General features: G+C 70.1%; 102 protein-coding genes and 2 pseudogenes (2 of these 104 running past the window's edge). 50 read left to right on the forward strand and 54 right to left on the reverse strand.

Translation table 11 applies throughout. The annotated features are described in order from the left end of the window. From OOK38_RS10615 to OOK38_RS10630, 4 genes are all read right to left on the reverse strand, one after another. Positions 1-321 carry the 5' portion of a hypothetical protein gene (locus tag OOK38_RS10615; RefSeq protein WP_266761497.1) on the reverse strand. 414 nt of this gene lie to the left of the window's left edge, so the window shows 321 of its 735 coding nt (coding positions 1-321); the start codon lies at positions 319-321; its stop codon lies beyond the left edge, outside the window. A gap of 406 nt (positions 322-727) precedes the next feature. Next, positions 728-1,243, reverse strand: coding sequence for an immunity 26/phosphotriesterase HocA family protein (locus OOK38_RS10620; RefSeq protein ID WP_266761495.1), 516 nt, complete (start codon positions 1,241-1,243; stop codon positions 728-730). Positions 1,244-1,276: 33 nt separating this feature from the next. Further along, positions 1,277-5,758, reverse strand: coding sequence for a DUF6531 domain-containing protein (locus tag OOK38_RS10625; protein WP_266848370.1), 4,482 nt, complete (start codon positions 5,756-5,758; stop codon positions 1,277-1,279). Positions 5,759-5,911: 153 nt separating this feature from the next. Continuing rightward, the gene (locus tag OOK38_RS10630; RefSeq protein ID WP_266761492.1) at positions 5,912-6,562 is read right to left on the reverse strand and encodes a hypothetical protein; all 651 of its coding nucleotides are present in this window, start codon (positions 6,560-6,562) and stop codon (positions 5,912-5,914) included. A 449-nt stretch (positions 6,563-7,011) separates the two neighbouring features. On the opposite strand from OOK38_RS10630, the gene OOK38_RS10635 reads away from it, so the two are divergent. The 8 genes from OOK38_RS10635 to OOK38_RS10670 all read left to right on the forward strand — a co-directional run bounded on the left by OOK38_RS10635 (position 7,012) and on the right by OOK38_RS10670 (position 13,105). Next, positions 7,012-7,665 (forward strand): hypothetical protein, encoded by a 654-nt coding sequence (locus tag OOK38_RS10635; RefSeq protein WP_266761490.1) that lies wholly within the window; start codon positions 7,012-7,014, stop codon positions 7,663-7,665. Further along, a complete protein-coding gene (locus OOK38_RS10640; RefSeq protein ID WP_266761489.1) occupies positions 7,653-8,696 on the forward strand; it encodes a hypothetical protein in 1,044 nt (347 codons plus the stop codon). The genes OOK38_RS10635 and OOK38_RS10640 overlap by 13 nt, the downstream gene beginning before the upstream one ends. Positions 8,697-8,753: 57 nt before the next feature. Next, complete coding sequence (locus tag OOK38_RS10645; protein ID WP_266761488.1) at positions 8,754-9,056, forward strand: hypothetical protein; 303 nt, start codon at positions 8,754-8,756, stop codon at positions 9,054-9,056. Between the two features lies 1 nt (position 9,057). Then, complete coding sequence (locus OOK38_RS10650; RefSeq protein ID WP_266761486.1) at positions 9,058-10,344, forward strand: enoyl-CoA hydratase/isomerase family protein; 1,287 nt, start codon at positions 9,058-9,060, stop codon at positions 10,342-10,344. 77 nt (positions 10,345-10,421) lie between these two features. Next, complete coding sequence (locus OOK38_RS10655) at positions 10,422-11,336, forward strand: hypothetical protein (protein ID WP_266761485.1); 915 nt, start codon at positions 10,422-10,424, stop codon at positions 11,334-11,336. 41 nt (positions 11,337-11,377) lie between these two features. After that, on the forward strand, positions 11,378-12,100 hold the full coding sequence (locus tag OOK38_RS10660) for a hypothetical protein (protein WP_266761484.1): 723 nt from the start codon (positions 11,378-11,380) through the stop codon (positions 12,098-12,100). Continuing rightward, entirely contained in the window at positions 12,097-12,840 is a 744-nt protein-coding gene (locus OOK38_RS10665) for a hypothetical protein (RefSeq protein WP_266761482.1), read from the forward strand. Before OOK38_RS10660 ends, OOK38_RS10665 begins: the two co-directional genes overlap by 4 nt. Positions 12,841-12,967: 127 nt before the next feature. Continuing rightward, positions 12,968-13,105: a hypothetical protein gene (locus tag OOK38_RS10670; RefSeq protein ID WP_266761481.1), complete on the forward strand. Its 138-nt coding sequence runs from the start codon at positions 12,968-12,970 to the stop codon at positions 13,103-13,105. 141 nt (positions 13,106-13,246) lie between these two features. Here the strand turns inward: OOK38_RS10670 and OOK38_RS10675 are convergent, their stop codons facing one another. The 6 genes from OOK38_RS10675 to OOK38_RS10700 all read right to left on the reverse strand — a co-directional run bounded on the left by OOK38_RS10675 (position 13,247) and on the right by OOK38_RS10700 (position 18,075). Then, positions 13,247-13,846 carry a hypothetical protein gene (locus OOK38_RS10675; RefSeq protein ID WP_266761479.1) on the reverse strand — a complete coding sequence of 200 codons (600 nt, stop codon included), beginning with the start codon at positions 13,844-13,846 and terminating at the stop codon, positions 13,247-13,249. A 4-nt stretch (positions 13,847-13,850) separates the two neighbouring features. Then, positions 13,851-14,501, reverse strand: a complete 651-nt coding sequence (locus OOK38_RS10680) for a hypothetical protein (protein ID WP_266761478.1) — start codon at positions 14,499-14,501, stop codon at positions 13,851-13,853. Then, on the reverse strand, positions 14,498-15,760 hold the full coding sequence (locus tag OOK38_RS10685; RefSeq protein WP_266761477.1) for a hypothetical protein: 1,263 nt from the start codon (positions 15,758-15,760) through the stop codon (positions 14,498-14,500). Before OOK38_RS10685 ends, OOK38_RS10680 begins: the two co-directional genes overlap by 4 nt. A 76-nt stretch (positions 15,761-15,836) precedes the next feature. Continuing rightward, positions 15,837-17,357 carry a putative T7SS-secreted protein gene (locus OOK38_RS10690; protein ID WP_266848372.1) on the reverse strand — a complete coding sequence of 507 codons (1,521 nt, stop codon included), beginning with the start codon at positions 17,355-17,357 and terminating at the stop codon, positions 15,837-15,839. Then, positions 17,354-17,677 carry a hypothetical protein gene (locus OOK38_RS10695; protein WP_266761474.1) on the reverse strand — a complete coding sequence of 108 codons (324 nt, stop codon included), beginning with the start codon at positions 17,675-17,677 and terminating at the stop codon, positions 17,354-17,356. Before OOK38_RS10695 ends, OOK38_RS10690 begins: the two co-directional genes overlap by 4 nt. Positions 17,678-17,769: 92 nt before the next feature. After that, the gene (locus OOK38_RS10700) at positions 17,770-18,075 is read right to left on the reverse strand and encodes a WXG100 family type VII secretion target (RefSeq protein ID WP_266761472.1); all 306 of its coding nucleotides are present in this window, start codon (positions 18,073-18,075) and stop codon (positions 17,770-17,772) included. 277 nt (positions 18,076-18,352) lie between these two features. On the opposite strand from OOK38_RS10700, the gene OOK38_RS10705 reads away from it, so the two are divergent. Both OOK38_RS10705 and OOK38_RS10710 read left to right on the forward strand, forming a co-directional pair. After that, complete coding sequence (locus tag OOK38_RS10705) at positions 18,353-22,918, forward strand: FtsK/SpoIIIE domain-containing protein (protein WP_266761471.1); 4,566 nt, start codon at positions 18,353-18,355, stop codon at positions 22,916-22,918. A gap of 79 nt (positions 22,919-22,997) precedes the next feature. Further along, a complete protein-coding gene (locus tag OOK38_RS10710; protein WP_266761469.1) occupies positions 22,998-23,600 on the forward strand; it encodes a hypothetical protein in 603 nt (200 codons plus the stop codon). Positions 23,601-23,615: 15 nt separating this feature from the next. Here OOK38_RS10710 and OOK38_RS10715 read toward each other — a convergent pair whose 3' ends face one another. Next, positions 23,616-25,433: a serine/threonine protein kinase gene (locus OOK38_RS10715; RefSeq protein WP_266765797.1), complete on the reverse strand. Its 1,818-nt coding sequence runs from the start codon at positions 25,431-25,433 to the stop codon at positions 23,616-23,618. A gap of 100 nt (positions 25,434-25,533) precedes the next feature. Next, positions 25,534-26,382, reverse strand: coding sequence for a menaquinone biosynthetic enzyme MqnA/MqnD family protein (locus OOK38_RS10720; protein WP_266761467.1), 849 nt, complete (start codon positions 26,380-26,382; stop codon positions 25,534-25,536). A gap of 343 nt (positions 26,383-26,725) precedes the next feature. Between OOK38_RS10720 and OOK38_RS10725 the strand changes: the two genes are divergently transcribed. Further along, on the forward strand, positions 26,726-26,929 hold the full coding sequence (locus OOK38_RS10725; RefSeq protein ID WP_010986243.1) for a cold-shock protein: 204 nt from the start codon (positions 26,726-26,728) through the stop codon (positions 26,927-26,929). A 182-nt stretch (positions 26,930-27,111) separates the two neighbouring features. Here OOK38_RS10725 and OOK38_RS10730 read toward each other — a convergent pair whose 3' ends face one another. Beyond that, on the reverse strand, positions 27,112-27,690 hold the full coding sequence (locus tag OOK38_RS10730) for a helix-turn-helix domain-containing protein (protein ID WP_266761465.1): 579 nt from the start codon (positions 27,688-27,690) through the stop codon (positions 27,112-27,114). Between the two features lie 68 nt (positions 27,691-27,758). Between OOK38_RS10730 and OOK38_RS10735 the strand changes: the two genes are divergently transcribed. Continuing rightward, a complete protein-coding gene (locus OOK38_RS10735; RefSeq protein ID WP_266761463.1) occupies positions 27,759-28,445 on the forward strand; it encodes an AzlC family ABC transporter permease in 687 nt (228 codons plus the stop codon). Continuing rightward, complete coding sequence (locus OOK38_RS10740) at positions 28,442-28,765, forward strand: AzlD domain-containing protein (RefSeq protein ID WP_266761461.1); 324 nt, start codon at positions 28,442-28,444, stop codon at positions 28,763-28,765. The genes OOK38_RS10735 and OOK38_RS10740 overlap by 4 nt, the downstream gene beginning before the upstream one ends. Before the next feature lie 77 nt (positions 28,766-28,842). On the opposite strand, the gene OOK38_RS10745 is transcribed toward OOK38_RS10740, so the two are convergent. Next, positions 28,843-30,744 (reverse strand): long-chain fatty acid--CoA ligase, encoded by a 1,902-nt coding sequence (locus tag OOK38_RS10745; protein WP_266761459.1) that lies wholly within the window; start codon positions 30,742-30,744, stop codon positions 28,843-28,845. Between the two features lie 393 nt (positions 30,745-31,137). Here OOK38_RS10745 and OOK38_RS10750 point away from each other — a divergent pair, with 393 nt between their 5' ends. Both OOK38_RS10750 and OOK38_RS10755 read left to right on the forward strand, forming a co-directional pair. Beyond that, positions 31,138-32,028, forward strand: a complete 891-nt coding sequence (locus tag OOK38_RS10750; protein ID WP_266761457.1) for a MaoC/PaaZ C-terminal domain-containing protein — start codon at positions 31,138-31,140, stop codon at positions 32,026-32,028. Between the two features lie 209 nt (positions 32,029-32,237). Then, entirely contained in the window at positions 32,238-33,530 is a 1,293-nt protein-coding gene (locus OOK38_RS10755) for a DUF6716 putative glycosyltransferase (RefSeq protein WP_266848374.1), read from the forward strand. A gap of 39 nt (positions 33,531-33,569) precedes the next feature. Here the strand turns inward: OOK38_RS10755 and OOK38_RS10760 are convergent, their stop codons facing one another. From OOK38_RS10760 to OOK38_RS10795, 8 genes are all read right to left on the reverse strand, one after another. Next, entirely contained in the window at positions 33,570-34,253 is a 684-nt protein-coding gene (locus tag OOK38_RS10760; protein ID WP_266761454.1) for a TetR/AcrR family transcriptional regulator, read from the reverse strand. An 80-nt stretch (positions 34,254-34,333) separates the two neighbouring features. Continuing rightward, positions 34,334-34,639 (reverse strand): DUF4229 domain-containing protein, encoded by a 306-nt coding sequence (locus OOK38_RS10765; protein WP_266761453.1) that lies wholly within the window; start codon positions 34,637-34,639, stop codon positions 34,334-34,336. A gap of 84 nt (positions 34,640-34,723) precedes the next feature. Continuing rightward, a complete protein-coding gene (locus tag OOK38_RS10770; RefSeq protein WP_266761451.1) occupies positions 34,724-35,257 on the reverse strand; it encodes a GNAT family N-acetyltransferase in 534 nt (177 codons plus the stop codon). A 1-nt stretch (position 35,258) separates the two neighbouring features. Further along, positions 35,259-36,422, reverse strand: coding sequence for an aminofutalosine synthase MqnE (gene mqnE, locus OOK38_RS10775; protein ID WP_266761449.1), 1,164 nt, complete (start codon positions 36,420-36,422; stop codon positions 35,259-35,261). An 83-nt stretch (positions 36,423-36,505) separates the two neighbouring features. Then, entirely contained in the window at positions 36,506-36,961 is a 456-nt protein-coding gene (locus tag OOK38_RS10780; protein WP_266761447.1) for an Lrp/AsnC family transcriptional regulator, read from the reverse strand. 115 nt (positions 36,962-37,076) lie between these two features. Beyond that, entirely contained in the window at positions 37,077-37,766 is a 690-nt protein-coding gene (locus OOK38_RS10785) for a UbiX family flavin prenyltransferase (RefSeq protein WP_266761445.1), read from the reverse strand. A 31-nt stretch (positions 37,767-37,797) separates the two neighbouring features. Further along, complete coding sequence (gene mqnP, locus OOK38_RS10790) at positions 37,798-38,700, reverse strand: menaquinone biosynthesis prenyltransferase MqnP (RefSeq protein ID WP_266761443.1); 903 nt, start codon at positions 38,698-38,700, stop codon at positions 37,798-37,800. Beyond that, the gene (locus OOK38_RS10795) at positions 38,697-40,148 is read right to left on the reverse strand and encodes a menaquinone biosynthesis decarboxylase (RefSeq protein ID WP_266761441.1); all 1,452 of its coding nucleotides are present in this window, start codon (positions 40,146-40,148) and stop codon (positions 38,697-38,699) included. Before OOK38_RS10795 ends, mqnP begins: the two co-directional genes overlap by 4 nt. An 88-nt stretch (positions 40,149-40,236) precedes the next feature. Here OOK38_RS10795 and OOK38_RS10800 point away from each other — a divergent pair, with 88 nt between their 5' ends. Together OOK38_RS10800 and OOK38_RS10805 are read left to right on the forward strand one after the other, a co-directional pair. Beyond that, positions 40,237-40,635, forward strand: coding sequence for a PLD nuclease N-terminal domain-containing protein (locus tag OOK38_RS10800; protein ID WP_266761439.1), 399 nt, complete (start codon positions 40,237-40,239; stop codon positions 40,633-40,635). A 1-nt stretch (position 40,636) separates the two neighbouring features. Next, positions 40,637-41,542, forward strand: a complete 906-nt coding sequence (locus OOK38_RS10805) for a LysR family transcriptional regulator (RefSeq protein ID WP_266761437.1) — start codon at positions 40,637-40,639, stop codon at positions 41,540-41,542. Here OOK38_RS10805 and OOK38_RS10810 read toward each other — a convergent pair. Then, the gene (locus OOK38_RS10810) at positions 41,427-42,449 is read right to left on the reverse strand and encodes a DMT family transporter (protein WP_266761435.1); all 1,023 of its coding nucleotides are present in this window, start codon (positions 42,447-42,449) and stop codon (positions 41,427-41,429) included. The genes OOK38_RS10805 and OOK38_RS10810 overlap by 116 nt on opposite strands. 185 nt (positions 42,450-42,634) lie before the next feature. Beyond that, positions 42,635-42,973 (reverse strand): helix-turn-helix transcriptional regulator, encoded by a 339-nt coding sequence (locus tag OOK38_RS10815; RefSeq protein ID WP_266761434.1) that lies wholly within the window; start codon positions 42,971-42,973, stop codon positions 42,635-42,637. Positions 42,974-43,110: 137 nt separating this feature from the next. Here OOK38_RS10815 and OOK38_RS10820 point away from each other — a divergent pair, with 137 nt between their 5' ends. The 6 genes from OOK38_RS10820 (at position 43,111) to OOK38_RS10845 (ending at position 51,142) form a co-directional block, all read left to right on the forward strand. Beyond that, complete coding sequence (locus OOK38_RS10820; RefSeq protein ID WP_266761432.1) at positions 43,111-44,103, forward strand: zinc-binding dehydrogenase; 993 nt, start codon at positions 43,111-43,113, stop codon at positions 44,101-44,103. Between the two features lie 242 nt (positions 44,104-44,345). Then, positions 44,346-45,515, forward strand: coding sequence for an abortive phage infection protein (locus OOK38_RS10825; protein ID WP_266761430.1), 1,170 nt, complete (start codon positions 44,346-44,348; stop codon positions 45,513-45,515). Positions 45,516-45,720: 205 nt separating this feature from the next. Further along, positions 45,721-46,179 carry a nucleoside deaminase gene (locus OOK38_RS10830; protein ID WP_266761428.1) on the forward strand — a complete coding sequence of 153 codons (459 nt, stop codon included), beginning with the start codon at positions 45,721-45,723 and terminating at the stop codon, positions 46,177-46,179. A gap of 211 nt (positions 46,180-46,390) precedes the next feature. Next, the gene (locus tag OOK38_RS10835) at positions 46,391-47,341 is read left to right on the forward strand and encodes an isopenicillin N synthase family oxygenase (protein WP_266765796.1); all 951 of its coding nucleotides are present in this window, start codon (positions 46,391-46,393) and stop codon (positions 47,339-47,341) included. 130 nt (positions 47,342-47,471) lie between these two features. Further along, positions 47,472-49,592, forward strand: coding sequence for a hypothetical protein (locus tag OOK38_RS10840; RefSeq protein WP_266761427.1), 2,121 nt, complete (start codon positions 47,472-47,474; stop codon positions 49,590-49,592). After that, the gene (locus OOK38_RS10845) at positions 49,592-51,142 is read left to right on the forward strand and encodes a hypothetical protein (protein WP_266761425.1); all 1,551 of its coding nucleotides are present in this window, start codon (positions 49,592-49,594) and stop codon (positions 51,140-51,142) included. Before OOK38_RS10840 ends, OOK38_RS10845 begins: the two co-directional genes overlap by 1 nt. On the opposite strand, the gene ccsB is transcribed toward OOK38_RS10845, so the two are convergent. From ccsB to hemL, 7 genes are all read right to left on the reverse strand, one after another. Further along, positions 51,139-52,263 (reverse strand): c-type cytochrome biogenesis protein CcsB, encoded by a 1,125-nt coding sequence (gene ccsB, locus OOK38_RS10850; RefSeq protein ID WP_266761423.1) that lies wholly within the window; start codon positions 52,261-52,263, stop codon positions 51,139-51,141. The two genes, OOK38_RS10845 and ccsB, sit on opposite strands and share 4 nt — an antisense overlap. Next, positions 52,260-54,074, reverse strand: coding sequence for a cytochrome c biogenesis protein ResB (locus OOK38_RS10855; protein ID WP_266761421.1), 1,815 nt, complete (start codon positions 54,072-54,074; stop codon positions 52,260-52,262). Before OOK38_RS10855 ends, ccsB begins: the two co-directional genes overlap by 4 nt. Positions 54,075-54,077: 3 nt before the next feature. Beyond that, entirely contained in the window at positions 54,078-54,860 is a 783-nt protein-coding gene (locus OOK38_RS10860; protein ID WP_266761420.1) for a cytochrome c biogenesis CcdA family protein, read from the reverse strand. Positions 54,861-54,865: 5 nt separating this feature from the next. Then, positions 54,866-55,489 carry a TlpA disulfide reductase family protein gene (locus OOK38_RS10865; protein ID WP_266761418.1) on the reverse strand — a complete coding sequence of 208 codons (624 nt, stop codon included), beginning with the start codon at positions 55,487-55,489 and terminating at the stop codon, positions 54,866-54,868. 66 nt (positions 55,490-55,555) lie between these two features. Further along, a complete protein-coding gene (locus OOK38_RS10870; RefSeq protein ID WP_266761416.1) occupies positions 55,556-56,815 on the reverse strand; it encodes a hypothetical protein in 1,260 nt (419 codons plus the stop codon). Positions 56,816-56,967: 152 nt separating this feature from the next. Further along, positions 56,968-57,678 carry a histidine phosphatase family protein gene (locus OOK38_RS10875; protein ID WP_266761414.1) on the reverse strand — a complete coding sequence of 237 codons (711 nt, stop codon included), beginning with the start codon at positions 57,676-57,678 and terminating at the stop codon, positions 56,968-56,970. Further along, entirely contained in the window at positions 57,675-58,991 is a 1,317-nt protein-coding gene (gene hemL, locus OOK38_RS10880) for a glutamate-1-semialdehyde 2,1-aminomutase (protein WP_266761412.1), read from the reverse strand. Before hemL ends, OOK38_RS10875 begins: the two co-directional genes overlap by 4 nt. Before the next feature lie 580 nt (positions 58,992-59,571). On the opposite strand from hemL, the gene OOK38_RS10885 reads away from it, so the two are divergent. Then, positions 59,572-60,009 carry a hypothetical protein gene (locus OOK38_RS10885; RefSeq protein WP_003974483.1) on the forward strand — a complete coding sequence of 146 codons (438 nt, stop codon included), beginning with the start codon at positions 59,572-59,574 and terminating at the stop codon, positions 60,007-60,009. A gap of 65 nt (positions 60,010-60,074) precedes the next feature. Here the strand turns inward: OOK38_RS10885 and OOK38_RS10890 are convergent. Further along, positions 60,075-60,811 (reverse strand): annotated as a pseudogene (locus tag OOK38_RS10890) (SDR family oxidoreductase). Positions 60,812-60,989: 178 nt separating this feature from the next. Between OOK38_RS10890 and OOK38_RS10895 the strand changes: the two are divergent. The 4 genes and pseudogenes from OOK38_RS10895 (at position 60,990) to OOK38_RS10910 (ending at position 64,185) form a co-directional block, all read left to right on the forward strand. Then, a complete protein-coding gene (locus OOK38_RS10895) occupies positions 60,990-61,565 on the forward strand; it encodes a universal stress protein (RefSeq protein ID WP_266761409.1) in 576 nt (191 codons plus the stop codon). An 85-nt stretch (positions 61,566-61,650) separates the two neighbouring features. After that, positions 61,651-62,199: pseudogene (locus OOK38_RS10900) on the forward strand (diaminopimelate decarboxylase); the annotation flags it as partial. A 300-nt stretch (positions 62,200-62,499) separates the two neighbouring features. Next, on the forward strand, positions 62,500-63,102 hold the full coding sequence (locus OOK38_RS10905; protein WP_266761407.1) for a hypothetical protein: 603 nt from the start codon (positions 62,500-62,502) through the stop codon (positions 63,100-63,102). Between the two features lie 396 nt (positions 63,103-63,498). Beyond that, positions 63,499-64,185 carry a class F sortase gene (locus OOK38_RS10910; RefSeq protein ID WP_266848376.1) on the forward strand — a complete coding sequence of 229 codons (687 nt, stop codon included), beginning with the start codon at positions 63,499-63,501 and terminating at the stop codon, positions 64,183-64,185. Between the two features lie 98 nt (positions 64,186-64,283). Here the strand turns inward: OOK38_RS10910 and OOK38_RS10915 are convergent, their stop codons facing one another. Genes OOK38_RS10915 through kdpF form a run of 4 tightly spaced genes read right to left on the reverse strand, consistent with a single transcriptional unit; the run spans position 64,284 to position 68,862 of the window. Next, a complete protein-coding gene (locus OOK38_RS10915; RefSeq protein ID WP_266761406.1) occupies positions 64,284-64,952 on the reverse strand; it encodes a potassium-transporting ATPase subunit C in 669 nt (222 codons plus the stop codon). A 24-nt stretch (positions 64,953-64,976) separates the two neighbouring features. Then, the gene (kdpB, locus tag OOK38_RS10920; RefSeq protein ID WP_266761405.1) at positions 64,977-67,103 is read right to left on the reverse strand and encodes a potassium-transporting ATPase subunit KdpB; all 2,127 of its coding nucleotides are present in this window, start codon (positions 67,101-67,103) and stop codon (positions 64,977-64,979) included. Continuing rightward, positions 67,100-68,764, reverse strand: coding sequence for a potassium-transporting ATPase subunit KdpA (kdpA, locus tag OOK38_RS10925; protein WP_266761403.1), 1,665 nt, complete (start codon positions 68,762-68,764; stop codon positions 67,100-67,102). The genes kdpB and kdpA overlap by 4 nt, the downstream gene beginning before the upstream one ends. Positions 68,765-68,772: 8 nt before the next feature. After that, positions 68,773-68,862: a K(+)-transporting ATPase subunit F gene (gene kdpF / locus OOK38_RS10930; protein WP_033264828.1), complete on the reverse strand. Its 90-nt coding sequence runs from the start codon at positions 68,860-68,862 to the stop codon at positions 68,773-68,775. 306 nt (positions 68,863-69,168) lie between these two features. On the opposite strand from kdpF, the gene OOK38_RS10935 reads away from it, so the two are divergent. From OOK38_RS10935 to OOK38_RS10950, 4 genes are all read left to right on the forward strand, one after another. Further along, complete coding sequence (locus tag OOK38_RS10935) at positions 69,169-71,193, forward strand: APC family permease (RefSeq protein ID WP_266848378.1); 2,025 nt, start codon at positions 69,169-69,171, stop codon at positions 71,191-71,193. A 268-nt stretch (positions 71,194-71,461) separates the two neighbouring features. After that, entirely contained in the window at positions 71,462-73,420 is a 1,959-nt protein-coding gene (locus tag OOK38_RS10940; RefSeq protein ID WP_266761399.1) for an amino acid transporter, read from the forward strand. A 166-nt stretch (positions 73,421-73,586) separates the two neighbouring features. Continuing rightward, positions 73,587-74,309 (forward strand): response regulator transcription factor, encoded by a 723-nt coding sequence (locus OOK38_RS10945; RefSeq protein ID WP_266761397.1) that lies wholly within the window; start codon positions 73,587-73,589, stop codon positions 74,307-74,309. 360 nt (positions 74,310-74,669) lie between these two features. Beyond that, positions 74,670-76,145 (forward strand): cell wall metabolism sensor histidine kinase WalK, encoded by a 1,476-nt coding sequence (locus OOK38_RS10950; RefSeq protein WP_266761395.1) that lies wholly within the window; start codon positions 74,670-74,672, stop codon positions 76,143-76,145. Positions 76,146-76,437: 292 nt separating this feature from the next. Here the strand turns inward: OOK38_RS10950 and OOK38_RS10955 are convergent, their stop codons facing one another. Continuing rightward, on the reverse strand, positions 76,438-77,148 hold the full coding sequence (locus tag OOK38_RS10955) for an FMN reductase (RefSeq protein ID WP_266848380.1): 711 nt from the start codon (positions 77,146-77,148) through the stop codon (positions 76,438-76,440). Then, positions 77,145-78,236 (reverse strand): LLM class flavin-dependent oxidoreductase, encoded by a 1,092-nt coding sequence (locus OOK38_RS10960; protein ID WP_266761392.1) that lies wholly within the window; start codon positions 78,234-78,236, stop codon positions 77,145-77,147. The genes OOK38_RS10955 and OOK38_RS10960 overlap by 4 nt, the downstream gene beginning before the upstream one ends. Positions 78,237-78,339: 103 nt before the next feature. Here OOK38_RS10960 and OOK38_RS10965 point away from each other — a divergent pair, with 103 nt between their 5' ends. Both OOK38_RS10965 and OOK38_RS10970 read left to right on the forward strand, forming a co-directional pair. Continuing rightward, complete coding sequence (locus OOK38_RS10965; RefSeq protein ID WP_266761390.1) at positions 78,340-79,155, forward strand: helix-turn-helix domain-containing protein; 816 nt, start codon at positions 78,340-78,342, stop codon at positions 79,153-79,155. Positions 79,156-79,284: 129 nt separating this feature from the next. Then, the gene (locus OOK38_RS10970) at positions 79,285-80,718 is read left to right on the forward strand and encodes an MFS transporter (RefSeq protein WP_266848381.1); all 1,434 of its coding nucleotides are present in this window, start codon (positions 79,285-79,287) and stop codon (positions 80,716-80,718) included. Here the strand turns inward: OOK38_RS10970 and OOK38_RS10975 are convergent. Next, positions 80,715-81,605 (reverse strand): zinc-binding dehydrogenase, encoded by an 891-nt coding sequence (locus OOK38_RS10975; RefSeq protein ID WP_266848382.1) that lies wholly within the window; start codon positions 81,603-81,605, stop codon positions 80,715-80,717. The genes OOK38_RS10970 and OOK38_RS10975 overlap by 4 nt on opposite strands. Positions 81,606-81,727: 122 nt before the next feature. Between OOK38_RS10975 and OOK38_RS10980 the strand changes: the two genes are divergently transcribed. Beyond that, entirely contained in the window at positions 81,728-82,141 is a 414-nt protein-coding gene (locus tag OOK38_RS10980; protein WP_266761384.1) for a helix-turn-helix domain-containing protein, read from the forward strand. Here the strand turns inward: OOK38_RS10980 and OOK38_RS10985 are convergent. Continuing rightward, positions 82,114-82,611, reverse strand: coding sequence for a MarR family winged helix-turn-helix transcriptional regulator (locus tag OOK38_RS10985; protein ID WP_266848384.1), 498 nt, complete (start codon positions 82,609-82,611; stop codon positions 82,114-82,116). The genes OOK38_RS10980 and OOK38_RS10985 overlap by 28 nt on opposite strands. 455 nt (positions 82,612-83,066) lie before the next feature. Beyond that, a complete protein-coding gene (locus OOK38_RS10990; protein ID WP_266761380.1) occupies positions 83,067-83,534 on the reverse strand; it encodes a hypothetical protein in 468 nt (155 codons plus the stop codon). 167 nt (positions 83,535-83,701) lie between these two features. Between OOK38_RS10990 and OOK38_RS10995 the strand changes: the two genes are divergently transcribed. From OOK38_RS10995 to OOK38_RS11010, 4 genes are all read left to right on the forward strand, one after another. Then, positions 83,702-84,037, forward strand: coding sequence for a YnfA family protein (locus OOK38_RS10995; protein WP_266761378.1), 336 nt, complete (start codon positions 83,702-83,704; stop codon positions 84,035-84,037). A gap of 174 nt (positions 84,038-84,211) precedes the next feature. Further along, complete coding sequence (locus OOK38_RS11000) at positions 84,212-84,979, forward strand: SDR family NAD(P)-dependent oxidoreductase (RefSeq protein ID WP_266761376.1); 768 nt, start codon at positions 84,212-84,214, stop codon at positions 84,977-84,979. Further along, positions 84,979-85,152: a hypothetical protein gene (locus OOK38_RS11005; RefSeq protein ID WP_266761374.1), complete on the forward strand. Its 174-nt coding sequence runs from the start codon at positions 84,979-84,981 to the stop codon at positions 85,150-85,152. The genes OOK38_RS11000 and OOK38_RS11005 overlap by 1 nt, the downstream gene beginning before the upstream one ends. Positions 85,153-85,430: 278 nt before the next feature. Further along, a complete protein-coding gene (locus tag OOK38_RS11010; RefSeq protein WP_266761372.1) occupies positions 85,431-86,231 on the forward strand; it encodes a hypothetical protein in 801 nt (266 codons plus the stop codon). A gap of 41 nt (positions 86,232-86,272) precedes the next feature. Here OOK38_RS11010 and OOK38_RS11015 read toward each other — a convergent pair whose 3' ends face one another. Next, positions 86,273-87,466 carry an RtcB family protein gene (locus OOK38_RS11015; protein WP_266761370.1) on the reverse strand — a complete coding sequence of 398 codons (1,194 nt, stop codon included), beginning with the start codon at positions 87,464-87,466 and terminating at the stop codon, positions 86,273-86,275. A gap of 202 nt (positions 87,467-87,668) precedes the next feature. On the opposite strand from OOK38_RS11015, the gene OOK38_RS11020 reads away from it, so the two are divergent. The 3 genes from OOK38_RS11020 (at position 87,669) to OOK38_RS11030 (ending at position 91,086) form a co-directional block, all read left to right on the forward strand. Next, positions 87,669-88,523, forward strand: a complete 855-nt coding sequence (locus OOK38_RS11020) for a DUF3558 domain-containing protein (RefSeq protein ID WP_266761368.1) — start codon at positions 87,669-87,671, stop codon at positions 88,521-88,523. A gap of 147 nt (positions 88,524-88,670) precedes the next feature. Further along, positions 88,671-89,540 (forward strand): DUF3558 family protein, encoded by an 870-nt coding sequence (locus OOK38_RS11025; protein WP_266761366.1) that lies wholly within the window; start codon positions 88,671-88,673, stop codon positions 89,538-89,540. Between the two features lie 190 nt (positions 89,541-89,730). Further along, positions 89,731-91,086 carry a DUF2637 domain-containing protein gene (locus OOK38_RS11030; protein ID WP_266765794.1) on the forward strand — a complete coding sequence of 452 codons (1,356 nt, stop codon included), beginning with the start codon at positions 89,731-89,733 and terminating at the stop codon, positions 91,084-91,086. Between the two features lie 93 nt (positions 91,087-91,179). Here the strand turns inward: OOK38_RS11030 and lysS are convergent, their stop codons facing one another. Next, positions 91,180-92,946 (reverse strand): lysine--tRNA ligase, encoded by a 1,767-nt coding sequence (gene lysS / locus OOK38_RS11035; RefSeq protein ID WP_266761364.1) that lies wholly within the window; start codon positions 92,944-92,946, stop codon positions 91,180-91,182. Positions 92,947-93,093: 147 nt separating this feature from the next. On the opposite strand from lysS, the gene argS reads away from it, so the two are divergent. Then, on the forward strand, positions 93,094-94,863 hold the full coding sequence (gene argS, locus OOK38_RS11040) for an arginine--tRNA ligase (RefSeq protein ID WP_266765793.1): 1,770 nt from the start codon (positions 93,094-93,096) through the stop codon (positions 94,861-94,863). Positions 94,864-95,040: 177 nt separating this feature from the next. Further along, positions 95,041-95,922, forward strand: coding sequence for a DUF4253 domain-containing protein (locus tag OOK38_RS11045; protein WP_266761363.1), 882 nt, complete (start codon positions 95,041-95,043; stop codon positions 95,920-95,922). A 39-nt stretch (positions 95,923-95,961) separates the two neighbouring features. On the opposite strand, the gene OOK38_RS11050 is transcribed toward OOK38_RS11045, so the two are convergent. From OOK38_RS11050 to OOK38_RS11060, 3 genes are all read right to left on the reverse strand, one after another. After that, positions 95,962-97,164, reverse strand: a complete 1,203-nt coding sequence (locus OOK38_RS11050) for a PLP-dependent aminotransferase family protein (RefSeq protein WP_266761361.1) — start codon at positions 97,162-97,164, stop codon at positions 95,962-95,964. A 159-nt stretch (positions 97,165-97,323) separates the two neighbouring features. Next, positions 97,324-98,226 carry an SAM-dependent methyltransferase gene (locus tag OOK38_RS11055; RefSeq protein WP_266761359.1) on the reverse strand — a complete coding sequence of 301 codons (903 nt, stop codon included), beginning with the start codon at positions 98,224-98,226 and terminating at the stop codon, positions 97,324-97,326. 75 nt (positions 98,227-98,301) lie between these two features. Continuing rightward, positions 98,302-99,726 (reverse strand): helix-turn-helix transcriptional regulator, encoded by a 1,425-nt coding sequence (locus OOK38_RS11060; RefSeq protein ID WP_266761358.1) that lies wholly within the window; start codon positions 99,724-99,726, stop codon positions 98,302-98,304. Positions 99,727-99,936: 210 nt separating this feature from the next. Here OOK38_RS11060 and OOK38_RS11065 point away from each other — a divergent pair, with 210 nt between their 5' ends. Further along, entirely contained in the window at positions 99,937-100,686 is a 750-nt protein-coding gene (locus tag OOK38_RS11065; protein WP_266761356.1) for a DUF4232 domain-containing protein, read from the forward strand. Between the two features lie 55 nt (positions 100,687-100,741). On the opposite strand, the gene hemB is transcribed toward OOK38_RS11065, so the two are convergent. From hemB to OOK38_RS11080, 3 genes are all read right to left on the reverse strand, one after another. Then, the gene (gene hemB, locus OOK38_RS11070) at positions 100,742-101,734 is read right to left on the reverse strand and encodes a porphobilinogen synthase (protein ID WP_266761354.1); all 993 of its coding nucleotides are present in this window, start codon (positions 101,732-101,734) and stop codon (positions 100,742-100,744) included. A gap of 75 nt (positions 101,735-101,809) precedes the next feature. After that, a complete protein-coding gene (locus OOK38_RS11075) occupies positions 101,810-102,904 on the reverse strand; it encodes a helix-turn-helix domain-containing protein (protein ID WP_266761352.1) in 1,095 nt (364 codons plus the stop codon). A gap of 289 nt (positions 102,905-103,193) precedes the next feature. Beyond that, on the reverse strand, positions 103,194-103,619 hold the full coding sequence (locus tag OOK38_RS11080) for an ATP-binding protein (RefSeq protein WP_266761350.1): 426 nt from the start codon (positions 103,617-103,619) through the stop codon (positions 103,194-103,196). A 160-nt stretch (positions 103,620-103,779) separates the two neighbouring features. Between OOK38_RS11080 and OOK38_RS11085 the strand changes: the two genes are divergently transcribed. Both OOK38_RS11085 and OOK38_RS11090 read left to right on the forward strand, forming a co-directional pair. Then, on the forward strand, positions 103,780-104,622 hold the full coding sequence (locus OOK38_RS11085; protein WP_266761349.1) for a helix-turn-helix transcriptional regulator: 843 nt from the start codon (positions 103,780-103,782) through the stop codon (positions 104,620-104,622). Beyond that, positions 104,613-104,810, forward strand: a complete 198-nt coding sequence (locus tag OOK38_RS11090; protein WP_266761347.1) for a DUF397 domain-containing protein — start codon at positions 104,613-104,615, stop codon at positions 104,808-104,810. The genes OOK38_RS11085 and OOK38_RS11090 overlap by 10 nt, the downstream gene beginning before the upstream one ends. 64 nt (positions 104,811-104,874) lie before the next feature. Here the strand turns inward: OOK38_RS11090 and OOK38_RS11095 are convergent, their stop codons facing one another. The 5 genes from OOK38_RS11095 to OOK38_RS11115 all read right to left on the reverse strand — a co-directional run bounded on the left by OOK38_RS11095 (position 104,875) and on the right by OOK38_RS11115 (position 110,638). Further along, entirely contained in the window at positions 104,875-106,578 is a 1,704-nt protein-coding gene (locus tag OOK38_RS11095) for a bifunctional uroporphyrinogen-III C-methyltransferase/uroporphyrinogen-III synthase (protein ID WP_266761345.1), read from the reverse strand. Further along, the gene (gene hemC / locus OOK38_RS11100) at positions 106,575-107,534 is read right to left on the reverse strand and encodes a hydroxymethylbilane synthase (RefSeq protein ID WP_266761343.1); all 960 of its coding nucleotides are present in this window, start codon (positions 107,532-107,534) and stop codon (positions 106,575-106,577) included. The genes OOK38_RS11095 and hemC overlap by 4 nt, the downstream gene beginning before the upstream one ends. After that, a complete protein-coding gene (locus OOK38_RS11105) occupies positions 107,531-109,237 on the reverse strand; it encodes a glutamyl-tRNA reductase (RefSeq protein WP_266761342.1) in 1,707 nt (568 codons plus the stop codon). Before OOK38_RS11105 ends, hemC begins: the two co-directional genes overlap by 4 nt. Then, on the reverse strand, positions 109,234-109,995 hold the full coding sequence (locus OOK38_RS11110; RefSeq protein WP_266761340.1) for a redox-sensing transcriptional repressor Rex: 762 nt from the start codon (positions 109,993-109,995) through the stop codon (positions 109,234-109,236). The genes OOK38_RS11105 and OOK38_RS11110 overlap by 4 nt, the downstream gene beginning before the upstream one ends. A gap of 343 nt (positions 109,996-110,338) precedes the next feature. Then, the gene (locus tag OOK38_RS11115; RefSeq protein ID WP_266761338.1) at positions 110,339-110,638 is read right to left on the reverse strand and encodes a glutaredoxin family protein; all 300 of its coding nucleotides are present in this window, start codon (positions 110,636-110,638) and stop codon (positions 110,339-110,341) included. 186 nt (positions 110,639-110,824) lie between these two features. Here OOK38_RS11115 and OOK38_RS11120 point away from each other — a divergent pair, with 186 nt between their 5' ends. From OOK38_RS11120 to OOK38_RS11130, 3 genes are all read left to right on the forward strand, one after another. Further along, positions 110,825-111,757 carry an HAD family phosphatase gene (locus tag OOK38_RS11120; RefSeq protein WP_266761336.1) on the forward strand — a complete coding sequence of 311 codons (933 nt, stop codon included), beginning with the start codon at positions 110,825-110,827 and terminating at the stop codon, positions 111,755-111,757. Positions 111,758-112,453: 696 nt separating this feature from the next. Further along, positions 112,454-113,224, forward strand: a complete 771-nt coding sequence (locus OOK38_RS11125) for an ECF subfamily RNA polymerase sigma factor, BldN family (RefSeq protein WP_037627370.1) — start codon at positions 112,454-112,456, stop codon at positions 113,222-113,224. A gap of 254 nt (positions 113,225-113,478) precedes the next feature. After that, positions 113,479-114,185 carry the 5' portion of a DUF5667 domain-containing protein gene (locus tag OOK38_RS11130; protein WP_266761332.1) on the forward strand. Its footprint extends 526 nt past the window's final position, so only the first 707 of its 1,233 coding nucleotides appear in the window; it begins with the start codon at positions 113,479-113,481; its stop codon lies off the right edge, out of view.

The raw sequence follows: 114,185 nt of genomic DNA on the forward strand, positions 1-114,185 counted from the left end.
GAACGACCTGAGCCCTTCGCGCTGCTTCCACAGGACGTAGTTGATGGAGGGGTCGTCCGCGACCAGCACGGAGGTCACGTGATCGCCCACGGACTCACCGGCCTGGATGTCACTCGTCACCTTCACGACCTCGATGCGGTCCCCGGCGCGGAGCACCAGCATGGTGGCGCCCAGCGCGCCGACGAGGATGAGGAGCACCGCGAGAGCGGCCAGCGCGGGTTTGCGCTCGCGAGGCGGCGTGGGAAGACGCTCACCCATCGCCGGGTGAGCCGACGTGGCGGAACGGTTGTTGCCCGCCCCCGTACGCTCTTGGATCTTCACGCAACCGCTCCCCGTACACCCAAGAAAATGTCTGTCAATTCACGCGCCAAATAGGACACTTCACCCCCGCGCTCCTTTACGGGACGTACCGCGCGACCTGGCCGAATAGCCAGCGCTGGAGCGAGTGTCAAGCCATGGCACCGTATCAGCCGCACATAAGCCCCTCAAGGCGCGCCAAGGCCCCTGAAGCGCACGCGACTCGACGTTATCGACGCGCAACGGAAGGCACTCGGTTCCCTGTTGAGCCCGGCGATCTCCCGGGCCGCCGAACTGTGCGGCAGCGAATCTCCCGCCGGCCCGCCCCCGACCACTCGTCACGGACTGTGCACGATGCCTGCACGAGTGGTTCACGGGCGAGACAGGAAGGGGTGTGCTTTCAGCCACACGGGGGACGGGCCGTGGCCGGCTACGGCGTCCCGGGCGGCTTCGAGGAACCGCGCCCATACGCTCCGTGCACCGGACGGCCGGCGAGCGCCTCGTCCACCTCGTGCTCGAACTGCTCGAACGTGGACAGGGCGAACCAACCGCACGGCTCCGTCCGATCGGCGATGATGCCGTCGTTCTCGTCCACATAGCCCTCGGTGCTGGCGTCGTAGAAACAGTGCTGCTTCAGAAGCTGTGAGCTGCCCGGTTCCTCGTGCGCGACGGTCCGGAAGTAGCCCTTCTGCCAGACCCAGTTCATCGTGAAGAACGGGGGCATCAACAGATGGTCCGGGGTCAGCGAGCCGAGGTCGGGCTGCGGATCGCCGGACGCGATGTCGTAGACGTAGGCGAGGATGCCGCCGGGGAACCTGCCCTGCGGCCCGCTCTCACCGATCTTGACGATCCTGCCGAATCGGTAGCTGGAGTCGTCCAGCTGGAGGACGAAGACGTCTCCCACCTCATGCCGACGACGCTGACCCTTCATCTTCTTCAACGGCATTGAAGACTCTCCTTTTCCTTGAACCCCGCGGATCTATGCGAGGAATATCCTGCCATAGCGCAAGGCCGTTCCGTATATGGAACGCTTGGGGGATATCGAGTTGATCTGCGGGATGGACACACCGTTCTTGATCCTGCTGAACCCGGAAGTCCGCACATCCTCAATAAGGCCCTGTTCAATCGCACGGGCCTGCCATTTCTTCAGACCGGTCGCTCCTCGCACCTCCTGCAGGCGCACGATTCCGTAGTTCTTCGCGATGTGCTGACGTTCTCGCCTGGTCATCTTGTTCGTGATCCCTGCATAAATCTTGTTTCCCTGCGCGTCCAGTCCGTGATAGACCGAATATCCCCCCTGATTGTTTCGCGCCTTCCAAAGTCTGAGGGCGATCACCTTGGCGCAGGGGGCCAGCCCCAGAGCGTCGAGCCAGGACAGAGGATTGCGCACGTACCCGTGCTGATTGTCCTCGGGCAGGAGTCCCAGCGGGTCCGGGGAGGTGTACTGGGCCGTCAGCGGATCGTAGTAGCGGTAGAAGTTGTAGTGCCAGCCGCTCTCGGCGTCGTGGTACTGGCCGGGAAACCGCAACGGGCAGTCCGTCTCGCCCGCATGCGTGCCCACATCCTGGCCCCACAAGGTGGTTCTGCTCCGCCACGATATTTCCCCCTCTTCGGAAATCAACTCCGCAGGGGTGCCGATGGCGTCGGTCACGATCGCATGGAAGCGCCGATCGTAATCATCCTGTTCCGGACCGGCGTCGGCCTGGAAAACAGGTTTATGCGTTCCCGGTTCGTATTCCCAGGTACGCACTCCGCCGGACGGCAGAACCTCTTCCGTCAGAACTTCCCCATCCCAGACGAAAGAGAAATGTTCACCGCTCGTCCCGTCGCCGCATTCCTTCGATATGCGTCGACCCAGCGCGTCGTACCTGTAGCGCCAGTGGACTCCGTCGGGTGTGAACAGATCGGTGAGTCTGTTCTCCGGGCTCCACCGGTAGTTCCACACCTTGCGGATTCCGGAGAGTGTTCTCTTGATGCGGCGGACGACACGGCCCTGCCTGTCGTGCTCGTACGTCGATCCGCCCGCCCGGCGAACCAGCGTCCCGCTGGTCTCCCGTTCATCGACGAAACGGCCGTCCGGGCCCGACGCTTCCATTTCCGACACATTGCCGACCGCGTCGTAGGCGTAGCGCTCCTGCCGCTGTGGGCCCACCACGGACGTCACCCGGCCGACGGCGTCCAGCTGGAACCGGCGCGTTCCGGTGCCGAGTTCGTCGATGGCCGAGACATGGCCGCCTGATGTATAGGAGTAGCGACGCCGCTCGAGGGTCGCGACACCCGCCGGACCCTCGCCGTGGATCTCCTGGTCCTCCGGGAGATCCGCTCGATTCCAGGATCTGGAGAGGACGGCCTGGGGCCCGAGTTGTCGGCGCACTTCTCGACCGCCGGCGTCGTACTCGAACCCGATGGCGTACCCCTGAGCCACGAGGCCGGTGGGGCGGTCCTCCGCGTCGTAGGTCCAGCGAGAGACCAGACCGGACGGCGTGACGCGCTCGGTCCGGCGGCCCAACGGGTCATAGGCGGACGTGACGGTGCGTCCGTTGACGGATTCCCGGACGATACGTCCCATGACATCACGCTGGAGCTCCACGTCGGCGTGGGCGTTCCGGGCTCGGACCAGCCGGCCCGTGGGGTCGTGCTGGAAGACGGAGACGCTGCCGTCGGAGGAGCGGTGCTCGACGGCGTTTCCCAACGCGTCGTAGACGTAGTCGAGGGTCTCGCCACTCTCGTTGGCCCGGCGGGTGACTTGACCGGCCTGGTCGTAGCGGTAGGTCTGTCCGGCGCCGTTGAAATCACGTTCGGCGACCAGTCGGCCGGCTTCGTCGAACTCATAGGTCCACGACCGCCCTTGCGGGTTGGTCACCCGCCGCAGCCGCTGCTCCGTGTCGTAGTCGAATCGGTAGACGGTTCCGTCGGGGTTCACCCGCGTCACCGGCAGATCGAACGAACCGATCTCGTGGCGCGTGATACCACCGGAGGAATCCTGATGGGCGATTTCGTTGCCCTCGGCGTCGTACTCCCAGGATTCGCGTGACCCGTCCGGGCCCTCCTCGAAAGCCGGTTGTCCCTCCGTCGTCCAGCCGATGCGGGTGATGTGTCCCGCGTGATCCTGGAGTTCCACGACTCGTCCGAACGAGTCCCGCCTACAACTCGTTCTCCCGCCCAGCGAGTCCGTGAGCTCCAGAGGAAGTCCGGCCGCGTCGGTGGTGAGCGTGCGGGTGTGGCCGAGAGGATCCGTGTGCGTGGCGAGTCTGCCCCCCGGTTCATAGGTGTAGCGGGTCACCGAGCCCGACGGATCCACAGCCTCGACGAGATTCCCGTTGGCGTCGTAGCTCTGCCGCCACCTCGCTCCGTCCGGTTCCACCACGAGTACGGGGAGGCTCAGCTCCCCGTACTCGGTCGTGGTGACCGAGCCGTCCGGACGCCGGATTCCGGTGAGCAGACCGACCGTGCTGTAGTCGAACTCGGTGACGCGGCCCAGCGGATCGGTGAGCCGGAGGAGGTTGCCGTACCGATCCCATTCCCGATGCGTCTCATGGCCCAGCGGGTCCGTCTCGACCACGGGCCGGTAGGACTCGTTGAACCGATACCGGGTTGCGTGTCCCTGCGAGTCCAGGGCCGTCGCCGTGCCGGTGGCGTCGTCGTACACGTAGGTGTAGTCGAGCATTCCACCCGTACCCCGTGAGGCGACGCACCGATCCATGCTGTCGTACGTGTACCGGTACCAGGTGCCGATGCGATCGTCCCAGCCGGTGATGCGACGCCGGTCGTCGTACGTGAACTTGAGGGGGACGCCGGACGAGTTGCAGACCTCGGCGAGGTTCCCCCGGCCGTCGTAGGCGTAGCGCCTGAGCGTCGGCTGTTCGGGGTCACTGACCAGACGCAGCTCCGTGATGCGCCCGGCCTCGGAGGTCACACCGACGCGATAGCCACCGTGATGGGCCACCTCGACCGGCACTCCCGCGGCGTCGTACGTGATCTCGACGCGATTGCCGTTTCGGTCGCCGATGCCGACGAGCGGCAGTTCCGCGGACGCTCCGCCGGGCGACGCGGCGAATTCGAGGGTCTGGCCCGTCTCAGGCCGGTGGACGGCGATGCGTCCACCGCGGTTTCCGTCCCATGCCATCGGCCATCGCGGCCCCTCGACCGGAAGAACGGGCACATCCTGCTCGGGGACCGGGTAATAGAGAACCATTCCGTCGTCATTGACAAATCGGACTCCCGTGGCGTCGAGCAACAGGCGCTGGTCCAAGGTCGAGGACCAACTCGGCCCGAAGAAGCGGCCGGCTCGGTGGCCGGTGCGGTGGTGCCGTTCGAGGACAAGAGGCAGCACGCCGGGCAGCGTCACATCGGTTTCCGACATCACCATCTGGCCCGTGGCCATGTCGATGGGATCGCCGCAGGTGAAGAGGTTCTTCATCGGACGGCCCAGGTTCTTCACCCGCGGGCCCAGTCCCTTGAGCCCCATGGCCATACCCTTGAGGCCTACCTTGCCGAGGCCCTTCATCCCCTTGGCGAGCCCGCCGAGGGTGGTCAGGCCCTTCATGCCGGGTATGCAGTCCAACGCCGCGAAGGCCACATCCCATAGGGACGCCTGGCCTTTGGAATATTTGTAGAGCGTGTCGGCGAGGACGACCAGCGCGGCGATCAGCACGATCGCGCCGAGGATCGGCCCTCCAATGATCATCGCGATGATGCCCAGAACCGCGACGACGACCTTGCAGACCGTGACGATGGTGTCCCAGTTGTCGGAGAACCAGTCCCCGACCTCCTCCCACCACTTCCGATTGCGAATACCCGCATCCGAAGCCTCATCGATCTTCGACTTCGCGTCCCGCGCCGCCTCCTCCCGCATCCTGCGGGCATCAGCCGCCATCTTCTTCGCCGCGTCCAACGCACTGTTCGCGCTCGTCACATCCGACTGAGCCGAGTCCTGCGCCGACTTCGCATGCTGCGCGTCCCGCGTCGCGGCCCGCACCTTCGCCTCGTCCGGCTTCTCCGCATCCTTGCTGCCGGTCGGATCGTCCTTGTACTTGTCCGCTTCCCTGTTGGCCTTCGTCACCCACGAATCGGCCGACGACAGACGGGACTTGGCGGAGGTCAGATCGGCCTGCGCCTCCCGCCCCTTGGCGAGCGCCTTGTCCGCCAACGCCTGGGCGCGCTCCAGCTTCGGCCAGTAGTCGGCGAGCGCGTCCCCCGCCATCTCGTACGACTTCTTCAGCTTCTTCAGCTGCTTCGGCACACCCGAGAACTCGTCCTGGAACGCCTTCGCCGACTTCCCCGCCCACCGCAGAACAGCGTCCTCGCCGGCCATCCCCTTGATCAGACGCAGCGCATCCGACACGTCATCGGCGAAATCATGCAGATTCTTGGACAGATGCCGCACCCGGTCCGGGTCGCCCGGCGTCGGATCCTTGTCCAGATCCAGGACATGCCAGTCCCCCGGCCGATTCCCCGCCATGCCGCAACCCCCGTGACAGCAACACCAATGGCAACACCAACAACAACGATCGTACGCACAAGCGAAGTTACTGGGTGGGCGTGAGGCGAGGAAGGGGGACCACCGACGCCGGCGCCGCAGGGGGTCTAGTGGTCGGCGCCTGGTGATCGGCGCCTACTGATCGGCAAAACGGAACGTCGAGGTGATGGCGTCGAAGATGTCGAAGAAGGAGTCGGCAAGGTCGAGGACCTGGCTGCTGCCGGCGACCAGGGCGACCTTGCCCTCCTGGCCGGGCACGGGGATGAACGTCTGCATGAGCACCGCGCGGATCGTGCGCTGAAGGCTGTCGTCGGGTACGACGATGTCCTCGATGCCGTACGTCCGCGCGGCGGGACCGACGCCGGGTATCTCGACGGTGGTCACCTTGCGCCAGGCGTCCCCCTCCTTCTTGGCCTCACGCACGGCGAGTTGGCCCGCGATCGTCTGCGGGTCGGTGGAAAGGGGCTCGCCGGACTGCGAGCGGCCGCCGACGATCGAGACGGTGACCGAGCCGGTGATCGGGGTGTCACCGCCGAAGGACTCCGCCATGCATCCGCAGTACAGCGCACCGGACTTCCAGGCGTCCGCCGAGGCCTTGCGCAGGAAGGCGGTGTAGGTGTCGCGGTACTGAGCCAACTCCGGTCGCTGCCCGATCCGTTCGCTCACCATCCGCCGGATCGAGTCGTCCCGCGACTCCGGCCGCACGTCGAACTCCCACCACGACTCGGGCACCTTGATGCGAAATCCGCCGCGCTCGACGGTGAGCGTCTCCATGTAGCGGGCCATGGTGTGTCCCCCGGGTTCGTCGTTCGTCCTGCTGTTCGCCCTGCCGTTCGGCCTGTTCGACCTGTTCGACTCGGGTCAGCCTACGAGGTGGGGCGGTGCGGCCTCTGGTCCACCCGGGAGCCCGGGCCGTCCCGGCCGTGCGCGGACTGCTGCCGCACGGCACATGGCGTGCGGCGCGCGGGCTGCCGTCCGGCCTTGAACGTGCCTGCCGGACTTGTGAAGGTGCGGAACGCAAAGTCGGGGCGAGGCGTGGAGGTGGGCCCGGACGCGGGTGGGCGGATGTGGCCATGGACACGATCAGACGCCAGCAAGCCTCCATTTCGCACCGACTCCACCCCGTATGACCCCATCCACAAGGGGGGTTCAGCCTGGCGAAACCAACAGGCCCACAGATACCGTCATTGCCCTTGACTGACTTCGCTCAACCGATGTCTCACGGGGAGTCCACTGTGAAGCGCCGCTCTTTGCCCGTTGCTGCCGCGTTCGCCACGACAACAGCCCTGCTGCTGACGGCCTGCGGCGGCGGGGGTGACAGTCCAAAGGACAACGACAAGATCGCGGGGGCGGATCAGAACGAGACGGGTTCCGCATCGCCGAGCGCGAGCGCTTCGGACGACATCGACCGACCGGACATCACGCTGCCGAGCGACGTCATCGACGACTTCCGGAACTGGAGGACGGGCGACACGACCAAGGACGCCGTCCTCGCCGACGCCGGTCGCGCTCAGACCGCCACCAACTACGCCATCGTCAAGGGGAACCCGGACGAGCCGGCTCTTGCCTACTACCGGCAGGGCGATGCGCTCGTCAGCGGGGCTCAGTGGGTCAAATCGTTCGTCGACGCCGGCATCACCTACACCGGCACTGTGCGGTACTTCGATCCCAAGGTCACGCTCTACGGCAGCGCTTCAGCCGGCGTCACGTTCTGTACCGACGAGAGCAAGGCGTTCAACAAGAACCGCAAGACCAAGAAGGTCGACAGAACGCCTGCGGACAACGATGCGTATGTCTACTACAACACGCACTTGAAGAAGGCCAAGGACGGCGTCTGGCAGACCACGGAACTCGTCTCCGACCGGGGGAACTCCAAGTGCACACCGTGAGGAACCTCGGCAGAGGACTGATCACCGGCACCCTTGTCACTGCCTGCGTGTTCGTCTCCGGCCCGGCTTTCGCGACGCGCGGTCCAGGGGGTTCGGACGGCGACGTGAAGACGTCGACCAAACGGTCCGGGCACACCCTCGAATCACGCATCACCTACACCGGCGGCACCGGCGGGCACGGGGGGACATCATCCGGCAACGTCACGCCGGTGGGAAACTGGACGCCGCCTGCCTGTTGGTACGAGCCCATCTCGGCGGGGGACTTCGAGAAGCAGGTCGAAGGCGACTACGACGAAGTCGTCAATGACCCCGAACAGCCCAACTACGCGAAGTCGGCCACGGGCCAGTTCCGGGACATCTACAAAGACGGCAAGTACAAGGACTACAACCTCGACAAGGCCGACGAGGGCAACTGGTGGGTATCCGTACAGAATCCGAATCGGCTGGACGATCCCGATGCCTTCACCTGCAGCGAGCTGCCCTTCTGGGTCGAGAACGGCGAAACACCTCCGGTGCGGAACGCTGTCACCCCGCAGGTCCTGGCGGAGCTGGCGTACAACAGGATCACGCTCCCCGACACCGAGATCACCCTCGCCCCCGAGGACATCACCAAGGTCAACCTGCCGACCTGGGCCTGGCTCGACAAGGCGACGTTCAAGAAGGTGTCCGTGACCGCGGCGCTCGATGTCGCCGGGCTCAACATCTCGGCGACGACCACCGCGAAGCCCGTCTCCCTCAGGCTGGAGCCGGGCACGAGCGACGCCGAGACCTATCCGGCCTCGGGAGAATGCCGGCTGAACGACGACGACTCGATCGGTGCGCCGTACGCCAAGGGCAAGGCAGGCGAGACACCGCCGTGCGGGATCAAGTACCTGCGCTCGTCGGGCGACGGAACGTACAAGCTCCGGGCGACCATCACCTGGGAGATCGACTGGACCGGCACCAGTGGAACCGGCGGCGACCTACCCGACGGCACCTTCGGAACGACCCAGGACATCACCGTCCAGGAGATCCAGTCCGTCAACCGATGACCGCCGCCGGACCCGCGAGACCCGGATCACCGACCACCCAGGGAGCCAGAGAACCGCATGAGTGACCTTCGCCTCGAAGACACCATATTCGAGGACCTGAAGAAGACCTTTTCCGACATCAGCGACCGCATGGAAACGACTCGCCGCACCCTTCGTGGAACTGACGCCTCGGCCGTCGGTGAAAGCAAACTCGTCGAGGACGTACAGGACTTCGCAGATGACTGGGGCTACGGCATCAAGCAGCTCGGCAAGCACACCCATGGCGCGGTCAAGATGATCAACAAGATTGGCGACTCCTTCAGCAAACTCGACCTGGACCTCGCCGAATCACTCAAAGCTGCGAAGCAGAAGGGCAAGTGACGTGGCGGGAAAGCGTCCCCCCTTCCCCCACATAGGCTGGGATCCCACGCCAGGAGATGTGGAGGACACCCGAGACCTCGCCAAGAAACTCGGCGGTCTGGCAACCGAGTTGGGCACTGCCCTGCGCGAGCTGGAGCGGATCGAATGCGGGGCGTGGAAAGGCAAGACGGCCCTAGCTTTCACCGAGTACATCGGCAAGGACGTCACCCCGCTCATCCGCAAGAGTCACGACTCCTTCGACAAGGCGTCGCGTGCCCTGCATCGGTGGTCCGGAGAACTCAAGGAGTTCCAGGAGGAGGCGGACCGGCTCGAGAAGGCCGCAGGCGAGAAGCTCGAAGCCAGGGAGAAGGCCGAACAGAAGGCCGAGGGCAAGGGCAGCGACGAACTCGGCAAGGCCTCCGGCGCGGTGGACGAGGTCACCAACAAGGTCCACGACCTCGAAGACCGCTACCAGCGGGCCGCAGGAAAGATCAGCAAAGAGCTGGACAAGGCCGGTGACATCGCCCCGGACGAGCCCGGGTTCTGGGACAAACTCACCACGGGCGTTGCGGACGCCTGGGACGCCACCGGTCAGTGGATCAAGGACCACGCCGACATGATCAAACTGATCGGCGACCTGCTGAGCGACCTGACCGCGGTGCTCGGACTGCTGGCTATCGTCACGCTTCCGTTTCCACCGCTGGCCGCGATCTTCGGAACAGCCGCGCTCATCGGAAGCGGGCTCGCGCTGGCGGCACACGGACTGGCCAAGGCGGCCGGCGCGGATGTCGGCTGGATGCAGATCGGAATGGACGCCGTCGGCCTGATGCCGGGAATCGGCATGTTCAGCAAGGGCATCAAGGTGGCTGGAGAGACCGCCGATGTCGCCAGGGTTGCCGCGGCCGGGAAAGCCGCCGCGCTCGGCAAGGGGTTCCAGGCCACCGACATCGGCAGCTCACGCATCCTGATGGCCTTCGGCAAGTCCTCGCAAGGCCTCACCGGCGGGCTTGGCAAGGCCGGCCTGGTGAAGATCGGCGGCATGTCCGACCACGTCTACGAGGTCTCACATGCGACGAGTGGCTTGATGTCCCGCATGGGAGGCCTCGCCAGCGCCGGTTACCACGAGGGTCAGTGGGCGGGCTCCAAGGGTCTGAACATGATCCCGGGAGTGAGGATCAACCCGATGGGGGCCGGAATCGCCATCGATGCGGGCCTCAAGATCTTCCCCAAGATCGTGCCCATCCACCAGCACATCGGAGAGGCGCTCTTCCCCGGCGACCAGTTCGAGAAGTCCGCTGCGGGCGGTTGAACGTCGACACCGAACGGCGGAGCGGACACCATGGCACAGATCGCGGGAATCGTCGTGCAAGGAAGATGCGTGCGGATATGAATGTCTGGCAACCTGAATCGGGGGAGACCCTCCTCGCCCGCGCTCCGGTCACGTTCGCCACGGGCGCGGCCATGCGCGTCAGAGGTATGCGGTGGTTCCGCGACTTCGAACGCCATGACATTCAGAGCGAATTGCCGGGCTGGCCCGAGGGCCGGGTGTACACAGCCCGCTCGACGGGCGGCTCGGCCGCGCTGAACACCGTCAAGGGCGCAGCCATCGCTGTGGGGGTCGCCGTCATGGGTGCCCTCAGCTTCGCGGGAGGGAATGTCAGCGGCAGCACCTCCCCCGACTCCGGCTCCGACACCCCGGACGACCGGGATGACGAGGTGCTGGATTTCCCTGTGATGTGGGCCGCACCTGGCACGATCGCCCGTACATTGCCCTGGCAACTCGACCCCGGGCGCTCCGACGAGAAGCACTACCGCACACACGCGATCGTCACCGATCGCCGGCTCGTCATCGTTGGCTTCCCCTTCCACAAGAGCGACCTGAAAGCCATCGAGGACGAGGTCCTCTGGGAGATTCCACGGTCGACCGTCAGCCGGGTCGAGCGGAAGGAGTTCAAGGACGGGAACGACTTCAAGGTCGCCTTCACCGACGGCTCTTGGTGCAGGTTGAGCAGCATCAGGCGGCAGCGCCTGACGCGTTACCTTGTGTCACATTTCGACCTGATCCAGCAGGATTCCCTTACTCAGGCGCAGCAAGCAGCAGTCAAGGCCTACTCCGTGAGGGTTCAGGCTCCTGCCGACGTCTCCCCCATCATCAGCCGCCCTCCGGGTGGCCGCTATCGGGTCGAGTTCCTGCTGCCGAGTCGGCTCGATGCCTACTTCGGCGCGTCGGAAACCAACATGCTCATGGATTCCGACGGACGAGAGATCCAAGCTGCGGACTATCGCCCGGAAGACCTGTAATGCCCACTCTCCTGAGCCTGACCGGAACGGCCTGGACCTGAATGAAAACCTCCGCCCATTCTGCAAGCGGGGTCCCCCTCACCCCAGCCCACGAAGAACCCCCGCCTATCTGGTTTCTCGTACCCGAGGGCTTCTTCGCCCTCCCCCTGGCCGCCACATCCGAGGAACGCGCAGAACGCGCCCAGTCCTTCGTACGAGAGCTCTACTCGCGCGGCGACGAGGAGCTCTGGGAGCCCGCTGCCCCGTACTACGCCGGGATAGCCGAGCTCATGGCAGGCACGGGAATCTCCTACTCGGCGATGGGGCTGTTCTCCACAGCTGCAGAGCAGGAGGACGGGACCGCGGCTGGGCACGAGCTCGCCGAGGGTGCCGCCCAATGCGCCTTCACCGTAGCGGCCGTCCCGACCGACCAGACGGCGCAGAACACCGACGTTGTCGCACAGGGAATCCACTCCATCCTCTCCAGCGATCCGTACAACGATGCCCGTTGGCTCGATCTGCCGTGTGGCCCCGCGGTGTCCTGCGTGACGCTACGACAGTACGAAATCAACCCGGAGTTGACGGCGGACGGGCAGAAGTCGGAACTCCTCACCGGGCAGATCCAGGTCCATGTCCCCTTCCCCACCGGCCCGTTCACCGCGGTGTTCACTCTCTTCACCGCGTCCATGGACTACTGGGCCGAACTCTGCGACCTGCTGGTCGCCATTCTCAACACGGTGTCCTTCAACGATCCTGTCACCGATGCCGGAGGTGGGGCGTCATGAGCACGGCCACTACCGGCCCCCAGCCGGGACGGACGCCGGACATACGAGGGAACAGCACCGCCCGCGCCCGTCGAAACCGCCTCGGATTCACTCCGGATGCCGCGGCCTGGTGCGTGATCGGCAGAATCCCCGAGCCGCCTGAGGACGTCCGGCAGGCGGCCGGTGCTCTGCGGACCCGGCCGGCGTTCATGCGGCCGCCTGCCATGGCCGGGGTCGTCCTCGCCGCTCCCTTCATGCTCATCGGCCTGCTCCTCGGGCTCCTCGCGACCGGCGTCGAAGCCCTCCAGGAACTGCTGTCGACGAAGGAGGAGCGTGACGCGGCCCGGTCCGAACGCCGGGCGGCCGAGCTCTGCGACCGGGCCATCACCGAACACGGACTCGACAAGACCTTCGACGGCGACTGGAACGGCGCCGCCGGGCAGCTCCTGCTGCGCTGGTACGGCCACTCCTCCCACCACCAGCGGCTCGTCGCCCTGACCGAGGGCCGCATTGTGCTGGCCGCGCCGCCGAAGCGCGTGTCCATCCGCCGGGAGAGCCTCGTACAGGTCGTCACGGAGATCCCCTCCGAGGACGCGGTCCTCGAGGACCCCCTCCGCGGTGAACACGCCAGCGACAGACTGCGCGTCCGCTTCACGGACGGCTCCTGGCTGACCCTGATCACGGAGGAGCGGCGGAGCGAACTCCATATGTATGCGCTGCGGCGTTCACGGACGGGCGGTGCCGACGCGGCCACCGGGTGACCTCTGAGCGGAACGACTCCATGACCACCCCCACCAGCACCGTCCCACCCGTGCCTTCCGACGACGGGTCCGACATCCCGCCGCTCTGGTTCCGGCGGCCCCCTACTACGCCGCGATCGCCGAATACATGGCGGACGAAGGCGTTTCGTACTCCGCCGTGGGGCTTTTCTCCACCGAGGGGAGCGGCTTCGCCCAGTGCGCCTTCACCGTGGCCGCCGTGAAGACCGATCAGTTGACGGCCAGCCTCGACCGAGTACTGGGGTGAGTTCTGCGACATGATCGCGGCAATCCTCCAGACGGTCTCGTTCGCCGAGCCGGAGACCGACTGACACCGGAGGCCCTGCTCCGGGAACGGGCGTCGCCACGGGCACCTGGCCGGGCCCCGCTCAGCGAGCGGTGCATGGGCTCAGGGGCCCACGGTCAGTGTCTTCACGATGCTGTCCGCGGACTCCTCCATCGCTTGGGCGATGCCCGGCATGGTCCACGACATCAGGAAAACCACCGCGCTCTCGGTGCCAGTCGGCACGATTCCGTGGGTGAGGGTCTCCAGGAGGATCCCCGGTCCGTCGGGCGGAGCTCCCTGCGCGGCAAAGTTCTGCCGAATGCGTACGGACGGACCGATCGGCATATCGATACGCGTGACCTGCGGAGGCCCGAAGTCGTCGGCGCTGAAGGTCTTGGTCAGCCAGTCGAGCGTGATGCTGGGTACGGAATCGTCGGGATGGATGAGATCGACTTCCAGGATCCCGAGGGCCGCGTCGAAGCCGTCGGGATAGAAGGCGAAGGCGTAGAAGGGATCTCGGCTACGGCTGTCCTCGGCTCGGGCTCGCAGGTCGGCCCGTACGGCGTCCGGGTCGATGTCGTACCCAGCCGCCCCGCTTCGTTCGACGATGCTCTTGACGGCCGGCTCGGCCCAGCCTTCCGTGACGTCCGTGTGCGCTGAGCCGGGGAGGGGAATCCAGTCCCGAGGGCAGGAGATCCCGTACGTGAGGGTGGGAATGGGCATCACCTCACCCGTCCTTCCAGCTGAGTGATCCGGCGACCGCGTCGAAGAGGTCGACCATGGCGTCGGCGATCTGGACCAGGGGCGTGGAGAACGTCAGCAGCAGGTACATGTCGCTGCGGGGCACGCCGAGTTGGTAGTCCACCGTCATCGAGGGGAGGGCATCGATGTCCGCCTCGCCTGACGTGGTCGGGTCCGTCGGATGCACCGCTGGGGCATCAGGGTCGACGCGGACCCTCATCGCCATACCCGCGGCAAGCTCGGACATCGAGACCGTACGTCCCTGGCGCCCTTCGGCTTCGAGTTCGTCGGCGAGTTCCCGCAGCGACGGCAACTCTGCCCCAGGATTCCTCGGAGGGATCAGAGTGATCAGCAAGGAAGCCGGAATCGTGAGGGAGCCCGCCCGCTGGAGACTGATGTAGAGCTCGATGCCTCCCTGATCGAAGGCGTTCGTGGCTCGCTCCAGCAGTTCCTGTCGCAGGAGACGGCGCAGGCGCGGCTCGTTGTCGACGCCGTCGAACTGCCGGTTCACCAAGGCGTCGACAGACTGCCGGCGTCGCTCAGGTTCGAGAGCGACCCGGAACCACGCGTCGGGCAGCAACAGTTGGTAGTCGGACGGCGGTGGCTGGGCCAGGTCCTGGGAGAGGGGAGAAGTCACGGTGACTCCAGCGCGGCGGGGCGGTCGAGCCGGAGCCGACTGGCCAGCTGATGGACGACGACCGTCGCGACCTCCATCACGATGGTCAGGACGGCCAGGGCACCGGCCACCCGTGCGGGCCACAGGTCCGAGGCGAGTTGAGGCAGCAGAAGCAGACCGAACAGGGAAACGATCAGCGGTTCGGCGCCTTGACCGGCCGAGGCGTTCCACCTCGTCCGAGAGCGGGCTTCCTTCGGGGCCATCAGCGACATCGATCTCGCGTCGGCGGCCAGTTCGTGGTTCTGCCACCACGGAACGGAGTGCTCGGCCGCCCGTACCTTCCTGTCGGAAACGGGCACTCCGAGTGCGCTCACGAGTTTCGACCAAGTCTCCCGCCCCTGCGGCCCGGCGAACCACCAACGCCAGACGAGGAGGGCCCGCACCGCGTCCGCTCCGTCCCTGAACTCGACACCGAGGACGGCACCGGACTTCGGGTCCGTCAGACGCACAAGGCTGCTCACACCAGAAGCTCCGCCTCTCGCGATCCAGCGCTCCCTGCCCAGCGTGTCGGTCAGGACGACGTCCTGGGGCAGGACTCGTACGGCCGCGGTGTCACGGAAGCGGCGGGTGGCTCCCGAGCCCTCCTCCGGAGCCGGTACGACGATGGTGGCGTCGGCGAGCAGTGTGTTCTGGCGGTCGTGTGATCGCTGCAGAAGACGTACGGCCAGGTCCGAGCCTGGCACGACGAACAGTCCGGCAGATGCCACCAGGGCCGTCCACTCGTTCGCCTTGCCCGTCATCGCGATGACGAGAAAGAACACGAACCAGACGAACATTCCGATTCCTCGCGCCCAGTTGTGCCAGGCGGGAAGCTCGCGGTGGACTGCGCGGTCAGGCCGCACACCCGACGTCTTGTCCTCCGGGTGCGCGCGGGACTCCGGGCTCTCCTGCAAGGAAATCCCCAGATCGCCCACGAATCGGCGGAGTCCGGTCCGGTCGAGACATTGCGACGGCCCGAGGTCGAGTACGCCCACCAGGCCCGCCTCCGGAAGCCATTCGGCCAGCGGAATCCGGAGGATCGTCCTCTCGTCGGCGTCCCTGAAGTCCACGACACCCCACCGGTCGGCCACGGGGGCACTCGCGGCCGTTCCGGAGCCGGGCGGCGGAACGAAGACCGCACGGGCGATTCCGCCTTCTCCGACGACGTACCGGCGCTCTCGCAGCCGGCGATCCCGGACGATCAGCTCGTTCCCACGCCGGTAGACACGTGCGTGGCGCACCACGTCCAGGGTTTGGGGACCGGACCCCCGCGGTCGCAGGTGGAGGTCCGGAAGGGCCGTTCCTGAATCGGGTCGATCAGCCATCGCTCGTTGTCCAAGCATCCTTGATTCCCGTTGCCGACCACAGACCGTCCTTCAGCGCGTCGGTGCCGAGGGCGTGTCCGATCGGGGCGGTCAATTTTCCCTTGTCCGCCGCGTCAATGAACGTTGCCACAGCAGTCGTACCCTGCCAGATATGCGTCTGAGTCTTGAAGACGTCCATCGCGGCCTTGACCTCGTCGAGATTGCGGATCTCCGGGGCGATGCTGTCAATCTCCCGGGTGAGGTCGTCCAGCCCGCTGTCACCGACCTTGAACGCCGCTCCCTCCCAGGTACTCCCCTGGCCCAGTTGACTCAGGTTCCGGGGGCGAAGGTCCTTGACACCCTTGAACCCCTCGGCCCATTCCCTCCCGATGGCTCGCGGGCTGAAGGCTTCGGCGACACGGCCCGCACCGGGAAACCACCCCTTGGGTGCGCCGGCCACCGCATCCGCGCCCTTCTTGCCGCGCAGGGCGCCGCCGCTCAAGCGGTTGGCCTGCTTCCAGGCCGCCTGCTCGGCTCGTTTGAAGGCGGCACTCCCCCGCTTCGCCACGACGTTCTCCATGGCGCGCCGGAAAGCAGCGGAGCGGGCCATCCCCTTGGCACCTTGCATCGCGCCCTTGGCGCCGGCCAGGGCACCGCGGCCGATACCCATGGTCGCGATTCCCACGACGTCCAGAGCAACATCGAACCAACTGCCCTCCCCCGCGAGCGCCAGAAGGATGTGTCCTGCCAGAGAGATGACGGTGGCGAGCAAGGCGATGGATCCCAGCACTGCGGCCAGTGCCTGCCCGACGACGGGGATCCATCCGACCAGCAGGGAGAGCGTTCCACAAATGGTCGCCACCCAGCCGGCCCATTCGAGGACCTCCGTGATCCATCCGGCGTTGTCGTGCACCCAGCCCTTGAACTTGTCCCAGGTGCCGTCCTTCAGGCCGTCGTGGTCGATGGCGCTGCGAATGGCGTCCCTCGCACGCTTGGCCGCTCTGTCACGGACATCCTTGGCAGCGTCGAGATCCTCCTTCGCCCGTTCCATCGCCGAAGTCGCCGCTTCTTGGCGCTTCTCCAGCTTCTTCCGGTCGGGATCGTCATCCGCCGTGCCCTTGGGGAGTCTGTCGATCGCACCGCTGCTCGACGTGTGCTCGTCATGCGCGCCCTGAGCGTCACGAAGTGCCTTGTCGGCCATGGTCTGCGCGCGATGCAGCTCAGAGGCGTACTCCTTGGACGGCCCACCCTCGGCGACTTTCTCGCCCAGGGCGTCCGCAGCCGCGTCGTAGCGTTTGAACGCCTTCCGAAGTTTGCCCCCGGCCTCCTCGGCCTCGTCGCGGAACTCTTCGGCAGCCTTGCTCTTCCACGACTCGACGGACGAGAGCGCTTGGATCTCTTTCGCCTGCTTCTGGATGGCCTCCGCGGTTTTACGGAGATCACGGCCGAGTCTGGCAACCTCTTCCGGATCGCCCGGAATCGGGTCCGACGTCTCACCGATCACTTGCCACTCGTCGGCCCGCGGGCGCGTCACTGCTTGGCCCCCTTGCCGCCTGCGTCCTTCTTGTCCGTGGAGCGGAGGGCCTCAGCGAGCTGATGGTCGATGTCCTCGTAAGCCTTCGCCGCCGTGGAGAGAATCTCCGAAAGCTTCTTCAGCTCGTCCGTCAGACGTTCGCGATGAATCCTCCAGTTGTCGCCGAAGTCGTCGAACACGTCGACCAGGCTCTGCTCGCCGAGCGTGGCGGTCCCGAGCCCATCGGCGGGGTTCGCGTTCCCGCTGAACTCGCGGTGAATTTTGGAGAGTGAACGAGCGCTCTCTTTGATGCGGGTGATGTCGGCGGTCTGGTCCGACATGGATCCCCTCCGAAGGCTTTCCACGGAAGCAAGAGGGGCGTGACGGCCACGCGGGCCGTCACGCCTGAGGCAACGCTGCTGCGCCGCAGGTACTAGCCCTTGACACCCTTGGCCAGCTGATCATCCAGGTCCTCGTACGCCTTCGCGGCGTCCTCGAGGAACTTGGCCATGCCCTTGAGGCCCTCAAGGGTGTCCTTCATGCCCTTGGTGAACTCCTTGAAGGAGTCGTCGAAGGCCTGGGAGCCCTTGGACGTCGTGTAGCCGTCCGCGACGAGGCCGTCGATGTAGCTGTCGAGGCCGTGGAGCTTGTCCTCCATCTTCTCCTTCTCGTGGCCGAGTCGCTTAGCAGCGTGCCGCATCTTGTCGTAAGTGATGTCCGCGTCTTTGCCGCCGGCCATGTGGCGTCCTCCATGCTTCAACTCGCCGCAGGGCCAACCCCCGTGGCTCCTGATGCGGATGGTGTGATCGTCCGCATTGAGCAAGCAGCTTACTTACGACGCTTGCAGGAGCACACCCCGGTTCTGTCACGAGCCCGCACCAGAGGTGGTGTCCGGCCGGGGCCTCCCTGGTTCCCTCACACGGGCCGTTGCCTGCGGGAAGCGGCGAGCGGCTATCGTCGAGAGCACTGTGGCCCGCGTTCCGGAAGCGGCCCGGGGTGTCTGGGGGAGGACGAGCGTGCGGCTGACTCTGACCGTCGTCGACCCGCTCGGCGGCGCCACCGCCGACGTGGTTCTTGATGCGGATCCCGAGTCCTCGGTGGGGGACATCGCCAAAGAGCTTGCGGAACACGTCGGTTACGGCGGTGGTGCGCAGATCATTCCCCTCGGGCAGCACCAGGGAGCCACGGCCGGGGGCGCGCCCCTCGCGTACGTCGACGGGTATCCCGTCGATCCGGCCGCGACGATCGGCACCTCTCCGCTGCGCGAAGGCGCCGTCGTCAGCCTGCACGACCCCGCCGGATGCCTGCCCGGCGAGCCGACCGGGCTCGTCGAACTGCGGGTGGCCGGCGGTCCGTCGGCGGGCGCCGTGCACCGGCTCGGGATCGGCCGTTACGACATCGGCGCCGGAGCGTCGTCGTACCTGCGGATCGACGATCCCGAACTTCCGCAAAGGGCGCTGACGTTGTCAGTTGCAACGGACGGAACGTGTCGCGTCGCCGTGCACGGGGAGAAGGAGGGCGTCACCCTCGACGGCAGTCCCTTCGAGGAACGCGAGGACGACGAGTGGCCGCTCGGCAGCGAGGTCGCCGTCGGCAACACCCTTCTCCAGCTGGACCGTTACTCGGCACCGGACGCCGCGCTGAAGTGGTCGGACGACGGTGCCGGGCTGGACTACAACCGTCCGCCGCGGCTGCATCCGCCGGAGCGCGAGACCAAGTTCCGGCTGCCGAGCCCCGTACGGGACTACGAAGCCCGTCCGCTGCCCTGGCTGATGGCCCTGACCCCGCTGGTCTCCGCCGTCGTCATGGTGATGGTGTTCGGACGCTGGTACTACATGATCATGGCTCTGCTGAGTCCGCTGATCATGCTGGGCAACTACCTGATGGACAAGAAGCAGGGGCGCAAGTCCCACGCCAAGCAGGTCAAGGAGTACAACGAGCACAAGGCGCGGATCGAGAAGGACGCCCAGGAGGCCCTGCTCGCCGAACGGCTCGACCGGCGTCGGGCGATACCCGATCCGGCGACCGTGCTGTCACTGGGCACCGGGCCGCGCACCCGGCTCTGGGAGCGCCGCCGCACCGACGCCGACCATCTGCTGCTGCGGGTCGGCACCGGGCAGCTGCCCTCCGAGGTGGTGCTCGACGACCCGGAGCAGGACGACCACAAGCGTCAGGTCACCTGGACCATCGAGGACGCGCCGGTCGCCCTTCCGCTCGGCGAGCGGGGGGTCGTCGGCATCGCCGGACCGGGCGACTCGGCGCAGGCGCTGGGGCGTTGGGTGGTCGCGCAGGCCGCGGTGCTGCACAGCCCGCTGGACGTCCAGTTCTACGTCCTGACGGAGAACAGCGGCCGGGAGAGCTGGGACTGGGTGCGCTGGCTGCCGCACAGCCGGCCCGCCGGGGCCCAGGACGCCAACGTCCTCATCGGCACGGATGCCGAGACCGTCGGCGCGCGGATCGGTGAGCTGACCCAGCTCCTCGACGCCCGCCAGAAGGCCGCCCGGCAGAACGGCAACAAGGCCTCGTTCAGCGATCCGGACATCGTCGTCGTCTGGGACGGTTCCCGGCGGCTGCGGTCCATGCCGGGGGTGGTGCGGCTGCTGCGCGAGGGCCCGGCCATGTCCATGTACGCCATCTGCCTGGACGCCGAGGAGCGGTTCCTGCCCGGCGAGTGCCAGGCCATCGTCATCGCGGAGCCCAAGCCCGAGGAGCACGCGACGGCCCAGCGGCCGGCCCGGACCGCGCCGGCCGCCCCCGGTGGCTTCCCCTCCTTCCACGCCTGGCACGCCACCGAGCCCGACGACTCCGCAGCCGGCGCGGACAAGGCCCTCGAACTGCGGCTGCGCGTCCAGCAGACGGGCATCGCGCGGGTACGGGACGTACGGCCGGACTTCGTGTCGGCGGCCTGGTGCGGCCGGCTGGCCCGCTCCCTGTCCCCGCTGCGCGACATCAGCGGCGAGACCGAGGACTCGGCGCTCCCCGGTGCCAGCCGGCTCCTCGACGTGCTGCAGCTGGAGCCGCCGACCGGTGACGCGATCAGCGCGCGCTGGCGGATGGGCGGACAGTCGACGACGGCGGTCATCGGTGAGTCGTACGACGGTCCGTTCGGCATCGACATGCGGCGCGACGGCCCGCACGGTCTGATCGCCGGTACGACGGGTTCCGGCAAGTCGGAGCTGCTCCAGACCATCGTGGCGTCGCTGGCCGTGGCCAACACCCCCGAGAACATGACGTTCGTGCTCGTCGACTACAAGGGCGGCTCGGCGTTCAAGGACTGCGTCAAACTCCCGCACACCGTCGGCATGGTGACCGACCTCGACGCCCATCTCGTCGAGCGTGCGCTGGAATCGCTCGGGGCGGAGCTCAAGCGGCGCGAGCACATCCTCGCCGCCGCCGACGCCAAGGACATCGAGGACTACCAGGATCTCGTACGCCGTGATCCCTCGCACCCGTCCGTGCCCCGACTCCTCATCGTCATCGACGAGTTCGCCTCCATGGTGCGTGACCTGCCGGACTTCGTGACGGGCCTGGTCAACATCGCCCAGCGAGGCCGTTCGCTCGGCATCCACCTGCTGCTCGCCACCCAGCGGCCGAGCGGTGTCGTCTCGCCCGAGATCCGGGCCAACACCAACCTCCGCATCGCGCTGCGCGTGACCGACGGCGGCGAGTCCAGCGACGTCATCGACTCCCCCGAGGCCGGGCACATCTCCAAGAGCACACCGGGCCGGGCCTACGTCCGGCTCGGGCACGCCTCGCTCGTGCCGTTCCAGTCGGGCCGCGTCGGTGGCCGGCGGCCCGGTGCCGCCGATCCGACGGCGCTCGCGCCCTGGGCGGGACCGCTGGGCTGGGAGGACCTCGGGCGGGCCACGCTGGTCAAGCCGAAGGCCGAGCAGCGCGAGGAGGAGGAGATCACCGACCTCAAGGTCCTGGTCGACGCGGTGCGCGAGGCCAACCAGGCCCTCGGCATCCCGCCGCAGCACAGCCCCTGGCTGCCCGCGCTCTCCGAGACGCTGCTGCTCGACGAGATCCAGGTGCCCGCGTTCGCGGGCGGTCCCGGCAAGCTGCCGCCCGCCCCGTACGGCGTCGAGGACCTGCCCGCCGACCAGGCCCGCCGACCCGTCGTGGTGGACTTCGCCACCTTCGGGCATCTGCTCATCGGCGGTGCCCCGCGCAGTGGCCGTTCACAGATCCTGCGGACGATCGCGGGCTCGCTGGCCCGCACCCACTCGGCGGCCGACGTCCATCTGTACGGCATCGACTGCGGCAACGGCGCACTCAACGCGCTGACGCGGCTGCCGCACTGCGGCGCCGTCGTCGGCCGCAACCAGACCGAGCGCGTGGTCCGTCTCATCGCCCGCCTGAAGGGTGAACTCACCCGCAGACAGGATCTGTTGGCGGACAAGGGCTTCGCCGACATCGGCGAGCAGCGGGCCGCGGTGCCGGAGGACGAGCGGCTTCCGCACATCGTGGTGCTGCTCGACCGGTGGGAGGGCTGGCTTCCGACGCTCGGCGAGTACGACCACGGCGACCTGACCGACCAGCTCACCGCGATGATGCGGGAGGGCGCGAGCGTCGGCCTGCACCTGGTGATGACGGGTGACCGCCAGATCCTCTCCACCCGGATCGGCTCGCTCACCGAGGACAAGTACGGTCTGCGGCTCGCCGACCGCTCCGACTTCTCGCTGATCGGCATCAACGCCCGCAAGATCCCCGAGGAGATCCCGCCCGGCCGCGGCTACCGCAACGAGCACGGCACCGAGACCCAGTTCGCCCTGCTCGCCGAGGATTCCACGGGTCAGGGCCAGGCCGCCGCGATCGGGGCGATCGGTGAGGCCGCCGCGGCCCGCGACGCCGGACTGCCGCGCGGCAGGCGCCCGTTCCGGGTCGATGTGCTGCCCACCCGGATCGGCTTCACCGACGCCTGGGAGATGCGCGACCCCGACGCATCCCGCTCCAGGCTGTGGAGTCTGGTGGGTATCGGCGGCGACGACATCATGGGCTTCGGTCCGGACCTCTCCCAGGGCGTGCCGACGTTCGTCATCGCCGGCCCGGCCAAGTCCGGCCGCAGTACGACCCTGTTGAACATGGCCCGGTCCTATCTGGCCCAGGGCGTACGTCTGGTCGTCGCCGCGCCCCGCCCGTCGCCGCTGCGCGAACTGGACGGACAGGACGGCGTGTTGAAGGTCTTCGACGAGGACGACATCGAGAGCGACGATCTGCGCGAGGCCATCGACTCGGCGTCGCGCGAGGAGCCGATCGTGGTCCTGGTCGACGACGGCGAGGTCTTGGAGGACTGCGACGCCGAGACGGTCTTCAAGCGGATCGTGCAGCGCGGCGCCGAACGCGGTCTCGGACTGGTCATCGCCGGTGACGAGGAAGACGTGTGCAGCGGATTCTCCGGCTGGCAGGTCGAGATGAAGAAGGGCCGCCGCGGCATCCTGCTCTCTCCCCAGGACTCCTCGGCGGGCGAGCTGATCGGCATCCGGACGAACCGGAGCATGGTCGGCGGGCCGGTCGCGCCCGGCAAGGGCCTGCTCCACCTCGGGGACGGCGAGCCGCTGACAGTGACGACGCCGATGTGACCCGACGCGTCGGGCAGGTGAGAGAAGGCCGAGAAGGCCGAGAAGGCAGAGCGGGAGAAGGAAGAGAGGGGCGGCTGCGGTGAGCGGATCGGCGAAGCCGAAGCGGCGGAAGGCCGCGGGGGCGGCGTTGCGCTACGAGCACGTACGGCAGCGGCCGTCCGCGTGGCAGCAGGCGAAGGAGAAGACGTCCTGGAAGGACGCGGGCTCGGGCTGCCTGATCCTGCTGGTCTGTCTGGTGGCGGTCGCCGGGTTCGCCATGACCGAGCATGAGTGGGGGCCCGAGCTCTGGGGCCGGGTCGCCCCCGCCTCACCCGGCGGCGGGTACGGCTTCGCGGCCATCGTCGGTGCCGTACTGCCGCTCGGGCTCGCCGCCGTGATCGCGACGCTCTCCCGGATGAAGTGGAAGGTGAGCCCCCTCCGTTCGCTCGGCTGGGTGGTCGCCTCCCTGCCCGGCCTCGCCGTCTGTGTCTTCTGTGCGCTGGTCGTGTTCGCGACCACGCGCCCCAGGTACCGGCGCAACTGGGACTCCGGGTGCTACGGCCTGGGAGACCCCTGCTGGGTCCATGAGGAGTACCCCTGGGTCTGGGCGGTCGGGCTGCTCTCGACGGTGCTCGTCGCCGCGGCGCTGATCGCCGTGCTCATCAAGGTCACGGACGCCCGCGAGGACGCGTCGGCCGGCTGAACCGGGTGCCCCCGGTCAGTCGACCTTCGTCATCCTGGCCACCGGATCCCCCGCCTCGGCGTTGTCCGTGTCGTAGGTGAGGGAGCTGCCGACGGGAGTGAGCCGTACCTCGTGCCGGCCCTTGGTGCAGACGTCGCGGTTGGACTTCTCGGCCACGCTCGTGGCGACGATCTGCTTCTTCGTGACCTTCTTGAGGATGAGGACGTCGTCGCAGATGCCGCCGATCTGGTCGGTCTGCCGGAAGGTGCCCAACTCCTCGCCCACGGCGGCCTGGTGGACGGTGACGCGGAACGTGCCCATGGGGAGGGTGCCGTTGAGGGCGAGGCCGTCGCCCTCCCAGGTGCCGAGATAGGAGGCCGGGATCGTGGACGGCTGCTCGTCCGGGTCGGGAGCGCTCGCCGAGGAATCCGGCTCGGAAGGGCTCGCCGTGTCATCCGATCCGGGGTCGCTCGCGCTCGCCGAGGGACCCGTGCCGGGAGCGCTCCGGCTCGCGGTGGCCGACGGACGTTCACCCGACGCGCTGCCCTGGTCGTTCGTGTCGCCGCCGCCCGGCAGCAGGTCGAAGAGGAACGCCGAGCCCACGGTCACCGCCGCCAGCGCTCCGGCGACCGCCAGGGCGACCGTGCAGCTCATCCTGCGGCCACGCCCGTCGGATCCGGGCGCGGAGGTCGCGGCCACGCTGACGGAGACCTTGCCCGGACGGTCGTAGGGCTGGTGACCCGGCGCCCCCTCGCGGTGTACCGCGTCCTGGGGTTCGGCGGCCCGGCTCTCGCGCTGCCCGGGGACGTACGTGGGCATCGGAGGCGGAGGCGGCCCGAAGCCCTGCGGGGCCGGCCCGAACCCGCCGGCCGAGCCGGGCGCCGCGGTACCCGGACCGGACTCCACCGAGGGGCTGCTGAAGCCCACCGGCCCGGAGGGCGCGACCTCGGCTGCCCCGGTCGCCTCAAGGTTCAGCAGTTGTACGGCACTTCGGCTCACCTGCTCGACCAGGGAGCCCGGCAGCCACCCCGCCGACACCAGCCGGGCGGCGCCCTGCGGTGCGAGCCGGACGGCCACCTCGCCCGGAGTGGGCCGCGCCGCGGGCTCCTTGGCCAGGCAGGACGCCACCAGCTCGCGCAACTCGCCGTCCAGGGAGTCGAGTCGCGGCTCCTCGTGCACCACCTTGTAGAGGAGGGAGGCGGAGGAGTCACCGGGGAAGGGCGGCTCGCCGGTCGCGGCGTACGCGAGGACCGCGCCGAGCGAGAAGACGTCCGCGGCTCCCGTGACGCCCTTGCCGAGGATCTGCTCGGGGGACATGTAGCCCGGGGAGCCGACCGAGACGCCCGTCGAGGTCAGGGAGGCGGTGCCGTCCGTGGCCCGGGCGATGCCGAAGTCGATCAGGAGCGGGCCGTCCAGGGTGAGCAGGACGTTGGAGGGTTTGACGTCGCGGTGGACGAGGCCGAGCGCGTGGACCGCCGCGAGCGCCTCGGCGAGCCCGGCGCCGAGAACACGCGCGGAGTGCACCGGAAGCGGTCCGCCGTCCGCGACGGCGCCCGTCAGCGAAGGGCCGGCCGCGTAACCGGTGGCGACCCAGGGGACCGGCGCCTCCGGGTCGGCGTCCAGGACGGGGGCCGTCCACGCGCCGCCCACCCGCCGCGCGGCGTCGACCTCGCGGCGGAAGCGGGCGCGGAACTCCTCGTCGAGCGCGAAGTGCGGATGCACGATCTTGACCGCGACCGTACGCCCGCCCGCGCTGCGTCCCAGATATACGCGCCCCATGCCGCCGGAGCCCAGTCGGCCGAGCAGCCGGTAGGGCCCCACGACCGTGGGTTCGTCGACTCCGAGCGGCTGCATGGCACCCACGGCTCACCCCTCCCCCGTACACACTGCCCAGCAGCGTAGTGCCGTGCGCGCCCGGAGCCCCGAAACTATCGGTACCGCGACAGTCGGCGCCTCACGGCTGGAGGAGCCGTACGTTCACGTCGGCCGGGAACCCGGTGGTGGAGCCGACGCGGCGCGCGAACTCCCGTACCGCCTCCAGCTGCGGGCCGCCGAAGCGGAAGTCGAGCGTCGTGAAGTACTGCTCCAGGACGGCCTCGTCGAAGGCCTCCCACCGGGCGGCCTGCTCGGCGACCTTGGAGACCTCGTCGAGGGAGAGGTCCCGGGAGGCGAGGAAGGCCTGGTGGACCTTGCGGGTGACGAGCGGCTCGCGCTCCAGGTAGTCGCGCCGGGCCGCCCACACGGCGAAGACGAACGGCAGGCCCGTCCACTCCTTCCACAGGGCGCCGAGGTCGTGCACCTGGAGTCCGAACTTCGGCCCGTCGAGCAGGTTGGCGCGCAGCGCCGCGTCGCCGATGAGGACGGCGGCGTCGGCCTCCTGCATCATCAGGCTCAGGTCGGGCGGGCACGTGTAGTACGACGGTCGGACGCCGACCTTCTCGGCCAGCAGCAGCTGCGCGAGCCGCACGGAGGTGCGCGAGGTCGAGCCGAGGGCGACGCGGGCGCCGTCCAGCTGGTCGAGGGGGACCTGCGAGACGATCACGCAGGACATCACGGGGCCGTCGCAGCCGACCGCGATGTCCGGGAAGGCGACCAGTTCGTCGGCGTGCTTGAGGAACTCGACGAGGGTGATGGGCCCGATGTCGAGATCCCCTCGCACCAGTTGCTCGCTGAGCTTCTCCGGGGTGTCCTTGGTGAGCTCGAAGTCGAGGAGCGTGCCCGTTCTCGCGAGCCCCCAGTAGAGGGGCAGGCAGTTCAGGAACTGGATGTGGCCGACGCGCGGCCGGTTGCGAGAATTGTCCACATCGCGAGGCTAGACCTCATGCGGGACGGAGCGGGTTCCAGGGTGGGCGTGTGCCGGTGGAAACCATCGGGACCCTCCGTGTCAACCTTTGTGACAGCCCGAAGTCAACGCATGTCAGACCCCTCGCCCGTACGGGCCGATCTTCCGGATGACGTGATCTTTGCCTCTATTGCTTTCGGCTGCCTGCGTGCTAGGCTCGCCGCAAGTTGCAGTTTGGTTTCCCTTGCAGTACAGAGCCTGCGGAGCATGTGACCGCGGGCTCTCGTCGTTTTCAGACGTATGCAGTTGTTTACACAATCGCAGGTTCTGGAGCAGGGCAACCCTTTGGGCCCAAGGAGGGCTTATGGCTACCGGAACCGTGAAGTGGTTCAACGCCGAAAAGGGCTTTGGTTTCATTGCCCAGGAAGGCGGCGGCCCGGACGTCTTCGTCCACTACTCCGCGATCAACGCGAGCGGATTCCGCTCTCTCGAAGAGAACCAGTCGGTTTCCTTCGACGTCACGCAGGGTCCGAAGGGCCCGCAGGCGGAGAACGTCACCCCGCTCTAAGCCTTCGGCTCCATGAGCCCAATGCTTTGATCCGGAACGGATAGCAGTACCCAAGGAGCCCCGCGCCAGCCGGTCGTGGGGCTCCTGCCTTTGCTCCGGCGCGGGCCCGCCCGCCTTCCCAGGCCCGCCCGCTTCCCGGGCCCGCCCGCCTTCCCGGGCTCTCCCGCCTTTCCGGACACCCGTCACACGTGCTGCATCACGAGCACGAACGTCGTCGCGGGTTCCAGCGCCTCGTACGCGTGCGGCACATCGCCCCGGTACGCCATGTAGTCACCGGGGCCGAGCTCGACCTCCTCGCCGCGCGGGCCCGCCCTCAGCCGCCCCGCGCCCACGATCAGATGCTCCACGCTCCCCGGAATGTGCGCTTCCGATTCCCGCGCCGCACCCGGCTCCACCCGCAGGTGGTAGATGTCGCGCCGGGCTCCCGGCGGACTCGCGGAGAGCAGCGTCGCCGCGTACTCCGCCTGCTCCGAGTGGACGGTCGGACCCTCCCCCGCGCGGATCACCTGGACGGCCGGGGTCGGCGGCTCGACCAGCGCGCTGAACGGCACGCCCAGCGCGACACCCAGCGCCCAGAGCGTCTCCATGCTCGGATTGCCGCTCGCCCCCTCCAGCTGGGACAGCGTGGACTTCGCGATCCCGGCGCGCTTGGCCAGCTCGGACAGGGAGAGGCCGGCCCGCGCGCGTTCGCGGCGCAGAGAGGCGGCGATCCAGTCGAGGGGGAGGCGGGCCGGGGGGACGCCGGAGCCGTCATCGGTCATGTCGTTCTCTCCATCGGTCCGATCGTTCGCCTTGACGAACAAGGTGCTTGCTGTTCATTGTAGAAAACATGCGTTCGCTGCTCCGAACACCACTCCCGTCCCATGACCCGCGCCTGCTGCGCGACGTGGCCCTCGTCTGTCTCGCCGGCGGCATCGTCGGCGTCTCCTTCGGGGCCATCGCCGTCGCGGGAGGGCTTCCGCTGTGGTTCCCGGTGGTGATGTCGCTGCTGGTGTACGCGGGTTCCGCCCAGTTCAGCGCCGTCGGGATACTCCTCGCCGGGGGCGGTCCGTTCGCCGCGGCGGCCACCGGACTGCTGCTGAACACCCGCACGGCCGCCTTCAGTCTCGCCGTCGCCGACGTCATCGGGCGGGGCCGCGTCACCCGCTGGATCGGCGCCCACCTCGTGACCGACGAGACGGTCGCCTTCACCCTCGCCCAGCCGGACCCCGCCCGCCGCCGGGCCGCTTTCTGGATCTCGGGGCTCGGCCTCTACGCGTCGTGGAACCTGTGCGTCCTGCTCGGCGCCCTCGCCGGGGGCGCGCTGGGCGACACCGGACGCTACGGACTCGACGCCGCGTTTCCCGCGGTGCTCGTGGCGCTGGTGCTGCCCGCCCTGCGCGGGGACCGCGGCGTACGCCGCGCCGCACTCGCCGGAGGCGCGGCGGCACTGGCGCTGACGCCCTTCGTCCCGGTGGGGGTGCCCGTGCTGATGGCCCTCACCGGACTGCTGCTCCTGGGCGGGAGGACGGCATGAGCGGCTCGGCACCGGCCCTGGCCGCCGTCCTCGCCCTGGCCGTCGGGACGTACGCCTTCCGGCTGGCCGGTCCGCTGCTGCACGGGCGGGTCGAACTCTCCGCCCGGGTACGGAGGTTGCTGTCCGCGGGAGCGGTGGTCCTGCTCGTCGCGCTGCTCGCCACGGGCGCGCTCACCGAGGCCCGCGGCTTCGCGGGGTGGGCCCGGCCCGCCGGGGTGCTGGCGGCCGGAGCACTGGCCTGGCGGCGGGCCCCGTTCGTGGTGGTGGTGCTGGGGGCCGCGGCCACCACGGCGGGGCTGCGCGTGGCCGGGGTCGGCTAGGGGCTGCCGTTCGGATCAGGTCGCAGGGAACGAACGACGGATCACGCCGGGTCCCCGCGCGGCGTCCCGCACCGGGGCTACGTCGCGTACAGGGCCTCTATCTCCTTGCTGAAGTCCTTCTCTATCGCCGCGCGCCGCAGCTTCATGGAGGGGGTGAGGTACCCGGCCTCCTCGGTGAAGTCGACGGGCAGGACGGTGAAGCGGCGGATGGACTCGGGGCGCGAGACGAGCTTGTTGGCCTCGTCGACGGCCCGCTGCAGGATGGCCAGCAACTCGGGGTCGTCCATGACGAGTTCGGCGGGAACCGGGTGCTTGCCGTTCATCCGGCGCCAGTGCGTGATGCCCTCGGGGTCCAGGGTCACCAGGGCGGAGACGAACGGGCGGCGGTCGCCGAGGACCATGCACTGGGCGATCAGCGGATGGGAGCGGAGCCAGTCCTGCAGGGGCGCCGGGGCGACGTTCTTGCCGCCCGCGGTGATCAGGATCTCCTTCTTGCGGCCGGTGATGGCGAGGTAGCCGCCGTCGTCCAATTCACCGATGTCGCCGGTCGCGAACCAGCCGTCCGGCGCGGCGTCGACCACACCGCCCGCGTGCGGGTCCCAGTAGCCGCGGAAGACCTGTCCGCCGCACAGCAGCACCTCCCCGTCGGCGGCGATCCGCACCCGGGTACCCGGCAGGGGCCGGCCCACCGTGCCGAGGCGCGGCTTCTGCGGGGGTGTGACGGTCGCGGCGGCCGTGGTCTCCGTCAGGCCGTACCCCTCGAAGATCTCGATCCCGGCGCCCGCGTAGAAGGCGGCGAGCCGGCGGCCGAGCGGTGAGCCACCGCAGATGGCGTGCCGGACTCTGCCGCCGAGGGCGTTGCGGATACGTCGGTAGACGAGGGGGTCGTAGAGGGCGCGGGCCGCGCGCAGGCTCCGGCTCGGGCCGGGACCGGTGCCGTGCTGCTTCGCCTCGAGGGCCTCGCCGTACTTCTGGGCGATCCGCGCCGCCCGGTCGAACGAGGAGCCTCGGCCCATCCGTTCGGCCGTGGCACGGCCGGTGTTGAAGACCTTCTCCAGGACGTACGGGATGGCCAGCAGGAAGGTCGGCCGGAAGGAGGCCAGGTCGGCGAGCAGGTCCTCGGTCTGGAGGCTCGGGGCGTGGCCGAGCTTCACCCGCGCGCGCAGACAGGCCACGGCCACCATGCGGCCGAAGACGTGCGAGAGGGGGAGGAAGAGAAGGGTGGAGGCGGGGTCCCGGGTACGGGCCTTGAAGATCGGGTAGAGCAGTTCCACCGCGTTGTCGACCTCGGTGAAGAAGTTTCCGTGGGTCAGGACACAGCCCTTGGGGCGGCCGGTGGTGCCCGAGGTGTAGATGAGGGTGGCGACGGTGTCCGGGCCCAGCACCCCGCGCCGTACGGCCACTTCCTGGTCGGGGACCTCGCGGCCGAGTTCCGCGAGGCGCTCCACGTGCCCCTTCTCGAAGACCCACATGTGGCGGAGGTCGGGGATGCGCTCGCGCTCGGGGCCGAGCGTCGCGGCCTGCGCCACGGACTCGACGGCGAGGGCGACGGCCCCCGAGTCCTGGAGGATCCAGCGGGTCTGGAAGGCGGAGGAGGTCGGATAGACGGGCACGGTGACCAGGCCCGCGGCCCAGGCGGCGAAGTCGAGGAGCGTCCACTCGTACGTCGTCCGGGCCATGATGGCGATCCGGTCGCCCGGCACGAGCCCCTCCGCGATCAGCCCCTTGGCCACCGCCAGCACCTGATCGGCGAACTCGGCGGCGGTCACGTCCGTCCAGCCGCCGTCCGGCGCCTTCCGGCTGAGGACCGCCTCACGCGGGGCCGCGACCGCGTTGTCGAACGGGATGTCCGCTAGGGAGCCGTGCGTCACCTGCCCCGCGATCGGCGGCACCGCGACCTCGCGCACGACGCCGTCCAGCCGCCTGATCTCGGGCTCCGGGAGCGGAGGGGCGGAGTCGTGGGAGTACGGGCTGGACACGAGGCGGCTCCTTGTCGGCCGGAGGCCGGGGCGGGTGCAAGGCGTGTGCGGGCTCGGAGGAGCGCGGGGCGCGCATCCTCGTACGGCCCTGGAGAGTGGGGGGTTCAGGGGTCTCGGCAACCCGGTGAAACGGGGATCCTACGGCCCGGGAGTGTGGGGTTTGTGACGCTTTGGGGCGGGCGAGGTGCGGGTTACCCGGGGTAGCTGTGCCCCCTCGCACCCCCGCCGCCCCGGCTCCGCCCGCCCGCGAAAGAGCGGCTCCGGAACCCCTCGCCGAGGGTCCGCCCCCGGAGGGCGCGGTGACCCGTCTCGACCCGCCCCTCCCCCCTGACGTAGCCTTACCCTGGGTAACTTACTCCAGAGTAAATTTACGTCCGAGCTGGGAGCTGAACAATGGCCGACCGCTGTCCGAGCTTCGCCGGCGCCGAGCCCCGGACCCGGACCCTCACCGCTCCTCCCTCGCTCACCCCGCTGCTAGCCCGCGGCGCCGTGCTCTCCCCCTTCAAGCGCCCCCGCCCGGACGCCCCGGTCCCCGCCACCCGGCTCGTCCTCTCCGGTGTACGGGTCGACCTCGCCCACCTCGCCGCGTACGAGCGGGTGTGCGGGTTCGCGACCGGCGCGGACGTCCTGCCGGTCACGTATCCGCATGTGCTCGCCTTTCCGCTGGCCATGCGGATCATGGCGGCGCGCGCGTTCCCGCTGCCGCTGCTCGGACTGGTGCACACATCGATCGAGATCACCCAGCACCAGGAGCCCGCGGCGACCGCGGAGTACGAACTCGCCGTGCTGGTCGAGGGACTGGCGCCGCACCGGCGGGGCACCGAGGCGACCGTGCTGACCGAGGCGCGGAGCCACGGCAGACTCGTGTGGGAGTCGAGGAGCACCTACCTCGCCCGGCACCGCTCCCGGGAGAAGACCCCGCGGAACGCCTCGCCGAAGGAGCCGACGTCACTGCCGGCCGTCGCCGAGTGGCACCTCGCCCAGGACGTCGGCCGTCGCTACGGCGCCGTCTCCGGGGACCGCAACCCCATCCATCTGCACCCCCTCACCGCCCGCCTCTTCGGCTTCCCGCGCGCCATCGCGCACGGCATGTGGACCGTCGCCCGCTGTCTCGCCGAGTACGGGCCGCAGGAAGCGGTGGGTGTGCGGGCCGAGTTCAGGGCGCCGGTCCCGCTCCCCGGGACGGTGACGTACGCCGTGCGGGGCCCCTCGTTCGAGCTCCGGGCGGGCGAGCTGGTCCATCTGACCGGCGACGTACGGCCGATCCACCCGCGGAGCGAGTGAACTCCGGGCGAACACCGCATGGCGGGATGCCCCGCCCGGGGCTGCCCCGGCTCGACAACTCCCAGGCAGGAGAGCCGCGTCGAGAAAGCTCTCACAGTCCGCACCCAGTCAACCAAGGTCCTTTCAAGCAGCCCCTCATCCCACCCTCAGACATCCTTCCTAGCCTCGGTCCACTCCCCCGGACCACCGCCAGGAAGGGCTCCCGAACCATGGCCCCCAGACGAATCGCCGTACTCGCCGACTCCGACACCCGCTGGAAGTGGGGCGCTTCCGTCGCACGCCGGATCGCTCCCGAGCACGCCCTCGACGCGGTCTTCCTGCGCACCCGGGCCACCCCGACGGAACGCCAGCTGGCGGAGATCGGGATCGTGCCGGACACCCGGCGCGAGGTCACGGCTGCCGAACTGGTCGACGACGAGGAGTTCGCCGCGGCCGACGTGATCGTCCTGGCCACCGCGGGCGGTACGACGCTCGCGCTCACCCACAGCCTGGGGATCGCGTGGGAGGGACGGGACCGGAGGCCGGTCACCGTCACCGGATACGTCGGGGTCGTGTACGAGAAGATGGTCGACGGCCTGATGACCCGGGCCGGCACCGATGTCGTGCTCGCCAACAGCGCGTACGACGCGGAGCGTTTCCGTTCCGCGTTCGCGAGTGTCGGCGTCGATCCGGACTCGGTGGTGGAGTGCGCGCTCCCCTTCCTGGACGGGGAACCGTACGTCCCGTCCACGGACCGGCCGTTCACGCTCACCTTCGCCGTCCAGCCGTCGGTGCCCAAGGGCCGGGAATCCCGGCTGAAGCTGCTGGAGCGGGCGGCGGCCCACGCGCGACGCCGCCCCGACCGGCTGGTGCTGATGAAACTGCGCAGCCTCCCGGGCGAACACACCACGCACGTCGAGGCCGATCCCTACCAGGTGCTCATCGAGAGACTCACCGAGCCGGCCCCCGCCAACCTGCGGCTCGTCTACGGCAACATGGGCGAAGTCCTGGGCCGGACCGACCTGTTGGTGACGGTCAGCTCGACGGCCGCCCTGGAGTCGATGCACCGGAACATCCCGACAGCGATCCTCACCGACTTCGGGGTCCGCGAGGCCCACGGCAACCACTACTTCGTGCACTCCGGCTGCCTCGCGTCCTGGGACGACCTGGACGCGGGCGCGCTGCCCCGCGTCGACCCGGCCTGGGCGGCACGGCAGGGCATCGGCAAGACCGATCCGTACGGCGCCGCCCGCGCCCGCATCGCCGCGCTGGGCGCCGCGGGCCGGCTTCCCGCGCTGCGGCCGTACTACTCGCCGCAGCGGGCGGGGGCGTACCTCGGCGGCATCCTGGAGCGCAACGGGCTCGACGAGAAGGGCAGGCCGCCGGCGCTCGTGCCGGGCGGGGGCGGCGCGGGCCCGCTGCGGGCGGTCGTCCGCCGGGCCGCGCGCAGCGGCGCCAAGTCCCTCTACCGCGTGGGCCGCGAGAGGGTCGCCCCGACGCTGAGGCGCTGGGGCCAGGCCTGACCGGCGCCCGGCGCGGACCGGAGGCCGCCCGGCCGGGGGTCAGACCTCCGCGGCGGGCTGGGGCGGGATCTCCGGGACGCCCGTGGCCGGCGGGGACCACGGCCGTCCCTGCATCAGCGTGCCGAGTCCCGCCCAGGCGAAGTTCATCAGGGTGGCGGCGGCCTGCCGGGCCGAGACGCCCGGGGTGGTGTTGGCCCACGCGGCGAGGGACTCGGCCGCGCCGACCAGTGCCTCCGCGAGCCCGGCGACCTCCCGCGCGGGCAGCGACGGATCGCGGTGCGCCTCACGCGCGGCGACGACGATCAACTGCGTGACGAACTGGACCAGTTCCTCGCGCATCGCGAAGACCTCGGCCGCGAAGGGCTCCCCGTGCGTGCGGGCCTGCAGATGCAGGACGGCCCAGCCGTCCGGGTTCTCGGCGGTGTGGGTGAAGAACGCCCGCAGCCCTTCCCAGAGTTGCCGGTCGGCGGGAATTCCGTGCCGGACACCGGCACGGACGGCGGCGGTGAGCGCCTTGGCCTCACGCCGGATGCACGCGGTGAACAGGTCTTCCTTCGAGTTCAGGTAGAGATACACCAACGGCTTGGACACGCCCGCCAGTTCGGCGATCTCGTCCATCGACGCGGCCCGGTACCCACGCTGTCCGAAGGTCCGTACGGCCGCGTCCAGCATCTGCTGTTCGCGTACCGCGCGCGGCATCCGCTTGTTCTTCACAGCACCCATGCGGGCAAGCCTACGATCGGCCGGCGCCGGGCCGGACGCACCGGAGCTTCAGGAGGCCCGGCTCCGGGGGTGCGGGAGCGTCAGGAGGCCTGGGTCCGGGTGCCGTGGGAGGCCTCGTCGACGGCGGCGTCCTCCTGGTTGCGGTTGCGCTCCAGGTTGGCCTTGGCGCGGTCCACGCGGGCGACGACCTGGGCCGAGGCGCGGTCGCGCTCCCCTCGCAGGACGACGAAGCTGATCGGCGCGGAGATCACCAAGGACAGCAGGACGACCCACATGTAGTTGGAGTCGCCCAGGCCGCGCGGGGCGATGCCCGAGTAGACGAGGCCCCAGACGACCACGAGGCAGCCTACGAAGATCCCGAGGCGCATCAGTGTGTAGCGGAGCATCTCAATCCACTCTTCCGTTCCGAACGTTCCCAAAGGGGTCCCGTCCAGTGAAGCACGACGGGACCGCGATCTTGCAGGGGGTCCTCAGTCGCGGAGTGCGAGGGACAGCAGCATGGTGATGTCGTCCCGCTCGTCGCCGGGCGCGACGCGGATCGCGCCGGGCACCCGCCCGACCTCCTTGTAGCCGCAGGAGGCGTAGAAGCGCTCCAGCCCCTCCCCGCCCCGGCAGGTCAGCCGGATCGCCTCGACGCCGTCGAGGCGGCCCGCGGCCTCCTCGGCCGCGGCGAGCAGGTCCCGGCCGTACCCCTTGCCCTGATGCCGGGGGTGCACCATCACGGTGTACAGCCAGACCCAGTGCTTCATCAGCCGGTGGGTGTTGTGGGTGAGGAAGGCGGTCGAGGCGACGCCGCCCTCCTCGTCCCGCCCGACCAGGAGCCGGGTGCGGCCCTCCGCCATGGCGACGAAGTGCTTCACGAGTTCGGGGCGTACGTCGCCGGCGGTCACCGGCGGCACGAAGCCGACGGAGCCGCCCGCGTTCGAGACGTCCGCCCAGAGGGCGACCACCCCGTCCCGCAGGGCAGGGGTGACCGCCGGGTCCAGTTCGAAGACCAGCCCCACGTCAGACCCGCATGGGCTGCGGCGACTCGCGGCGCGCCGGGTCCGGTCCGTCGTACTCGCGGATGATCTCGTACCGCGTGTTGCGCTCGACGGGGCGGAAACCGGCGTCGCGGATCAGGTCGAGGAGGTCCTCGCGGGTCAGCTTGTTCGGGGTGCCGTAGTTGTCGGCGTCGTGCGTGATCTTGTACTCGACGACCGAGCCGTCCATGTCGTCGGCGCCGTGCTGGAGCGCGAGCTGCGCGGTCTGGACGCCGTGCATGACCCAGAAGACCTTGACGTGCGGGACGTTGTCGAAGAGCAGCCGGGAGACCGCGAAGGTCTTCAGGGCCTCGGCGCCGGTCGCCATCTGGGTGCGCGCCTGGAGGCGGTTCCTGACCTTGCCGTCCTGCATGTCCACGAAGTCGTGCTGGTAGCGCAGCGGGATGAAGACCTGGAAGCCGCCGGTCTCGTCCTGGAGTTCACGCAGCCGCAGCACGTGGTCCACGCGGTGGCGGGGCTCCTCGATGTGCCCGTACAGCATCGTGCACGGGGTCTTGAGACCCTTCTCGTGCGCGAGCCGGTGGATGCGCGACCAGTCCTCCCAGTGGGTGCGGTGGTCGACGATGTGCTGGCGGACCTCCCAGTCGAAGATCTCCGCGCCGCCGCCGGTCAGCGACTCCAGACCGGCCTCGATCAGCTCGTCGAGGATCTCCGAGGCCGACAGACCCGAGATGGTCTCGAAGTGATGGATCTCGGTGGCCGTGAACGCCTTCAGCGAGACGTCCGGGAGCGCCTTCTTCAGCTCGCTGAGCGAGCGCGGGTAGTAGCGCCACGGCAGGTTCGGGTGCAGGCCGTTGACGATGTGCAGCTCGGTGAGGTTCTCGCCCTCCATCGACTTGGCGAGACGGACGGCCTCCTCGATGCGCATCGTGTACGCGTCCTTCTCGCCCGGCTTGCGCTGGAACGAGCAGTACGCGCAGGACGCGGTGCACACGTTCGTCATGTTGAGGTGACGGTTGACGTTGAAGTGGACGACGTCGCCGTTCTTCCTCGTGCGCACCTCGTGCGCGAGCCCGCCGAGCCAGGCCAGGTCGTCCGACTCGTACAGCGCGATGCCGTCCTCGCGGGTGAGCCGCTCACCGGCCCGGACCTTGTCCTCCAGCTCGCGCTTGAGCCCGACATCCATGCGTTTACCTCTCCCTGTGACGAACCCTGCCAACCGTACTCCCCCGCCTTTCGGCGGTCGGGGCCCCACCAGGGGCTTCGCGCCTACTCCTCCTCGGGCAGCTCTCCGACCCGGTTCTCCCACTTCGTGGAGAGCACGATCGTCGTACGGGTACGGGAGACACCCTTGGTGCCCGACAGGCGCCGGATGGTCTTCTCCAGACCGTCGACGTCGCTCGACCGCACCTTGAGCATGAACGAGTCGTCGCCCGCGATGAACCAGCAGTCCTCGATCTCGCTGAGGTCGCGCAGACGCCGGGCCACGTCCTCGTGGTCGGCGGCGTCGGAGAGCGAGATGCCGATCAGGGCGGTGACGCCGAGGCCGAGCGAGGCCGAGTCGACCGTCGCGCGGTATCCGGTGATGACACCGGCCGCCTCCAGCCGGTTGATGCGGTCGGTGACACTGGGTCCCGACAGACCGACGAGGCGCCCCAGCTCCGCGTAGGAGGCCCGGCCGTTCTCCCTCAGGGCCTGGATGAGCTGCCTGTCCACCGCGTCCATGCGATCGAAGCCTTCCACTGAAAAGGTCTTGAGAGGTCTGAGAAGTCTGAGAGATGTCGAGAGGTCCGAAGAGGTCCTGAACTGCTGATGGTGCCCGGCGCCCCGGGCGCGTCCCTCAGGTGGTGTCGCCCCGGGAACCGCCCCCGAGTTCGCCCTTCCACCGGCGGTACAGCGCGTGTTCGACGCCCGCCGCGTCGAGGACCCGCCCGGCGACGAAGTCCACCAGGTCCTGGATGTGCGTGGCGCCCGCGTAGAACGCCGGCGAGGCGGGCAGGACGATCGCGCCCGCGTCGTCCAGGGAGACCAGGTGACGCAGCGTCTGCCCGTTCAGCGGGGTCTCCCGCACGGCGACGACCAGCTTGCGCCCCTCCTTGAGCGTGACGCTCGCGGCCCGCTGCAGCAGGTCCTTGGAGAGGCCGAGGGCGACTCCGGCCACACAGGCGGTGGACGCGGGCACGATGAGCATCCCCTTGGCCGGGTACGAGCCCGACGAGGGCCCCGCCGCCAGGTCGCCCGCGCTCCAGTGCCGTACGCCGTCGAGATGCTCCTCGAAGGCGTCGAAGGTGCCGGGCTTGCCGTCGGCGCCGCGCGCCAGCCACTCGCGCAGGTCGTCCCGCCAGTGGGCGTCGCGGAACGGGAGGCCGGTCTCGTCGAGCAGCGTGAGCCGCGAGGCCCTGCTGACGACCAGGTCGACGCTCTCCCCCGCTTCCAGCAGCGAACGCAGCACCGCGGCCGCATACGGCGTACCGGACGCGCCGGACACCCCCACGATCCAAGGCCGGCGCTGCGTCTGTCCTGGCTTCATGATGTCGAGCCTATCCGGCCACCGCCCGGATTCAGACCGTGAGCCCGCGCACCAGAAGATCGAGCAGGGCGCAGACGAACAGAGCGATGCCGATGAAGCCGTTGACTTGGAAGAACGCCCTGTTCAGACGGGTGAGGTCGTGCGGCTTCACGATGGAGTGCTCGTAGAGGAAGGCTCCCGCGACGATCACCAGGCCGAGCCAGAAGAAGGCACCCGCGCCGGTGGCCGCCCCGTACCAGACGAAGAGCGCCGTCGTCACCGCGTGGCAGGCCCGCGCGCCCCGGACCGCGGCCGGGATGCCGAAGCGCGCCGGGACCGACATCACGCCGATCTCGCGGTCGGTCTCGACGTCCTGGCAGGCGTAGATCAGGTCGAAGCCGCCGATCCACACGCCGACCGCGAGACCGAGGACGACGGCGTCCCAGGACCAGGTGCCGGTGACGGCGATCCAGGCGCCGATCGGGCCCATCGCCTGGGCGAGCCCCAGGATGGCCTGCGGGAAGTTCGTGAACCGCTTGCCGTACGGGTAGACGACCATCGGGATGACCGCGATGGGCGCCAGCGCCAGGCACAGCGGGTTCAGCAGCGCCGCCGCGGCGAGGAAGACCACCAGGGCGACCAGCGCGCCCGTCCAGGCGTGCTTCACGCTCATCGCGCCGGTGACCAGTTCACGATGGGCCGTACGGGGGTTGCGGGCGTCGATCTCGCGGTCGATGATCCGGTTCGCCGCCATGGCGAAGGTGCGCAGGCCCACCATCGCGACGGTGACGAGGAGCAGCTTTCCCCAGTGGATGTTCTTGTCCCACGCGAACATCGCGGTCAGCGCCGCGATGTACGCGAAGGGGAGCGCGAACACCGAGTGCTCGATCATGACGAGGCGCAGGAACGCCTTGGTGCGGCCCGGCTGCGGAAGCGCCGCGGAAGCTGAACTCACAGCCCGTACTCCTTCCAACGGCGGTCGACCTTCGCCGCCGTCTCCGGGTCGGACAGCACCATCTCGGGCCAGCCGCCGTCCCGGGTGTAGCCCTCCTCGGGCCACTTCTTCGTCGCGTCGATGCCCGCCTTGCCGCCCCAGAACTGCTGGTAGGAGGCGTGGTCGAGGTGGTCGACCGGGCCTTCGACGACGGTGAGGTCACGTCCGTAGTCCGTGTTGCCGAGCGCGCGCCAGGCGACCTCGTGCAGATCGTGGACGTCGCAGTCGGAGTCGACGACCACGATGAGCTTCGTCAGGGACATCATGTGGGCGCCCCAGATGGCGTGCATCACCTTCTGGGCGTGCTTGGGGTACTTCTTGTCGATCGCGACGATCGCGCAGTTGTGGAAACCGCCCGCCTCCGGCAGGTGGTAGTCCACGATGTCCGGCACGATGATCTTCAGCAGGGGCAGGAAGAACCGCTCCGTCGCCCGGCCCAGGGGCCCGTCCTCCGTGGGAGGCCGGCCCACCACGATGGACTGGAGCAGCGGCCGCTTCCGCATCGTCACGCAGTCGATGGTCAGCGCCGGGAACGGCTCCTGCGGGGTGTAGAACCCGGTGTGGTCGCCGAACGGCCCCTCGGGCAGCATCTCGCCCGGCTCCAGCCAGCCTTCGAGGACGACCTCGGCGTTCGCGGGCACCTGGAGCGGCACGGTCTTGCAGTCGACCATCTCGATCCGCTTGCCCTGGAGGAACCCGGCGAAGAGGTACTCGTCGATGTCACCGGGCAGCGGGGCGGTGGAGGCGTACGTCACGGCGGGCGGACATCCGAAGGCGATCGCCACCGGCAGCCGCTCTCCCCTGCGGGCCGCCACCTGGTAGTGGTTCCGGCTGTCCTTGTGGATCTGCCAGTGCATGCCGATGGTGCGCTTGTCGTGACGCTGGAGCCGGTAGAGGCCGAGATTGCGGATGCCGGACTCGGGGTCCTTGGTGTGGGTGAGCCCGAGATTGAAGAAGGAGCCGCCGTCATCGGGCCAGGTGAACAGGGCGGGCAGGGCGTCGAGGTCGACGTCGTCGCCGCGCAGCACCACCTCCTGCACCGGCGCGTCCTTGACCTTCTTCGGCGGTACGTGCGCCATCGCGCCGAGCTTCCCGAAGGCCTCGCGCACGCCCACGAAGCCGTGCGGCAGCTCCGGCCGGAGCAGTCCGCCGATCTTCTCGGAGATCTCGGCGTACGACTTCAGCCCGAGGGCCTTCAGCAGGCGCCGGTCGGTACCGAAGACGTTCATCGCGAGCGGCATCGCCGACCCGCGCACGTTCTCGAAGAGCAGCGCGGGCCCGCCCGCCTTCTGCACCCGGTCGACGATCTCCCCGACCTCCAGGTACGGATCCACCTCGGCCTTGATGCGCTTGAGGTCTCCCTCGCGCTCCAGCGCCCTCAGCAGGGAGCGAAGATCGTCGTAAGCCATGTGTCCAAGTATCGGCCACCCGCTAACCTGTGCCCGTCACCGGGGCCCCGTGCCGCCCCGCCGTCGCTCACTGGGGGATCGTTCGGCCATGCTCAGGTATCTGCCGTTCCTGCTGGTCCTGGCGCTGTGGATCTACGCCTTCATCGACTGCCTGAACACGCCGGAGGAAGAGGTCAGGGGCCTGCCCAAGGTGGTCTGGGTCATCATCATCCTGCTCTTCGGCGAGGTGCTGGTCGGTCCCGTCGCCTGGCTGGTCGCGGGCCGCAACCGCCGGGGTCCGGCGGGCGGTGCCACCCCCTCCGAGTGGCACCGCAACCAGCGGACGGCGTTCGTCGCCCCGGACGACAACCCCGAGTTCCTCAACTCCCTCAAGGCCGAGAACGGCAAGGACGAGTCCCTCCTGAAGGACTGGGAGGCCGACCTGCGGCGCCGCGAGGAGGAACTGAAGCGGCGTGAGGAACAGAGCAGGTCCGACGAAGAGTCCTGACGTGGAACTGCGCCTGCTGGTGACCTTCGAGAAGGTCGCGACCGTGCTGAGCTTCACCCGGGCCGCGGCCGAGCTGGCGTACGCGCAGTCCAGTGTGACCAGCCAGGTGCGCGCCCTGGAGTCCTCGCTCGGCACGGAGCTCTTCGACCGGCTGGGCAGCAGGATCCGGCTGACCGAGGCGGGCGAACGGCTGCTGCCCTACGCCCGGCAGATCATCGAGCTGACCGACGAGGCACGGGCCGCGGTCGTCGGCGCCGAGGAGCCCTCCGGCACGCTCACCATCGGCACGATGGAGTCCCTCACCTCGTACCGGCTGCTGCCGCTCCTCGAGTTCTTCCACCACCGCCATCCCCGGGTGCGGCTGTCGCTGCGCACGACCATCGGCGACGAGACCCGCCAGGCGCTGCGCCAGGGCACGTACGACGTCGGCTTTCTGATGGAGGAGGAGACCGGGCACACGGGTCTGGAGGTCGCGGTGCTGGCGGTGGAGCCGCTGGCGCTCGTCGCCGCCCCCGGAGATCCGATGGCCGGCGCGGCACCGGACACCGCCGATCTCGTGGGCCGGCCGCTGCTCGCCACCGAACCCGGATGCGCCTACCGGGACTTGTTCGAGCGGGAACTCAACTCCCGGGCGCCGGAAGGATCTCGCGTGGCGTTCATGGAGTTCGGCACGATCGAGGCGACCAAACGGGCCGCGGCGGCCGGCCTCGGCATCGCGCTGCTGCCGGAGGTGACGGTCGCCGCGGAACTGGCGCGGGGTGAGCTCGTACGACTGCGCTGGGAACCGCCGTTCACGCTTCGGACGCAACTGGCGTGGCGGGCCGGGAAGCGGCTTCCGGCTCATGCGCGGCTGTTCGTGGAGCGTGCGCGGCAACTGGTGTCCGAGGAGTCCGGCCGGCCCGAGTGATCCGGCCGGCCAGGGAGATCCCGCCGGTCCCGGCGGTCCTGGGGAGCGTGACCTTCAGGCTGGCCGTCACGATCAGCGGGACACCGAGCGCCTGGACGAGGCCGATGTGGTGGCCGTACACCGCCCAGTCCATGACCATCGCGACGGCCGGGTAGGTGAAGGCGAGCACGGCGATCTTCGCGGTCGGGAGCTTGGCGTACGCGGCGTACATCAGGACGTACATCAGCCCGGTGTGGACGACTCCGAGCCCGACCAGCCACCCCCAGTCCGCGCCGGTCCCGCGCATCGCGCCGAAGTCGGCGAAGGGAAGCAGCAGCGGGATGCCGACCAGTACCTGGACGAGCGCGATGAGGTGGGGCCGGACGCCGGTGATGCGCTTGGTGACCAGGGTGGACAGCCCGTAGAGGAGCGCGGCGAGGAGGGCCTGGCCGACACCGGTGAGATACGTGCCGCCATTCGCGAAGTCGGCCGGGGAGACGCCCGAGACGAGGATCAGGCCGGCGAAGGCCAGGACGATCCAGCCGACCTTGGCGGCGGTGAGCCGTTCACGGAAGAGCAGGGCGCCGAGCAGCACCACGTAGAACGGCTGGGTGTGGTAGACGACGGTCGCGACGGAGATCGAGGTGTTCTCGTACGACTGGAAGAGCAGGACCCAGTTGAAGACGATGAACACCCCGCCGAGCGCGGCGAGTCCGAGGGTGCGCGGGGTGAAGCCGTGGCCCCGGAAGTATCCCCGGGCCAGCGCGTAGCCGCCGAGGGCGAGCGCGCCGAACAGGACGCGGAAGAAGACGACGTTGAAGGGCGAGGCCCCGGACTCGACGACGAAGACGCCGAGGGTGCCGGAGAGCATCATGGCGGCGGTCAGCTGGGCGGTGCCCTTGTTCTCGACTGCGGTGGCGGAGGTCATGCCCCGAAGGTAGGAGCGGGGACCGGGGGCGGGCCACGCGCTGGTGGGGCGTCCTGCCGATGACCCCATCGGTGCCGCCGATGGGCGCCGGTCGGCGCCCCGGCCCCGGCGCCCGCCCCCGGCCCACCGCTCCTCCGGCGGAGCGAATCCCCCTCGTTCTAGCGGGACGGCTCCTCGCGGGACGGCTACTGGCGGGACGGCTCCTCGCGCAGGACGAGTGCGAGCAGGCCCGGGAAGCGGGCGTCGAACTCCGCCCGGCGCAGCCGGTTGACCCGCTTGGGGCCTTCGTCGCGCTGTTCGACGAGACCGGCGCCGCGGAGCACGGCGAAGTGATGGCTGAGCGCCGCCTTGCCGACGGGTACGTCGAAACTGCCGCAGCTGCGGCTCCACTCCGCGGACTCCGCCAGCGCCCTGACGAGCTGGAGCCGTACGGGATCGGCGAGGGCGGCGAGAGCGGCCTGCACGGGGACCTCGTCCGGATGGGTGTGCTCGGGCGCCGCCCGATGACTGGTCCGCTCCGCCACGCCGGTCTCCCCTGGTGATTCCCTGATCCGCTTGCCGAGTGTTCGATGAAAACCATACACTCCCGAGTGTTCGCTTTTCATTGAACAGTCTGCGTGGAGCGCGGGCTGTCCGGCCGAGCATCAACCAGGGGTGTGCCATGCGTACGGTCCAGTTCGAGGAGTACGGCGGTCCCGAGGTCCTGCGGGTCGTGGAGGCGGAGGTCCCCGAGCCGGGCCCCGGGCAGGTGAGCGTCGACGTGGCCTACACGGGCGTCAACTTCGCCGACCTCAAGGCGAGGTCGGAGGGCTACCGCGTGCCGGGCCTCCCCTTCGTGCCGGGGCTCGAGGTCTCGGGCCGGATCCGGGCGGTGGGTCCGGACGTCACGGGACTGCGGGTCGGCCAGGAGGTCGCGGCGCTGACGGAGGGCGGGGCGTACGCGGACGTCACCGTGGCCGACGCCGTGACGGTCTTCCCGCTTCCCGACGGTGTCGACCTGCGCACCGGCGCCACGCTCCCCACCGTCCTGCCCACGGCGTACGCCCTCCTGCACACCGTGGGCCGGCTCCAGCCCGGCGAGACGGTGCTCGTCCAGGGCGCGGCGGGCGGCGTGGGCACCGTGCTGGGCGGGCTGGCGAAGGCGGCCGGAGCCGGCGCGGTGTACGGCGTCGTGTCCGCCGCCCCGAAGGCCGAGTACGCCCTCGCCCACGGCTACGACGAGGTGTTCGTGGGCTCCTTCACGGACGAGGTCCGCGCGGCGACCGCCGGCCGCGGAGTGGACCTGGCCCTGGATCCGGTGGGCGGCGCGACCCTCCGCGGCAGCCTCGCCTCGCTCGCCCCCTTCGGCCGACTGGTCTCCTTCGGCAACGCGAGCTCGGCGGAGCCCTGGACGGTGGGCCAGCCGGAGCTCTACCCCACCGGCCTGTCGGTCGCCGGGTTCTCGATCCTCGGCCTCGCCAGGACGGCCCCGGCCGTCCTGCGCGACATCGCCTCCCTCGCGTTCCGCACGGTGGCCGACGGCACCGTGACCCTGCCGGTGACGGCGGAGTTCGGGCTGGAGGCGGCCGGGGAGGCGCACGCGCTGATGGGGTCACGGACGAGCACGGGGAAGTTGCTGCTGCGGGTGGCGGCTCCGGACCGGCCGCGGCCGTGACCGCCACCCCTCGGGCCTTCGTCCCGGCCCGCGGGCCGGCGGGCGGCTGACGGCCCCCGGGCACCCCTGACGGAAGTCCTCCCGAGGCCACTCGGCCTCATACCTTCGGCCCGGCTCCGTAGACCATCGGCGGACGGCGGGACGGCGTTCCGTTTTCCAGACTGGGTCCAGGACGAAGGACCTTCAGCACGGAAGTCGGAAGTCGGAAGCCGGAAGTCGGAAGTCGGAAGTCGGGAGGCGCGATGCAGGGGACGCCGGGGATCAGCCGGGCACGGTTTCTGGGGATGGCCGCCGCCGTCGGGGGCGCGACGGCGCTGCCCGTCGGGGCGGCGGGGCGGGCGGGGGCGGCCGAACGGCCGACGGAGCGGAGGGCCGGGCGGCCGCGGGCGACGGACGGGCGGCGCGGGCTGACGTACCGGGGTGTGGTCTACGAGGTCGGTGCCGGGGAGACGCCCGCGACGGCGTGGAACGTCCGGCGCATGCGCGCGGACCTGCGCGCCGTCGCCCATGACCTGCACGCCGACTCCGTCAAGGTCACCGGCGACGGTGTCGAACGGCTCACCGCGACCGCGGCCGAGGCGGCGGAGCTCGGCCTGAACGTCTGGCTCGAACCGACCCTCGGGGACGTGCCCGAGCGGGAGATCCTCGACCATCTCGCGGAGACCGGCCGGTACGCCGAGCGGCTGCGGCGGCAGGGCGCCGGGGTGCACCTGAGCGTCGGCTGCGAGTTCGTGCTGTACGTCCCCGGCATCGTGCCCGGCGCGAACGTCCAGGAGCGCGTGGAGAACCTGCTCAAGGGCGACTTCGACCCCGTGCTCATGGCCCGGCGGCTGCGCCGGTTCACCGCGAAGGCCGCGAAGGCGGGCCGGTCCGTCTTCCACGGGCCGCTGACCTACGCCGCCGCGCAGGACGAGGACGTCGACTGGGACCTCTTCGACCTCGTGGGCATCGACTACTACTCGTATTTCCGGCGCCCGTCGGACTACCTCCGGGACCTCGCCCCGTACCGCCGCTTCGGAAAGCCGGTCGCCGTCATGGAGTTCGGCTGCTGCACCTTCCAGGGCGCGCCGGAGCAGGGCGGCATGGGCTGGGACGTCGTCGACTACTCGAAGGAGCCGCCGGAGATCAAGGCCGGTCTCGTGCGCAGCGAGCGAGCGCAGGCCGCGTATCTGACGGACGTGCTGGCGGCGTTCGAGGCGATGGGGCTGTACTCGGCGATGGCGTACACCTTCGTCACCCGCGACGCCCCGCACCGGCCCCGTGACCCGCGCCACGACCTCGACATGGCGAGCTACAGCATCGTGAAGACGATCGAGGACCGCCCCGGCGACCCGGCCTCGGGCGTGCACTGGGAGCCGAAGGAGGCCTTCCACGCGCTGGCCCGGCGGTACGGCCGCGCCCACCACCGCTGACGGCCGCCACCGGCGACCGCCCCGCCACCCGCGACCGCCGCCGATGCCGATGCCGATGCCGATGCCGAGGGCACGGTCCCTCCGGTGGCGAACCCGGCGTGTACCGGCATCGGACGGACGAACCCGGCGCGCCAGGAGGCTGCTTCCGCGCCCTGTCCTCGTGTTCCGGCCCCACGAGGGTGGGGTTCCGCAGGAGAGTGGAGTCATGGAACGCATCGATCGGGCGCAGGCCCGCGCGTGGCTCGCCACCGCCGTGGCGGAGGCCCGCGCCGGGCTCGCCGAGGGCGGCATCCCCATCGGGGCGGCACTGTACGGCGCGGACGGCACCCTTCTCGGCCGCGGCCACAACCGCCGTGTCCAGGACGGCGACCCCTCGGCGCACGCCGAGACGGCCGCGTTCCGCGACGCGGGACGGCAGCGGACATATCGCGGTACGACCATGGTGACCACCTTGTCGCCGTGCTGGTACTGCAGCGGCCTGGTCCGGCAGTTCGGGATCTCCCGGGTCGTCGTCGGCGAGGCGGCCACCTTCCACGGCGGCCACGACTGGCTCGCCGAGCACGGCGTCGGGATCGTGCTGCTCGACGATCCCGAGTGCACGGAACTGATGCGCGACTTCATCGAGAAGAACCCGGACCTGTGGAAGGAGGACATCGGTGACTGACCCGAAGGCGGGGGCGGTTCCCGCAGATTCGGCCACTCCGTCGGATTCGGCCACTCCCGGGGGTTCGGCCACTCCCGCGGGTTCGGCCACTCCCGCGGGTTCGGCCACTCCCGCGGGTTCGGCCACTCCCGGGGGTTCGGCCACTCCCGGGGGTTCGGCCGGGGACGGCCCCGACACCGCGGCCGGTCCCGGCGCCCCCGCGGCCTCCCGCATCCCCACCATCGACCTGCGCCCCTGGCTCTCCGGAGACCGAGGGGCGCGCGCCGCCGTCGCCCGTACCGTCGACGACGCCCTCCGGACGGCCGGCTTCCTGCTCGTCACCGGTCACGGGGTCGACCCGGAGCTGCGCCGCCGCATCCGGGAGGCCGCCCGCGCCTTCTTCGTGCTGCCCGCAGGCAAGAAGCAGCCGTACGCCGCCCGGGTCGGCGGGCGCGGCTGGCTCGGGCCGGGTGCCGAGGCCAACGGCTACGCGGAGGGCACCGAGACCCCGCCGGACCTCAAGGAGTCCCTGACGTTCGCGACGCACGAGCCGTTCGAGGACCCGGAGACCAACGCGGAGTGGTACGCGCCGAACGTCTGGCCCGCCGAGGCGCCGGAACTGCGCGAGCTCTGCGCGGAGTACCTGGCGGCGATGGGCGAGCTGGAGAACCGCCTCCTGGCGCTGCTCGGCGAGGCGCTCGGCCTCGAACCGGACTTCTTCACCCGGCACATGGACCATCCGACGTACGGCTTCAACATCAACTGGTATCCGGGGACGGAGGTCGTCGGCGAGCCCGAGCCGGGCCAGTTCCGCATCGGGCCGCACACCGACTTCGGCACGGTCACCATCCTCGACCGGCAGGCCGGCAAGGGCGGGCTCCAGGTGTTCACGGACGAGGACGGCTGGCAGGACGCGCCCTTCGACCCGGCGGCTTTCACGATCAACATCGGTGATCTGATGGCCCGTTGGACCGGCGACCGGTGGCGCTCGGGACGGCACAGGGTGCTGCCGCCGCCGGCCGACGCGCCCGCCGAGGAGCTGATCTCGCTGGTGTACTTCGGCGAATGCACACCGGGGACGCTGGTCGAGTCGGTGCCCGCCCCCGTGGGCCGCGTCGCGTACGAACCCGTCGACTCGCATGCCTACCTGCGCGAGAAGCTCGATTCGATCACTGTCGGTTGAACGGTGGAACGTTTTCGTAATTGAACGGACACCAGGCGGCCTATCCCGAACCAACCCCCCCTTCCTAAACTGTTGTTGATACACCTCACAGCAGCACATCGGACCGGACCGCGGACCAGGGGGAGATGCGGTGCACTCAGGGCTGCACGGCAGGGGGGCGCTGTTCGACACCGATCCGCCCGGGCTCGCGTCACGACTGGTCGGTCTGCGTCCGTACCAGCTCCGCGCCACACCGTACGAACATTCCGGGGAACCGCCCTTCGTGGTGTTCGCGGGCGGCCGGGGACTGGGCAAGACCGCCCTGCTCCTCGAACTGCGCGAGGCCTATCGCGGGCACACCCCGGTCGCTCTGATCGACGGCGAGGAGCGGCAGTTCGCCGCGCCGCCCGCCGACCGTCCCGCGGAGTCCTGGTCGCCGGTGGGGCAGGCGCTCACCACGGCCGCGGAGCAGCTCGCCGAACCGGTGAAGGGCGCCGGAAGGATCGGATTTCCGCGGCTGTCCTCCGGACTGCTGGCCGTGGCGGCGGGCGGCTGGAGCAACCGCGACGTGCCGCGCATACGGCAGGAGGCGGAGCGGATCCTGCTGCTCAACGAGACCGACTCGTGGCTGTCGGGGTTCGCGGGGCGCTGGGTGAGCAAGGTGATCTCCAAGCTCATCGCGTCGATGAGCGGGACGGGCCCGGTGGTGGAGCCGATCATCGAGGCGACCCTGGAGGCCTTCACGGAAGGCGTCTCCCCGGCCCACCGCCGGCTGCGCAGGGCGGCGACCTGGTACCGGGACTATCCGAACGCGGGCGGCAGCCCCAAGCTCGCGCTGATCCTGCTCTCCCGGCACTTCCGGGCGGGCGGCGACTCCCGCAGACACGCCGAACGCCATCTCGTACGGGCGCTGCTGGCCGACCTCGACGACGCGTACACGGGGGTCGTGCAGCGCTCGCACCGGCGGGGGCGCCCGGTCCTGCTGATCGACAACGTCCAGGAGCCCGGGGGCCTCGGGCTCCTGGAGCCGGTTCTGCGCGACCGCTCCGACGGGATCGCGGACCAGGTCGTGTTCTTCGCCGCGCTACGGGGCTACGCGCATCCGGCGCTGCGCAACGCGGGCCGGCTCGCCCTGCCCGAGGCCGCCCGGGAGACCGGCTGGCGGCCCGGCACCTCGCCGTCCTCGCGGGCCCTGCTCGTCTCGCTGCCGCCACTGACCCCCGACGACACCCTGCACATCATGGACACCGCGTCCGGCGATCTCGGCACCGCCTCCGGCGGACCGGTCCCGGTGCCACCCCAACTCCCGCACGCCACCCACCGGTTGACGGGCGGCAGCCCGCTCGGCATCACCCTGCTGGCCGCCTCGGCGCGGCAGAACCTGCCCGAAGGCGCCGACTCGCTGGGCACGTTGCTGACCGCCGATGTCGCCCTGCACGAGGACCACGCCGGCCGCCCCGCCTATCAGGAGCTCCTCGACCGGCTCGTCCCCGGCGGCCGGCTCGACGAACTGACCGTGCTGGCCGCGGCCCACGACCGCGACTCGGCGTGCTCGCTCGCGGAGTCCCGGCTCCCGGAGGACTTCGGCGCGTCGGGCGTCCTGGACCTGGAGGAACGGCTCGCCTCGGAGGGCTGGGCGACCGCGGACGGCCAGTTCGTCGGCGACCCGTTCCTGCGCGCGCTGCTCCTGCTGAGGCTGCATCACGGCGACCGGGACCACGAGCGATGGCGGGCGGTGCACCGCGCCCTCATCGACCACTACCAGGACGCGGGCGAGACCGCTCCGCCCGACGGCGCCCGCTACCGGCTGCACCACGAACTCGCACTCGGCAAGGCGGACTTCGCGGTGGCGCATCTGCGCGACACCTTCCCCCGCTCCGACACCCGCCGCTGGCTGTCCTCGCTGGTCTTCATCGCCTCCGCGCCGTACTACCACGCGCACGATCCGGACGGCCGGGACTTCGACGGCCACGACCACCGGGCCTCCGTCGCCCTCGGCCGCACGGACGCCGCGCAGCTGCCGCCGAACGGCGTGGACGCCGTACTGCACCTACGGGTACGGCGGTTGCTGCACGCGGTGTGGCAGCTGACGGATCCGCTGGTGCTGCCGGACCCGCGGGTGACCGAGCGGCTGCGCTTCGAGCTGGAACAGCTGTCGAACCTGCGGCCCGCGGGCAACGCCCTGCTGTGGCGGGCCTCGCGGGACTGGCCGTCGGACGCCCTGGCCGGCCGGCCGCTGCGCATCCCGGGCGACGACGAGGGGGACCGGTGATGGCGCGCTTATGGGTGTGGCTGCGCGAGGACGTCTGGGAGATTCGTTTCCGCAGGTACATCGCGCTGACGCTCGCGGCCGTCCTCGTGGGCCTCGGCGTGTGGGGCGGCATGACGGCCACGAAGGAGGACCGGTCCTGCGCGCCGGGGGTCGTGCAGCCGAAGGACAGCACCGAGTGCGTGGGCGTCTCCTCGACGACGTACGCCTTCGGGCGTCCGCAGTTCGCCGACGCCGTACGGGCCATCAACCGCGAGAACCACCGTCTGGCACCCGGCAGTTACGTCACCGTCGCCCTGCTCGAACCGTTCACGGCGACCGACCCGGACAACCTCGGCGATGTGCTCCACGAGCTCCAGGGCGCCTATCTGGCGCAGTACCAGGCCAACCACGACACGATCGCGATCGGGCCGAAGCCGAAGATCCGGCTCGTTCTCGCCAACCCCGGCGCCACCGGCGCCTCCTGGCGGCACACGGTCGACCAGCTCGACCGGATGACGAAGGGCCCGGACCGGCTGCGCGCGGTGACCGGGGTCGGGGTGAGCACCGAGAACAACAAGAAGGCGGTCGCGGAACTGACCCGGCGGGGCATCCCGGTGATAGGGAGTTCGATCACCGCCGACGACCTCGCCAACGGGCAGAACGGCGAGGACCCCTTCCGGGGGCTCGCCCGCGTCTCCCCCACCAACACCGACGAGGCGCGCGCCCTCGCCTCCTTCGCCAAGGTGTCGGCGGCCAACGCCTTCCTGGTCTACGACCGGACCGGCGATCCGTACACGCGCACGCTCCAGAAGTCGTTCGAGAGGATGTTCAAGGGCGCGCGCCACATGACCCAGCCGTTCACGCCGCCCGCCGACCGCAGCAAGGAGGGCAGCACCGCCAACGTCTTCGCGCAGATCGCCACCATCCTGTGCAGCACGCCGAAGAGAACGGACACCGTCCTGTTCGCGGGCCGGCACACCCAGTTGCGGCAGTTCATCAACGCGCTGGGCGTCCGGGGCTGCTCCGACCGCCGCTTCACTGTGCTGACCGGCGACGAGGGCTCCTACCTCGCCGGCGACAAGGACCTCGACCCGGCCGCCCTCAAGGACCCGCTGCTGACCGTGCGTTACACGGCCCTCGCCCATCCGGACGCCTGGCTGGAGGACGGTGCGAAGACCGGTGGCAGCGCGGCCGACGCGAAGGTGCTCCAGCGGCTGCTGGACAGTGCCGCGCGGGAGCCGGTCGGCCCCATCGGCAAGGTCGCTCTCGACGACGGCCAGCTGATCATCGCGTACGACGCCATGCGGCTGGCCGTGCGCGGCATCCGCGGAGCCTCGCCGACCGGGCGGACCCCCGCGCTCGCGGACGTCGGCCTCCAGTGGCCCCAGGTGAAGGGCAGGCAGTTGCGGGTGAACGGGGCGAGCGGGTGGATCTGTCTGGACGCCCACGGGAACCCGTACGACAAGGCCGTGCCGATCGTGGAACTGACCCACGACAGCCGCGCCCGCTTCGTGAAGATCGGCTGGCCGGAGGGCAGGCCGCCCGCGGCCGAGTGCCTGCCGCCGTCCTAGCCGACGTCCGCGTAGGAGTGCTTGCCGCTGACGAAGATGTTGACGCCGTAGTAGTTGAACAGCCAGCAGCCGAAGGCGATCAGGGCGATGTAGGCGGCCTTGCGGCCCTTCCAGCCGGCCGTGGCCCGCGCGTGCAGGTAGCAGGCGTAGGCGACCCACGTGATGAACGCCCAGGTCTCCTTGGGGTCCCAGCCCCAGTAGCGGCCCCAGGCGTCGCCCGCCCAGATCGCGCCCGCGATGATCGTGAACGTCCACAGCGGGAAGACTGCGGCGTTCACGCGGTACGAGAACTTGTCGAGCGAGGCCGAGGCGGGCAGCCGCTCCATGACGGAGGTGGCGAACCGGCCGGGCTGTCCGCCGTTGACGAGCTTGTTCTCGTAGGAGTCCTTGAAGAGGTAGAGCAGCGTGCCGACGGCGCCCACGTAGAAGACGGCGCCGCACAGGATCGCGGTCGAGACGTGGATGTACAGCCAGTACGAGTGGAGCGCGGGAACCAACTGGTCGCTCGCGGTGTACAGGACGGTGACGGCGAGACCGAGATCGAGGAGGACCGTGGTGACCAGGGGGAGGCCGAGCCAGCGGACGTTCTTCTTCAGCGCGAGCAGGACGAGGAAGACCCCGACGGCGACGGTGGAGAAGGTGATGTTGAACTCGTACATGTTGCCCCACGGCGCCCGCCGCACGGACAGGGCGCGGGCGACCACACCCGCCGCCTCGACGGCCCACGCGAGCACGGTGAGGGACACGGCGATCCGCCCGTAGAGGTCGCCCTGCTCGTCCCCGCCGTGCGCACCGGGCCCGTCGGGCACGTCCCGCGCGCCCACCGCGGACCGGGTGACGACCTTCGGCCGCTCCAGTACGGCGGTGCCGCCGGACTTCTGCACGGTGACCTCGGGGGCCGCCGCGGCCGTCTTGGCGCCGTTCGCGGTGAGCGCGTTGGCGGTGCGGGCGACCTTGCTGCGGCTGCCGAAGAGCCACTCGGCGATGTAGGCGAAGAAGGCCAGGGTGTAGACGGCCATCGCCGAGTAGATCAGCGTGTTGCTGATGTTGGCGAGGTGTTCGTTGGTCGCGGTGGCCAGGTCGGTCACGGCGCCCAGGTCGTGTGCGGTGGCGAGCGTCACTGCTTCTCAGCCCCTTCGGCGGCTGTCGCGGTCGGTTCGGCGTCGGCGTCGGTGGGTGCCGCGTCGTCGTCGGGCTTGGTGGGTGCCTGTTCGTGCACGAGCGCGGCCAGGTCGCCGAGCTCCTCGGGAAGCTTCGCGGACTCGCTGCGGCCGAGCCCGGCCATCTCGACGACGGTGACGCCGTCGGCGCCCGTGGTGGCCCGCACCCAGACACGGCGGCGCTGGATGAACAGCGATCCGGCGAGGCCGAAGATCGCGGCGAACGCTCCGGCCAGCGCCCAGTCACTGCCGGGCTGCTGGGTGACCTGGAAGTTCGCCCACTCCTTGATGTCCTTGTCGAAGGTGATCGAGCCGGCGCCGTCCGGCAGCGTCATCGTCTCGCCGGGCCGCAGCCGCGACTTGAGGATCTCGCCCTTCGCGTCCTTGAACTGCTTCATGTGGGAGGTCTCGAGCTGGTACACGTTCTGCGGGAGACCCGCGTCGACCCCCAGGCTGCCGTGGAAGCCGCTCAGCGCGAGCACGGGGTAGTCGAGCGCGGGGAACTGGGAGAACATGTCGCCCTTGCCCGCCCCGGCGAAGGTCGGCACGAAGAAGGCGGAGAAGCCGAGCTGTTCGCTCTTCCCCTGCGCGTTCCTGTAGCCGTCCATGACCTTGACGGCGCCCTGTGAGGTGACGTTGGAGTCCAGCGGCAGCAGGGGCACGGCCTCGTGGAAGACGACCTTGCCCTTGCCGTCCCGGACGGTCACGACGGGCGCGTAGCCGTGGGCGGTGAGGTAGACCTTCGAGTCGCCGACCACCAGCGGCTCGTTGACCTTGACGACGGTCTTCTTCTCCTTGCCGTAGGCACCGACGCTGTAGTCGACGGTCGCCTGGTACGTGCGGGGCGTGCCCTTGTTGGGGCCGGTCCGCTCGTAGGTGCCGGTGAAGTTCTTCAGGTCGAAGCTGAACGGCGTGAGGTCGTCGGTGCTGAAGAGGTTGCCGGATTTGAAGTCGTCGTAGGACAGCAGCGTGTTCGAGAAACCGTCACCCTCGACGATCAGCTTGTTGCCCTCGGACTTGAAGAGCTGGCCCCAGGCGAAGGCGACGAGCATCACGATCAGCGCGATGTGGAAGAGCAGGTTGCCGGTCTCCCGCAGATAGCCCTTCTCCGCGGCCACGGCGTCCTTCTCGATGTGCGCCCGGAACCGCTTCCGCTTGAGCACCTCGAGCGCGATCTCGCGGACCTGCTCGGGATCCGCCGCGGTGCGCCAGGTCGCGTACGCGGGCAGCCGGGACAGCCGCTTGGGGGCGCCCGGCGGACGGCCGCGCAGCTGCCCGACGAACTGCCAGGTGCGGGGCACGATGCAGCCGATGAGCGAGATGAACAGCAGGATGTAGATCGCGGAGAACCACACCGAGCTGTACACGTGGAAGAGGCCGAGCCGGTCGTAGAGCGGACCGAGCAGGCTGTGCGCGTCCTTGAACTCCTGCACCTTCGCCGCGTCCTGGTTGGACTGCGGGATGAGCGAGCCGGGGATGGCGCCGAGCGACAGCAGGAAGAGCAGGATCAGTGCGACCCGCATCGACGTCAGCTGGCGCCAGAACCAGCGGGCCCAGCCGACGAGCTCGCGGGCGGTCCAGGCGATCCATCCCGTGGCGCCGGGTGTCCGCGCGCCGCCGAAGGAGCCGGGCATCGCCGTCTCCACGGGCGCGGTGGACAGCTGCGAACCGGCCTCGCCGAGTTCGCCGTCGGCGCTCACCCCGATGTGCCGCTTGGCGGGCGCCGGGTCCGGAGTCCCGCCCGGGCCGGTGCCGGTGTCGGTCGTGCTCATGGATCAGATCCCTACCGTGAAGCCGCTGGACCACGTCTGCATCTGCTGCACCAGGCTGTCCCAGGCACCTGTGAGCAGGAGCACGCCGGTCACGATCATCATCGTGCCGCCGATGCGCATGACCCAGATGTAGTGGCGCTTGACCCAGCCGAACGCACCGAGCGCCTTACGGAAGGCGACAGCGGCGAGGACGAAGGGCACGCCGAGACCGAGGCAGTACGCGACGGTCAGTATGGCGCCACGGCCGGCACTCGCCTCGTTGGAGGAGAGCGCCAGCACGGACGCGAGAGTCGGGCCGATGCAGGGAGTCCAGCCGATACCGAACAGCGCGCCCAGTATCGGTGCCCCGACCAGACCCGCCACGGGCCGCTTGTGGAAGCGGAACTCGCGCTGCGTCAGCCAGGGCATCATCCCCATGAAGAAGACGCCCATGAGGATCATGAGCACGCCGAGCACCTTGGACAGAGTGTCCTGGTACGCGAACAGCGTCGACCCGAAGTATCCGAACAGGGCCCCGCCGGAGACGAACACGGCGGTGAAGCCGAGCACGAACAGACTCGCGCCCGCGGCCATCCGCCCTCGTCTGGCCTCCGCGAGATCCGTGCCGCTGACCCCGGTGACATACGACAGATAGCCGGGCACGAGCGGCAGCACGCAGGGCGAGAAGAAGGAGATGAGGCCGCCTAGCACCGCGAGCGGCACCGCAAGCAGCAGGGCGCCGCTGTAGACCGTGGTGTTCCCGTCGAGCGGGGCGGCGAGATACGTGGACGCGTGGAGAAGGGACACGCCGCTCACTTCTCCGCGACGATGGGGTCGAGCATCTCGTGCAGCTTGTCTTCGCTGAGTGCCTGGAGCGTGCGGGCCGCGATCTTCCCGTCCCGGTCGATGATGAGCGTCGACGGGATCGTCTGCGGGTTGAGCGTGCCCTTCTTGAAGCGGAGCATCAGCCTGCCCGTCGGGTCGTACAGGCTGGGGTAGGTGACGCCCTTGTCCTTCTCGAACGCCTTCGCCAGGGACACGTTCGCGTCACGCGTGTTGATGCCGACGAACTGCACGCCCTGCGACGCGGTCTCCTTGGCGACCTTGACGAAGTTCGGCGCCTCGGCGCGGCACGGCGGGCACCAGGAGCCCCACACGTTCAGGACGACGACCTTGCCCTTGTAGTCCGCGACGTCGAGCTGCTTGCCGTCGACGGTCTTGCCGGAGAGGTCGGGGATGGCCACCCGCTCGCTCTTCACCACCGTCGAGATGCCGTCCTTGCCGGCGACGTAGCCGCTGCCGCCGGAGCCGCCCTTCGTGCCGCCCGACCCGCACGCGGTCAGGACGAGCGCGGCGACGGCGGCCCCTGCGGTGTACAGGGCGGCACGGCCACGGGTGCGGTTCGGGCGCTGGTCTGCGCGGCAGGCGGCACTCATGTGAAAAGTTTCGCATGCCCGTTTCGGGGATCTTCCGCACCCCCCTTGCGGGTGGAAACCCGCATTTCAGGCGGCCTGCCCCCGGAGGTAGGAATTCCAGCCGCCGGAGGGCCGCTCCGCCACGTCCAGCGACTGGAGCTTCGCCAGCACCTCGGGCCGCTGCACATCCAGCCAGTCCACGAACTGGCGGAAGGAGACGAGGCGCACGTCGGCGCTCTTCTCCTTCTCCCGGGCGATGTGGGTGAAGGCCTGCTCGACGGCGTCCATGTAGATGCCGCCGTTCCAGTCCTCGAAGTGGTTGCCGATGAAGAAGGGGGCGCGATTCGTCTCGTATGCCCGCTTGAATCCGGAGATGTACGATTCGGCCGCCTGGGTGCGCCAGGCCGGGTAGTTGTACGAGGGCGCCCGGGTGGAGTTGACCGACTGGTTGGCGAGGATGTTGTAGTCCATCGAGAGGACCTCGAAGCGGTGCCCGGGGAAGGGCATCGCCTGCAGCGGCAGGTCCCAGAGCCCCTGCTTCCTCTGCGGCCAGCGCTGGACACCGCCGGGCGAGGAGGCGTCGTAACGCCAGCCGAGCTCCCTGGCGACGGGCAGCAGGTTGCTCTGGCCGAGCAGACACGGGGTGCGGGCGCCGACGAGTTCCTTCTCGTAGTCGAAGGGAAGCGCGGGCAGATCCGTCCAGCCCGAGTTGGTGCGCCACTCGGTCACGAAGGACTTGGCCTGCTCGATCTCGCTGCGCCACTGCCGGGCCGTCCAGTTGGCGACCGAACCGGAGCCGGAGCAGAAGTGGCCGTTGAAGTGGGTGCCGATCTCATGGCCGTCGAGCCAGGCCCGGCGGACCAGCTTCAGCGTGGACCTGACGTGCTCGTCGCTCAGGTAACCGATGTCCGAGGCGCCGCGGGGGTTGTTCGGCGGCAGGTACAGGCGCTTCTTCGACTCGGGCAGCAGATAGAGCCCGGAGAGGAAGAACGTCATGTGCGCGTCGTTCTCCTCGGCGAGCTGGAGGAAGCGCTCGAAGAGGCCGGTGCCGACCTCTCCGGCGCCGTCCCAGGAGAAGACCACGAACTGCGGCGGGGTCTCGCCGGGTTCCAGCGGCACGGGGCGCTCGGGCTGGCGCGGCTGCTTGCCCGTGTAGGCGGTGGAACCGTCACCGATGGGGCGCGCGGGCCGCTTCGGGGCGCCCGGCTCGCCGGTGGCGGCCGTGGGGGAACCGCCGGGGTGACCCACGGCGTCCTTCCGCGCGATGGTGCCGCATGCGGCAAGTCCCAGCGTGGCCGCGGCACCTGCCCCGAGGCCGATCATTCCCCTCCGGCTGACGTCCCGCATACGGTCCTCATTTCATCGCACCCTCTCAGCTGGCTCTCAGCTGGCACCCCATGAGAGGGCACGATGAAGTCGGAGGTTCCGTCCAACGCGCACAGATTTATATGATTTTACGAAGATGCGCCCATTCAGCCGGACTTATCTGCTTTTGCCCGTCAGGCCCCGAACGCCTTGTCCTTGCCCTTCACCGGCTTGGCACCCGCGAGGAGATGAGCCGGAACCAGATCGCGCGCGGGCTCGGTGTAGCCCACGGACACGATCTTGTCGCCCCGGTAGGTGAAGGTCGTCAGGGACGCCAGCGTGCACTGCCGCTTGCGCGGGTCGTGCCACAGCCGCCGCTTCTCCACATAGCTGCGCACGATCCAGATCGGCAGCTGATGGCTCACCAGCACCGCCTCGTGGCCGCGCGCCGCGTCCTTGGCGGCGTCCAGCGCGCCCATCATCCGCACGACCTGCTCGACGTACGGCTCGCCCCAGGACGGCTTGAAGGGGTTGACGAGGTGCTTCCAGTTCTCCGGCCGCCGCAGCGCGCCGTCCCCGACTCCGAAGGTCTTGCCCTGGAAGACGTTGTCCGCCTCGACGAGCCGCCCGTCGGTCGCCAGGTCGAGACCGTGGGCCTTCGCGATCGGCGTCGCCGTCTCCTGCGCCCGCTCCAGCTGCGAGGCCACGACATGCGTGACGTCACGCGACGCGAGGTGCTCGGCGACCCGGTCGGCCATCTGCCGTCCGAGCTCGGACAGGTGGTACCCGGGCAGCCGCCCGTAGAGCACCCCGTCCGGGTTGGCGACCTCGCCGTGCCGCATCAGGTGGACGACGGTGATGTCGTCCTTGCCGGTGGTGTCGCCGTTGCTCGTGGGGTCGCTCATGCCGTGGCCTCCGCCGCTGCCCGCGCCGCCGCCGGAAGGGCGTCGGCGATCCGCTGAACCGCCTGCTCGTCGTGGGCCGTCGACACGAACCACGACTCGAACGAGGACGGCGGCAGATACACGCCCTGCGCCAGCATCGAGTGGAAGAACGCGGTGTAGCGGAAGGACTCCTGCGCCTTCGCGCCTTCGTAGTCGCGCACCTCACGTCCCGTGAAGAAGACGGAGAACATGTTGGAGGCGCTCTGCAGGCGGTGGGTCACACCCTCCTTGGTGAGCGCCTCGGTCACCAGCGTCCGGATCCGCTCCGACACCGCGTCGACCTTGTCGTACGCCGCGTCGTCGAGGAGCCGCAGCTGCGCGAGCCCGGCGGCGGTGGCCACCGGATTGCCCGAGAGCGTTCCCGCCTGGTACACCGGCCCGGCGGGCGCGAGGTGCGCCATGACGTCCTCACGGCCACCGAACGCGGCGGCCGGGAAACCGCCGCCCATCACCTTGCCGAAGGTCATCAGGTCGGGGCGCACGCCGTCGATCCCGTACCAGCCGGCCTTGCTCGTACGGAAGCCGGTCATCACCTCGTCGGAGATGAAGAGGGCGCCGTTCTTCGCGCAGGCGTCCTTGAGGCCCTGGTTGAAGCCGGGCGCGGGAGGCACCACACCCATGTTGCCGGGCGAGGCCTCGGTGATCACGCAGGCGATCTCACCGGGGTGCGCGTGGAAGGCGGCCTGCACGGCTTCGAGGTCGTTGTAGGGCAGGACGATGGTGTCGGCGGCCTGGGCGCCGGTGACGCCGGGCGTGTCGGGCAGCGCGAAGGTCGCCAGCCCGCTGCCCGCCGCGGCGAGCAGCGAGTCGACGTGCCCGTGGTAGCAGCCGGCGAACTTGACCACCTTCGACCGCCGGGTGAACCCGCGGGCCAGCCGGATGGCCGACATGGTCGCCTCCGTACCGCTGGAGACGAGCCGGACCTGCTCGACGGGCTCGACGCGCGCGACGATCTCCTCGGCCAGGGCGACCTCGCCCTCACCGGGCGTACCGAAGGACGTACCGCGGGAGACGGCTTCCTGAACGGCGGCGATGACCGCCGGGTGGGAGTGCCCGAGGATCATCGGACCCCAGGAGCAGACGAGGTCGACGTACTCACGGCCGTCGGCGTCCGTCAGGTACGGACCGGTGCCGGACACCATGAACCGGGGCGTACCGCCCACGGCTCGGAAGGCGCGCACGGGAGAATTCACGCCACCGGGGGTGACGGCCGCCGCACGGTCGAACAGCGACTGCGAGGCTGGGGCTTCGTAGGGATAAGGCAGTTCGGTCATGACCTGCGACGTCTCCGACTCCGGGGGGCTAGTGACCTCCTCAGGGTAGGCCAGGGGCCCCGGGGGTCCGTGAGGGGAAGAACAAGGCGACCGTGAACGGATGAACCCGGCCCGACGTACGGCTCCACAGAGGAAAGATCCCGGCCATCGTGGGGCCGGTGTGACGGAGGCCGGTACGACTACCGGGTTCCTTCCCCCGGCCATCTGCGAAACTGGGCTACGAACGGACAGCTCACATGAACGACGGTGTTCAGGGGCCGCGAAGATCCCGCGGACAGGTGTTTCGGCGTACGTTTCGGCGTGCGACCGTGGGGGAGGTCACTGTCACGATGATCGGGTTGCGTGGCGGGGGTCGCGCGACTTAGAAAAGCAGTCGGGTGGAGATATGCATCGCGGTGGCGGACTGGGCGAGGGGACCGACGACCTCAACCCTCGGCGTGCCCGGCGGGGGAAACACCGGCGCGAGGCGGAGGAAGCGGCCGGCGCAAGAGCTGGACAGGCACAGGGATCGCAGAGTGACCCCGAGCGGATCGACCGCGCGGTGGAGCGGCTGCGGTCGGAGAGCGGGAATGGTGGCCGGGTGGGGGTGACGTACAAATACTTCGGCGCGCCGGACGGCGCGACGGCGGCCCGGGTCCCGATCTCGATGCGCCCCGAGGAACTCGGCGGCGACGAGCTCGGCATGAACGGCATGTTCACCAAGATCAAGCCGGAAACGATGGCCGCGATGGTCCTCACCGGCATAGAAGGCGTCCCCCTGCACAAGGTGCCGCCGCTCGAACTGGTCGTTCTGCACCCCGACTACGCCGTGGTCAAGCTCCCGATGACCGTCGTCGACCCGCTGCGCGGCATAGGCGAGGAGGCCGTCGGCGCGGCCGCGTTCATCTGGTCCACCGTCCCGGACCGGGGCGGCCCGCGAGACGCGTTCAACGTCTATCAGCTGCTGCACGAGTGGCAGGACTTCTCGCACCGCCTGCATGAGGCGGGACATCAGCCGTACTGCCTGGTGTGGCCGTGACCCGGGTTCTCCAGGGAATCTGACCCGGGTCTCCCCCGGAACCCGGCCCACCGGCGCCGGGACGTTCAGAGCCCGCCCGCCACCCGGAGTACCGCGCCCGTCGTGTACGAGGCGTCGTCCGACAGCAGCCAGGCAACCGCGCCGGAGATCTCCTCCGGCCGGCCCGCGCGGCCCATGGGGATGCCGGCGGCCACCCGGGCCGGGCGCTGCGGGTCCTCGTGGAAGTCCGTCCAGACCGTGCCCGGGGCGACGCAGTTCACCCGGATGCCGTCGGCCGCCACCTCCTTGGACAGACCGATGGTCAGAGCGTCGACGGCGGCCTTCGCCGCCGCGTAGTGGACGTACTGGCCCGGACTGCCCAGGGGGTCGCCGCGGCGGACGAGACGTTGACGATCGCGCCCCCGCCGGCCGCGGTCATCTCCCGTACGGCACGGCGCGCGCAGAGCAGATAGCCGAGCACGTTGACCGCGAGGGCGTCCCGCATGCCGTCGGGGTCGGCGTCGGCGAGCCGTCCGTTGGGTCCGCTGACGCCCGCATTGTTCACCAGTCCGGTGACCGGGCCGAGTCCGGCCGCCGCGTCGAAGAGCCCGTCGACCGCCGCGGGGTCGGAGGTGTCCACGGCCACGGCCAGACAGTTCCGGCCCGCGTCGGCGACGGCGTCCGCCACCGCGTCGGCCGCCGCGCGGTCGGACCGGTAGCCGATCACGAGGTCGTGGCCCTCCTGGGCCAGCCGCCGGCAGACGGCCGCGCCGATACCGCGACTGCCCCCGGTCACCACCGTGATCTTCCGTCCGCCCCGCATGATCGCCTCCCTCTCCCGCCCGGCCGATCAGTGTGCCAGGAACGGGGTCAGGGACTCGTCAGGGCGGGGGCCCGGGGTGTCAGGGAGGCGTCAGCACTCGGTTCGCCGTAGTCCGGGGCGCCTTCCATGGGAGACGGACGCGTACCGGGGCAGTCGTACGGCGAGGAGCGAGCGAGGGATGGGTGAGGGCGCGGTGCGGGCGACAGGTGAGGGTGCGGGCGGGAGTGCCGGACGGCCGCGTGTCGTGGTCGGGGTGAACGGGTCGCTGGGCGGCCTGGCGGCCCTGCACCGGGCCGCGTACGAAGCCCGGCGCGGCGGTACGGAGCTGGTGGCCGTGTTCGCCTGGGAGCCGCCCGGCGGTTCCCTCGCACACCGGCGCGCGCTCTGCCCGCTGCCACTGGAGGACCTCCGGCGGGACGCGGGCCGACGGCTGCTCGCCGCGCTCGAAACGGCCTTCGGCACCGCGGGACCCGGGGTTCCCTACCGGGCCGTGGTCGTGCAGGGGGCCGGCGGGCCCGCCCTGGTGGAGACCGCCGACCGGGAGGACGACCTCCTGGTGGTCGGGGCGGGAGGCCGCGGGCCGGTGCTCCGGGCGCTGCTCCCCTCCGTCGCCCGCTACTGCCTCGCGCACGCCCGCTGCCCCGTGCTGGCCGTACCGCCCTCGCCTCTGACGGACCACCTCTCCGCGGTGCACCGCCGGATCACTCTGCGCCTGCCCATGGACGCACGGGAGCTGACGGAGGGCCGGTCCTGAACGCACGGGAGCTGACGGAGGCCCGGTCCTGAACGCGGAGGGTGACATGGGGGGGTGCTCGGGCCCGTCGTCCACGGCGCGCCCCGCGTCCCGCCCCGGCGAGGAGAGCATGAACGTCTCCGACCTGGCCACCCGGGTCCGCGCCGAACTGGAGGACGGCTGCAACCGTGCCCAACTTCCGCTCCCCCGGCTGATGTTGGAGCCGGGGCGGGCGATCGTCGGCCCGGCCGGGGTCGCCGTCTACCGGGTCCTCTCCGTCAAACGGACCGGCGCACGGACCTTCGTCGCCGTCGACGGCGGCATGAGCGACAACCCGAGGCCCGCGCTGTACGGCGTCCGGTACGCGCCCCGGCTCATCGGCCGGGCCTCCCGCACACCGCCCCGCCCCGTCACCGTCGTGGGCCGGCACTGCGAGGCGGGCGACATCCTCGCCGACGAGGTGGCGCTCCCGGGCGACGTACGCCCCGGAGACCTCCTCGCCGTGCCCGCGGCCGGGGCGTATCACCTCTCCATGGCCTCCGGTTACAACCTGGTCGGCCGTCCGCCCGTGGTCGCGGTGTCCGACGGCATCGCCCGCGTCCTCGTACGCCGCGAGTCGCTGGAGGACATGAGCCGCCGGGACGTGGGGATCTGACGCCGGGTCCCCGCGCGGCCTATCGGGGTGAGCAGACGAGTCGCCGCCGATCGGGTCACGTGTGGGGCCCCGCACCGGCCCGCGGGACACCGCGCCTTCTCGGTGAATCAGCAGGTCAGGAAGGTCAGCCCGCCCGCGAGCGGTGGCGCGAGCGGCCGATGGGGGATACGCCGACCGTGGGCCGGGCGAACTTCTCAAGTGGTGCGCTTCACGCTCCGGCTTGACGGTGGATCACGTCGGGCCGGGTTTTTGTCTGCTGATAAGAGGTCAGCTGCCGGGTCACGACGGAAGGACTCCGAAATGCGATCTGCCCGCATGCTCCTCGCCGCCGCGACGGCCACCGCCGCTCTCGCGATCGCCGCCCCCGGCGCCTACGCCGTCTCGGCCGGCGACTGGGACCACGGCGACTCCTCCTCCGCCAGCAAGGAGCACGACTCCTCTTCCTCCAGCAAGGAGCATGACAAGGGCTCCTGGAAGGACAGCGAGCACGACAAGGGCTCCTGGCACCACGAGAAGCCGGAAGGCGGCGTGCACACCGGCGGCGGCGCGCTGACGGCCATCACGGCGGACGACTGGAACAAGGACGACAAGAAGTACGACCCGGAGACCTACAAGGACAAGGGCTCCTCGGACACCGAGAAGGGCTCGGGTTCGTGGGAGAAGGACTCCTCGGGCTCCGAGAAGGGTTCGGGCTCGTGGGAGAAGGACTCCTCGGACACCGAGAAGGGCTCGGGTTCCTGGGAGAAGGACTCGGAGCACGGCAAGCCCCACGGCGGCGTGCACACCGGTGGCGGCGGTCTCGCCACGCCGGGTGTCACGGCCGGTGGAGTCGCCATCCTGGGTGTCGCGGCCGCGGGCGTCTACGCGCTGCGTCGTAGAAGCGCCGAGGGTGGTGTGGCCTGACCATGCCTGACGACATAGCGGCCCGGGCCGCCACCCACGATCCCCGTGGCGGCCCGGCCGGCTCTCCTTCTCCGACACCTCCGCCAACCCTCACCTGTGTCCCTTCTCCGCCCCGGCCCCTGGCCCTCTCTCCCTCTCCCTCTCCCTCTCCCTCTCCCTCTCCCTCTCCGTATCCCTCTCCCTCTCCGTATCCGTATCCGGTTGCCGGTCTATGGCCTTGCGCCCTTGCCCCCGTTGCTCCCCTTTCTGCCGTACCTGCGCTCGCCGCCGTTCCTGCTCTCGCCGCTGTTGCTGCTCCTACCGCTGTTCCTGTTCTTGCTGCTCTTGCTGCTCTTGCTGTTCAAGGTGTTTCGGCCCTGTCCGCTCTGCTGCCCTGACCCGATGAGGTGGTGCCCGATGGCAGCCCGGTTGTCCTCTCCTGCCGAGAGCCCGTTCACGTCACCCGGCCGGAACTCCCGGCGGCGTGTGACGTGGATCGTGTGGTGCGCCGGCATCGCGGTCCTGCTGGCGATGAGCCTGTTCCGCGGCCATGACGAACCGTCCGGCCCCTCCCCCGCCTCCCGGGCCGGAGCTGCCCCCGCGCCCGCGTCCTCGGGGGCGCCCTCGGCCGTTCACGAGGACGGGAAGCATCTCCCGCGGGCCGAGCCCACCCGTCTGCTCATCCCGAAGATCTCGGTGGACGCGCCCTTCACCGACCTCGTCATCGACGACTCGGGCCGGCTCCAGCCCCCGCCCGCGAACGACACCAACCTGGTCGGCTGGTACGCCAAGGGTGTCTCCCCCGGTGAGCGGGGTGCGGCGATCATCGCCGGGCACGTCGACACGACGACCTCGGCCGCGGTGTTCGCCGGTCTCAGCGACCTGAAGAAGGGCGACAAGTTCAGCGTCCAGCGGTCCGACGGCCGGACGGCGTCCTTCGTCGTCGACAGCGCGGAGACCTTCGCGAAGGACGACTTCCCCGACAAGCGGGTGTACGCCGACACTCCCGACGCCCAGGTGCGCCTCATCACCTGCGCCGGCACCTACGACCGCTCCGTCAAGGACTACACCGACAACCTGGTGGTCTTCGCCCACCTCGTCTGACCGGGCGACGGAGTGGACGGAACGCCCGGACGTCGCGGGGAGTCGGCGATCCGGAGGTCTCCCCGCTCGCCGACTCCCGCCTGGTGCACGTCGTTCCATCAGCTCTTCGCCACAAGTCCCTCGAGCGCGATGTTGAGTTCGAGGACGTTGACCCGGGGTTCGCCGATGAAGCCGAGGGTCCGGCCGTCGGTGTGCTCGTCGACCAGCTTCCGCACCTGGGCGACGGACAGTCCGTTCCTCTCCGCGACGCGGTGCACCTGGATGTCCGCGTAGTCGGGGGAGATGTCCGGGTCCAGGCCGGAGCCGGAGGAGGTGACCGCCTCGGCGGGCACGTCCGCGGGCTTCACCGTGTAGCCGGTGACCGAGTTGTCCTTGACGACGGCGGCCTTGGCGTCCTTGACCCACGTGATCAGGTCGGCGTTGTCACCGGACCGGTTGGTGGCGCCGGACAGGATCAGCTTGTACCGGGTGTTGACGCTGTTGGCGCCGAGGCCGTTCTGCGGGCGGCCCTGGAACCACTTCAGGTCGGGCTCCGGGGTCTCCTGGCCCTTCTTCAGCGGCAGGTTGTAGGCCTGGCCGATGAGCGAGGAGCCGACGACCTTGCCGTCCGCCGTGATCTCCGAGCCGTTCGCCTTGCCGGAGAACAGTCCCTGGGCCACCCCGGTGACGGCGAGCGGATAGAGCACTCCGCAGACGACGGTCAGGACGAGCAGGGCCCGCAGGCCGGCCCCGAGCAACCGGGCCGTGTTGGTTACCGAGTTGTTCATGGTGATCAGCACGCTTTCGAGGAGTTACAGCCCGGGGACGAGGGAGATGAGCAGGTCGATGACCTTGATGCCGATGAAGGGCGCGACCAGACCGCCGAGACCGTAGATCCCGAGATTGCGTCGCAGCAGCCTGTCGGCGCTGACCGGGCGGTACCGCACACCCCGCAGGGCGAGCGGCACCAGCGCGATGATGATCAGCGCGTTGAAGATGACCGCGGAGAGGATCGCGGAGTCGGGCGAGGACAGGTGCATGACGTTGAGCTTGTCCAGGCCCGGGTAGACCGCCGCGAACAGCGCCGGGATGATCGCGAAGTACTTGGCGACGTCGTTGGCGATGGAGAACGTCGTCAACGCGCCCCGGGTAATCAGCAGTTGCTTGCCGATCTCGACGATCTCGATGAGCTTGGTCGGGTTCGAGTCGAGGTCGACCATGTTCCCGGCCTCCTTGGCGGCCGAGGTGCCGGTGTTCATGGCGACACCCACGTCGGCCTGGGCGAGCGCGGGGGCGTCGTTGGTGCCGTCGCCGGTCATCGCGACGAGCTTGCCGCCCGCCTGCTCCCGCTTGATGAGCGCCATCTTGTCCTCGGGAGTCGCCTCCGCGAGGAAGTCGTCGACGCCCGCCTCCTCGGCGATCGCCTTGGCGGTCAGCGGGTTGTCGCCCGTGATCATGACGGTCCTGATGCCCATGCGGCGCAGCTCGTCGAACCGCTCGCGCATGCCGTCCTTGACGACGTCCTTGAGGTGGATGACGCCCAGGATCCGGGCCCCGCGCGGGTCCTCGACGGCCACCAGCAGCGGGGTGCCGCCCGCCTCGGCGATCCGGTCGGCCAGGGTGTCGGCGTCCGGGGAGACCGTGCCGCCCCGCTCCTTCACCCAGGCGATGACCGAACCGGCCGCGCCCTTGCGGATCTTCCTGCCGCCGACGTCCACCCCCGACATCCGGGTCTGGGCGGTGAAGGCGATCCACTCGGCGCCCGCCAGCTCACCCTGGTGCCGTTCGCGCAGCCCGTACCGCTCCTTCGCCAGGACGACGATCGAGCGCCCCTCCGGCGTCTCGTCGGCCAGCGAGGACAGCTGGGCCGCGTCCGCGACCTCGGCCTCGGTCGCCCCCGTCACCGGGACGAACTCCGACGCCTGCCGGTTGCCCAGCGTGATGGTGCCGGTCTTGTCGAGCAGCAGGGTGGAGACGTCACCGGCGGCCTCGACCGCGCGGCCCGACATCGCGAGGACGTTCCGCTGCACCAGACGGTCCATGCCCGCGATGCCGATCGCGGAGAGCAGGGCGCCGATGGTGGTCGGGATCAGGCAGACCAGCAGGGCCACCAGCACGACCATCGTGAGGTGGGTGCCCGCGTAGTCCGCGAACGGCGGCAGGGTGGCCACGGCGAGCAGGAAGACGATGGTCAGGGACGCGAGAAGGATGTTCAGCGCGATCTCGTTGGGCGTCTTCTGCCGGGCCGCGCCCTCGACCAGGGCGATCATCCGGTCGATGAAGGTCTCGCCGGGCTTCGTCGTGATCTTGACGACGATACGGTCGGAGAGGACCTTCGTGCCGCCGGTGACGGCCGAGCGGTCTCCGCCGGACTCACGGATGACCGGGGCCGATTCCCCGGTGATGGCCGACTCGTCGACGCTCGCGACACCCTCGACGACATCACCGTCGCCGGGGACGATGTCGCCCGCCTCGCAGACGACCAGGTCACCGATCTTCAGCTCGGTGCCGGGCACCTGCTCCTCACGGCCACCCACCAGACGTCGGGCCACCGTGTCGGTCTTGGCCCTGCGCAGGGTGTCCGCCTGCGCCTTGCCGCGCCCCTCGGCCACCGCCTCCGCCAGGTTGGCGAAGACGACGGTGAGCCACAGCCAGGCGCTGATCGCCCAGCCGAACCAGTCGCCCGGGTCCTTGAAGGAGAAGACCGTCGTCAGGACGGAGCCGACGAGGACCACGAACATCACGGGCGACTTGACCATCACCCGCGGGTCGAGCTTGCGGAAGGCGTCCGGCAGCGACCTGAGAAGCTGCTTGGGGTCGAACAGACCCGCGCCGACCTTTCCTTCGTCCTTGTGGCCGGTCGGCACATCGCTGTGCGGCGCCCGGGTCGGGGTGGCTGTGGACATCGAGTCCTCTTGGTTCTCTGTACGGGTGGTCATGACGCCAGACCCTCGGCCAGCGGGCCCAGTGCGAGGGCCGGGAAGTAGGTCAGGCCGGTGATGATCAGGATCGCTCCGACCAACAGGCCTGTGAACAGCGGCTTCTCGGTACGCAGCGTGCCCGCGGTCTCCGGCACCGGCTTCTGCTCGGCGAGCGAACCGGCCAGCGCGAGGACGAACACCATCGGGACGAAACGGCCGAGCAGCATGGCCAGCCCGATCGTGCTGTTGAACCACTGCGTGTCGGCGTTCAGACCGGCGAAGGCCGAGCCGTTGTTGTTGGCGCCCGAGGTGTAGGCGTACAGGATCTCGGAGAAGCCGTGCGCGCCGGAGTTGGTCATCGAGTGGCCCGGGGTGGGCAGTGCCATCGCGGCGGCGGTGAAGACGAGCACCAGCGCCGGGGTGATCAGGATGTAGCAGGCCGCGAACTTGATCTCGCGGGTGCCGATCTTCTTGCCCAGGTACTCCGGGGTGCGGCCGACCATCAGACCGGCGACGAACACCGCGATGATCGCCATGATCAGCATGCCGTAGAGACCGGATCCGGTACCACCGGGCGCGATCTCGCCGAGCTGCATGCCCAGCATCGTGATGCCGCCGCCCAGACCGGTGAAGGAGGAGTGGAACGAGTCCACCGCGCCGGTCGAGGTCAGCGTGGTCGCCACCGCGAAGATCGACGAGCCGCCGACGCCGAAGCGCGTCTCCTTGCCCTCCATCGCCCCGCCAGCAATATCGAAGGCCGGGCCGTGGTGGTGGAACTCGGTCCACATCATCAGCGCGGTGAAGCCGATCCAGATGGTGACCATCGTCGCGAGGATCGCGTAGCCCTGCTTGAGGCTGCCGACCATCCGGCCGAAGGTCCGGGTCAGCGCGAAGGGGACGAGAAGGATCAGGAAGATCTCGAAGAGGTTGGTGAACGGGGTCGGGTTCTCGAAGGGGTGGGCACTGTTGGCGTTGAAGTAGCCGCCGCCGTTGGTGCCGAGCTCCTTGATGGCCTCCTGCGAGGCCACGGCCCCGCCGTTCCACTGCTGCGAGCCGCCGAAGAACTGGCCCACCGCGTGGATGCCGGAGAAGTTCTGGATGGCGCCGCACGCCACCAGGACGACCGCGGCGACGACGGACAGCGGAAGCAGGATGCGCACCACACCGCGCACCAGGTCCGCCCAGAAGTTGCCGAGTTCGCCGGTGCGTGACCGCGCGAAGCCGCGCACGAGCGCCACGGCGACCGCGATGCCGACGGCCGCGGAGACAAAGTTCTGCACGGCCAGACCGGCGGTCTGCACGACGTGGCCCATGGCCTGCTCGCCGTAGTACGACTGCCAGTTGGTGTTCGTCACGAACGACGCGGCGGTGTTGAACGCCTGGTCCGGGTCGATGGACCGGAAGCCGAGCGACCCGGGCAGGTGACCCTGGACGCGCTGGAGGACGTAGAGGAAGAGAACGCTGACGGCGGAGAAGGCGAGGACACCGCGCAGATAGGCGGGCCAGCGCATCTCCGTGTTCGGGTCGGCGCCGATGCCCTTGTAGATCCACTTCTCGACGCGCAGGTGCTTGTCGGAGGAGTAGACCCGGGCCATGTGGTCGCCGAGGGGACGGTAGGCGAGTGCCAGTGCCGCCATGAGGGCCAGCAGCTGGAGTACGCCGGCGAGGACGGGGCTCATATCAGCGCTCAGAACCTCTCCGGGAAGACGAGGGCGAGGACGAGATAGCCCAGCAGGGCGACGGCCACGACCAGGCCGACGATGTTCTCGGCGGTCACAGCTTCGTCACCCCCTTGGCGACGAGGGCCACCAGCGCGAACACCGCGATCGTGGTGACGACGAAGGCCACGTCGGCCATCGTGAGCTCCTAGAAGAGGTGCGAATCGAACGGACGCTTAGAGGAGAACTCCTCTAAGGCCGGGATCCGGCCACCGTTGACGCCTCCCATACGGGGTGCTGCACGCCTTTGACGCATCCCTTACGAGTCACCGCGGAACCCCTGGCCGAAGGCCCCCGGAAGGTGTCGGGACCGGACCGAGTGTCGGGGATCCCCGCACCCCCGTCCCCGGGCTTACCCTCCGCCCGTGTTCAACGTGACGGGGATCCTGAAGCGGCTGGTCATCGGCCGGGCGATGCGCAGCGAGGAACTGCGCGAGACGCTGCTGCCGAAACGGCTGGCCCTGCCGATCTTCGCCTCCGACCCTCTGTCGTCCGTGGCGTACGCGACGCAGGAGATCCTGCTCGTGCTCACCCTCGGCGGACTGGCGTATCTGCACTTCACGCCATGGATCGCGGGCGCGGTGGTGGCTCTGATGACGGTTGTCGTGCTGTCGTACCGGCAGGTGGTGGACGCCTATCCGAGCGGCGGCGGCTCCTTCGAGGTGGCCTCGACGAACCTGGGCCCCTCGGCGGGACTGGTCGTCGCCGCCTCGCTCCTGGTCGACTACGTGATGACGGTCGCCGTCTCGGTCGCCTCCGGCGTCGACAACATCATCTCGGCACTCCCCGGACTCGCCCACCAGCGCGTCCCGATGGCACTCGTCTTCGTCGCCCTGCTCGCGGCCGTCAACCTGCGCGGGATGCGCGAGTCGGGGCGGGCCTTCGCCGCACCGACCTATCTGTTCATCGGCGGCGTGCTGATCATGGTGATCACCGGACTGATCCGGTACGCCCTCGGGGACCCGCCGGTCGCCGAGAGCGCCGCCTACGGTGTCACGCCGGACCCCGCCGACGCGCACCTGACGGGCCTGGCCCTGCTGATGCTGGTGCTGCGCGCGTTCTCCTCCGGCTGTACGGCGCTGACCGGTGTGGAGGCGATCTCCAACGGCGTGCCGGCGTTCCGCAAGCCCAAGTCGCGCAACGCGGCCACCACGCTCGCGGCGATGGGCGGCCTCGCGATCGCGATGTTCGTCGGCGTCACCACGCTGGCGCTGGTCTCGAAGGTGCACATCACGGACGACTCGTGCCGGCTGACGGGACTGGACGGCGACTGCGCCTCCTACACCCAGCGCACGGTCATCGCGCAGATCGCGGCGGCGGTGTTCGGCGGGGAACACAGCTTCGGCTTCTACTTCATCCAGGCGGTGACGGCCCTCGTGCTGATCCTCGCCGCGAACACCGCCTTCAACGGCTTCCCGCTGCTGTCCTCGATCCTCGCCCAACACCGCTATCTGCCACGCCAGTTGCACAACCGGGGCGACCGACTGGCGTTCTCCAACGGCATCGTGGCCCTCGCGATCGTCGCGGGCCTGCTGCTGTGGGGCTACCGGGCGAACGTGACCAGCCTCATCCACCTGTACATCCTCGGCGTGTTCACCTCCTTCACGCTCTCCCAGCTCGGCATGGTGCGGCACTGGAACCGTGAGCTGCGCGGCACTCCCGACGCGGCCACGCGGCGCCGTCACCACACGGCGCGGGTGATCAACGCGGTGGGCGCGGTCGTCACCGGACTGGTCCTCCTCGTCGTCCTGTCCACCAAGTTCACCGAGGGCGCGTGGCTGGCCGTCCTCGCGGCGGCCGTGCTGTGGCTGACGATGCGCGCGATCAGGCGCCACTACGACGCCACGGCGGCGGAGCTGGCGGTGACCGACCCTCGCGCCGAACTCGTACCGCCCAGCCGGGTGCTCGCGATCGTGCTCGTGTCCACACTCCACAAGCCGACGCTGCGGGCTCTCGCCTACGCGCATGCCATCCACGCCGACGGGCTGGAGGCGCTGACGGTCTCCGTCGACCCGGACGCGACGGCCGAACTGCGCAGGCGCTGGGAGGAGTACGGCATCGACGTACCGCTGAAGATCGTCGACTCCCCCTACCGCGAGATCACCAGGCCGGTCGTCGCGTATGTCCGCGCGGTGCGCCGCGACAGCCCGCGCGACATCGTCGCCGTCTTCGTCCCCGAGTACGTCGTCGGCCACTGGTGGGAGAACCTCCTCCACAACCAGTCCGCCCTGTGGCTCAAGAGTCGGCTGCTCTTCACCCCGGGCGTGATGGTGACGAGCGTGCCCTGGCAGCTCACCTCCTCGGCCCACGGCGACCGGCCGGCGGCCCGGGCACCGGGTTCCGTCCGCCGAGGGGAGCCGCAGGCCCCTCCGCAGGCGAGGCGCCGTTAGCCGGGGCGCTGCCGTCCGGCACCCGGCCCGGGCGGTCGCGGCGCTCCCCGGACCCGGCGGAGGAGGCGTGGAGGCCGGCACCTGCGGCGGCACCGGCGGTTCCCCCCTTGGCGCCCCCGTGATGCGCGACCAGCCGGTCTTAACGCAAGCTTGACGCGTAGGGCCCCCTGGACGCGTGGGCCCATGGATCACTCTCTGCATACGCTGATGGCGCCGTCTCCTCGATGGCCGGAACCGATCGAAGAGACGTACGTCAGGAGAGTCACCGATGGCCAGCACCGAGCCCGCCCCACCGAGCCGCTTGCGGGCGTGGATGCTGGAAGGCCTGTCCGACATGGGCAAGGGCAAGGGCCGCCAGGTGCCCCGGCCGGCTGAAACCGCGCCCGTGCACAAGGGGCAGCGCTGGTGGCGGGTCATGTGCCTGACCGGCGTCGACTACTTCTCCACCCTCGGCTACCAGCCGGGCATCGCCGCCCTCGCGGCCGGACTGCTGTCCCCCGTGGCGACCATCGTGCTCGTCATCGTCACCCTGGCGGGCGCGCTGCCCGTCTACCGCCGGGTGGCCGAGGAGAGCCCGCACGGTGAGGGCTCCATCGCGATGCTGGAACGGCTGCTGTCCTTCTGGAAGGGCAAGCTGTTCGTCCTCACCCTGCTGGGCTTCGCCGCCACCGACTTCCTGATCACCATCACCCTCTCGGCGGCCGACGCCTCCACCCACCTGGTGGAGAACCCCCATCTGAACAGCGCGCTGCACGACAAGCAGATGGTGATCACCCTGTTCCTCGTGGCCCTGCTGGGCGCCGTCTTCCTCAAGGGCTTCCTGGAGGCGATCGGCGTCGCGGTGGTGCTGGTGGGCATCTATCTCGCGCTCAACGTCGTGGTGGCGGCGTCGGGAATCTGGCAGGTGATCACCCACGAGTACGTCGTCACCGACTGGACCACCGCCCTGACCGCCGAACACGGGAACGTCTTCGCGATGATCGGGGTGTCCCTGCTGGTCTTCCCGAAACTCGCGCTCGGTCTGTCCGGCTTCGAGACCGGCGTGGCGGTCATGCCGCACGTGGAGGGCGACCCGGGCGACACCGAGCAGAAGCCGGCCGGACGTATCCGCGGCGCGAAGAAGCTGCTGACGACCTCCGCCGTGATCATGAGCGTCTTCCTGATCGTGACCAGCTTCATCACCACCGTGCTGATCCCGGAGAAGGAGTTCGAGCCGGGCGGCCAGGCCAACGGCCGCGCGCTCGCCTATCTGGCGCACGAGTACTTGGGCAACGCCTTCGGCACGGTCTACGACGTCTCCACGATCGCCATCCTGTGGTTCGCCGGCGCCTCCGCCATGGCCGGGCTGCTCAACCTCATGCCGCGCTATCTCCCGCGCTACGGCATGGCCCCGCACTGGGCGCGCGCCGTCCGCCCCATGGTGATCGTCTTCACCCTGGTCGCGTTCCTGGTCACCTGGATCTTCGACGCCGACGTCGACGCGCAGGGCGGCGCGTACGCCACCGGTGTCCTCGTCCTGATCAGCTCCGCCGCCATCGCCGTCACCATCGCCGCCCGCAAGGCCCGCCAGAAACACTGGGCCACCGCCTTCGCCGTCATCTCGGCGGTCTTCCTCTACACGACCGTCGTGAACGTCATCGAACGCCCCGACGGCGTGAAGATCGGTGCCTGCTTCATCGCCGGCATCATCCTCGTCTCCCTGCTCTCCCGGCTCGCCCGCGCGTTCGAACTGCGCGTGACCAGCATGACCATGGACGGCATGGCCGAGCGGTTCGTACGGGACATCGCGAGCCGGCGGATCCGGTTCATCGCCAACGAGCCCGACAAGCGCGACGTCGCCGAGTACCGCGAGAAGATCGAGCAGATCCGCGCCGACCACGACCTCCCGCCCCAGGAGGACTTCGTCTTCCTGGAGGTCACCGTGGGCGACCCCTCGGAGTTCGAGTCGGTCATGAACGTACGCGGCGAAGTGCTGCACGGCCGCTACCGCGTCCTCACCCTGGAGTCCTCCTCCATCCCCAACGCGCTCGCCGCCCTGCTGCTGCACGTCCGCGACAGCACGGGCTGCATCCCGCACATCTACTTCGAATGGACCGAGGGCGACCCCTTCACCAACTTCCTGCGCTTCTTCCTCTTCGGCCAGGGCGAGGTCGCCCCGGTCACCCGGGAGGTCCTGCGCGAAGCCGAGCCCGACCGCGCACGGCGGCCACGGGTGCACGTCGGCTGACCCGGCCCGCGGCCCGGATCGGCCGGCCCCGCCCGGGCCCGTCCCCGTCCCCGCCCGGGCCTGTGCGGCGGCCGACACCCCGGGAGCGGGTGAGAGGCCGGTAATAAAGCCGGGCGCGGACCGCTCACCAGGTCGCGCGCCTCCGACGGCTTGGCAGACTGGTCGGGTGCCCCACCATGTGCTGCTCGCCGAGGACGACCGCGCCATCCGCCATGCCCTGGAAAGGGCGCTCACGCTGGAGGGCTACGAGGTGACGGCCGTCGCCGACGGAGTGGAAGCACTGGCCCAGGCCCACCGCACCCCACCGGACGTCCTCGTCCTCGACGTCATGATGCCCGGCATCGACGGCCTCCAGGTGTGCCGCGTGCTGCGCGCCGAGGGCGACCGCACTCCGATCCTGATGCTCACCGCGCTCGTCGAGACCGCGGACCGCATCGCCGGCCTGGACGCGGGCGCCGACGACTACGTGGTCAAGCCGTTCGACGTCGAGGAGGTCTTCGCCCGGCTGCGGGCGCTGCTCCGCCGCACCGGGAACGGCACCTTCGACGACGCCCCCGCACCGGCGCCGCGGGAGCCCCGGACCTCCGGCGCGCAGATCTCCGCGGCCGGGCTGCGCATGGACGTCCAGGCACGCCGGGTCTGGCGCGGCCGGCGCGAGCTGGAACTGACCCGGACCGAGTTCGAACTCCTCGAACTCCTCGTCCGCAACGCGGGCATCGTCCTGGACCACTCCACCATCTACGACCGGATCTGGGGCTACGACTTCGGGCCCGGCTCCAAGAACCTCGCCGTGTACGTGGGTTATCTGCGGCGCAAGCTCGACGAGCCGGGGGCACCGGCGCTGATCCACACCGTTCGGGGCGTGGGGTACGTCCTGAGGGAGGACTGAGTGCCACCACCCCTCCCCGGCCCGGCCGAGCCCCCGGGCCCCGCGTGCTCGGGCGACCCGCACTCCGCCGACCGCGCCGACAGCGGCCCGACCGGGACAGACGGCACAGGCACAGGCACAGGCCCGGGCCCGGCCGGCTCAGACCCGGCCGGCTCAGACCCGGCAGGCTCAGGTCCCGCAGGCTCGGGCCCCGCAGAGTCAGGCCCCGCAGGCCAGGGCGACACAGGCTCAAGCCCCGCAGGCTCAGGCCCGACAGACCAGGGCCCCGCAGGCTCAAGCCCCGCAGGCCAGGGCGACGGTGGGAAACCCGCCGGGGACGGAGCCCGGCAACGGGGGGCCCGGCGGGCACCGACCGCTTGGGTGTCCCGGTTCGCCGGGGCACCCCGTCGGCTGCGCCGGGTGTCCTCCCTGCGCGCAACCTTCACCGTGTCCTTCGCCGCCGTCGCCGCCGCCGTCACGGTCCTGGTCGGGTTCCTGAGCTACGACGCCGCCGCCCGGCTGGTGCGCGTCGACCAGCAGACGGTCTTCGCCGAGGTCGTGCAGGACCTGCGCGACCAGGTCCGTGAACACCCGCTTCAGCCGCAGGACTTCGCCTCCCCCGACACCGACCACGACGGGCCCCTCGACGACATCATCCGGCCCAGCCGCACCGACATCCAGGTGCTCGGGCCCGGCGGCGCGATGGTCGACCGCGGCACTCCGCCCCTGCCCGTGAACCGTCACGACCGGGCGATCGCCGACGGCGGCACGGCGGGCGAACTGGCGGAACACAAGGACGTCGACGTCGACGGCGACCGCTACCGGCTCGCGACCGTCGCGCTCGGCGGCGGACGGGGCGCGGTGCAGATCGCCCAGCAGTTCAGCGACACGGAGGACCTGCTCCGGGAGCTCCAGCAGCGGACCGTGCTGCTCGTCGGGGCTGTCGTGGTCGCCGCGGGGCTGTTCGGCTGGTGGCTGGCCCGGCGCATCACCCGGCGCCTGGTGCGGCTCGCCGGGGCCGCCGAGGACGTGGCGCGCACCGGTCGCCTCGGCATCCAGGTGCCGGTCACGGGGTACGACGAGGTGGCCCGGCTCGGCCGGTCCTTCGACCGGATGCTCGGACGCCTCGCCCAGTCCGAGGAGGACCAGCGCCGCCTGGTCCAGGACGCGGGACACGAACTCCGTACGCCGCTGACCTCCCTGCGTACGAACATCTCCATGCTCCGCCGGATCGACGAACTGCCGCCCGACGCCCGCGAGGAACTCGTCGCCGACCTGGCCCTGGAGTCCCGGGAGCTGACCGATCTGGTCAACGAACTGGTGGCCCTCGCGGCCGGCCAGTCCGACACCGAGCCCGTACGACACCTCGACCTCGCCGAACTCGCCGAGGATGTCGCGATCGTCGCGCGCCGTCGCACCGGCCGGGAGATCACCGTCCACGTCACCGGGGACACCGCGGTCGACGGCCGGCCGACCGCCCTCCAGCGCGCGGTCTCCAACCTCGTGGAGAACGCCGCCAAGTTCGACCGGGGCGGCAGGTCCCCGATCGAGGTCGTGGTGACGGGTCCCGCGCCGCGGACCGGCGCAGGACAGTCCGGTGATTCCGGCGGTCCGGACACGGGTGCCCGGCCCGGGCCGGTCCGCGTCGAGGTGCTCGACCGCGGCCCCGGCATCGGCGACGACGACCTCGTGCGTGTCTTCGACCGCTTCTACCGCGCCGCCGACGCCCGCAGCCTGCCCGGCTCGGGCCTCGGCCTGTCCATCGTCCGCGAGGTCGCCACGGCCCACGGCGGCACACCCTTCGCGTTCCACCGCGAGGGCGGCGGCACGGTGATCGGCTTCACGGTGGGGCGCTGACCTCGCGTGCGGGCGCCCGCCGGGGTGCCTGCGGGTCCGGTGGGTGGGTCGGGGCCGTGCCGGTACATCCCAGTCCGTCGCCGCTGGATCAGACGTCAGTTCTGACGCGAGCCGCTGCTCGATCCGAACGTAAGCGACGGACATAGGGATGTACCGGCACGGCCCCTCCCGCCGCATCCCGGCTGCGGGTCGCACGTGGCGAAGATCCAGCCCCTCCGGCGTTTGAGGAGCGGGGTCTGGGGCGGAGCCCCAGGGTGGGACGGGTAGGGGCGGAGGGGGCGAGAACACTCCGCTACACCCGGAGCGCCGCCAGCTGTTCCTCGAACGGCACCACCCGGAACCCGTCCTCGCGACCGGACGCGGCCACCTGGACCGGGCCGGGCGAGCCGGACGAACCCTGGGCCGGGACCGCAGGCCCGGACTCGGCCGAAGCCGGCGCCGACGCCGAGGGCCGTACCTGGGCCGGTGGAGGAGTGGACGCGCCCGTCAGGGCGGACATCAGCACCGCCAGTTCACCCGCCGCCCGCTCGATCCGCTCGGCAAGCCCCTCCGCCCCCCAGTCCTCCGAAGCCGCGTACACCCCGGTAGGGACGATCACCGCCCGCAGATACGCGAACAGAGGACGCAGCGCGTGTTCGAGGACCAGCGAGTGCCGCCCGGTCCCCCCGGTCGCCGCGATCAGCACGGGCTTGCCCGCCAGCACGTCCTTGTCGAGCACGTCGAAGAAGGACTTGAACAGTCCGCTGTACGAGGCGGAGAACACCGGTGTGACGACGATCAGCCCGTCCGCCGAGGTCACGTCGTCGATCGCGGCGGACAGCGCCCGCCCGGGGAAGCCGTTGGTGAAGTTGTGCGCGATCTCGACGGCGAGGTCGCGCAGTTCGACGACCCGCAGGTCCACCGGACCGGAAGCCCGGCCGGCGGTCGCGGCCGCCAGCCGGTCGGCCAGCAGCCGCGTGGACGACGGAACACTCAGCCCCGCCGAGACGACGACGAGCTTCATGCGACGGTCACCTCTTCCTTGGCGGCGGCCACCCGGGCCGCGTGGGTCGGCGCGTCCGGCACATCGGCCGGCCGCCCCTTGGCGAACTCCTCGCGCAGCACCGGCACGACCTGCTCACCGAGGAGGTCGAGCTGCTCCAGGACGGTCTTGAGCGGCAGCCCGGCGTGGTCCATCAGGAACAGCTGGCGCTGGTAGTCACCGGCGTACTCGCGGAACGCCAGTGTCTTCTCGATGACCTGCTGCGGTGAGCCGACGGTCAGCGGTGTCTGCTCGGTGAAGTCCTCCAGCGACGGCCCGTGTCCGTAGACCGGCGCGTTGTCGAAGTACGGCCGGAACTCCCGTACGGCGTCCTGCGAGTTGGGCCGCATGAAGACCTGGCCGCCGAGGCCGACGATCGCCTGCTCCGCCGTGCCGTGCCCGTAGTGCGCGTACCGCTCGCGGTAGAGCTCGACCATCTTCTTGGTGTGGTCGGCGGGCCAGAAGATGTTGTTGTGGAAGAAGCCGTCGCCGTAGTACGCGGCCTGCTCGGCGATCTCCGGCGAGCGGATGGAGCCGTGCCAGACGAACGGCGGAACACCGTCCAGCGGGCGCGGCGTCGCCGTGAACGACTGGAGCGGCGTACGGAACTTGCCCTCCCACGTCACCACGTCCTCGCGCCACAGGCGGTGCAGCAGCGCGTAGTTCTCGACGGCGAGGTTGATGCCCTGCCGGATGTCCTGACCGAACCAGGGATAGACCGGCCCGGTGTTGCCGCGGCCCATCATCAGGTCCACACGGCCGTCCGCGAGGTGCTGGAGCATCGCGTAGTCCTCGGCGATCTTCACCGGGTCGTTGGTGGTGATGAGCGTCGTGGACGTGGACAGGACGAGCTTCTCGGTGCGCGCGGCGATGAAGCCGAGCAGAGTGGTCGGGGACGACGGCACGAACGGCGGGTTGTGGTGCTCGCCGGTCGCGAAGACGTCGAGGCCGACCTCTTCCGCCTTCTGCGCGATGGCGACCATGGCCTTGATGCGCTCGTGCTCGCTCGGCTCCCGGCCCGTGGTCGGGTCCGGAGTCACATCGCCGACGCTGAAGATCCCGAACTGCATGGTCGCTCACCCTCCATGTTGTTGACTGTTCAACTATACCTCCGAACCACCACCTCGCCCCAGGTATTCCGCGACTGTCAGTACCCCGTCCTACGATCCCCACATGGCCGCCCCACGCCGTGACACCCGAGGCATCGTCGACGCCGCGGAGCTCTTCGCACGCGTCCGCTTCCGCCGCCACGAGCCCGCCGAGCCCCTGCGCCCCTACCTGGAGCACTACTGGCTGATCGACTGGGACCTCACCCAGCCGTACGCCTCGCACGTGGTCCCCCACCCGTCGGTCAACATCGTCTTCCAGCGGTACGCGGGACAGGACCCCTTCGGTGAGGTCGCCGGAATCGGACTCGACCTGTTCACCCAGAAACTGGAGGGGCGCGGCAGGGTGTGCGGGATCCAGTTCCGCCCGGGCGGCTTCCGCCCCTTCGCGCCGGGCCGGCCCCTGTCGTCCCTCACCGGGCAGCGGCTCCGCCTCCCGGAGGTCCTCCCCGACTCCGAAAGCGCCGTCGCGGCCGTCCTCGACCCGGACGACGAGCAGGCCCGGGTGGCCGCCCTCGACGCCTTCCTCCTGGGCCTGGACCCGCGGCCGGACCCGCAGGCCACCCTCGCGGCGGCCCTCGTCGACCGCATCCGCGCCGACCGGGCGATCCGCCACGTCGGCGAGTTCGCCGAGGCGCAGGGCATGACGGCCCGCGCCCTGCAACGGCTCTTCTCCGCGTACGTCGGCGTCGGCCCGAAGTGGATCATCCTGCGCTACCGCATCCACGAAGCCCTGGAGCGCGCCGAGACCGCCGAGTCGGTGAACTGGGCGGCCCTCGCCGCCGACCTCGGCTACGCCGACCAGGCCCACCTGGTCCGGGACTTCACGGCGACGGTCGGAGTTCCCCCGACGGCCTACGCGAGCGGCCACCAGCCTTCCTGACCCCGTCACCCCCGTCACCCCCCGGCTCGCCTCGCGGCCTCCTTCGCCCCCCGCTCCCCATCACCGGTCCGGATCACCTCTCCTGCAAATCACTTGACCGGGCCGCGCCCATGCCCCACATTTATCTGCGTGACACAGACATTGCGCGACACACATGAATCTTCGCACCCGCCCGCCCATCCGCCCGCCCGCACCCGCTGGGCGATCCTCGGCGTCGTCCTCGCCGCCGACATCCTGGATCTCCTCGACGGCACCATCACGAACATCGCCGCCCCGACCATCGCCCACGACCTCGGCGGCGGCACCGCCCTCATCCAGTGGCTCGGCGCGTCCTACGCCCTCGCGCTCGGCGTCCTGCTCGTCCTGGGCGGACGGCTCGGCGACAAGTACGGCCGCCGCCGGCTCTTCCTGACCGGCCTCGCCGGCTTCACCGCGGCCTCGGTCGCCTGCGGCCTCGCACCGACACCGGAAACCCTCGTCGCCGCCCGCCTCGCCCAGGGCGCCTTCGGCGCGCTCGTCATTCCGCAGGGCTTCGGCATCCTCGGCGCGACCTGGCCCCGGAACGAGATCGGCAAGGCGTACAGCCTGTTCGGACCGGTGATGGGCCTGTCCGCCGTCGGCGGTCCGATCCTCGCCGGACTCCTCATCGACGCCGACCTCGCCGGCCTCGGCTGGCGCTCGATGTTCCTCATCAACATCGCCCTCGGCGGCGCCGCACTCCTCGCCGCCGCCCGGTTGCTCCCCCGCGACACCGGCGACCGCACGACCAGCGTCGACGCCCCCGGTTCCGCCCTCCTCGGCGCCACCATGCTCGCCCTGCTCACCGGCCTCATCCAGGGCTCGGCCCACGGCTGGACCGCGCTCCCCGTCCTCCTCCTGGTCGCCGGCCTCGCGCTCTTCGCGGCGTTCTGCCACCGCCAGCGCACCGCGCCCAGCCCGCTGATCCGGCCCTCCCTCCTGCACAACCGCGGCTTCACCTCAGGACTGCTCCTCGGCATCGTCTTCTTCGCCGCGGTCGCCGGCCTCCTCTACGTCGTCTCCCTCTTCCTCCAGCAAGGCCTCGGCCGCTCCCCCTCGGGTGCCGCCCTCGCCCTCATGCCCCTGTCGGCGGGCATCGTCATCGCCTCGATCGCCTGTTACCGCCTGATCGCCCGCCTGGGCCGCCGCCTCGTCCTCATCGGCTTCCTCGTCACCCTCGCCGGGACCGCCCACCTCCTCGCCCTGGTCGCCGTCTCCGGCACGGACACCGGAAGCTGGGCCCTGGTCCCCCCGCTGCTCGTCATCGGTCTGGGCATGGGCGCCTGCTTCGGCTCGCTCTACGACGTCACCATCGGCGACATCGCGCCCGAGGAGGCCGGCAGCGCGGGCGGCTCGCTCGGCGCGGTCCAGCAGCTCGCCAACGCGATCGGAGCCGCCGCCGTCACCACCGTCTACTTCCGGACCGGCGGCGGCGAGACCCACGCCACCGCCGTGAGCCTCACCGTCGTCGCCGCCATCACCCTGCTGTGCTGCCCCCTCGTACGCCTGCTGCCGCTCAAGGCACCGGACGAACAGCACCACTAAGGAACGAGGACCAGCCGGCCCCGCAGCCCGCCCTCCGCGAGCCGCGCGTGCGCCTTGCCGACCTCGTCGAGCGCGTACGTCTCGGCGACCCGGGTCGTCAGCGCCCCCTCGTCGACGAGCGCCACCAGCTCCGCGAGCCGGGCCCCGTCGGCGGCGACCTCCACGGCACCGGTCCGCACTCCGCGCACGGACTCCGGGTGGGCCCCCGGGATGACCCCCATGAAGGCACCCCCGTCCCGCACCCACTCCAGCGCGTCCGCGCCCAGGATCGCCGCGTCCAGCACCGCGTCCACGCTCCCCGGAGCCACCGCGCCCGACACGAACCGGTCGGCACCCAGGGACCGTACGAACTCCTCGTCGCCCTCCCGGGCCAGCGCGGTCACGTGCACGCCGAGCCGGGCGGCGAGCTGCACGGCGTACCCGCCGACGGCCCCCGCGGCCCCGGTGATCAGGAGCTTCTGCCCCGGCTCCAGCCCCAGCCCGTCCAGGGCCTGGGCCGCGGCCAGCGCGTTGAGCGGCAGGCTCGCCGCGTGCACCGCGTCGACCGAGCGGGGCGCCGCGGCCACCGCGTCGGCGTCGACCACCACGTGATCGGCGTGCGTACCGAGAGGCTTGGCCGGCCCGTACGCCAGCGCCACCACCTCGTCGCCCACGCTCCACCCGGAGGCGACCCCGACCGCGTCCACGACCCCGGCCACGTCCCAGCCGAGCCCCAGCCGCTTCCCCGCGCCCCCGAAGACACCCGCCCGCACCCCGGCGTCCACGGGATTGACCGCCGCGGCCGCCACCTTGATCCGCACCTGCCGGGCCCCCGGCTCCGGCACGGCGACCTCGACGATCTCTACGGCTTCCGGTCCACCGAACGTCGTCACAACCACTGCACGCATCCCAGCTCACCCCATCAGTAGGTCATCCACGGGTCTCTTTCCCGCTGCAACAACCCTAGGAAGAGTTACTATCCATTGGTAAGTAGGCACCTGAAGGTGCGTACGTCACCCGGAGGTGAGTCATGGCGACCACGACAGCGGCCCAGCGGCGCCAGCAGGCCCGTGTCGAGTACGACGCGTTCATCAAGAGCTGCCCCACCAACCAGCTCCTGGACCGCATCAGCGACAAGTGGGTCAGCCTGATCGTGAGCGCGCTCGCCGACGCGGGCGGACCGATGCGCTACAGCGACCTCGGCCGCAAGATCGCCGGCGTCAGCCCCAAGATGCTGACGCAGACGCTGCGCTCACTGGAGCGCGACGGCATCGTCTCCCGCACGGTCACCCCGGCCGTCCCGGTCCGCGTCGACTACGAACTCACGCCGCTGGGCGGCAATCTGAGCTGCCTGCTCACCGCCGTCAAGGACTGGGCGGAGCACCACATCGAGGAGGTCGTCGAGGCCCGCGAGCGCTACGACGCCGCGTCCGAGGCCGCCTGAAACTCCCCGGACCGCAGCCGCGCGACCTGCTCGGCACTGAAGTCGACCGTGCGCCGCATGTGCCCGATGATCAGGGCGACCTCGGCGTCGTCGAGCCCGTCGAACAGGCCGTACCAGCCGCCGCCCAGCCGCTCCCACATCCGGCCGAACTCGGCGATCTTCTCCGGCACGGTCGCCACCAGCACCCGCCGCCGGTCGACCACATCGCGCTCCCGCAAGACGTAGCCCGCCTTCTCCAGCCGGTCCACCAGCCGCGTGGCCGACCCGGTCGTCAGCCCCGTCATCTCGGCGATCCGCCCGGTGGTCACCGGCCCCGCCTCCAGGCTCAGCAGATTCACACACTGCACATCCGTCGGATGCAGCCCGACGTGGTCGGCGAGGGCCTGGTTGAACAGCGCGTACGAGGCCATGTACCGCCGCGACACGACCGCCAGCTCCCCCAGCAGCCGCTCCCGCGCTTCCCCAGCCATACCGGCCCCTTCCACCACACCAACCGAAATCGTACGTGCGCCATCCGGCGACCAACCAGGCCCCCGGAAAACCGGCGTCCACCCAACCCACGGCACGGACACCCGCACCAACCTGGGGATCCGCCCCAGACCCCGCTCCTCAAACGCCGGAGGGGCTGGAACTTCCCGGGACTGAAAAGAGGAAACGCACCCGCAGCCGAAAAGTGCACCAGTGGGGCGAAGCCCAAGCCCCCACGCACCCGCAGTGGAGATCGCACGGGAGGGGCCGTGCCGGTACATCCCTAGGTCCGTCGCTTACGTTCGGATCGAGCAGCGGCTCGCGTCAGAACTGACGTCTGATCCAGCGGCGACGGACTGGGATGTACCGGCACGGCCCCGACCCACCCACCTACCCACCGGCCCGCACGCACCCCGGCAGACGCCCACGCGAGGCGAGCGCGAGCGCACCCGCAGGCCTAGAACGCGTACGAATCCCCGGTGTCCAGCGCCAGCACCCGCTGCCGGTCATTCGCGTGGTTCCGGTCCACCGACCCCCCACCCCACACGGTGTCCACCTCCATCGACACCTCCGACGGCACCCCCCGCAACCGCACCCTCACCCGAATCTCCTCCCCCAGCCCATCCGCAGGCAACGCCCCCGTACGGCACACCACCGTCCGCTCCCCCGCCCGCGCACACCGGGCCGGCAGCCGCTGCACATCGTGCAGCGGGGCCGACCACCGCAGCCGCACCGTCGCATCGTCGACGGGGTTCGGCCCATGGTTCCGCGGCGTCAGCCGGACATCGACCCGCCCGCCGCCCATGGTCACGTACCCGTGATAGGCGAGATCGGCCTCGGGCCCCACGACGGCCCCGGCCGCGGGGCCGCCACCCACCAGAACAGCCCCCAGACTCAGCACACCCACCGCACACACAACCCGCATGAGGCCATTCCTCCGCTCGCTCGCCACCCGGAATGATCATCGGGTCATCGACCCGCGTCAGGGGATGTATCCCACCCCTGACGCCCCGCAGGCGCCTGCCAACAGGTGACGCACCATCACGCCGGAGCACGCGCGACGAGCCCACCCCCGCATGCCACAGTGACCGCATGCCGATCGCCCGCTCCGCCGCCCTCTTCGTCCTCGCCGCGTTCCTCGAGATCGGCGGCGCCTGGCTGGTCTGGCAGGGCGTACGCGAACAGCGCGGCTGGCTCTGGATCGGCGCCGGCGTGATGGCCCTCGGCCTGTACGGCTTCGTCGCCACCCTCCAGCCGGACGCCGAGTTCGGCCGCATCCTCGCCGCGTACGGCGGAGTCTTCGTGGCCGGCTCCCTCGCCTGGGGCGTGGTCGCGGACGGCTACCGCCCCGACCGCTGGGACATCACCGGCGCGCTGATCTGCCTGGCCGGAATGGCCGTGATCATGTACGCCCCGCGCGGAACCTGACCCACCACCGCCAGAGAGCCCACCACCAGGGAGCCCACCACCGAGCGATCCACCACCCGACGCCTCACCCCGACACCTCGCCCCGCCCACCGGCACCTCGCCCCCCGTCCACCCGTCCTCGCCCCCACCTATCCTTGCCGGAGAAGCCCCAGCCCACCGCCAAGGAGCAGCCGTATGACCCCCGCCGCCGCGTCCCGTATCGCCGTCATCACCGGTGCAAGCAGCGGAATCGGCGCCGCGACGGCCCGGCAGCTCGCGGCCGAGGGCTACCGAGTCGTCGTCACCGCCCGCCGCAAGGACCGCATCGAGGCACTGGCGGCGGAGATCACCGCGGCGGGCGGCCAGGCCACCGCGTACGCCCTGGACGTCACGGACCGCACCGCGGTCGACGAGTTCGCGTCGGCGTTCAAGACGATCGGCGTGCTGGTCAACAACGCGGGCGGCGCGCTCGGCGCCGACCCGATCGCGACGGGCGACCCGGCCCAGTGGCGCCAGATGTACGAGACGAACGTCATCGGCACCCTGAACATCACGCAGGCCCTCCTCCCGGCGCTCACGGCCAGCGGCGACGGCACGGTCGTCGTCCTCTCCTCCACGGCGGGCCACGGCACGTACGAGGGTGGCGGCGGCTACGTCGCCGCCAAGCACGCCGAGCACGTCCTCGCGGAGACACTGCGCCTGGAGATCGTCGGCACGCCCGTCCGGGTCATCGAGGTCGCCCCCGGCATGGTCAAGACCGACGAGTTCGCCCTGACCCGCTTCGGCGGCGACACCGAGAAGGCCGCCAAGGTCTACGCGGGCGTCACCCAGCCCCTCACCGCGGACGACGTCGCCGAGACCATCACGTGGGCCGTCACGCGCCCGAGCCACGTCAACATCGACCTGCTCGTGGTCCGCCCCCGGGCCCAGGCGTCGAACACGAAGATCCACCGGGAACTGTGATGCCCGATCCGGCGTCACCTTCGGAGCGGCCCACCACGGACGACGCGGAAAAGGCCCGCCTGGCCCTGGAGAAGAAGCGCGAACGCTACGTCTGGTACTACCTCGCGTACTTCCTCTTCGGTATCCACATCGTGGCCTTCGTCATGATCTACGCGGTCCTGCACGCGAAGTGACCCACCGGTCGGTGCAACGCTCGGCGGCTCCGCCGCTCAACTCACACCAGCAGCCCCACCCATAACTCACACGGGTGAATTGATTCGATCACCCGCACGTCCACCGAACTCCCGACCTAGGCTCGCGCCACAACATCAAACACGACGGCCCTCGGCCGGGACTGCCATCCCGACCGAGGGCCTGACCAGCACGGAAGCGAGCCTTCCTGATGGCTGAACGCGAGCCTAACGCGATCCCCTGCGCTCCGGACGAATCCCGCAGCGGGACAACAGAGTTCATGGATCTCGTAGCCCCCGACTACGCCTACATGTTCGGCTTCCTGCAAGCCGACGGGCACCTCTCCAAGGGGACAGGTCAGAAAGGGCGCATGACCGTCGAGCTCAGCGCTCGCGACGTCGGAATTCTGCGCGAATTCCAACGCCTGACCCCGTACAACAGCAGCATCACCGGACGCACCCGGTCGACCAACTTCACCGCCAGCCACACGTCCGCGATCTGGACCCTGTGCGCCCTCGAAGCAAGGACACGACTGAACGAACTCGGTCTGCCGTACGGCCGCAAGTCCAGGACCATCACGCCCCCTCGCGTCCCGTTCTCGCAACGCGACTATCTCCGAGGAGTGATCGACGCAGACGGCTCGGTGGGCTTCACGGCCAAGGGCTTTCCCTTCGTCTCGCTCACCACCGCCAGCGCCGCCATCGGCGCCTATCTGTGCTTCTACGCGGGCAGGATCACCGGCGTCGAACGGTCCCTCAAGCGCAATGCCCGCGACGACGTCTTCAACATCCTTTACACGACGGAAGCAGCCCAGAAGCTGGGCACCCATCTCTACTACCCGGACTGCCTGTCACTGGACCGCAAGCGGACCGCCGCCGAGTCTCTCCACACCTGGTCACGCCCGGCCGACATGCGCGTAGCGCCCGACCGCCGTCGCTGGACGCCATCGGAGGACCGCTTGCTGCTGGCACTGAACAACGACGCCGCGGCCGCCAAGGAACTCGGCAGGACCGAGAAGAGCTGCTGCGTCCGCCTTTGGCGTCTTCGGACTGGCAAGACCCCGCTGCCCGCCGACGCCTGACCGACTGAACGGCGAGGCCCCGGACCGGGGCCTCGCCGGTGTCAGCCCTTCACACAGATGAACTGCTTCAGCTTCGCCACGACCTCGACGAGATCACGCTGCTGCTCCATCACCTGCTCGATCGGCTTGTACGCACCCGGGATCTCGTCCACGACGCCGGAGTCCTTGCGGCACTCCACGCCCCGCGTCTGCTCCTCCAGGTCCTTCGTCGTGAAACGGCGCTTCGCGGCGTTCCGGCTCATGCGCCGACCCGCCCCGTGCGAAGCCGAGTTGAAGGACTTCTCGTTGCCGAGGCCCTTCACGATGTACGAGCTGGTGCCCATCGAGCCGGGGATGATTCCGAACTCCCCGCTGCCCGCGCGAATCGCGCCCTTGCGGGTGACGAGCAGGTCCATGCCCTCGTACCGCTCCTCCGCAACGTAGTTGTGGTGGCAGCTGATCTCCGACTCGAAGGTCGGCTTCGCCTTCTTGAACTCCCTGCGGATCACGTTCTTCAGAAGCGCCATCATGAGCGTGCGGTTGTACTTCGCGTACTCCTGGGCCCAGAACAGGTCGTTGCGGTACGCCGCCATCTGGGGCGTGTCCGCGACGAAGACGGCGAGGTCCCGGTCGACCAGGCCCTGGTTGTGCGGGAGCTTCTGCGCGACACCGATGTGATGCTCGGCAAGTTCCTTGCCGATGTTCCGGGACCCGGAATGGAGCGTAAGCCACACAACACCCTCGGAATCGAACAACAGTTCGATGTAGTGATTTCCCGCGCCTAGCGTTCCCATCTGCTTCACAGCCCGCTCCTGACGGAACTTGACCGCTTCGGCGACCCCGTCGAACCGCCCCCAGAAGTCGTCCCACCCGGCGGTGGCCAGCCCGTGGAACCGGTCCGGGGCGACCGGGGAGTCATGCATCCCCCGTCCCACCGGAATCGCCTCCTCGATCTTCGACCGGAGTCGCGAGAGGTCGCCCGGCAGGTCGTTGGCCGTCAGGGACGTGCGGACCGCGGACATTCCGCAGCCGATGTCGACACCCACCGCCGCCGGGCACACCGCGTCCCGCATGGCGATGACGGAGCCGACCGTCGCGCCCTTGCCGTAGTGGACGTCCGGCATGACGGCGAGCCCCTTGATCCAGGGCAGGGTCGCCACGTTCTGGAGCTGGCGCAGTGCGACATCCTCGACCGACGCGGGGTCGGTCCACATGCGGATGGGAACCTTCGCGCCCGGCACCTCTACGTACGACATATCGTCCTCGATCCCCAGAAAAACAACAGAAGTCTTAAATCGCAAAACCGGCGCCTAGGTCGACGTATGGGACAACGGACCGGCGTCCACGGCTCTGCGTGCGATACACATTGTCTCCAGGGGCCGCCCCCGTGCGGCAACCGAATAACCACAGGACACCCGGGCCGAAGCGCCGTCGGGAACCGTCGAGAGGAGCCTGACCGTGCAGCGGAAGGCGTACGTAACAGGCGCCGCTGTGCTCCTCGCGGCATTGCTTGCGGGCTGCACGGGCGGTACGGACGAGGGGAATTCACCCCCGGACTCCAAGAGCGGCAACGCCGGCACGACGGCTCCGGCCGCCCAGCCGGGCAAGTACCGCACCCTCCCGCAGGCGTGCACGGCGGCCGATCACGACACCCTCGACGCACTGCTGCCCGGCATCCAGCAGAGCACCGACGAGAAGCAGCAGGAGAAGCTGTACGACGGTGAGGCCACGGTCACGTACAACACGGACCGGCGGGACGGCTGCAACTGGAAGGTGGAGTCCACCTCCGCCACCGATCACCTCTTCGTCGACTTCGAGCGCGTGGTCTCGTACGACACCGCGGTGAGCGACGACGACAAGGCCGAGGAGCTCTACACCGCCAAGGAGACGGCGGCCGACCTCCCCGAGCCGTCCGCGTCGGCCTCCGCCTCGGGCGACGACGCCAGTCCGAGCCCGAGCGACGGCACCGGCACCCCGGCCGGCGACGGAGGCGGCAGCGACGAGGGCGACGGCAAGGGCGACGGCTCCGGCACCCCTTCCGCCTCCGCCTCTCCGTCGGGAACGCCCACCGCTCTCCAGCCCCGCGTCCTCGACGGTCTCGGCGACCAGGCGTTCCTCGACGACAAGCTGAGCACCGGTTCGTCGACGGCTCAGCAGCGCACGGTGACTGTGGTGTTCCGCACGTCCAACGTGATCGTGACGATCGAATACGCCGAGCAGCCGACGGCTTCCACGGACACCCCGGACAGCGAAGAAATGCAGGACAGGGCGTGGAAACTGGCCCGGGAGCTGGCCGACGAGCTCAACGGCTAGCGGCCCCGCGGCACCTGCGGGCACCCCGGCGCAAACCCCCCGAACGGGAACCGCTCGGGCGCCTCACCGCGTACCGTGGCCCCTCGGACCCGACCGGTCGCACGTTCCATGTGCGGCCGGACCACGAGCGCCACGAGTGAAGGAACCATGCACCGACCAGTACAGCGAGTAGGCCGAGCACCGCGACTCACCCGCATCCTTGTCAGCGCAGCCGCCGTCCCGGTGATGCTCGTCGCCGCGGGCTGTTCCTCGGACTCCGACTCCGGCGACGACGCGCAGAAGAGCGCGAGCGCGACGCCGGACGCGAAGGTGTCCGAGAGCGCCTCGGCCGATGTCGTCCAGCCCGCCGCGTACGCGGCGCTTCCCGAGCCGTGCTCGGTGCTGTCGAAGAAGACTCTGGGCGAACTGGTCCCCAAGGGGAGCAAGTCGGGCAAGGAGGGCAAGTCGGACGACGCGGCGCAGCGCGGCAACTGCAACTGGAGCAGCCTCGACAACAACGGTGTGAAGGGCTCTCAGTTCCGCTGGCTGAACGTGGCGCTGCTGCGTTTCGATTCGGACACGCGTGGCGCGGGCGACGAGCAGGCGCACGCGTACTTCGAGAAGCAGGTCACGGGCGCGCAGTCGGTGGAGGGCGCGAAGGGCGCCAAGTCCGAGCCGGTCGCCGGGACGGGCGACGAGGCGACGGCCGTGCGGTACGACCTGAAGAAGAAGGAAGGCTCCTTCAAGCAGCAGACGATCGTGACGCGCGTCGAGAACGTGGTCGTCACGCTCGACTACAACGGTGCCGGTCTCGCGGGTGAGAAGACCCCGGACGCCGCCGACCTGCTGAAGGACGCCGAGAAGGCGGCGAAGGAGGCGGTGGCCGCGGTGACCGCCGCGAACGAGGACGGCGGCGGGGCGAGCGCGTCCTCTTCGGAGTCGTCCTCTTCGTCGAAGGCGTCGTCCGGCTCGAAGGCTCCGTCCAGGAGCGCCTCCGGGAGCGCTTCGCCGTCGAAGTCCGCGGCGAAGAAGGACTGACCCGCCCCCGTCCGTTTTCGGGGCTCAACTCGTATCTTTGGCGGGACAGTTGCAGGGGCCCGGTCCTCTCGGGGACCGGGCTCGTCCCATACCGCGCATCCGTACGCCACACACATGTGCCACTCTGTTGCGCGCAACAACACGCAAGCGGAGGGGAGTGCAGGTGGCCGCGCCCATACAGCTGACACGGATGCACAAGATTCTCATCGGCGTGGTCGTCGCCGGTGCGGTCGTCATCGCCGGGATCGGCTTCGCCGGTTCCTACACGGCGGTCCGTGAGCTGGCGATCCAGAAGGGGTTCGGGAACTTCTCGTACGTCTTCCCGATCGGCATCGACGCGGGTATCTGCGTCCTGCTCTCCCTCGACCTGCTCCTGACGTGGATCCGTATCCCGTTCCCCCTGCTGCGCCAGACCGCGTGGGTGCTGACGGCGGCGACGATCGCCTTCAACGGCGCGGCGGCCTGGCCGGACCCGCTGGGTGTGGGCATGCACGCCGTCATCCCGATCCTGTTCGTGGTCTCGGTCGAGGCGGCCCGGCACGCGATCGGCCGCATAGCCGACATCACGGCCGACAAGCACATGGAAGGCGTCCGCCTCACCCGCTGGCTGCTCTCCCCGCTCCCGACGTTCCTGCTGTGGCGCCGCATGAAGCTGTGGGAGCTGCGCTCCTACGAGCAGGTCATCAAGCTGGAGCAGGAACGCCTTGTCTACCAGGCACGGCTGCACGCACGGTTCGGCCGCGCCTGGCGCCGCAAGGCCCCGGTGGAGTCGCTGATGCCGCTGCGCCTGGCGCGCTACGGCGTCCCGCTCGCGGAGACGGCTCCGTCCGGTCTGGCGGCGGCGGGCATCGAGCCCGCGGTGCTGCCGCCGGCGCCCGTGCCCGCCCTGGCGCCGGCCGACGCGTCCGCGAGCAGTCGCACCCCCGAGCCCACGGCGGCCCTTCAGCCCCAGCTCATCGAGCAGCGCCCCGCTCCCGAGGGCAGCGAACGCCCCGAGTCGCCGGAGTACGCCGAGCCACAGAATCCGTGGCTCCAGGCGCGGAACCCCCAGTCCATCGAGTACCAGGGCGGCTACGACCCAGACGCGGCGTACCGGGAGTGGTTCGCGGAGCAGCAGCAGGCCGAGCTGTTCGAGGAACAACAGCAGTTCCGGTCCGCTCAGCAGTTCCAAGAACAACAACGGTTCGAGGAGCAGCAGAGGTTCGAGGAGCAGCGGCGGTTCGGGCAGCAGTACGAGGTGCCGCCGGCCCCCGAACCCGAGCCCGCCCCGGAGCCCTCTCCGGAGGACACCGGTACCTTCCCGATCCCGTCTGGCCCGGGCCGTACCCGTGGGCTGGGTTCGGGCGGTAGCACGGAGCCGACCGAGGAGGACTACTACCTGGTCTTCAAGAAGTCGATAGACGGCAGCTACCCGACCTCGGGCCAGTTCAGAGGTGACGTGGAGGCGACGTACCGCCTCACGCTCCCGCAGCGTGAGGCCGACCGCATGGTCCACCGCTTCACCAACCGCCACACGGCGGAACTCCAGGAGGACCACATCGCGTAGGCACCCCGGTGGGTGACCGATGGAGTGTGTACGAGGAAGGGGCGCCCGGTGATCACCGGGCGCCCCTTCCTCGTACGGCTGTGCTGTGTGCGGTTACGCGCCGAGCAGCTTGCGCACCCGGTCCTGTCCGACGGCGAGCAGCAGCGTGGGCAGGCGCGGCCCGGTGTCGCGGCCGACGAGCAGGTGGTAGAGCAGGGCGAAGAAGGTGCGCTGGGCGACCTTGATCTCGGCCGGGAGTTCCTTGGCGGTGGCGTCGGCGGGGAAGCCGGCCTGGACCTTGGGAACGCCGTAGACGAGGTGGGTGAGGCCGTCCAGGGACCAGTTCGCCTCCAGTCCGTCGAGGAGCAGGCGCAGCGACTCGCGGCCCTGGTCGTCGAGGGACTTCAGGAGGTCGACGTCGGGCTCGTCGCGGACGACGGTGCGTTCCTCGGCCGGTACCTGGGTGTTGATCCAGGTCTCGGCCTTGTCGAGCCGGGGCCGGACCTCGTCCAGGGAGGCGAGCGGGTTCTCGGGGTCGAGCTCGCTCAGGATGCGCAGGGTCTGGTCCTCGGCGCCGGCGGTGATGTCGGCGACGGAGGCGAGGGTGCGGTACGCCATCGGGCGGGGGGTCGGGGGCAGTTCCCCGGCGGCGGTGCCGACGGCGCGGGTGTACGCGGCGGCGTCCGCGGGCAGCACGGAGCCGTCGGTGACCTTGCCGGCGAGCTTGTCCCACTCGTCGTAGAGCCGCTGGATCTCCTGGTCGAAGGCGATCTTGAACGACTGGTTGGGGCGGCGGCGGGCGTACAGCCAGCGCAGCAGCTGCGGTTCCATGATCTGGAGCGCGTCGGCCGGGGTGGGGACCCCGCCCTTGCTGCTGGACATCTTGGCCATGCCGGAGATGCCGACGAAGGCGTACATCGGTCCGATGGGCTGCTTGCCGCCGAAGAGCCCGACGATCTGCCCGCCGACCTGGAAGGAGGACCCCGGGGAGGAGTGGTCGACGCCGCTCGGCTCGAAGACGACGCCTTCGTAGGCCCAGCGCATGGGCCAGTCGACCTTCCAGACCAGCTTGCCGCGGTTGAACTCGCTGAGCCGGACGGTCTCGGAGAAGCCGCAGGCGGAGCAGGTGTACGTCAGCTCCGTCGTCTCCTCGTCGTAGGCCGTGACGGTGGTGAGGTCCTTGTCGCACTGCCCGCAGTAGGGCTTGTACGGGTAGTACCCGGAGGCGGAGCTGCCGTCGTCCTCGGCGGCGGCGCCCGATCCCTCGGCTGCTTCGAGTTCGGCCTCGTCGACCGGCTTCTGGCCCTGCTGCTTCTTGGCGGGGGCCTTCTTGGTCCGGTACTGGTCGAGGATCGCGTCGATGTCGCCGCGGTGCTTCATCGCGAACAGGACCTGCTCGCGGTAGGTGCCCGAGGTGTACTGCTCCGTCTGGCTGATTCCGTCGTACTCGACGCCGAGCTCGGCCAGCGCCGCGGTCATCGCGGCCTTGAAGTGCTCGGCCCAGTTCGGGTACTCGGAGCCCTTGGGGGCGGGGACGGAGGTCAGCGGCTTGCCGATGTGCTCGGCCCACGACTCGTCGACGCCCGCGACGCCCGCCGGAACCTTGCGGTAGCGGTCGTAGTCGTCCCAGGAGATCAGGTGGCGCACGGTGTGCCCGCGGCGGCGGATCTCGTCGGCGACGAGGTGCGGGGTCATGACCTCGCGGAGGTTGCCGAGGTGGATCGGGCCGGAGGGGGAGAGTCCGGACGCGACGACAACGACCGGTGCGGCGGCGCCAGAGTGTTTCGCGCCCGGGGCCCGACGCTCCGACTCCTCGATGACCTCATCCGCGAAACGGGAGACCCAGTCGGTGGTCTCGGTGCTCTGAGCCACGATGCGCACGTCCTTCTTTCTCAATACGGCAGTACGGCTGACGCGACCATTCTCCCAGCTCGGGCCTCAACCGCGAAAACGGCTTTTCACCGCGTGGGATACTGGCTTTCCTTGTACTCAGAAACTCCGGAACCCGAGCAGAACGGCAGCCACTCCATGGCCTCGGTCACGTCCCTCACCGCTTCCGTCCATCAGCGCCTCGCGGACGCCCTCTCGGCAGCTCTGCCGGAGGCCGGTTCCGCTGACCCGCTGCTGCGCCGAAGCGACCGGGCCGACTTCCAGGCCAACGGGATCCTGGCCCTCGCCAAGAAGGCGAAGGCGAACCCGCGCGAGCTGGCGACGCAGGTCGTGGACCGGGTCGAGTCGGGTGACGTGATCAAGGACATCGAGGTCTCCGGGCCCGGCTTCCTGAACATCACGATCACCGACCGGGCGATCGTCGAGAACCTGGCGGAGCGGTACGCGGACGGCGAGCGGCTCGGGGTGCCCCTCGCGGAGCACCCGGGCACGACGGTGATCGACTACGCGCAGCCGAACGTGGCCAAGGAGATGCACGTCGGTCATCTGCGGTCGGCGGTGATCGGTGACGCGGTGGTGCAGATCCTGGAGTTCACCGGCGAGTCCGTCGTGCGCCGGCATCACATCGGCGACTGGGGCACCCAGTTCGGCATGCTCATCCAGTACCTGATCGAGCACCCGCACGAGCTGGACCACAAGGGCGGCGAGGTCTCCGGCGAGGAGGCCATGTCGAACCTGAACCGTCTCTACAAGGCGGCGCGTTCCCACTTCGACTCCGACGAGGAGTTCAAGACGCGGGCGCGGCGCCGGGTGGTGGACCTGCAGGCGGGCGAGCCCGGGACGCTGGCCATGTGGCAGAAGTTCGTGGACGAGTCGAAGATCTACTTCTACTCGGTCTTCGACAAGCTGGACATGGAGATCCGCGACGCCGACGTGGTGGGCGAGTCCGGCTACAACGCCATGCTGGACGAGACGTGCCGGCTCCTGGAGGAGTCGGGCGTGGCGGTCCGCTCGGACGGCGCGCTCTGCGTGTTCTTCGACGACGTGAAGGGCCCGGACGGCAACCCGGTCCCGCTGATCGTGAAGAAGTCGGACGGCGGCTACGGCTACGCGGCCACCGACCTGTCCGCGATCCGTGACCGTGTCTTCAACCTGAAGGCCGACAGCCTGATCTACGTCGTGGACGCCCGGCAGTCCCTGCACTTCAAGATGGTCTTCGAGACCGCGCGCAGGGCCGGCTGGCTGAACGACGACGTCAAGGCCCACCAGCTCGCCTTCGGCACGGTGCTGGGCAAGGACGGCAAGCCGTTCAAGACCCGTGAGGGCGAGACGATCCGGCTGGTGGACCTGCTGGACGAGGCGATCGAGCGGGCGACGGCCGTCGTGCGGGAGAAGGCCGAGAAGGTGGGCCTGAGCGAGCAGGAGATCGAGGAGAACGGCCGGTACGTCGGCATCGGCGCCGTGAAGTACGCGGACCTCTCCACCTCCGCCGTCCGGGACTACAAGTTCGATCTGGACCAGATGGTGTCGCTGAACGGCGACACGTCGGTGTACCTCCAGTACGCGTACGCCCGTATCCGGTCGATCTTCGGCAAGGCCGGCGACCGTACGCCGGTGGCGCACCCGGAGCTCGAACTGGCCCCGGCGGAGCGGGCGCTCGGTCTGCACCTGGACCGGTTCGGCGAGACGCTGGACGAGGTGGCCGCCGAGTACGCCCCGCACAAGCTGGCGGCGTACCTGTACCAACTGGCCTCGCTCTACACGACGTTCTACGACCAGTGCCCGGTCATCAAGCCGGCCCCGGCGCAGGAGGTCGCGGAGAACCGCCTCTTCCTCTGCGACCTCACGGCCCGCACGCTCCACCAGGGCATGTCCCTGCTGGGCATCAGGACGCCCGAGCGGCTCTGATCTCGGTTCCACGAGAAGCCCCGCAGTCCGGGATCACCGGGATGCGGGGCTCTTTCGCGTACCGGGGTGATCCCGTGGCCCGGTCCAGGGCTGATCCTGCGGTACTTCACCTCGTACGCCGCCGGCTGGCGCACCGCGCCTCCGGCGTTGTCAGTGCCGGCCCCTACAGTCACCGGCATGGCGACACTTCCCAATCCGCTGCCGCGGCTGACGGCAGACCCGAGCGGGCGCGTGCTCGGGCTCGAACTCCCGCCCGGGAGACTGATCGACGCGACCGACGACGGCCCGTGGCACGAGCCGCTGCTGTGGCACGCCGAGGACGGTTCGGCTCCCGGAGCCTGGGCGGCGCTGGCCGCTCCGGCGCGGGGGTCCGGTCTGCTGCCGGTGCTGGTCGACGTGGGCGGCTCGCAGAACGGCCCGGAGGAATGGGAGTTGATGCCCGGCGAGGTGTCGTACCCCGGGGACCACGACGCCGACGAGGTGCTGGCCGAGTTCTGGGAGGAGTACGCGGCGGACGAACTCGACGCGGACCAGGACTACCCCGGCAAGGACAGGGTGGTCGAGATCTTCGGGGAGCAGCCGGCCCTCGACGAGACGATCGCGCCGTACGGACCGCTCTGGCCGGGCCTGGCCGCCGCCACGGCGCCCGAAGCGGATCCGGACACCCGCGCCGCCGAGATCGCCGACTCCCTCACGGGCCACGGCTCGTGGCTGAAGCAGCCTCGGCTCGCGCTGGTTCCGGCGCGCCGCAGCGCCGACATCCCGGCCGCCCTCGGCTGGTCGGGCCCTCTGAACCACGAGGGTGACGTGGGGCGTCTGTGTGCCGTGCTCCGCTCCTGGGAGGACCGCTTCGGCATACGCGTGGTGGCCCTCACCTTCGACCAGTTGGTGCTGTCCGTGGCGGCCCCGCCGGCCACCATGGCGGAGGCCGAGGCGGTCGCGGCGGAGCATTTCGCCTTCTGCCCGGACAACATCACGCAGGGCAACCACACCACGCTGCGGACGTACGCCGAGCAGGAGGTGCTGGACGAGCGGGTGTGGTCGTTCTGGTGGGACTGACCGGCGTCGGGCCGTGCCTCTGGTGGGGACCGGCGGTGGTCAGCCGCGCAGCCCTGTTCCCAGGCGGCGCAGCCCTTCCGCGATCTCGTCCGGGGTCTGCGTGACGAAGCACAGGCGCAGCGTCGACGTCTCCGGGGTGCCCGCGTAGAAGGGCGCGCCGGGCACGTACGCCACACCCTGCTCCACCACTCCACGGAGCAGGGCCGTGGTGTCGTACGGCTCGGGCAGGCGGGCCCAGAGGAACATGCCGCCCTCCGGCCGGGTCCACGTCGACCCGGCCGGGAGGGCCGCGCCGATCCCGGCGAGCATGGCGTCGCGCCGCTCGCGGTAGACGGCCGCGACCCGTGTCACGTGGGCGTCCAGGTCGCGGTCGGCCAGATAGCGGGCGGCGGCGAGCTGGTTGACGGTCGGGGTGTGCAGATCGGCGGCCTGCTTGGCGACGGCGCACGCGCGCCGCAGTGCCGCGGGCGCGCGCAGCCAGCCCAGCCGCAGGCCGGGCGCCATCACCTTGGAGAAGGAGCCGAGCAGCACGGTCCGGTCCCCGGCACCGTCGCGGGAGGCGATCCACGGCACCCGCTCGCCCTCGAAGCGCAGCTCTCCGTACGGGTCGTCCTCGACGATCCACAGTCCGCGCGCGGCGGCGACGCGGGCGATGGCGGCCCGTCGCTCGCCCGGCAGGGTGCGCCCGGTCGGATTCTGGAAGGTGGGCACGGTGTAGAGCAGCTTCGGCCGCTCCCGGGCGACCAGTTCGTCGAGTGCCTCGGGGTCGATGCCGTCGTCGTCGCCGGGCACGGCCAGCACCCGCGCTCCGGCGAAGGCGAACGCCTGAAGTGCCGCCAGATAGCAGGGGCTTTCGACCAGGACGGTGTCGCCGGGTTCCAGTAGCGCGGTGGCGAGCAGTGACAGCGCCTGCTGCGAGCCGGTGGTGACGAGGACGTCGTCGGGTCCGGTCGGCAGTCCGCGTGCGCTCGTCCGTTCGGCGAGGGCCGCCCGCAGCGCCGGTTCGCCCTCGGTCGTCGAGTACTGCAGGGCCCGTTCGGGCTCCTCGGCGAGGACGTCGCGATAGGCCGCCGCGATGCCGTCCGCGTCGAACAGTTCCGGGGCGGGCAGTCCGCCCGCGAAGTTGATCACCTCGGGTCGTGCCGTGACCGCGAGGATGTCCCGTACCGGCGAACCGCCGATCGCGGTGGCCCGGGCGGCGAGCGGGGGCACGGGTGCGGTCGCGGGGTCGGTGACGGTCACGGTGACGGCTCCTTGTCGTTGCGGGCGGCGGCCCCGGCGCGCCGGGGCCGGCTCGTGTCCGCACCCTAGGCCGGTGCGTGCCGTCTACACCCGTCAATTCCGGGATACGGACGGCAGCCCGGCGCGGCGGCCGGCGGCAGTCCGGCGCTGCGCCTGCGTCTAGGGCTTGACGCCCGTCGCGACGTACACGTTGATGTCCGCGTCCGTGACGTCGTTGATGTCGCGGTAGCGGACCTTCTCGACGTCGTCGAGCGTGGCCAGAAAGGCGGGGTCGGCGGTCTCCGGGACCGGGGCGTTGCCGTCGGGCCGCCAGTGGTGGGCGGGGACGACTCCGGGTTCGTCCAGCACCAGGCCGTTCTCGGTGAAGAAGCGCTCCACCTCCGCCTTCGAGCGCAGCACGAAGGTGAACCCCCGCTCGGTGTACGTCCGTTGGACGGCGCGGATGTTCTCGGCGTTCAGGTCCTCGGTGAGGTGGCTGAGGACGAGCCGGCTGCCGGACGGCAGCGCGTCCACGAGTCCGCGCACGATCGGGTACGCCTCGGCGTCCTCGACGAAGTGCAGGATCGCGACCAGCACCAGGGCGACCGGCTGGTCGAGGTCGATGGTCTTGGCGGCCTGTTCGAGGATCTGCCCGGGCTGCTCGAGGTCCGCGTCGATGTAGTCCGTACGCCCCTCGGGCCCGCTGGTGAGCAGGGCGCGCGCGTGGGCGAGGACGACCGGGTCGTTGTCGACGTACACGACCCGCGAATCCGGGGTGATCCGCTGGGCGATCTGGTGGACGTTCTCCTGGGTGGGCAGTCCGGTGCCGATGTCCAGGAACTGCCGGATGCCGTCGTCCGCGGTCAGCGTGGTCACGGCGCGGCGGAGGAAGTCGCGGTTGTGCCGGACGTCGAGGTAGCCCCGTGGGTTCGCGGCGAGCGCCGCGGCGGCCGCGTTCCGGTCGACCGGGTAGTTGTCCTTGCCGCCGAGGAAGACGTCGTAGACGCGGGCGGGGTGTGCCTTGGTGGTGTCGATCCTCCTTCTCAGCTCCGCGGGGTCCTGGCTGAGGGCGTCACCGGACATGGAACATCTCCCTGGAGAGTCGCGTCATTGAGCGGGCAACAACCTAACTCCTGGGGGGACTTGATCGTGCCCCGATCACTCGGAGGAAGCCGATACCCACTCGCTGCCGCCCAGCGGATGGTTGTACACGGGCCGGCCTGTGTTCCCGCTCGTCCGGAACGGCTTCCCGTGGTCGTCGACGCGCACCGTGCCGCTCTTCGTCCCGCTGGACCAGTCGAGTTCCAGGTACCAGCTCACGTCGTGCGCCCGTGCGTCCGCGAACACGTAGAAGACCTCGGGGTCGGACTCGCTGACCTTGTACGGGAAGTCCCGCTGTCCGCCCTTGAGCGCGGTCACGGGCTGCCCCGCGTCGAGGTCCACGGTGAACGACTTCGTCTCGACACCTCCGCCACAGCCCACGCCCATCGCGTAGTCGTTCCAAGCGAGTGGAACGTCCTTCCGCACCACTCGCACGTGCAGTGCTTCCACGACGACGGTCGCTCTGTCCGTGCCCTGCACCGTCAGGGCGAGCATCTGCTCCCCGCTCGCGACCCCGCCGAGCGCGGTGACCCAGCCGCGCGCGTCCGACTCGTTCGGCGGCGGCGGCGGCACCTGCGGGGCGTCCCGGTTCACCAGGTAGTGCTGGCTGCACGGGTCGTCCCACTTGTACGCGTCGGCGACGACGGCCGGTGCACCTGCGCCGTCCTCGGCCGCGCCGCCCCCGGCCGCGCTGTCCTGCGGGACAGGTCCGCCGCTCGACGAGACGGACGCCTTGGGACTGCCGCCGTGCGAGGCGGACGCCGAGGCCGATCCCTGGTGGGCCTCGGGCGTCGAACGGGCGCCCTGCGCGCCCCGGCTCCCCGCAGTCTGCGGCACGCCGAGGGCGATGGCCTCTCCCTTGGAGTCGTCGCCACCTCCGCCCGACCCGAAGTGAACGGCCAGTGTGGTGGACACGATCGCGGTCAGCGCAACGGCGACGGCGCCGGCGAGCAGCAGGGCCCGCCGGCTCCGTTTCGCCGGCTCCTGCGCCGGCACCGGCACGCGCACCGGCTCCGACCCGGGCACGGACACCGAAGCCGGATCCGGGGCCGGAGCCACGGCCTCCCGCCCCACCCGTGACACCGAACCCGTCGCGCTCCCGGTCGCCGCCCCGTCACCCGGGGCAGAGCCGGCCCCCTCGTCCGTGCCCGCCTCGGCGCCGTCCCCGTCGCCTCCCGGGACCGCGACCGGCGCCGTCGCCGCTGCCGATCCCGGCGGGGGCCCCGCGCCCGGGGTTTTCTGCCTCCGCAGCGCGTCCGCGAGGACCCAGCTCCGGTGCAGCTCGATCAGCTCCTCCGGAGTCGCCCGGCACATACGCGCGAGGCGCTCCACGGGCGCGTAATCCGTCGGTACGGCATCCCCGTTGACGTACCGGTGCAACGTGGACGTACTCACGTGCAGCCGTTTGGCGAGCGCCCCGTAACTGAGCCCGGACCGCGCCTTCAGCTCCCGCAGTAATCCCGCGAACTCGTCCCCCGCCATACGTTCCTCCATCCCCCGCGTCCCGGACCGTGTTCCAGGGCGACACTGTTTTCCCAGCTCAGACCCTGCGCGAACGTTCCGGCGTCCCGAATACCCCGGCGATGGTGGTGGCCGGGACGGAACACCGCACAAGCTTCGGTCATCCAAGCACGCCGCTCCCGCCGACCGGTCGAGCGGCCGACCCACCAGCGACACCCCAGGGGGATCACCATGTCCGTACGCACCGCACGCACTGCCCGTACCCGCTTCCTCGCCGCCACGGCGGTCGCACTCGCCGCGCTGACTCTGACGGCGTGCAACGACGGCGACGGCGTACGCGGCGAAGGCCCGTCCGACACGTCCGCTTCCTCGTCGCAGCCGAGCGGACCGGCGGCAGACGCGGGTTCGACGGCGAAGCCCGCGGGCAACGGCACCGCGAGCTCGACGGGCGGCTCGACGGCGGGCGGCACGGGCGGCTCGAAGAGCACGCCCACCGCCGCCGGCTCCGCACAGGGCTCCGGCAAGAAGACCGGGACCGGCTCCAAGACCGGCTCCAACGGGCAGACCGGCACCAGGAACGTCGCCTGCGACGGCTCCACGACGAAGACCACCGCGACCGCGGTGTCCCGTCCGCTCAACCACCTGCTGCTCACCGTCACCAACACCGGCACGAGGAACTGCGACCTGACCGGCTATCCGATCGCCCGGTTCGCCGAGGCCCAGTCCGTCCCGCCGGTCGCGGAGGAGACACACCCGCAGGCGGTCGTGACCCTCGCCCCCGGCGAGTCCGGCTACGCGGGTGTGCTGCTGTCGGCCGCCGACGGCAGCGGGGGCAACGGCTACACCGCCAAGACTCTGGAGATCGGCTTCGACAAGGGCCGCAGCGCCACTCCGGCCCTCCCCGCAAAGGGCGTCTACATCGACGACAAGCTCACGGTGACGTACTGGCAGCAGGACCTGGACGGCGCGCTCGCGTACTGAGCGGAGCGCGCCCCCCGATCGTGTCGCCGGAACCGCCCCCCGCCCCGCCGGGAGGTCAGCGCAGCTTCAGCGCGGCCTCGGTCGCCCAGTACGTGAGGATGTTCTGGGCGCCGGCGCGCTTGATGCCGGTCAGGGTCTCCATGATCGCCTTGTCCCGGTCGATCCAGCCCTTCTCGGCGGCGGCCTCGATCATCGAGTACTCGCCGGAGATCTGGTAGGCGGCGACCGGCACGTCCACCGCGTCGGCGACACGGGCGAGGATGTCGAGGTAGGGGCCCGCGGGCTTCACCATCACCATGTCGGCGCCCTCCTCCAGGTCGAGCGCCAGCTCCCGCAGGGACTCCCGCGCGTTGGCCGGGTCCTGCTGGTACGTCTTGCGGTCGCCCTTCAGCGAGGAGCCGACGGCTTCCCGGAAGGGGCCGTAGAAGGCCGAGGAGTACTTGGCGGTGTAGGCCAGGATGGCGACGTCCTCGCGGCCGATCTGGTCGAGGGCGTCCCGGATGACGCCGATCTGGCCGTCCATCATCCCGCTGGGACCCACGATGTGGGCGCCCGCGTCGGCCTGCACCTGGGCCATCTCGGCGTAGCGCTCCAGGGTCGCGTCGTTGTCGACCCGCCCCTGCTCGTCGAGCACACCGCAGTGCCCGTGGTCGGTGGTCTCGTCGAGACACAGGTCGGACATCACGAGCAGCTCGTCGCCGACCTCGGCGCGGACATCGCGCAGGGCGACCTGGAGAATCCCGTCCGGGTCGGTGCCGGGCGTCCCGACGGCGTCCTTCTTCGCGTCGTCCGGAACCCCGAAGAGCATGATTCCGGAGACTCCGGCCTCCAGCGCCTCCACGGCCGCCTTCTTCAGGCTGTCCCGCGTGTGCTGCACGACCCCGGGCATCGAGCCGATCGGCACCGGCTCGCTCACACCCTCGCGGACGAACGCGGGGAGGATGAAGTCGGCCGGGTGCAGCCGGGTCTCGGCGACCATCCGGCGCATGGCGGGCGTGGTACGCAGCCGCCGGGGACGGGTACCGGGGAAGGATCCGTACTTCGTCATGGCATCTACGCTACGCCCGTCACAGGGGCACCTTTACCGACTCCGCGTCGGAGCCCGAGGCGCCTCCGGGCCGGGTCAGAACACTCGGACGAGAGCTGTGACGTCCACCGGAGCCACGGGAGCTTCGCCGGGCCGGGCGGCGCGGCAGTCGCGGCACCACGCTCCCCGGAACGGCGCTCTGAAGCCTCTGTCGCAGCCGCCTTCACAGGTCGTCATGGCGGGTGGAGGGGGCAGGGGCCGGCTCGGGAGCGGCTCGGCCTCGCCTGCCCCCGGAAGGGACGGCAGTGCCGGTGGAAGCAGGTCCAGCAGGCGGTTGCGGAGGAAGCCGGCCGGGTGTCGCACACGGAGGGGAAGGCCGTCGGTCAGGGCATGGATCACCGACGCTCTGCCGAGACCGTTCTCGAACCAGGCGACGACCAGGGGAGCCAGCCGCCGCACCTCCCGCCCGGACAACGTCAACCGGATGTCGGTCCGACGCAGCCCGGCGAGCAGCGCTTCGGCCTTGTCGCGGTGCTCGCCGCGGGGCGGCCCCGACTCGGCGCGGTCCGCGATCGGTTCGGACGGTTCTGCCTCGGTGGTCCGCTCCGCGTCGGTGGCGCATCCTGCGACGCGCGCGGCGTGGGCTGCCACGACCGGCTCCGGTAGGGCCTCGTTTTCGGCCTCGGAGGGCGGACCGCCGGGAGCGGTGAGGTCCTGGACCGGAGTTTCCGAGGGCCGCGCAGCCGTGGTCGCCGGGAACGCCTGGGGTGTCGGGGCTGCTGGGGCGGCGGCCGTTTCCGGATCTCCCTCCCGGCGAGCCCGGGTGAGCGCGGGGGCGTGGAAGGCGTACGTACGGGTGACCATCTGCCCGGAGGGGAGCCGTTCCCGCACCCGCTCGACATAGCCCCGTGCCTCCAACTCCCGCAGCGCGCAGGCGATCCGGGCCCGCCCCTCGGGGAACCACTCGGCGAGGCTGCGGATGTCCACCCGCGCGCCCTCGGGCAGCGAAAGGATGTGCACGGCGATCCCGACCGCGGTCGCGGAGAGCCCTCGGTGCTGGGCGAGGTGGTTGCCGACGATCGTGTACCGGTCGGGCTGGTACTCACGTACGTGCGTGACACCGGAGCGGGTGGCGTTGCGCCGTACTCCCTGCTTCGGGAGCAGCGCATCGATAAGCTTGGTCACAGCCATGGGGAAGGGGCTTGTCTTCCTCTTTGGTCAGGCCCTCGCACTGGGATTGCCGTCCCGGCGGGGGCCGAAGCATGTGTGGGGATGTTGAGTTGTGGGTGTTGCCTGCGGCGAGCGTGCACGTCCGAGCCGCCCGCGCGCCACCCGTACCAGCCCGTTTCACCCGCTCGGGTGACATGAGCCGGGTTTGGTTGGTCGGTCGGTATTTCCCCCGGGTTCTTTGGTCTTTTACCGCCCGCCGCCCCGGCCCACCCGCCACCGAAGGACCCGTCACCGGGCTCCGGTTCGGGCATCACCGGGCAAGCCCGAGATCGAGTTCCGCCCACACCGTCTTGCACGGCACAGGACCCGACCGCACACCCCAGAGGTCCGCGAACTCCTCCACGAGCAACAGCCCGTAGCCCGACTCGGACCGCCTGTCGGCGCTGTCCCGCACCCGGGTGGGCCACCGCTCGCCCCGGGCGTCGGCGACCTCCACGCACAGCGTCCGGGGAGCGAGGACGGAGAGGGTGAGGCGGAAACTCCGGCCGGGGACGCGGCCGTGCAGGACGGCGTTCGAGGCGAGTTCGGCGACGACGAGCCGAGCCGGGTCCAACGGCAGCCCCCAGTCGTGCAGTTGCTCGGCCGCGAGCAGCCGGGCGAGGCGGGCGCCGCGCCGGGTGGCGGAGAGCGGCACCGAGAAATGGTGGAGCGGAGAGTGCACAGTTCGCTGATTCACGTGACTCAGCGTGTTCTCGCGTACGTAATCTGTGAAGACCGGCAGCCCGTGCGGACGGTGTCTGTCCGGGTGGCGTCCGATTCTGTCCGGGCTGTACGGGGTGACCGGGAAGCGTGCGCCGGCGTTGGGCAGGGAAGCGCGTGGCGGGAAGGCGGCGGGCGTGAGCGAGTGGGACGCGGGGCTGGAGGACGACGAAGAGGCCGGGGCCGTGATGAGGACCGTCCAGCGCCAACTGAGGCTGTGGCGCGAGTCGGCCGGCCTGACCCAGGCCGAGTTCGGGGCGGCCATCGGGTACGGGGAGGAGCTGGTCTCCTCCGTGGAACGGGGGCGGCGCATCCCCCGGCCCGAGTATCTGGACCGCGCGGACGAGATCCTGTCGGCGGGCGGCAGACTCGCGGCGCTGAAGGAGGACTTGGCGGAGGTCCGGTACCCGAAGAAGGTACGGGACCTGAAGAGGCTGGAGGCGGACGCGATCGAGCTGTGCGCGTACAACAACTCGGTGATTCATGGGTTGTTGCAGACCGTGGAGTACGCGACTTCGGTCTTCGGCGCGCGCCGACCGCCGTTCAGCGAGGACGAGCTGGAGCAGAGGCTGGCGGCCCGAGTGTCCCGCCAGAAGATCGTCGACGGCACGATGGCCCGGCCGTTCTTCAGTTTCGTCCAGTGCGAGTCGACCCTTCGGCGGCCCATCGGAGGCAGCACGGTCATGCGGCGCCAGCTCGAAAGCCTGCTGGAGATCGCCGAGTTCCGGAACGTCGACCTCCAGGTGCTCCCGCTGAGTCGCGAGGTGAACTCCGGCCTGGCCGGTTCCTTCAGACTGCTCAGGCTCAAGGACGGCGGCACCGTCGGACACGTCGAAGTGCAGCACATCAGCCGCGTGATCACCGACCCGAGAGAGGTCCAGCTGCTCGACATGCGCTATGGGACCATCCGGGCACAAGCTCTCGACCCGCGAGAGTCAACAGCCTTCATCGAGAGAGTGCTTGGAGAGACATGCCCCTGAAGCCAGGCAGCGAAGCAAGCATCGCACCGGAGTGGATAAGGAGCAGCTACAGCACGGACGAGGGCCCCGACTGCGTCGAGGTGGCCGCCCACCCGGACCGCATCCTCGTCCGGGACTCCAAGAACCCCGACGGCCCCCACCTCGCCCTCGCCCCGACCGCCTGGGCGGCCTTCCTGCCGTCCGTCTGACCGGCCGCACAACGAAGAACGCCCCGCCGTCTCCGTAAGAGACGGCGGGGCGTTCTCACCTGTGTCAGGTGGTCCGGCGCCTGCGCGAGCCCGGGCGGCGCTCGCTCGGGCGGGTCACCGGGTCACCGGCGTCCAGCGCGGCGGCGCGCCGCCGCAGCCCGAAGTCCGCCAGCGCCTCCGCCAGCTTGTGCACGGAGGGCTCCGGAGCCATCACGTCGACCCGCAGCCCGTGCTCCTCGGCCGTCTTGGCGGTCGCGGGACCGATACAGGCGATCACCGTCACGTTGTGCGGCTTGCCCGCGATGCCCACCAGGTTCCGCACGGTCGACGACGAGGTGAAGAGCACCGCGTCGAAGCCGCCGCCCTTGATCGCCTCGCGGGTGTCGGCCGGCGGCGGCGACGCGCGCACGGTGCGGTACGCCGTGACGTCGTCGACCTCCCAGCCCAGCTCGATGAGCCCGGCCACCAGCGTCTCGGTGGCGATGTCGGCACGCGGCAGGAACACCCGGTCGATCGGGTCGAAGACCGGGTCGTAGGGCGGCCAGTCCTCCAGGAGACCGGCGGCGGACTGCTCCCCGCTCGGCACCAGGTCCGGCTTCACGCCGAAGGCGATGAGCGCCTTCGCGGTCGACTCGCCGACGGCCGCGACCTTGATGCCCGCGAAGGCACGGGCGTCGAGCCCGTACTCCTCGAACTTCTCCCGCACGGCCTTGACCGCGTTCACCGAGGTGAAGGCGATCCACTCGTAGCGGCCGGTCACCAGGCCCTTGACCGCGCGCTCCATCTGCTGGGGCGTGCGCGGCGGTTCGACGGCGATCGTCGGCACCTCGTGCGGCACGGCCCCGTACGACCGCAGCTGGTCGGAGAGCGACGCCGCCTGCTCCTTCGTCCGCGGTACGAGCACCTTCCAGCCGAACAGCGGCTTGGACTCGAACCACGACAACTGGTCGCGCTGGGCGGCGGCGGAACGCTCACCGACCACGGCTATCACCGGGCGGCCACCGTCCGGGGACGGCAGCACCTTCGCCTGCTTCAGCGTCTGCGCGATCGTGCCGAGCGTCGCCGACCAGGTGCGCTGCCGGGTCGTGGTACCGGCGATCGTCACCGCCATCGGGGTGTCGGGCTTGCGGCCGGAGGCCACGAGTTCACCCGCGGCCGCGGCCACGGAGTCGAGGGTCGCCGACACGACGACGGTGCCGTCGGAGGCGCCGACCTCGGTCCAGCAGCGGTCCGAGGCGGTCCGCGCGTCGACGAACCGTACGTCCGCGCCCTGCGCGTCCCGCAGCGGCACACCCGCGTAGGCGGGCACACCGACGGCGGCGGCGATGCCGGGCACGACCTCGAACGGAACGCCCGCGCGGGCGCAGGCCAGCATCTCCTCGGCGGCGTAGGTGTCGAGCCCGGGGTCACCGGACACCGCACGCACGACCCGCTTGCCGCCCCGTGCGGCCGTCATGACAAGATTGGCTGCGTCCCTCGACGCGGGGTCACCAACGGTTGTTGACGCGCTGTCAACAACCGTCAGCTGAGGCGTGCCTGTGCTCTGGTACGTATCCGGCGAAGTGTCCGGATCCGTGTTCAGAACAGCGACGCCTTGTCTGGCGTGAACGCGCACCACGTCGAGCACATCGTGCTCGGCGACGAGGACGTCCGCGTTCGCCAGCGCCTCTACGGCGCGCAGTGTCAGCAGCCCTGGATCTCCGGGTCCGGCACCCAGGAAGGTGACGTGCCCGTGGTCCGGACCGGCGGGAAGGTTGGTGGGGCTCACAGTGCTCGCTCCCCCATCAGACCGGCCGCGCCCTTGGCAAGCATCTCGGCGGCGAGTTCACGGCCGAGCGACATCGCCTGGTCATGCGTCTCGGGCACGGGACCGGTGGTGGACAGCTGCACCAGCGTCGAGCCGTCGGTCGTCCCGACGACGCCGCGCAGGCGCATCTCCTTGACAATCTGCCCGTCGGCCAGCAGGTCGGCCAGCGCGCCCACGGGTGCGCTGCAGCCGGCCTCCAGGGCGGCAAGCAGAGATCGCTCGGCTGTCACGGCGACCCGGGTGAACGGGTCGTCGAGCTCTCCGAGCGCGGCGACGAGGTCCGCGTTGTCCGCGGCACACTCGATCGCGAGGGCCCCCTGGCCGGGGGCGGGCAAAACATTGTCGACCGACAGGAAGTCGGTGACCTCGTCGATCCGGCCGATCCGGTTGAGTCCGGCGGCGGCGAGCACGACGGCGTCGAGCTCCCCGGCGCGGACGTACCCGATGCGGGTGTCGACGTTCCCGCGGATGGCGACCGTCTCGATCGTCATCCCATGACTGCGCGCGTACGCGTTCAGCTGGGCCATGCGCCGCGGCGAGCCGGTGCCCACGCGTGCGCCGTCCGGCAGCTCCGCGAAGGTCAGCCCGTCGCGGGCGACGAGCACGTCGCGCACGTCCTCGCGCACCGGCACGGCGGCCAGCGCGAGGTCATCGGGCTGCGCCGTCGGCAGATCCTTGAGGGAGTGCACGGCGAAGTCGACCTCCCCGCGCACCAGTGCCTCCCGCAACGCGGTCACGAAGACGCCCGTGCCGCCGATCTGCGCGAGGCTCTCGCGGGAAACGTCGCCGTACGTCGTGATCTCAACGAGCTCGACGGGCCGTCCGGTCACCTTGCTCACGGCATCCGCCACCTGCCCGGACTGGGCCATGGCGAGTTTGCTGCGCCTGGTCCCGAGCCTCAAAGCCTGCTCACTCATGCTCGCCCTCGGTTCTTGGCGTTCTCGGTGTTGTTCTCGGCCCGCGAGACGGCGGCGACCGTCTCCGGGTCCAGGTCGAACAGGGTCCGCAACGCGTCCGCGTACCCGGCACCGCCGGGTTCGGCGGCCAGTTGCTTGACCCGTACGGTCGGCGCGTGCAACAGCTTGTCGACGACGCGCCGCACGGTCTGGCTGATCTCGCCGCGCTGCTTGTCGTCGAGGTCCGGCAGCCGTCCGTCCAGCCGCGCGATCTCGTTCGCGACGACATCGGCGGCCATGGCGCGCAGCGCCACGACAGTGGGGGTGATGTGCGCGGCCCGCTGGGCGGCACCGAACGCGGCCACCTCGTCGGAGACGATCCGGCGCACCTGGTCCACGTCCGCGGCCATCGGCGCGTCCGCGGAGGCGTCGGCCAGCGACTCGAGGTCGACGAGCCGCACACCGAGCAGCCGGTGCACGGCCGCGTCGATGTCACGGGGCATCGCCAGGTCGAGCAGCGCGAGCACCGGCGCGGGGCGCGGGGCCTCGGCGACGGGTTCGGGCCTGCGGCGCTCGGGGATGCGGCCGATCGTGGCGACGGTCGCGGCCAGCGCGGTGATGACCTCGGCGTCGGTGTCGGGCGCACGACGGCTGTCGCGGCGCTCGACGGTCCCCGTGCCCTTGTCCACCCAGGCCGCGTGCTGCTCCAGGGTGGCGGCGTCCATGCCGGCGACGGCCGCCTCGCCCATGACGGAGAAGCCGGTGGCGCCCTGCACGGCGGACAGGTCCAGCGGACAGCCGTCCTCGGTGCCGAGGCTGGTCGACGCGAGGTGCCCGGCCGGACCGGCCGACGCCTCGTCGCGTACGGCCGCGGGCGTTCCCGTACGTCCTTCGACGGCGGCCGCGACCGACTCGGCCGTCAGGACGATCCCGGTCGCTCCGGTGCAGGACACGGCGATGTCGGCACGTGTCAGCTCGACCGGTACCGAGTCCATCGGTACCGCGCGGGCCACCACGTCCGTGTCGTCGCCGCCGGTGAGGATCTCGGCGAGGCGCTCGGCGCGGTCCTGGGTGCGGTTGGCGATCACGATCTCGCCGACGCCGACCCGTGCGAGCGTCGCGGCGGCCAGCGAGGACATCGAGCCGGCGCCGATGACGAGGGCCTTCTTGCCCTTGGCCCAGGCCTCGACCGCCCGCCCGGCGGACAGCTGCTCCAGGCCGAAGGTGACCAGGGACTGTCCGGCGCGGTCGATGCCGGTCTCGGAGTGGGCGCGCTTGCCGACCCGCAGGGCCTGCTGGAACAGATCGTTGAGGAGGCGGCCCGCGGTGTGCAGCTCCTGCGCGGTGGCGAGCGCGTCCTTGATCTGGCCGAGGATCTGGCCCTCGCCGACGACCATCGAGTCCAGGCCGCAGGCCACCGAGAAGAGGTGGTGGACGGCCCGGTCCTCGTAGTGCACGTACAGGTGGGGAGTGAGCTCCTCGAGCCCGACCCCGCTGTGCTGGGCGAGCAGCGTCGACAGCTCGGCGACGCCCGCGTGGAACTTGTCCACGTCGGCGTACAGCTCGATGCGGTTGCAGGTGGCGAGCACCGCGCCCTCGGCGGCCGGCTCGGCGGCGAGGGTGTCCTGGAGCAGCTTGACCTGCGCGTCCGGGGACAGCGCGGCCCGCTCCAGAACGCTCACCGGAGCGCTGCGGTGGCTCAGCCCGACGACGAGGAGACTCATGCCGGCATCACGGCGGGAACATCCCCGTCGGGCCCTTTGCGGTTGTTCTCCTGCGCGGCGGTGGCGGCGGCGGCACCGGCCTGCGCCTCGGCCTCCTCGCCGGCCTTGCGCTGCTCGTGGAAAGCGAGGATCTGCAGCTCGATGGAGAGATCGACCTTGCGCACGTCGACACCGTCCGGGACGGTCAGCACGGTCGGCGCGAAGTTCAGGATGGAGGTGACTCCGGCGGCCACCAGACGGTCGCAGACCTGCTGGGCGGCTCCGGCCGGGGTGGCGATGACACCGATCGACACGCCGTTCTCGTCGATGATCTTTTCCAGCTCGTCCGTGTGCTGGACCGGGATTCCGGCAACGGGCTTGCCGGCCATCGCGGGATCCGCGTCTATGAGCGCGGCGACACGGAATCCGCGCGAGGCGAACCCTCCGTAATTGGCCAGTGCCGCACCGAGGTTGCCGATACCGACGATCACTACCGGCCAGTCCTGGGTCAGGCCCAGTTCGCGGGAGATCTGGTACACGAGATACTCGACGTCGTAGCCCACACCACGCGTCCCGTAGGAGCCGAGGTAGGAGAAGTCCTTGCGCAGCTTCGCGGAGTTGACCCCCGCCGCGGCCGCGAGCTCCTCGGATGAGACCGTGGGTACCGAGCGCTCCGACAGTGCGGTGAGGGCTCGGAGGTACAGCGGAAGCCGGGCGACGGTGGCCTCGGGAATCCCTCGGCTGCGGGTCGCCGGTCGGTGAGTTCGGCCAGTTGCCACGGTGCTCCTGCGGGTAGAGCGGGGCTTTAGGCGGTCACACGTACCTAGACCGCCCCGTCGAATGCAGGCTATGTCTTTGTGAACGCGTGCACAAAGACGGTGTCCGATTTGCCCGGCCAACGTGACCGGGGTCACGCACGCCCGGCGCGCACGTATGGAACCGGTGCACGGGCGGCTTCGTTCCGTACTTGAAGGGGGCAAAACCGCACACTCTCCTCAACGAATCCCGCCCCCGAGACCAATCGCCGTCGATCCTAGGCGACGTTCCCGACCACTTGGACTACTCAGTCAGGTCACAAGTCGGGGCACATCACGGGCGCGGTCGGCGCTCCCCGCACGCGGTTCACCGTGCGAGGGCTTTGCGAAGGCGTTCCTCGTTCACGCGCCAGAAGGTGTGCTGGGCGCCGTCCACCAGCACGACAGGGATCTGTTCCCAGTACTGGCGGTGCAGTTCCTCGTCCTCGGTGATGTCCTTCTTCTCCCAGGGGACCCCGAGATCGGCACACACCTTCTCGATCACTTCCTGTGCGTCATCACACAGATGACACCCGGGCTTCCCGATCAACGTCACCAGACGCTCCTCGGGCGCCCTGCTCTGCGTACGGCGGTCGCTGCGCCGGAACATGGGGCTCATACGCGCCATTCTCCCGCCCCGGACGCCCGTACGGGCACGCTCCGCGCTTCGCACGACAACCGGCCCGCGCGCAGGGCCGACGCGCCGCGGCCGCAGCGCATCGGATCGGTTGTTTAACGGCACGGTCGCGGAGAGTTCACAGCGTCGAATCCTGTCGACTCCGGAAGCACCGAACAGACTGGCTATGCTCACGACATGGCCGCTCTCGGATGGCTCACTCCCCGTAGGCGCTCCGCCACGGCGCGGAGCGTGTTGGCAGGCGAGGCCTCTGCGGAGGCAGCGCGCAAGTCCTCGCAGGAACTGGAAGAACTGGCACCGCCGGATTCCCCGGAAGAACCCGACTTCCCGGTGCTCGGCGACGACCGGGCCGCCGCCTTCTTCGATCTCGACAACACCGTGATGCAAGGTGCTGCCCTCTTCCACTTCGGACGGGGCCTGTACAAGCGGAAGTTCTTCGAGACCCGCGACCTGGCCCGGTTCGCCTGGCAGCAGGCGTGGTTCAGGCTGGCCGGCATCGAGGACCCGGAGCACATGCAGGACGCGCGCGACTCCGCGCTGTCGATCGTGAAGGGCCATCGGGTCTCCGAGCTGATGTCGATCGGCGAGGAGATCTACGACGAGTACATGGCCGAGCGGATCTGGCCCGGCACCCGCGCCCTCGCCCAGGCGCACCTGGACGCCGGACAGAAGGTGTGGCTCGTCACGGCGGCCCCGGTGGAGATCGCCACGGTGATCGCGCGGCGGCTCGGTCTCACGGGCGCACTGGGCACGGTCGCGGAATCCGTGGACGGGGTCTACACCGGCAAGCTGGTCGGCGAACCCCTGCACGGTCCGGCCAAGGCCGAGGCCGTACGGGCGCTGGCGTCCGCGGAGGACCTGGACCTGGCCCGCTGCGCGGCGTACAGCGACTCGCACAACGACATTCCGATGCTCTCGCTGGTCGGGCACCCGTACGCGATCAACCCGGACGCGAAACTGCGCAAGCACGCGCGGGACTTCGACTGGCGGCTGCGGGACTACCGCACGGCGCGCAAGGCCGCGAAGGTCGGGATTCCCGCCGCGGCCGGGGTCGGCGCGGTGGCCGGCGGCACGGCCGCCGCGATCGCGCTTCACCGCCGCCGCCGCTGACATTCGGCCTGTCGGCGCCTGCCGGGGTGCCTGCGGTCCGGTGGGTGGGTGGGTCGGGGCCGTGCCACATCCCAGTCCGTCGCCGCTGGATCAGACGTCAGTTCTGACGCGAGCCGCTGCTCGATCCGAACGTAAGCGACGGACATAGGGATATACCGGCACGGCCCCTCCCGTGCGATGTCCGCTGCGGGTGCGCGGGGGCTTGGGCGTCGCCACTCTGGTGCGCTTTTCGGCTGCGGGCGCGTTTTCCCTTTTTCAGCCCCGGCCGGGGCTGAGTTTCAGCCCCTCCGGCGTTCGAGGAGCGGGGTCCGGGGCGGAGCCCCGGGTTCGGGCCGGGCAGGGGCGGAGGGGGCGAAAACCTGTCCGGACCTGGGACGGGAGCGCTCCTCCGCGAGGCAATCACATGGTCCTACCCACCCCGTGGGCGGCGCAGTCATGTTCACCGCAGGCGGGCACAACACGCCCTGTACTCAGACGGAACACGAACCGACTCGATCAACAAGTGGTCACCGTCCGGCACTTGAACAGGCATCGAACCGCATCAGAAGCGACGTAATCGATGATTTTAGCAACTGGGTGTAGTGCTGCCTGTACGAAGCGTTATTCTCCTCAGACGCAAACCGGTACCCCTCCGTCGCTACGACGGGTGAAAGGTCCCGCACTGCACGTGATGGAAGCTCTGCCTCTGGGAGTCCCGTGTACTCACACGTCGGGGTTGACGCCTCGGGCCTGGCTACGCTGCGCGCAACGGTCCTGGACCGTCTGCGCGGCTTCGTCCCCACCGCGTACGCCGTCCCCGCTTTCGCCCTCCCCGCGCCCGTCGGCCCTTGCTATGCACTGGCCGACGGCAACGCGGCGGTCGGCAGGCGGGGCCGCTCAGGCTCGGCCACCACCGCACGCCGTCCGGCCGCGGACAGTGACAGCGCCCGGATGATGGATCTCGTGGAGCGCGCCCAGGCCGGCGAGGCCGACGCCTTCGGACGGCTCTACGACCAGTACAGCGACACCGTGTACCGCTACATCTACTACCGGGTGGGAGGTAAGGCGACTGCCGAGGACCTCACGAGCGAGACCTTTCTGCGGGCGCTGCGGCGGATCGGCACGTTCACCTGGCAGGGGCGCGACTTCGGCGCCTGGCTCGTGACCATCGCCCGGAATCTGGTCGCCGACCACTTCAAGTCCAGCCGTTTCCGGCTGGAGGTGACCACCGGCGAGATGCTCGACGCCAACGAGGTCGAGCGCTCACCCGAGGACTCCGTCCTGGAGTCGCTCTCCAACGCCGCGCTCCTTGACGCCGTGCGTCGGCTCAACCCACAGCAGCAGGAGTGTGTGACGCTCCGCTTCCTCCAGGGGCTCTCGGTCGCCGAGACCGCCCGGGTGATGGGCAAGAACGAGGGGGCGATCAAGACCCTCCAGTACCGGGCCGTCCGCACCCTGGCCCGGCTCCTGCCGGACGACGTCCGCTGAACCCGCTTCGACCCGCAGTGCCCCCGCACGTTCAGCGACACTCAACTCACCTTCCGTAAAAGTCTGTTGACTTCGCGGTCCGATCATCCGTCGTCCGTAACCCAAGTGCCGTGACGCTCGTTGTGCGGGATACAGGCTCCCTGTGGTCACGCCTTGGCCATCGCCGATCACCCGATCGTGCGGATACGGCCAGGGGGTGCAACCCTCAGGACCCCCTGGGGAGCCGACCGTCATGACGAGAGGAGGTGCCGCCAGTGATCGCGAACGTATCGGCACACCGGCGGGCGAACGCCTTCGCCCAGGCCCTGGAGGAGTCCGACCAGGGCACGGCGGCCGAGCAGCCCGATGGGTCGGCACCGTCCCGGGCTGCTGCGGAACAGACCGAGCAAGGGCTGCTGTTGGCCCTTGCCACCGGTCTCGGCGAGCTGCCCAAACCGGAGCTGGACCCCGAGGTCAAGATCGTGCAGCGAGCCCAGCTCGTCGCCGCGATGGAGGCCATGCTGCTGGAAGGCACCGCCGCCGGAGGCGATGGTTGGGACCGTGCCGTGCCCGAGCAGCGGTCCCATCGGGCCAAGGGCGCGCACCGGGCGACCGGACTGGGGAAGCTGCGGCCCCGGTCCCGGCTGTCCAAGGGGCTCGCCGCGGGCGGGCTCACCGTCGGTGTGGCCGCCGGAGCCTTCGGCGGTGTGGCCGCCGCGAGCTCCGACGCCCTGCCCGGCGACTCGCTCTACGGGCTCAAGCGGGGCATGGAGGACATCAAGCTGGGTCTGGCCCACGGCGACAGTGACCGGGGCGAGCTCTACCTCGACCAGGCCTCGAACCGCCTGAGCGAGGCCCGCCGGCTGATGGAGCGCGGCCGTTCGGGACAGCTCGACCACGAGTCCCTGGGCGAGGTCCGCCGCGCCCTGTCCGGCATGCAGCACGACGCCTCCGAGGGTCACCGCCTGCTGCACGAGGCGTA

Source organism: Streptomyces sp. NBC_00568 (assembly GCF_026341855.1).
Lineage (GTDB): Bacteria > Actinomycetota > Actinomycetes > Streptomycetales > Streptomycetaceae > Streptomyces.

Excerpts from the sequence above, each read along its gene's own strand:
- OOK38_RS10620 (WP_266761495.1), bottom strand. The coding sequence starts at position 1,243 with ATGCCGTTGAAGAAGATGAAGGGTCAGCGTCGTCGGCATGAGGTGGGA.
- OOK38_RS10625 (WP_266848370.1), bottom strand. The coding sequence starts at position 5,758 with ATGGCGGGGAATCGGCCGGGGGACTGGCATGTCCTGGATCTGGACAAG.
- OOK38_RS10630 (WP_266761492.1), bottom strand. The coding sequence starts at position 6,562 with ATGGCCCGCTACATGGAGACGCTCACCGTCGAGCGCGGCGGATTTCGC.
- OOK38_RS10645 (WP_266761488.1), top strand. The coding sequence starts at position 8,754 with ATGAGTGACCTTCGCCTCGAAGACACCATATTCGAGGACCTGAAGAAG.
- OOK38_RS10655 (WP_266761485.1), top strand. The coding sequence starts at position 10,422 with ATGAATGTCTGGCAACCTGAATCGGGGGAGACCCTCCTCGCCCGCGCT.
- OOK38_RS10660 (WP_266761484.1), top strand. The coding sequence starts at position 11,378 with ATGAAAACCTCCGCCCATTCTGCAAGCGGGGTCCCCCTCACCCCAGCC.
- OOK38_RS10665 (WP_266761482.1), top strand. The coding sequence starts at position 12,097 with ATGAGCACGGCCACTACCGGCCCCCAGCCGGGACGGACGCCGGACATA.
- OOK38_RS10670 (WP_266761481.1), top strand. The coding sequence starts at position 12,968 with ATGGCGGACGAAGGCGTTTCGTACTCCGCCGTGGGGCTTTTCTCCACC.
- OOK38_RS10675 (WP_266761479.1), bottom strand. The coding sequence starts at position 13,846 with ATGCCCATTCCCACCCTCACGTACGGGATCTCCTGCCCTCGGGACTGG.
- OOK38_RS10695 (WP_266761474.1), bottom strand. The coding sequence starts at position 17,677 with ATGTCGGACCAGACCGCCGACATCACCCGCATCAAAGAGAGCGCTCGT.
- OOK38_RS10700 (WP_266761472.1), bottom strand. The coding sequence starts at position 18,075 with ATGGCCGGCGGCAAAGACGCGGACATCACTTACGACAAGATGCGGCAC.
- OOK38_RS10715 (WP_266765797.1), bottom strand. The coding sequence starts at position 25,433 with ATGCAGCCGCTCGGAGTCGACGAACCCACGGTCGTGGGGCCCTACCGG.
- OOK38_RS10725 (WP_010986243.1), top strand. The coding sequence starts at position 26,726 with ATGGCTACCGGAACCGTGAAGTGGTTCAACGCCGAAAAGGGCTTTGGT.
- OOK38_RS10730 (WP_266761465.1), bottom strand. The coding sequence starts at position 27,690 with ATGACCGATGACGGCTCCGGCGTCCCCCCGGCCCGCCTCCCCCTCGAC.
- OOK38_RS10735 (WP_266761463.1), top strand. The coding sequence starts at position 27,759 with ATGCGTTCGCTGCTCCGAACACCACTCCCGTCCCATGACCCGCGCCTG.
- OOK38_RS10740 (WP_266761461.1), top strand. The coding sequence starts at position 28,442 with ATGAGCGGCTCGGCACCGGCCCTGGCCGCCGTCCTCGCCCTGGCCGTC.
- OOK38_RS10750 (WP_266761457.1), top strand. The coding sequence starts at position 31,138 with ATGGCCGACCGCTGTCCGAGCTTCGCCGGCGCCGAGCCCCGGACCCGG.
- OOK38_RS10755 (WP_266848374.1), top strand. The coding sequence starts at position 32,238 with ATGGCCCCCAGACGAATCGCCGTACTCGCCGACTCCGACACCCGCTGG.
- OOK38_RS10760 (WP_266761454.1), bottom strand. The coding sequence starts at position 34,253 with ATGGGTGCTGTGAAGAACAAGCGGATGCCGCGCGCGGTACGCGAACAG.
- OOK38_RS10765 (WP_266761453.1), bottom strand. The coding sequence starts at position 34,639 with ATGCTCCGCTACACACTGATGCGCCTCGGGATCTTCGTAGGCTGCCTC.
- mqnE (WP_266761449.1), bottom strand. The coding sequence starts at position 36,422 with ATGGATGTCGGGCTCAAGCGCGAGCTGGAGGACAAGGTCCGGGCCGGT.
- OOK38_RS10780 (WP_266761447.1), bottom strand. The coding sequence starts at position 36,961 with ATGGACGCGGTGGACAGGCAGCTCATCCAGGCCCTGAGGGAGAACGGC.
- OOK38_RS10785 (WP_266761445.1), bottom strand. The coding sequence starts at position 37,766 with ATGAAGCCAGGACAGACGCAGCGCCGGCCTTGGATCGTGGGGGTGTCC.
- OOK38_RS10795 (WP_266761441.1), bottom strand. The coding sequence starts at position 40,148 with ATGGCTTACGACGATCTTCGCTCCCTGCTGAGGGCGCTGGAGCGCGAG.
- OOK38_RS10800 (WP_266761439.1), top strand. The coding sequence starts at position 40,237 with ATGCTCAGGTATCTGCCGTTCCTGCTGGTCCTGGCGCTGTGGATCTAC.
- OOK38_RS10810 (WP_266761435.1), bottom strand. The coding sequence starts at position 42,449 with ATGACCTCCGCCACCGCAGTCGAGAACAAGGGCACCGCCCAGCTGACC.
- OOK38_RS10820 (WP_266761432.1), top strand. The coding sequence starts at position 43,111 with ATGCGTACGGTCCAGTTCGAGGAGTACGGCGGTCCCGAGGTCCTGCGG.
- OOK38_RS10825 (WP_266761430.1), top strand. The coding sequence starts at position 44,346 with ATGCAGGGGACGCCGGGGATCAGCCGGGCACGGTTTCTGGGGATGGCC.
- OOK38_RS10830 (WP_266761428.1), top strand. The coding sequence starts at position 45,721 with ATGGAACGCATCGATCGGGCGCAGGCCCGCGCGTGGCTCGCCACCGCC.
- OOK38_RS10845 (WP_266761425.1), top strand. The coding sequence starts at position 49,592 with ATGGCGCGCTTATGGGTGTGGCTGCGCGAGGACGTCTGGGAGATTCGT.
- OOK38_RS10855 (WP_266761421.1), bottom strand. The coding sequence starts at position 54,074 with ATGAGCACGACCGACACCGGCACCGGCCCGGGCGGGACTCCGGACCCG.
- OOK38_RS10865 (WP_266761418.1), bottom strand. The coding sequence starts at position 55,489 with ATGAGTGCCGCCTGCCGCGCAGACCAGCGCCCGAACCGCACCCGTGGC.
- OOK38_RS10870 (WP_266761416.1), bottom strand. The coding sequence starts at position 56,815 with ATGCGGGACGTCAGCCGGAGGGGAATGATCGGCCTCGGGGCAGGTGCC.
- OOK38_RS10875 (WP_266761414.1), bottom strand. The coding sequence starts at position 57,678 with ATGAGCGACCCCACGAGCAACGGCGACACCACCGGCAAGGACGACATC.
- hemL (WP_266761412.1), bottom strand. The coding sequence starts at position 58,991 with ATGACCGAACTGCCTTATCCCTACGAAGCCCCAGCCTCGCAGTCGCTG.
- OOK38_RS10895 (WP_266761409.1), top strand. The coding sequence starts at position 60,990 with ATGGGTGAGGGCGCGGTGCGGGCGACAGGTGAGGGTGCGGGCGGGAGT.
- OOK38_RS10905 (WP_266761407.1), top strand. The coding sequence starts at position 62,500 with ATGCGATCTGCCCGCATGCTCCTCGCCGCCGCGACGGCCACCGCCGCT.
- OOK38_RS10910 (WP_266848376.1), top strand. The coding sequence starts at position 63,499 with ATGGCAGCCCGGTTGTCCTCTCCTGCCGAGAGCCCGTTCACGTCACCC.
- OOK38_RS10915 (WP_266761406.1), bottom strand. The coding sequence starts at position 64,952 with ATGAACAACTCGGTAACCAACACGGCCCGGTTGCTCGGGGCCGGCCTG.
- kdpB (WP_266761405.1), bottom strand. The coding sequence starts at position 67,103 with ATGACCACCCGTACAGAGAACCAAGAGGACTCGATGTCCACAGCCACC.
- kdpA (WP_266761403.1), bottom strand. The coding sequence starts at position 68,764 with ATGAGCCCCGTCCTCGCCGGCGTACTCCAGCTGCTGGCCCTCATGGCG.
- OOK38_RS10940 (WP_266761399.1), top strand. The coding sequence starts at position 71,462 with ATGGCCAGCACCGAGCCCGCCCCACCGAGCCGCTTGCGGGCGTGGATG.
- OOK38_RS10955 (WP_266848380.1), bottom strand. The coding sequence starts at position 77,148 with ATGAAGCTCGTCGTCGTCTCGGCGGGGCTGAGTGTTCCGTCGTCCACG.
- OOK38_RS10960 (WP_266761392.1), bottom strand. The coding sequence starts at position 78,236 with ATGCAGTTCGGGATCTTCAGCGTCGGCGATGTGACTCCGGACCCGACC.
- OOK38_RS10965 (WP_266761390.1), top strand. The coding sequence starts at position 78,340 with ATGGCCGCCCCACGCCGTGACACCCGAGGCATCGTCGACGCCGCGGAG.
- OOK38_RS10975 (WP_266848382.1), bottom strand. The coding sequence starts at position 81,605 with ATGCGTGCAGTGGTTGTGACGACGTTCGGTGGACCGGAAGCCGTAGAG.
- OOK38_RS10980 (WP_266761384.1), top strand. The coding sequence starts at position 81,728 with ATGGCGACCACGACAGCGGCCCAGCGGCGCCAGCAGGCCCGTGTCGAG.
- OOK38_RS10985 (WP_266848384.1), bottom strand. The coding sequence starts at position 82,611 with ATGGCTGGGGAAGCGCGGGAGCGGCTGCTGGGGGAGCTGGCGGTCGTG.
- OOK38_RS10990 (WP_266761380.1), bottom strand. The coding sequence starts at position 83,534 with ATGCGGGTTGTGTGTGCGGTGGGTGTGCTGAGTCTGGGGGCTGTTCTG.
- OOK38_RS10995 (WP_266761378.1), top strand. The coding sequence starts at position 83,702 with ATGCCGATCGCCCGCTCCGCCGCCCTCTTCGTCCTCGCCGCGTTCCTC.
- OOK38_RS11000 (WP_266761376.1), top strand. The coding sequence starts at position 84,212 with ATGACCCCCGCCGCCGCGTCCCGTATCGCCGTCATCACCGGTGCAAGC.
- OOK38_RS11005 (WP_266761374.1), top strand. The coding sequence starts at position 84,979 with ATGCCCGATCCGGCGTCACCTTCGGAGCGGCCCACCACGGACGACGCG.
- OOK38_RS11010 (WP_266761372.1), top strand. The coding sequence starts at position 85,431 with ATGGATCTCGTAGCCCCCGACTACGCCTACATGTTCGGCTTCCTGCAA.
- OOK38_RS11015 (WP_266761370.1), bottom strand. The coding sequence starts at position 87,466 with ATGTCGTACGTAGAGGTGCCGGGCGCGAAGGTTCCCATCCGCATGTGG.
- OOK38_RS11025 (WP_266761366.1), top strand. The coding sequence starts at position 88,671 with ATGCACCGACCAGTACAGCGAGTAGGCCGAGCACCGCGACTCACCCGC.
- OOK38_RS11030 (WP_266765794.1), top strand. The coding sequence starts at position 89,731 with ATGCACAAGATTCTCATCGGCGTGGTCGTCGCCGGTGCGGTCGTCATC.
- argS (WP_266765793.1), top strand. The coding sequence starts at position 93,094 with ATGGCCTCGGTCACGTCCCTCACCGCTTCCGTCCATCAGCGCCTCGCG.
- OOK38_RS11045 (WP_266761363.1), top strand. The coding sequence starts at position 95,041 with ATGGCGACACTTCCCAATCCGCTGCCGCGGCTGACGGCAGACCCGAGC.
- OOK38_RS11055 (WP_266761359.1), bottom strand. The coding sequence starts at position 98,226 with ATGTCCGGTGACGCCCTCAGCCAGGACCCCGCGGAGCTGAGAAGGAGG.
- OOK38_RS11060 (WP_266761358.1), bottom strand. The coding sequence starts at position 99,726 with ATGGCGGGGGACGAGTTCGCGGGATTACTGCGGGAGCTGAAGGCGCGG.
- OOK38_RS11065 (WP_266761356.1), top strand. The coding sequence starts at position 99,937 with ATGTCCGTACGCACCGCACGCACTGCCCGTACCCGCTTCCTCGCCGCC.
- hemB (WP_266761354.1), bottom strand. The coding sequence starts at position 101,734 with ATGACGAAGTACGGATCCTTCCCCGGTACCCGTCCCCGGCGGCTGCGT.
- OOK38_RS11075 (WP_266761352.1), bottom strand. The coding sequence starts at position 102,904 with ATGGCTGTGACCAAGCTTATCGATGCGCTGCTCCCGAAGCAGGGAGTA.
- OOK38_RS11090 (WP_266761347.1), top strand. The coding sequence starts at position 104,613 with ATGCCCCTGAAGCCAGGCAGCGAAGCAAGCATCGCACCGGAGTGGATA.
- hemC (WP_266761343.1), bottom strand. The coding sequence starts at position 107,534 with ATGAGTGAGCAGGCTTTGAGGCTCGGGACCAGGCGCAGCAAACTCGCC.
- OOK38_RS11105 (WP_266761342.1), bottom strand. The coding sequence starts at position 109,237 with ATGAGTCTCCTCGTCGTCGGGCTGAGCCACCGCAGCGCTCCGGTGAGC.
- OOK38_RS11115 (WP_266761338.1), bottom strand. The coding sequence starts at position 110,638 with ATGGCGCGTATGAGCCCCATGTTCCGGCGCAGCGACCGCCGTACGCAG.
- OOK38_RS11120 (WP_266761336.1), top strand. The coding sequence starts at position 110,825 with ATGGCCGCTCTCGGATGGCTCACTCCCCGTAGGCGCTCCGCCACGGCG.